Here is a 115,343-nt window from a genome sequence, read left to right as displayed (position 1 = left end):
GCCGGGTCTGATGACGACGGTTCAAGACTTGGGCCGTGCAGGTTTTCAAAAATACGGCGTGCTTGTCAGCGGGGCCATGGATGCCGATTCTTTGCGGATTGCCAATCTGCTCGCGGGGAACAGCCAGAACGAAGCTGCGCTTGAAGTGACGCTGATGGGACCGGGGCCGTCTCTCCGCTTTCAAAAACCGGCTCTTATAGCGGTGACGGGCGCTGACTTTTCACTGATGGTAAATGACGAAGAAGTCCCGCTTTGGCGTCCGGTTTTCATCAAAGAAGGCAGTGTGTTGACATTCGGCATGTGCAAGCGCGGTAGCCGTGCATATATGGCGGTAGCCGGGGGGATTGATGTGCCGCCTGTGATGGAAAGCAAAAGCACATATGTCAGAGCAGGGCTCGGCGGTTTTCAAGGAAGGGCGCTTCAAAAGGGAGACGTGTTATCGCTAGGCAGCCCGACGCCGTTGTCGGAAGCGATGTACAGAAAGCTTGCAGACCATGGCGATGGCTTGGGCTTTGGGGCTCCGAAGTGGGCTGTCGACCGCAAATATTTTCTCCCGTTAAAAAAGAATCCGGTCATTCGTGTCATCAAAGGCGATCAGTTCGCTTGCTTCACCTCATCATCGCAAGAACGCTTTTTCGCGGATACATTCCGGGTGACGGCCAAATCCGACCGGATGGGGTACCGTCTTCAAGGAGAAGCGCTCGAACTCACTCAGCCGCTGGAAATGATCTCTGAAGCGGTATCGTTCGGAACGATTCAGGTGCCGCCTGACGGCAATCCGATCGTTCTTCTCGCAGACAGACAGACAGCGGGCGGATATCCGAGAATCGCCCATATCGTATCCGCCGATTTTTCACAGGTGACGCAGATGATGCCGGGCGAGCAGGTACAGTTTCAGCTTGTCAGCCTTCAGGAAGCAGAGCGCATTTACATCGAACGGGAGACGAAAATCAGCGAACTTTCCGCCCGATTGAAGCTTGAATACATGTTATGATAGGTGTGATGTGTATCAGGAGGGGGAAGGCATGGAACATAAAAACAAAACAGTTGTCAAAGCTATGACCCTGCTCAATCTGTTCCTGACGAGAGAAAGGCTCTCACTGGGCGACATGATTGAGCTGACAGGCATGCCGAAAACATCTGTCTACCGCATGGTTTGTTCTCTCGAAGAAATGGGTTTTCTCGACCGTGACGAGAACGGGATGTATGCTTTAGGACTGCTGTTTTTGCAATACGGCCACCTTGTTTCAGAAAGGCTTGATATCCGAAAAATCGCTCTGCCTATCATGGAAGAACTCCGCGATGACGTGGATGAAGCCGTCCATTTGATCGTGAGGCAGGGAAATGAAGCGATGTATATAGAAAAAATTGAGGGCACGCAGACCGTTCGCCTCTATACAGCGATCGGGAGGCGGTCCCCTTTATATGCCGGAGCCTGCGCAAGAAGCATTCTGACATTTTTGCCTGAAGAGGAGCGGGATGCCTATATCAAGAAAACAGAGCTGGTGCCGATCGCTTCCGGTACGATCCGGGATAAGAACGAGCTGATCCGTATTTTGAATGAGTCGTACCGGAGCGGCTGCACGGTCAGTCATTCGGAGCTCGAAGACTACACCTCTGCGATCGCCGCGCCGATTTTCAATCATAAGCGCGAAGTCGCGGCGGGGATCAGCATCGCCGGGTTTGAAGCCCGCTTTCAGAAAGACCGTCTTCCTTATTTGACCGAAAGAGTGAAAAAGGCGGCGCTTGACATTTCGAGAAAGTTAGGTTTTTAGGAAAAAAGAAAAGTATCCTTTCGAGCCTCTCCCGAGTACATATATGATAGCTGCCGCGAAAAAACGGCATACCGGAGGGGGAAAGGATATGACGCTTCAATATACGGCTCTCGGCGATTCTCTAACCGTCGGGGTCGGTGCAGGTTTGTTTGAGCCGGGGTTTGTCCAGCGCTATAAAAGGAAAATGGAAGAGGATTTGAACGAATGCGTTTCTTTGCTTGTATTTGCGAAATCGGGTCTTGAAACGTCGGACATTCTGGCGATGCTGAACGAGCCGTTCATCATGGAACAGGTCAAAAAAGCGGACGTCATCACGATAACGGGCTGCGGCAATGACCTTCTGCAATCGCTGGAGATATATGAAAAAGAAAAGGATGAACACGTCTTTTTGGAAGCTTCCTCACACTGTCAGAAAAACTACTCAGGCATGCTTGAGAAAATCGGAGACATAAAGGGAGACAAAGATACGCGTTACCTCGTCCGTCTTCTCAATTTATACAACCCTTTTCCGTCGATCGAATTAGCGGACAAATGGATTTCCGGCTTTAACAGGCATTTAAAACAGCTCGAGTCCGCTCCGCAAATCAAGGTGATCGATACTTATGCTGTCTTTAAAGGACACGAACAAGAATATTTGTCAATTGACCGCGTACATCCAAACAGCAGAGGGTATGAAGCGATGGCGGAAAATTTGCGAGCGTCGGGCTACGGGCCGCTGAAAAGCTGAATATGATGAAGAAAGACCATTCCAATCAGGAATGGTCTTTTTTTATGCAATTCTTCAGCGAGCCTTTATTTTCCTCGAGTCGGCCGCGGCAGCCGAAACCAGACTAAAAAATGAAACTATTAAATTTTGTCACACGGCTCCTGCCAAAGTGCCGTTTTCTTTCAATTGAGCAGTCATCTGTAAGCGTTTTAATATAAAGACAAGGAGCCGACATTATTCGACATCATTTTTTTATCACAGGCTTTAAAGGACAACAAAGGAGGGTTATGAAATGGAAGAAAGACAAAATCCAGATTTCAAAGTAAAGATTCAACGTTTCGGAAGCTATTTGAGCGGAATGATCATGCCGAATATCGGTGCATTTATCGCATGGGGGATCATTACCGCCCTGTTTATTCCGACGGGATGGATGCCGAATGAGGCGCTTGCTTCATTGGTTGATCCGATGATCAAATTTCTGCTGCCGCTCTTGATCGGATACACGGGCGGTAAGATGGTGTACGACCACCGCGGAGGCGTCGTCGGTGCGACTGCAGCGATGGGTGTTATTGTCGGTGCGGACATTCCGATGTTCCTCGGCGCGATGATCATGGGGCCGCTGGGCGGCTTCCTGATGAAATTGACGGACAGGCTTTTCAAAGATAAGGTCCGTTCCGGATTTGAAATGCTGATCAACAACTTTACAGCCGGAATTCTCGGTTTCGTTTTGGCAGTGCTCGGCTTTCTTGCGATCGGTCCGGTGGTGCTCGGCTTGAACAAAACATTGGCGGCCGGCGTGGAAGTGATCGTCAATGCGAATCTGCTTCCATTGGCAAGTATTTTTGTAGAGCCTGCGAAAGTTCTTTTCCTTAACAATGCGATTAACCACGGTATTTTGAGCCCGATTGGTATTGAACAGGCCGCCCAGACAGGAAAATCGATTTTATTCCTTTTGGAGGCGAACCCAGGTCCGGGTCTCGGGATTCTTTTAGCTTACATGATTTTTGGAAAAGGCACATCAAAGCAGACCGCCCCGGGCGCTGCAGTGATTCACTTCCTTGGCGGGATTCACGAAATTTATTTCCCTTACATTCTGATGAAACCGCTGTTAATCCTGGCTGCAATAGCGGGCGGAGCGAGCGGTGTGCTGACATTCTCCATCTTTAATGCGGGGCTGGCGGCTGTTCCTTCACCGGGAAGCATTATTGCGGTGCTGGCGATGACGCCGAAAGGCAACCACATCGGTGTGATCCTTGGTGTTCTCGTCGCGGCAGCCGTTTCATTCATTGTAGCTTCTTTGATTTTGAAAACGTCTAAAGCCGGCGAAGAAGATTTAACAGCCGCAGCGGAAAAAATGCAGCAAATGAAAGGTAAGAAGAGCCAAGCCGTTTCTGCATTGACTTCGGCTGATGAAGCGGAAGAATCAGAGGCAACTTACGAAAATGTCGGCAAGATCATTTTCGCGTGTGATGCCGGAATGGGCTCCAGTGCGATGGGGGCATCGATTTTGAAAAACAAAGTCAAAAAAGCAGAACTCGATATCGACGTATCCAATACATCGATCAATAATCTGCCTGGAGATGCCGACATCGTCATTACGCATAAAGACTTAACGGAACGCGCAAAAGCGAAGCTTCCAAACGCTAGACACATATCAGTGGAAAATTTCCTTAACAGTCCAAAATACGATGAACTGATCAATCAGCTTAAAAAGTAAAGTTTGAGAATCCGTGAGCCTGTCAATCAGGCTCACACAACATGTATGAAAGAGAGTGATTTCCCAATGAAACCAGTACTTGCAAAAGAAAACATTCATCTCAATCAATCTGCCGCAACGCAGGAAGAAGCGATCAGGCTGGCCGGAAAGGCGCTGGTTGACGCCGGCTATGTGACCGCGGATTATATCGAGAAAATGTTGGAGAGGGAAGGCCTCACTTCCACTTACATGGGGAACGCAATCGCTATTCCGCATGGTACGGAAGACAGCAAGCGGGATGTTCTTCACTCCGGAATATCCGTGATCCAGCTTCCGGAAGGTGTCGAATACGGCGATGGCAATATCGCTAAAGTGATCTTTGGCATTGCCGGGAAAAATGATGAGCATTTGGACATTTTGTCAAAGATTGCGATCGTCTGCTCAGAAGCGGACAACGTCGAACGGATCATCAATGCGAAAAATGAAGACGAGTTAATGGCGGTTTTTGAAGAAGGTGACCAAATATGATTGCACTACATTTCGGTGCGGGGAACATCGGCCGGGGATTTATCGGAGCCTTGCTCTGCAAATCGGGGTATGATGTCGTGTTCGCCGATGTAAACGATGCCGTGATCAAGGAACTGAACGACAAGGGCCGCTATTTCGTCGAATTGGCCGATGCCGGAAGGAAGCAGGAAACGATTGGCCCGGTTCGGGCGATCAACAGTGCGACCCAGCTTGACGAATTGTATGATTTCATAGCGAAAGCCGACCTTGTCACCACTGCGGTGGGTCCTGCGGTTCTTAAGCTGATCGCAGAGCCGATTGCAGAAGGTTTGAAGCGCCGGATAAAACTAAATACACAGCCTTTAAACATCATAGCTTGCGAGAATATGATCGGAGGCAGCGCTCATCTTCGCGAGGAGATTTTTGCCCGCTTAACTGAAACAGAGCGCGCCGCAATCAGCGATTCAGTCGGTTTTCCGAACTCGGCAGTCGACAGAATTGTGCCGATCCAGCATCATGATGATCTGTTGAAAGTAACGGTGGAGCCTTTTTTCGAATGGGCCGTCGATCAAACGGAATTCGCGGGAAAAGTGCCGGATATTGAAGGTGTGACATATGTACCGGATCTCGCGCCATTCATCGAAAGAAAGCTGTTTACGGTCAATACCGGACATGCCATGGCGGCGTATGCCGGCTATAAGAAAGGTTTGAAGACGATAAAAGCCGCCATTCACCACCCGGAGGTCCGTCAAACGGTAGCAGGCGCGCTTGAAGAAACAGGCCGGTACCTTGTTCAGACATACGATTTTACACAGGAAGAGCACCGGGCATATATGACAAAAATTATCGGGCGCTTTGAAAATGAATGCCTATCAGACGATGTCACCCGTGTGGCCAGGTCGCCGCTTCGCAAGCTTGGCAGGGATGACCGTCTTGTCGGCCCGGCCAGAAAGCTTTGCGACCTCGGCTTTGAACCTGTCCGCCTTGCAGAAGGTATTGCCTTGGCGCTGCAGTTTGATTGTGCCGATGATCCGGAAGCCGTTGAGCTTCAAAGCATGATCGCTGAAAAAGGCTATGAAGGCGTGCTTCGAGATGTATGCGGACTAAAAGAGGATCATTCTTTATTCAAACTGGTGATCAGCCATTTGAAAGCATAGTTTCAGATAGAATCGGGAAAAGTTCGGCAGCCGGGCGGGGGCTGCCGAAACAGAATGTATGAACAGGGCGGCGCAGATGCAACCTAACCTGGAAACATCAGCTGTGGGCTGATGTTTCTTCACTTCTTGAAGATTTTAATAAAAAATTAATTAGTTCGAATTGAAGATTTCTTAACAGCGTTTTATGATAGGGATACCGTTTCAACCGCCGGACCCCCTTTCACTCCCGCAAAAACGACAACACCGGAGGCGGCGTTTTATGTATATGACAGCAAGGGAACAAAAATTGATGAAATACCTTTTGCATCAAAACCGCTATGTCAAAGTCAATGAAATTGCCGACTATATTGAAGTCAGCACAAGAACGGTCCACCGCGAGCTCAAAGCGGTTAAATCCGTTCTGGACAAGTACAGTCTTCAACTTGATAAGCAGCCGGGAAAAGGCTTGAAACTGGTCGGTGTCTACAGAGACAAACAGCGGCTTCTTGAAGATCTGTCCCGGGACAGCCATGTCGAATACAGTGCCGATGAACGAAAGCTTTTGATTTTATGCGCGATGCTTGAAGCGGGAGAACCGATCAAGCTTTATACAATCGCCAATGACTTGCAGGTGACGACGGCAACGATCAGCAACGATCTTGACGAGCTGGAGAAGTGGATCGCTCCGTTCGGCCTGTCGCTGATCAGAAAAAGAGGCTACGGCATAGAGCTGAGGGGGCCGGAGGATGCCAAGCGAAAAATCGTCGGAAACTTGATGGCCGACAAGCTCGATGTTCAGCAGTTTCTGGAAACAATCGAAATGAATATTAAAGGCAAGAACGAAGCGCCGGAGAAAATATTCGGTGTCGTCAGCAGGGGGAAATTGCTGAAAGCGGAAAAAGTGCTGTTTCAGATGAAAGAAAAGTATGGGCTTTCCCTTTCCGACAGTGCATACATCGCTCTCGTCGTCCACTTGACGTTTGCGATCGAGCGGATACAGCTCGGTGAAATGATTAATATGAATGAAGAAGAATTGACGGACCTGAAGCGTACGAAAGAGTTTGAACTGGCGCTTGCGCTTGCAAAGGAGCTTGAAAATGCGTTTCACGTGAAGATCCCCGAAGCTGAGGCGGGTTATATAACGATGCATTTAAGAAGTGCCAACAAAAGCTTCAAAATCGACTACAGAGCGGAAGATATCGAGCTGGATACCGCCCTCAGGACGAAAAAGCTGATCGATTTCATCTCGCAAAAAACGGGCACGAATTTAACAGGCAACCATTCGCTTTATGAAGGATTAATCGCCCACCTTGAACCGGCGATCATCCGGATCAAAGAAAAGATGTCAGTGCATAATCCGTTAACAGAACAGGTCAAAAAAGATTATTTTCTCTTATATATGGCCATAGAGGAAGGCGTCGAAACATTTTTTCCGGAAATCCGGTTTCCAGATGAAGAAATTGCTTTTATCGTCCTTCACTTTGGATCGGCGCTTGAGATGAGCAAACAAAAAGTAGACATCAGCGCGCTCGTGATTTGTTCGAGCGGAATCGGTTCATCAAAGATGCTGGCCTCGCGGCTGAAAAAAGAGCTTCCTGAAATCGCTTCCTTTGAGATATCCTCGCTGATGGAGCTGAAATCGAAAAATACCGGTGCCTATGACATCATCGTTTCAACCGTGCCGATCCCATATGAAAACATTGACTGCGTCACCGTCAGTCCGCTCCTTGACACAGAAGATGTGAAACAGATCAAACACCAGCTCACCCGGAAAATCCCGCTCATCCTTCGGAAAAAGCGGATGGCTCCCAAAAAACCGGAGCCGTTTCCTGATATGCTTCAGATTGCGCGGAAAATCGGCCATTACGCAGCCGGCATTCAACATTTACTGAGCCATTTTACAGTTGAAACGCTGGAAGCTGAATCAAGCCTGGAACATACGGTCAAACGCCTTTGCAGCACCCTTGAAGATCAAGGTCTGGTTACGGATGCAGGGCAGATGGCCGGCGGGCTGATGACAAGAGAAGCACAGGGGGGCCTCGGCATTCCCGGAACCACCTTCGCACTGTTCCATTTAAAAAGCGAAGCGGCCGCGATTCCCCTCTTTAAAGCTTATGATCTATCCAAACCGTTCGAGATCAAAGGGATGGACGGAAGCGTCATGAAGATGACGCGGATGCTTATCATGCTGGCGCCGGCCGATCTGTCTCCGGAAGGTTCCGAGATTTTGAGCTTGATCAGCTCTTCGATGATTGAAAGTGACGAAAGTATAAAAGCGTACCAGACCGGAGACCGCGAGCAGCTGTACGGAAGGCTGAACGTGTTGTTTCACCGGTTTATACAGGATAAAGAGTGGTAAAAGCCCCGGTCACCCGGGGCTTTCTTCATTTTTCGCGCACACGGTCATGTTTAAACAAAAATTTCTCCGGTTAAAAGTCTAGTAATATCAGCTAAAGGGAGGAATCACAAATGGATTTGCGCAATCAGCAGACAAACGGACAGCCGGCACAGACGCAAGACCGTCAGCCCGGCATCGAAAGCGTCATGAACCCGCGTCCGATCTATGAAGATGAAAATTACAAAGGGACGGATAAATTGAAAGGAAAGGTCGCACTGATTACAGGGGGCGACAGCGGAATCGGCAGGGCAGTTGCCGTTGCCTATGCTAAAGAAGGCGCGGACATCTCGATCGTCTACTTAAATGAACATGAGGACGCTCAGGAGACGAAAGCGCGGGTTGAAAAAGAAGGCGTCAAATGCATGCTGCTTCCCGGAGACGTCAGAGACGAAGCATTTTGCAATGACGCGGTTGAACAGACTGTAAAGGAGCTGGGCCGTCTTGATATTCTTGTCAATAATGCGGCCGAACAGCATCCAAAAGACAGCATTAAAGAGATTTCCAGTGAACAGCTTGAGAAAACATTTAAAACAAATTTCTTCTCTTATTTCTACTTTACAAAAAAAGCGATCGATTATTTGGAGCCGGGCAGCGCGATCATCAATACAACATCGATCAACCCTTACCGGGGCAATCCGCAGCTGATTGACTACACGGCAACAAAAGGTGCGATCAATGCATTTACACGGTCGATGTCACAGGCGCTCGTCAAAGACGGCATCCGTGTCAATGCCGTTGCACCGGGACCGATTTGGACGCCGCTGATCCCGTCCACATTTTCAGGTGAGGAAGTGGCGAAGTTCGGTACAAATACACCGATGGGCCGTCCAGGTCAGCCGGTGGATCATGTGGGCTGCTATGTGCTTTTAGCATCTGACGATTCTTCGTATATGACAGGGCAGACCCTCCACGTCAACGGCGGAGACTTTATCACGACATAAAAGGGGGAAGCTCGTGTGAAGGTGACAAAGGAAGACGTAATCGAATACTACGAGAAAGCGGGCATCGCGCTGAGCGACGATGATAAAGAAAACATCCAAATCATGGACTACGGTTTAAATAAGCTGAATAAGCTGGGACTTCAGCTGTTCGTCTATGTCAACACAGACCGCTACTGTGCCAAAGAGCTTGTATTATTCCCTGAACAAACATGCCCCGAACACCGGCATCCTCCCGTAGACGGGCAGGAAGGGAAAGAAGAGACATTCAGGTGCAGATACGGAAAAGTGTATTTGTATGTAGAAGGAGAAAAAACGGAAGTCCCGGCCGTTCTGCCGCCGCACGAGGATATCGAGCATTTCACCGTTTGGCACGAAATTCAGCTCACACCCGGCGAACAGTACACGATTCCGCCGGATACGAAACATTGGTTCAAAGCGGGGAGTGAAGGTGCTGTGGTTACGGAGTTTTCTTCAACAAGCACCGATGATCACGATGTGTTTACAGACCCGAGAATTTAGCGAATGGGAGCCAATCTCATTCGCTTTTTTCCGTCCGATCAAACACATCAAAGCCGATGAAGCGTTGTCCGTCATGATCGGCAAAATAAAATTGAACACCGTTCACACAAAGTGTTTTGACCGCTTCCTGTGACGTCGGTCGAAACCGATGAACGCGGGCGCCGTTTAGGAAAGCCGGTTCAAGTTTGTGTTTTCTGCCGGTCAGCGTTCCAAGCCGCGCTATTTCCGGAGCCGCCTTCCCCGGAAATTCGACACCGATCATCCGCTGATGGCGGTCAAAGTCTGCAGCCAAAGCCGTATTGCCGATATCATCGGTTGCTGCGGCAGACCCGGCACGGTTTTCCGTCAAAGCAATGTAGCCCATATCAGCCTCAGAATCAAACGATATGAAAATATTCACGTCAAAAACCTCCGTTCAATTGTTTAATATACAAGACATTGTGGAAAAGTAACAGTGGAGACGATACAAAGGAGGGAACTTAAAATGGATCAGCAGCAATTGAAGAACAAAGTGCTCGACATTCTCGATCATCATAAAATCGGTTCGCTTGCAACGGTCGAAAGCGGCAAACCTCATTCCCGCTACATGACCTTTTTCCACGACGGGCTGACGCTTTATACACCGACAAGCGATGAGACGCACAAGGCAGAAGAAATTGATAACAATCCGAACGTCCACGTGCTGTTGGGTTATAACGGCGAAGGATTAGGCGATGCATACCTTGAAATCACAGGTACGGCAAAGCTCAACCATTCAAAAGATTTAAAGGACAAAATCTGGGATGAAAAGCTTGAGCGCTGGTTTGACGGAAAAGACGATCCGAACTTGACCGTGCTTGAGATTGAGCCTTCGGAAATCAGACTGATGAATGAAGGTGAAAGCACCCCGGTCACGCTGGATCTGTAGCGCGCTGTGCTTAACAGTTTGTCATCAAGGACGAACTGTAGTATAATAAAAAACAGGAACACGCAAAAGAGCAAATAAATGGAAAGTAGACTTCTTTTTTCTTTCTTAGAAGATACTGATTTCTTCCTCTGACCCGCCCCTAACAGGATAGAGGGAAAAAAGACTTTTTGTTTCACAATTCACACTGGCGCGGCTTCGGAGCCGCAAGGACGAATGAGAGGTAGGGCTTTCGTTGTCTTGTATCAGAAATTCCATGGTGTTTACTTTCAACTCGGAACGATAGATGCTGATCTTTTACGAAATTCAAATGACCGCCTTTGGCAGCGGATAAATTATTTGCTCGAATAAATATGATAATTGAGACCGCTTCGGCTTTTGCCGGGGCGGTTTTTGATTTGCCGAAACGTTTGCGTTTTGAAAACAGTCTTACCTATAGACTGGAGGAAGAGAAATGGACTTTTTAACATCTAAGGTACTATTGATTTTTTGTTTTCTGTTGCTGATCCATTCCATCGAAACGCTCGCATACGCCGCTCGTCTGTCAGGCGCGAGAGTCGGATTTATCGCATCGGCGCTGTCATTATTTAATGTGATGGTCATCGTCTCAAGAATGTCAAACATGGTTCAGCAGCCTGTGACGGGGAAGCTTGTCGATGTTGCGGGTGCGGACGCACTTTCCCTCGTCGGCAGCCAATTTCGGTTTTTAATCTTTGGTTCAACCGTCGGTACAATTTTCGGAATGCTGCTTCTGCCGACGTTTGTCGCCGTATTTTCGAGAGCGATTGTTCATTTGGCAGGGGAAAACGGCTCCGTTTTGCAAGTGTTTCGCAAGGCGTTCTCAAAAAATATCTTCAAGCATGCCAAGCATTATGCGAGAAGACCGAGTCTGGAATATGTGAAAGACTTTCGGTTCTGCTACATACCGAAGCGGCTGTTTGTCTTGAACATGGCCATCACGGCGATTTATACAATCGGCGTTCTTGCCGCTCTTTATGCGGGCGTCCTCGTGCCCGAAAGGCATACGACCGCGGTGATGGCTTCCGGCCTTGTCAACGGGGTGGCGACGATGCTGCTGGCGCTGTTTGTCGATCCGAAGGTTTCGGTACTTGCAGATGACGTAGCAAAAGGGAGGCGGAGCTACACCTATTTGAAATGGGCTTCGATCACGATGGCAACATCGAGGGTGGCCGGGACGATTTTTGCCCAAGTTCTGTTTATCCCGGCTTCTTACTATATCGCATGGATGACGAAGTGGATGTAGTCGATTTTTGACGAAAAGATCAAAATTCGATCATTTTTCTTTCAAAATGAAAGAAATGAAAACAAAAGATTATCTTTTTCGACACGATTAGACGGCTTGATCTTTCTTTTATTAATTGCCCGCTGTTTGATCCTGTGATAGTCTTATGTGTGGCGGTGATAAAAGTGGAGAGGGTTAGAGTAAGAGTAAGAAAACCGAAAAGAAAAAGGCGAAAAATCATAAAGCGCCTGTTTACCTTAATGTTGCTGGTTATCATAGCAGCAGCGGGTTATACCTACTTTGAATACAAAAAAGGCTTATCCGAATCTGACGGGGATTTTAAAGAAGACGGTCAGTTTGAATTTAACGGGGAAGGCTCTGATCTTGATGAAGTGAACATCCTCGTTCTAGGGATCGATTCAAGAGGGGAAGACCATTCAAGGTCTGACTCGATGATGGTGATCCATTATAATAAAAAGCAGAAACAGCCTAAATTGATTTCGATTATGAGGGACAGCTATGTCGACATACCGGGATATGACAAGCAAAAAGTCAATGCGGCTTATGCATACGGAGGCCCGGAACTCGTCAGAAAAACATTAAAAGAATCCTTTGATTTGGACATTAACTATTATGCCATCATCGATTTTAAAGGTTTTGCCAAAATCGTTGATGCGGTGGCGCCTGACGGCATCGAAGTCGACGTTCCGAAAAAAATGTCGTACGGAATCGGCATGACACTGCAGCCGGGAAAACAAATTCTTCACGGTGATAGGCTGCTGGGCTATGTCCGGTTCAGGCATGACAGAGAAAGCGATTTTGGACGGGTCAGAAGACAGCAGGAAATCTTTTCAGAGCTTCAAAAAGAAGCGATGAGCATCGGAAATATCGCCCAGCTTCCGAAGCTGTGGGGGCTCGTCGATCCGTATATTGAAACAAACATTCCGAACGGCGTCATCTTCTCCCTCGGCAAAGACTTTTTGCTCGGAAGCGTAAAAGAAACCAAAAGCTTCAGGCTCCCGGTTGACGGATCATTCACGAACAAAGACGATCCAACATACGGGGCGGTCCTCGATTTAGACCTTGAACAAAACAAGGAAGAGCTGAAACGCTTTTTAAATGAGTGATCAAAAAAACCGCCGGGTTTCCCGGCGGTTTTTACTGATCATATTTTTTTAGTCCCCGGTCATAAAGGAAATTGCCGAACGGAACAAATGCGGCCACAAGACCGGCAGCCGGCCATTTCACAGACCACCTCAGCACAAAAGTCGCATACAACAGAACAAACAAATACAAAATAAACAATCCGCCGTGAAGCGATCCGACAATCGTAACGGCCATCGGATAATCCGCCCAATATTTAAGCGGCATGGCGATAAACAGCAGGATTAAAAGCGAAATGCCTTCAATAAAACCCATCAACCGAAGGCGGCCAATCGGCGTTTGCAGCATAGTATACCTCCTGTGGAGTGATAGTCTACCTTTATACTATAAACCAAAAGGGGACAAATATGACAGGTTTTTTCTCCGTTGGATTTATGCGTCTGCCGGAAGCTTCATTAAAGCGCCGAAATATTGCTGAGCAGTCGTAAAACAAATAAATGCGGTCAATTCCGTTATTTCTTCTTCTGAAAACACTTCTTTTAAAACATCAAACTGCCTGTCTGACACGCGCTCCCTCTGCGCCAAAAAGACCTCTGCAAACCCCATTGCAAAGCTCGTTTTCTGCTGATTCGGGATCTCGGGTTTCCCCTTTGCCTTGCAATATTCGCATCCGTTTCCCTGAGCCAGCACGCGGCGCACCTGCTCCTTCAGTTCCTTTGATAAAAAGCCGTCTCCTGACAGCTCCTCAGCTAAAGCCGTCCAGTTTGACATCAGGCTTTCGGAGTGTCCGAGCAGCCGCTGAAACGGCGTCTCTCCTCTGTCTGAAAAATTGATTCTTGTCATATGATGATCACCTCTTCATAATCATATATAAGCAGAAGTGAAAAATGAATTTCGAACGAAAGAATTTTCATGATAATATTAAAATGATGAAATAGAATGAAGGGAATAAAGTTACATATGAAAATTGATGACCTCGATTTTAAAATCATAGCCGAATTAAAGAAAGACAGCCGTTTATCGATGCGGGAGCTGGGCAGGAAGATCAGCCTTTCCGCGCCGTCTGTGACCGAAAGGGTCAGGCGGCTCGAATCGTTCGGCGTCATTAAAAAATATACGCTTGACATCGATTACCAAAAGGTCGGCCTTCCCGTATCCTGCATCATTGAAGCAACGGTGAAAAACGGGGAATACGAAAGGTTTAAAGCGTATATCGAACGCCTCCCGAATATTGAATTCTGCTACCGGATCGCGGGAGCCGCCTGCTATATGCTGAAAATCAATGCAGAGAGCCTGACGCAGATCGAAGCGTTTATCAATGAAACATCACCATATGCCCAAACCGTGACACACGTCATTTTTTCTGAAATTGAAATAAAGGAATCATGAACATTAGAGCTGCATCTGTATCATCTGTTATAATAAAAGGATGCATGAACAAGAAAGTGATGTGATGGACTTGTCTAAAACAGTCGTTTTAGCAGAAAAACCTTCAGTCGGCCGTGACTTGGCCCGCGTGCTGAAGTGTCATAAAAAAGGAAACGGATATCTTGAAGGCGACCGCTATATCGTGACATGGGCGCTCGGCCATCTGGTCACATTGGCGGACCCTGAAGGATACGGAAAGGAATTCCAGTCTTGGCGGCTTGAAGATCTGCCAATCATCCCCGAGCCTTTAAAGCTTGTCGTCATTAAAAAGACCGGAAAGCAGTTTCAGGCGGTTAAATCGCAGCTGATCAGAAAAGACGTCAAAGACATCGTCATAGCAACCGATGCCGGCCGGGAAGGCGAGCTTGTCGCCCGCTGGATCATCGAAAAAGCAAAGATTACGAAGCCATTGAAGCGCCTGTGGATTTCATCGGTCACAGACAAAGCGATTAAAGACGGATTTAAAAACTTAAAGAACGGCAAAGACTTTGAAAACCTTTACCATTCAGCCGTGGCTCGAGCTGAAGCCGATTGGATCGTCGGCATCAACGCGACGAGGGCGCTGACAACGAAATTCAACGCCCAGCTTTCCTGCGGACGCGTACAGACGCCGACATTGGCGATGATCGCGAAAAGAGAGGAAGATATCAAGAACTTTAAACCCGTCCCTTATTTCGGCTTGCGTGCAGCGGTTGACGGTATGACGCTGACGTGGCAGGACAAGAAAACGAAGCAGACCCGCACTTTCAACGCGTCTGTGACGTCACAGCTTGCAGGAGCGCTGCAAGGAAAACCGGCCGCTATCGTCGACTTGAAAAAAACGGCGAAAAAAAGCTTTGCCCCCGGACTTTATGATCTGACCGAGCTGCAGAGGGATGCCCATAAACGCTACGGATTTTCCGCAAAAGAAACGCTGTCCGTTTTGCAGAAGCTCTATGAGCAGCATAAGCTCGTCACCTATCCGCGGACGGACTCAAGATTTCTTTCTAATGACATCGTCCCTACGCTGAAAGACCGTTTGGAAGGCATGCAGGTGAAGCCTTATGCTCAGCATGTGACCCGGATCTTAAAGCATGGCGTTAAAGCCAATAAAAGCTTTGTTAACGATGCGAAAGTATCCGATCACCACGCGATTATTCCGACGGAAGAGCCGCTTGCGCTCGGTGCGTTAAGCGAAAAGGAAAGAAAGCTTTACGATTTGATCGCGAAGCGCTTTCTCGCCGTTTTAATGCCGCCGTTTGAATATGAAGAAACTAAAGTGTTCGCCGAAATCGGTGGAGAAACCTTTACGGCAAAAGGGAAAACCGTTCAGTCGCAAGGCTGGAAAGCGGTGTACGATTTCGCAGACGAAGATGATGACGAGGAAGAAAAGGATCAAACCCTTCCTAAACTCGCAAAAGGCGACACGCTGTCCGTCCGGTCTTTGACAGAGACGAAGGGTGAAACAAAACCGCCGGCGCGGTTTAATGAAGGAACATTACTGTCTGCGATGGAAAATCCGGCCGCATTTATGCAGGGAGAAGAAAAAAACCTTGTGAAGACTCTCGGAGAGACGGGCGGACTCGGGACGGTGGCAACACGCGCCGACATTATCGAAAAGCTGTTCAACACATTCCTGATCGAGAAAAAAGGAAAAGATATCTATATCACCTCAAAAGGAAAACAGCTCCTTGAGCTTGTTCCGTCAGATTTAAAATCTCCTGCCCTCACCGCTGAATGGGAGCAGAAGCTGTCAGGCATTGCGAAAGGAAAACTGAAATCCTCCGCCTTTATCAAAGAAATGAAGGAGTACGCAAAGCAGACGATCAGAGAAATCAAAAGCAGCAATCAAACGTTTAAGCATGACAATATCACAGGGACCCATTGCCCTGACTGCGGAAAACTGATGCTGAAAGTAAACGGCAAACGCGGCACAATGCTCGTCTGCCAGGACAGGGAGTGCGGCCACCGCAAAACAGTCGCCAAACAGACGAACGCCCGCTGCCCGAACTGCCATAAGCGCATGGAACTGCGAGGACACGGAGAAGGCCAGACATTCGCCTGCGTCTGCGGCCACAGAGAAAAACTCTCCGTTTTCGAAAAGCGCAGGGCAAAAGACAAAAATTCAAAAGCATCAAAACGCGATGTACACTCCTACATGAAAAAGCAAAACAAAGATGAGCCAATCAACAACGCGCTCGCCGAACAGCTGAAGAAGCTGAAGCTTGATCAATAATCATCAAACAGCCTGCCGGAAACGGCAGGCTGTTTTAATGTGACCAAATATCACAAAACTAGCGAACTTGTCAGTGGAAAAGTCGCGAATCTACACGATATTTTCATACTTCTATTTATGCCGGAAAGCTGTTCAAAGGAATCAGTTGTTTATAAAATTCAATTAACCGGGGGATTGGTTTGGCTGTGCTTTCCCTCCTTTGGTGCGATTGGCCCTTCAAAGATACTAGTACAGAGATCTTGGTAATGGGCTATTTCAGATCCAAATACCTCTCGGGATTTACGCATCAGTTCGGTGAATACGGACTGATCCCTCACCGATTCATTCAACGATGCAACTGCTTCAGCCAGTGCAGCACGAGCCGTCATTGCTTGGTGGTTCACGGATTGGACGTCCCAATACACATCCGGTGTTCCAGAACTAATCCGTGCCAGTAGCGCAAGCATAGTTGCATGCGGAGGGGGTGCAAGAGAACCAAGTTTTGCAATGTCAACATCTAATTCTGCGAGCGCCAATCCAAAGGTGAGTATCGCTGCATGAGTGAGTGCTTGCAAAGCCGCGGCCAATTGATCATGCTCCTCAGCTTCTAATAGCACCGGACGACCTTTCCAATCTAAAATCATCTGAATCAAATGACTTCCTTTAGGCCCATCGTTTTGAACGATGACAGCTACCGGTCTACCCACGATACTAAGGCTGGGAGCAAACATAGGGTTAAGACCTATGCTTTCGAAAGGCAAACCCAAAGCGTGTATTTTGTTAAATATGGGTGATTGTACAGAAAGAGTGTGCGCCAAGAGAGAATCAGGCTTCATTAACGTCCCGACAACTTTTACTGCTTGAAGAGCCGCGGTCTCTGGTAAAGCGAGCATCACCATGTCGGCCTTTTGGATCTTATCTTTGGCCTGTGGAGTCGGAACCGTAATGTCACATTTCATGAATTGTCGACGAACGGAAGGAGGATTCATATCGATAATACATACTTCAACACCCGATTCTTCAAGAAGGTCTGCAAACATCCCGCCAACGCCGCCGGCTCCTCCCGCAATCACACACTGCCTTATTTCCTGACTCATCTTGAACCTCCCACTGCAGAGACTTCCGCTGCTGCGATAGCTGAGACCATAGCTCGCGCTTTAACCTGAGTTTCTTTGAATTCCTCTTCTGGATCTGACAATGCTACGATCGCTCCTCCGACACCAAAAGTCGCCTTGTCATCGGTCACAACAACTGTGCGGATAACAATACTAAGATCCGCAGCTCCACTCAGTCCAAACCAGCCGAGGCTGCCCGAGTAGACACCGCGGGGGCCCTTCTCGAGTCGGTCTATGATTTCCATCGTCCGAATTTTCGGAGCACCGGTCATCGAACCGCCTGGAAAAGCAGCGCGGACGCAATCAACCGTTGATTTGTCCGGACGTATAGTGCCGCGAATCGTCGAGATCAACTGGTGAACTGGTGCATATGTTTCTACATCGAAAAGCTTAGGTACATGAACAGATCCTATTTCACAAACAGTGTTAAGGTCATTTCTGACTAAGTCAACGATCATTAAGTTCTCTGCGAGATCTTTTTCATCACTTAGCAACTCATTTCGTAATTGGTGATCTTCAGCAGAAGTCCTGCCTCTCATCCGGGTACCCTTGATCGGTTTGGACTCAACGATACGATCAGCACCGATTGAGAGGAACCGTTCCGGAGAGGCACTTAGTACTGCTGCATCCGCAAAGTTTAAAAATGCCCCATAGGGAACCGGACTGATTCTTCTCAGATGCGTATACGTAATCCAAGGATCTATAGGGGTATAAACAGTTGCTGAATTAGTCAAACATATCTCATAGGATTCACCATTGCGGATTTCTTCTAAGCAATTGTTGATCAGTTGAAGATAAGAAGGCCGGTTATGCCGAAACTCGATTGGGATATTGTGGTCTGGCACGGATGTAAGGACTGAATCCTTGTCCGAATCGTTTGCTGCAGCAGGAATGTCATTCAAGATTCGCTCTGCCGTATTTAGCCAGTTGAGTGCTTGCTTATCCTCATCCCCAGTCGAAAGACACAACAGATAGGCTTCCTGTTCAAGATGATCAAAAACAAGCATGCGGTCAACGAAAAGCAGGGCTGCATCAGGAATCTCAGATTGATACCGGCTGCTCCCGCAAGTTTCAGCTTTTAGCTCATAGCCAATGTAGCCCACATAGCCGAGATTGAAGTCAAAGGGAAGGCCTTCCGGAGTAGATGTTGCCCGACGGCAGATTTGCTCATCAAGATAATCATAAAATGACTGTTGAATGAACTCCGTCTCTTGACCCGAACGTTGTACTTTTACAACACCCTCTGCTACTCTATAGGTCAAATATTCAGCATTCTCTCCCGCACCATCGCCAAGATAGGAAAATCGTGACAAGCCTTCGATGACACTGCTGCTGTCAAGCCAGAATCCATGAGGTGCATCAGCAAATAGTGTCTGGTAACTTAACTGAGCGTCAGGAAATCCCGATAATTTTCGAAAATGGATCCGGTAGAAATCGCTTTTAGAATGGGAAGGCTCCTTTAATTTGGGAGACGGTCTGGATCGTTCAGTGCGCTTCGGAGTCAGGTCTCTAAAGTTGGCAAGCAACTCGTGCCCATAATGACTGCAGATTGACTCGGGGTGGAATTGCACACCCCAAATCGGCAGATTGCGGTGTCGAAGCCCCATAATCAACTCATCTTTTGTCCACGCAATCGCTTCCACATCATCACCCAGATCAGTAACGACAAGGGAGTGATAGCGTACGACAGAGAACTCAGGAGGAAGCCCGTCAAAGATATCAACCCCTGAATGGTGAATGACTGATGTTCGTCCATGCATAGGCTCAGAAGCGTGGTTCACCTTCCCGCCAAACAAATGAGCTATGCCTTGATGTCCAAGACAGACTCCGAGGACTGGCAGCTTAGCTTCTTGAATAATAGTTGCATTAATACCAAAGTCCTCAACCCGTTCCGGTCGACCGGGGCCTGGGGAGATCACGATGTTGTCAATCTCATCAATCGGCACTTGTGACCAGTCCACATCATTACGGACAACTATTGGCGGTCGGCCATTTACTTCGCCGATCAATTGATACAGGTTGTAAGTAAATGAATCATAGTTGTCAATTAGAAGTGTTTGTATCCCTGCCCCCATTAAACAAATCCTCCCTTTTTCTTTTTTGGCCGGCCAGGCTTGAAGAAATGTCCTGTCTCCGATTTTCTGAATGGTCAATTACGATATCCTCAACCCTGCACGTTTCAGAAATAATGAGCTCATAAAGGTTACGCAAAAACTCTTGACTTAAACCATTCTCGTCAGCGTATCGAGCTGCCCGTTCCTGGACAAAGTTAATTCGGTGCGGCTGCATCATCGGAATATTATACTCGCGTTTGTATAATCCAATCTTAATGCAGCATTCTAAACGTTCTTTCAATGTATCCAACAGTTGTTCATCAATACGATCAAGTTTTACACGCAGGCCCTCAAGCCCCTTTTCTATTTCTGATAACATGTAAATGCCTCCAATTCTAAATTCTTTTATTAAAGAGAGGGACTTTACCTTGACGATCCGCGTCTCTCCTTTTCACCCGAAACTTAGACTATGAAGTATACGGTTAATAAGATAAGAAGATTTGAGTGTTTCGACTATAGTTTCAGTGAAATTACCTTCAGATCGCAACAACCGAATCTCGAAGACAGATGGCTTCCACAGCACTTGAAACTGATAATCTGCAGCATTATGAATACCTAACGTGCCGAGGAGACTTAACAAGCGGATTGAAATTGTCGTGGTATCTGCATTAATAGAATAGACCAGCTTGTCCTTCTAAAATGGAGTAACCTTGATACAATGCCGCATGACAGGTGGATTCACATACGTACGAGCACTGCTGACCCATCAGATCAGGATGATTGGATAAACAATCCAGTATCAAATGCTAAAAATTTTATAAAAGCAGATTATAATAGTTGCCGCCACGACCACCCCTGTGTTTGACGAAGGATTTAACAATCTTAACTTTCATCGATGCTATGCAAATTCGGTTTATTTCTGTTAAATTATAACTCCGAACCTAAATTATAACAATTTAAATATTAAAAAAAGTTTCAACACTTGTGTGAATGAACTGCGCCGCAATTGCTCTAAAGGATGAAGACCAAATGAAAAGGCATGAGTGCCATACAATTCCGGACTCATGCCAGTCTAACCGCTTCATGACATTTTATTGTCTAACTTCGCTGGGGCATATCAAAATGAGTGGCAGCCTTTTAGTAGATTTGATCATGTATACATGGAGTGGTGCTTAGGATAGGTGCCGCCGGATTTACCGGGCATGGCTTCAAGTTCAGCAGTGTGGCGGAGAGATCTTTATGCGAGATGAGCACGGCTGGGAACACAAAGCATGAAACAGCCGCTGTCGTGGTTTCCTTCACTTTCGTCAGCATGCCGGATCACGTTTCCCGGCAGCGAAAAAGTGGTATGGAAGAAACAAAGGAGGACGTGATATGGCAAACAAAACCGCAGGAAAAGTAGCTGCAGAACTGCTGAAGGAATGGAATATTGATCATGTTTACGGCATGCCGGGGGACAGCGTCAACGAATTTATCGATGAATTGCGGCATGAAGAAAACAGCCTCCGCTTCATTCAAGTGCGCCATGAAGAAACCGCTGCTCTCGCTGCCGCAGCTGATGCGAAGCTGACAGGCAAAATCGGCGTCTGCCTTTCGATAGCTGGCCCGGGTGCCGTTCATCTGCTGAACGGATTGTATGACGCCAAAGCTGACGGGGCGCCTGTGCTGGCGATTACAGGGCAGGTGTCTTCAAATGAAATCGGAAGAGATTACTTTCAGGAGATCGGTCTTGAACGAATGTTTGAGGATGTGGCTGTCTTTAATCAGCAGGTTCATTCGGCCGAAGCCCTGCCTGACCTTTTAAATCAGGCGATCCGTACCGCCTACAGCCAAAAAGGGGTCGCCGTACTGAGCGTATCCGATGATCTGTTTGCGGAAAAGATTAAGCGGAAGCCGGTTTATACGTCTGCGCTTTATATTGAAGGCGATCTTCAACCGAAGCAAAGCCAGCTGATGCAGTGTGCACAATTGATTAATCATGCGAAAAAGCCGGTGATTTTAGCCGGAAAGGGAATGAAATCGGCAAGAGATGAGCTGCTCGAGTTTGCCGATAAAGCGGCCGCACCGATCATCGTTACGCTCCCCGGGAAAGGAGTCGTACCCGATCGGCACCCGCACATGCTCGGGAATCTCGGACACATCGGTACAAAACCCGCATATGAAGCGATGGAGGAAAGCGATCTGTTGATCATGCTGGGGACTTCTTTTCCGTACCGCGATTATCTTCCGGAAGATGCGCCGGCTATTCAGCTTGATAACAACCCGGCGAAAATCGGCAAACGGTATCCTGTCACCGCCGGCCTTGTCTGCGATGCGAAAAAAGGGCTTATGGAACTGACGAAAACCATTGAACGGAAATCGAACCGCGCATTTTTGGAAAGCTGTATACAACATATGAGGAAGTGGCGTTATGAAATTGAAAAAGACGAACAGGTGGCGACAGAACCGCTCAAGCCTCAGCAGGTGATTGCAAGGCTTGAGGACGCAGTCGCCGATGATGCGGTCCTGTCTGTTGACGTCGGAAATGTGACGGTTTGGACGGCGCGCCATTTTAATATGACCAATCAGGATTTTCTGATTTCAAGCTGGCTTGGCACGATGGGATGCGGTCTTCCAGGCGCGATTTCCGCAAAGCTTTCCAATCCGGAGCGCCAAGCTGTAGCCGTGTGCGGAGACGGCGGCTTCAGCATGTCCATGCACGATTTTCCGACTGCTGTCAAATATGACCTGCCCATTGTTGTCGTGATTTTAAATAATCAGAACTTGGGAATGATTCAATATGAACAGCAGGAAAAAGGGCATGTTAATTATGCAACAGCGCTTGAAAACGTCGATTATGCCAAGTTTGCCGAGGCCTGCGGCGGGAAGGGCTTCAGCGTGACAAAGCACGAAGAGCTCATTCCGGCTTTGAAAAATGCCTTTCAATCACAAAAGCCGTCGATTATCGATGTGGCCATAGCAGATGAACCGCCGCTTCCGGGAAAAATATCTTATACACAAGCTGTCAACTACAGCAAATATATGATCAAAAAACTGGTTGAGAAAAAAGAGCTCGACTTGCCGCCGCTGAAAAAAAGTTTAAAAAGGATTTTTTAGTATGATGCCAAGGGAGATCGTCCCTTGGCTTTATCATGTTCAGATGTTAAAATTTGATGGATAGTATTGGGATATCCGCGTTTTTTCTTTTTGCATCAAAACCCGTCTCAACACAATAAAAAGAGAGGGGATTGAAACGTGGATTATTTTAAGAAAAGTACCTTCAGTACAGCTTTCATACTATCAGCCGGATTGCTGTTGATGTCAATCATTCCTCAGCACGCCTTCGCTCATGGTTTTGTCGAAAAACCAGGGAGCAGAGCGGCTCTGTGCAGTGAGGCTTACGGACTTCTCAATCTGAACTGCGGAAGCGTGATGTATGAGCCGCAAAGCCTGGAAGCGAAAAAAGGGTTTCCGCATGACGGCCCGGCAGACGGACAAATAGCATCCGCGGGCGGACTGTTCGGCGGGATTCTTGATCAGCAGTCGGAAAATCGCTGGTTTAAACATATCATGACCGGCGGAGAACACACCTTTACCTGGACATATACCGCCCCCCACAACACCAGCCAATGGCACTACTATATCACCAAAAAAGGCTGGGATCCTGACAAACCGCTAAAGCGTGCAGATTTCGAACGGATTGGAACCGTTCCGCATGATGGTTCCCCTGCATCCCGCCATTTATCTCACCAAATTTACATTCCAGAAGACCGCTCCGGGTATCATGTGATATTGGCCGTTTGGGATGTGGCTGATACTGAAAACGCTTTCTATCAGGTGATCGACGTTGATCTAGTGAACAAATAAAGCCCAGTAGTCTGAAAACCGATTTGTGAATCAGCGGGTTTTGGTGCAAACAGAGAAAATAAGTAATCAAAAACCCCGGCATGTTTTGGGAAAGCCGGGGTTTTTGGTATTCGTTATTTCTTTTTCTTCATGGCGGCAGCCATGAACGGCAGCAGGGTGCCGAACAGCATTGTGCCGCCGAAGAAATTCCCGAGGTAAGGCTGTCCGATCAGGTAACAGACGGCAAATACAGCCGCAGCAAGACCGATCATGATATAGCCTGGATAAAACCTTTTTTTAAAGCTTGTCCGCTGGGTCACCCGGAAAAATATCAGCCCGATGACGAGCGGGACAATCCATAGGTAAAACAGTATAAATACTTTCATAATCAAAACTCCATATTTTTTTATCTATCATACCAGATTGCAGTATAAAATGCGTGTGACAAATCCCGGACTCATTTGCTGCGGGCGAGGTATTCCTCCTTCAGGAGCCCGTATACGAAATGGTCGGCGAAGTGGTCGTGGAGCCACTCGCATTGCCTGAGGCAGCCTTCTTTCGTGAAGCCGAGCCTTTCCGGAATAGCCTGGCTTTTTACGTTTTGAACAGCGGCTCTAATTTCAATTCTGTTTAAATCGTATTCGCTGAAAAGCGTGTCGATCAGCGCCCGGCAGGCATCAGTCATCAGCCCTTTTCCTTGAAAAGGCTCCCCCAGCCAATAGCCGATCGAAGTCGTACGGTTGATCCAATTGATATAATGGAGTCCGATGATTCCGGCAAAATGGCCTTGATGCCATATTCCCGCTTGAAACCCGTTGTTCGCAGCGGCCTGTTTCATGCATTCTTCGATAAAAGCTTCGGTATCCTCCAGCTGCTTTGTGCCGTCCACCCAAAACAGCCATTTCCGCAACACATCTTTAGACTGCTGGATCTGCATATAAACTGCTTTGGCATCTTTTGGTTCGAGCATTTTTAAATAAAGATCATCACGCACCATTAATTTAAACATCCAGAATCCCCCTTTTCTTCAGTATAATATAAAAAAGCCGACCAAGGTCGGCTTTAACCAGAAAATGTATCGTAAATCAAGAAAATATTAAGGGCGACGATTAAGGCGGCGATCAGCCAGGAGACGGCTGTTATCCACTTCGCATTTTTCAGGCTCCCCATAATGCGTTTATTGCTCGTAAATAAGATAAGCGGGATAAGGGCAAATGCGATCCCGAATGACAGGACGACCTGGCTCAAGACAAGAGCGGTTGTCGGATTTACCCCTGAAGCAATAATAGCGATAGGCGGCAACATCGTAATGAACCGTCTTAAATAAAGCGGAATCCTGAAATTAATGAAGCCCTGCATGATAATATCTCCTGAAAGCGTTCCGACAGACGAACTTGATAAACCGGCGATTAACAGGCCGACGCCGAACAGTACGGCGGAAAGCGGACTGACCATGCTGCTGAAGTGGCTGAAGGCCACATCAAGGTCTTCGACAAAAATGCCGTTCTTATAAAACAGTGCAGCGGCGACGATCAGCATGCTCGCATTGATTGCTCCGGCAATCAGCATGGCGATTAAAATGTCGATGAACTCAAACCGGAATATCTTCTTCTTTTCCGCTTCCGTTTTTCCGATCACTCTCCGCTGGGTGAGAGCGGAATGGAGATAGATGGCGTGCGGCATCACGGTCGCTCCCAAGATTCCCGCCGCCAGCAGGATGCTGTCTGCACCATCGAAGCGGGGAACAAACATGCCCTCCAAAACCGAACCGATATCAGGTTTTGCAAAAAAGGTTTGAAAGGCAAAAGCGATCACGACGATGAACAGCATTCCTGTTATCGCCGCTTCTAGCGGCCTGACGCCGCGCCTTTGCAGTTCCAAAATCGCGAAAGATCCGGCGGCTGCAATAATCGATGCTTCAAGCATCGGTATGCCGAACAGCAAGTAGAGACCGAGAGCAGCTCCGATAAATTCAGCCAAGTCGGTCGCGATCACGACAAGCTCTCCCTGAATCCACAAGCCGATGGAGACCGGTTTAGGGAATTCTTCCCGGGCGACTTCGGGCAGATTTTTACCCGTTGCAATTCCGAGCTTGGCAGACAGCGACTGAATCAGCAAAGCCATAATATTTGAAAAAAGAATCACCCATAAAAGCAAGTAGCCGTATTTCGAACCAGCCGCGATATTTGTGGCGAAATTGCCGGGATCAATATAAGCTATAGCCGCGATAAACGCCGGACCCAAAAAAGGGAGCAGCCTTTTGAAGCCTTTGCTTTTTCCGTCCAGTGCATCTTGAGCTTCTTTTGATATTTGCGAGTGTTTGGACAAATCGTGACTGACCATTTGATTCACCTAGATTCTCAGTTGTTTTTCCTTGTACATAAAAGTTTCCTTAGTGCAAAAATTATATCATCATCATATGCCCGCGATGATCAATTGTCAACCATAAGATGCTATAGTATATGCTCAAACGGTTTCGCCCAAACAAAAAACCAGCACCGCTTTTGGGCGATGCTGGCCGGATATTATGCCTGAGAACCCATTCTCCCGCGGAAGATTAGGTTTAAAATGAAGACGAGAATTGCGGCTCCGATTATCGCCGGAAAGATGGCGAATCCCGCAATATCAGGCCCCCACGTTCCAAGCAGCCCGTGGCCGATCCAGGCTCCGATAAAGCCGACAACCATGGAGCCGATAATACCTCCTGGTGCACCGTGGCCTCCGATTGCGCCTCCTATTAAACCGATGACAATGGCTACGATTAAAGAAACGAGAAATCCTAACATTGTCTTTCCACCTCTTTCAATTGATTTATATTACATGTTTAGCCCGTCTCGGGCGTCTATAAACGCTTGAAAGCATATTGAGAAAGACGGCTGGCTATTCCTCGAGAAGCGAAGCGCCTGCGATGCCCGGATGCGTCATTTCATACGGATCCAGAATGAGATCCAATTCTTCCTCTGTCAAAACATCATGGAGCAAACACAGCTCGCGCACTGACCGTCCTGTGGCGATCGCTTCTTTTGCAATTCGTGCGGCAGCTTCATAGCCGAGGTGCGGATTGACGGCCGTAATCGTTCCTACGCTTTTTTCGACGAATTCTTTCAGCCTGATCTCATTCGCTTCAATCCCGGTGATGCAGTAATCGGTAAATACGCGAAATCCGTTGTTCATGATTTTAATCGACTGCAGCAAATTAAAGACGAGTACGGGCTCCATCACGTTTAACTCAAGCTGCCCCGCCTCTGATGCAAGGCAGATGGTATGATCGTTGCCGATCACCTGAAATGCGATCTGGTTCATCAGTTCAGGCATCACCGGATTCACCTTGCCGGGCATGATGGAGGAGCCGGGCTGGCGGGGCGGCAGCCGGATCTCGGCAAGCCCTGCCCTCGGGCCTGACGCCATTAAACGCAAATCGTTGGCGATTTTGGACATGTTCATCATGCCGACTTTCAAAGCAGCCGATACTTCTGTGTAGGCATCCGTATTTTGTGTGGCATCGACAAGATGGTCTGCGCCTTTCAGCTGATAGCCGCTGATATCTGAAAGGTGTTCGACAACGCTTTGAATATATCTCGGATCAGCGTTTAAACCTGTGCCGACAGCGGTGGCCCCCATATTGACTTCATAGAGATGATGCTGCGACTGCCTGATCCGCTGAATATCGCGTTCGATGACCCGGGAATAGGCTTCGAATTCCTGACCGAGCCTGATCGGAACGGCATCCTGAAGATGAGTGCGGCCCATTTTGATAACGGAATCGAACTCCTCCGCTTTTTGGCGGAAGGCATCCAGCATATGTTCCATCGTCGATATAAGCTGTCTTAAGTGATTCAATGTGGCCAGATGAATGGCTGTCGGAAACACATCATTCGTTGATTGGGCCATATTGACATGTGTGTTCGGGCTTAAATGGAAGTAATCACCTTTTTCTTTTCCTAAAAGCTCCAAACCTCTGTTTGCGATAACTTCATTTGTATTCATATTCATTGAAGTGCCGGCGCCGCCTTGAATGGGGTCGACAATAAAATGATCGTGCCAGAGCCCTTCCGCTATTTCGCCGGCCGCTTTTACAATGACTTCGCCGAGCTCTTTATATAAACGTTTAATATCCATATTGGCGAGAGCCGCCGCTTTTTTGACCATTGCCAAAGCTTTAATCAGCTCTTCATCAATCCGGTAGCCTGTAATCGGAAAGTTCTCCACGGCCCTCATGGTTTGTACGCCGTAATAGGCGTCAGCCGGAACTTCTTTTTCGCCTAGAAAATCCTTTTCGATCCTGGTTGCTTTCGTATCCATGGCAAAACCTCCGTAGGTTGTTTCTTATGATGTATTGTGCCTCGATCGGCCGTGTTTTAATTTGCTTTTAAAAAAAGGAAAATCGTCTTCTGATTGGGGCTGTCAAGTAATAAAGAGCCTGTTTTCTCTAATAATATACGCTCATTTGAATGGCAAAAAAATTTAAAGGAAAGATATGCAGAAACAGACAAATGGTTATATAGTTATGTTTATGTATTATTAACTTAATTAAATTTCTTTACTTCATTTGTCTTTTTGTAGTAAATTTCCTTATATAAATTTTCGTATGAGAAAGGAAGAGCTGTGATGGGACATGTACTGATGATCAATTTCCCGGGGGAGGGGCACATCAATCCCTCTCTTGGCGTCACAAAGGAGCTGCAAAGACGAGGAGAAAGCATCGTCTATTATGCAGTTGAGGAATACGCTGAAAAAATTAAAAAAACAGGGGCGGAAGTCCGTTTATACCCGGATTTCAGAGAGGCTTTATCACCCGGGAAAGAAAGAGAAAAGATGGACTTTGCCGAGTTGGTATACAATATGTCAGGTAAAGTCGATGAGATCGTTCAGCTCATCTGCCAGGAAGTCAGGGACGAGTCTTATGATTATGTGATATATGACCATCACTTTTTGGCGGGGAAAATCATTGCTGAAATGCTTGGGCTGCCGAGCGTTTCGTTATGTACGACATTTGCAATGGACGAGACGTTCGCAAAAACGTTTACCCTGCAAGGCGACCTTGAAAGCTCGCCGTATTTTGAAAAATTGAAGCAATCCCTTGGCGAATTAAGTGAGCGGTACCCCGTCAGTCTCGACAAGCCGTTTGACGTATTCTCCTGTCCGGGGGACATTACGATTGTCTTTACCTCCAGGGAGTTTCAGCCTCATGCCGAGCGATTTGGAAATGACTATTTGTTTGTCGGGCCGTCGATTACGAGCAGACAGGATCCAGGCAGCTTCCCGTTCGCTGAGCTGGAGGGGGAAACCGTCATCGTGATCTCGATGGGCACGATCTTTAATCAGCAAAAAGAGCTGTATCATATGTGTATCGAAGCGTTGAAAGACTTTGACGGCAAGGTGGTTATGGCTGTTGGGAAATCAACGGATCCCGCGGATCTCGGCACCATACCGGATCATTTTATCGTGAGGCCGTATATCCCGCAATTGGAGGTTTTGAAAAAAGCCGATGTATTTGTCACCCACGGCGGCATGAACAGTACAAATGAAGGCCTGTATTTTGATACGCCGCTCATCGTCATTCCGATGGGTGCTGACCAGTTTTTCGTCGCAGCTCAGGTGGAACGGACAGGGGCCGGGATCAAGCTTGATAAAAATGAACTTTCTCCGGCTGTTTTACAAAAAACGATTGAAGATATGCTTGAAAACCGCTCCTATAAAGACGGCGCCGCCAAAATCGGCCGCTCGCTCCGCGATGCCGGCGGCTATCAAAAAGCAGCTGATGCTGTATTGGAGTTGGCGGGGAAAAAATAAGACGCTCCAAAAACGGAGCGCCCCGTTAATTCATCCTGATCTTCCGCTCCACACTGCCGTCTTTTTTATGGACGATGACGGCAGTGCCTTTGTTTTCGGCGATTTCTTTCGCCCGTTCGACGGCTTCTGCTTTTGTATCCTTTACTTCGCTGGCCCGCTTGGCGTCTTCGGCTTTGACTGCCCAGCCTTTTTCGTGTTTAATGACATGCTCGCACTTTTCCGCAAGCTCCGGCCTGCTGCTCGAACCGCTGTCACCGCGTACCGTTTCATCAGCTTCCTCCGCATAGGATTTGAGTTCGCTTTTGCTCCTGTTATCCGCCCATTCCTTCGCCTGACTCGTCGCGATCGGAATCGCCCGGCTTTCGTCGTATCCTTCGTCTACCATTGCATTCGCAATTTCAATGGCTTTCTTTTTTACCGGTTTGTCCAAATGTTTCAATGAAGCGGGATAGTCTTCCATTGACCATGGCATTTGATCATTCCTCCTTTTACATAAAGGTTTACCCTCCGGCTGCCGATCAAAAAACACGGATTCATAAAGTGAATCATTGTATACTATAAAAAAACACGATTGAGAGGGCGAACCTTCTGTGCGCAACGATAAAACAGATTTGGAAAACGAACTGAAAAAAATTGAAAAATGGGAAAAAGAGCAGCAGAAAGCGTGGTTTTGGGAAAGGATCGGGCGGCTGCCGTTCAAGGTTCTGGACAAGCTTACACCGGCATTCATTCAAGATAAAATCGGTCTCTTGCTCGACGAAATCGGCGGCTTTATTCAAAACGGCGGCCAATATTTAACGTCCGAAAAACATCTGATCCGCCAGTTTCAAAAAAAGTTCCCGGATGAAACGATCGAAACGGTCGAAGATATTCAAAGGGCTCCTTTGGAAGTGATGGATCAAATGTGTGAAAACCTCGGAAAAAACAGGGCGAATACCGCGGCTGTCCAAGGAGCGACAACAGGTGTCGGCGGCTTATTCACGCTTGCCGTCGATATTCCCGCCATCCTCGGCCTTTCATTGAAGACATTACAGGACATCGCGGTGTCTTACGGCTACGATCCTAAAGAAAAAACGGAGCGGATGTTCATTATTAAATGCCTGCAGCTCAGCGCCGCTGATATTGTCGGGAAAAGGGTGATCATTCAGGAACTCAGCCGATACCATCTACATTCAGGCTCACGGGAAAATATGATTTCGCAAATTCAAGGCTGGCGGGAGGTTGTTTATACATACCGCGATTCTTTCGGATGGAAAAAGCTGTTTCAAATGGTGCCCGTCGCAGGCATCCTCTTTGGCGCAATCTCAAACCGTTCAATGGTGAACGGCGTTGCCGAAACAGGAATGATGATGTATAAAAAGCGGAGGATCATGGAAAGGCTTGCGGAGCTGGACGCCGCAGAAACAGAGTGATAAAAAGGCTGCCGTTTCGATAACGGCAGCCTTTTTCATAGAGTTACGCTTTTTCCGTAAAGCGAGGCAGTCTGAAGATAATCGCGCATATGCCGCAGACGCCGATCAAAATCGGATAAAAAGAATAAGGAAGAATGCTGACAGGCGATATTTTCGCGATTTGTGCAGCTGACAGCATTTGCGCGCCGTAAGGAATCAATCCTTGTATCACACAGGAAAAGATATCGAGGATGCTCGCCGATTTCCTATTGTCGATTCCGTACCGGTCGGATAAATCTTTTGCCAGCGGCCCCGCTGTAATGATGGCAATCGTATTGTTGGCCGTCGCCAGGTTTGCCGCGCTGACAAGGCCGGCAATGCCCGCTTCCGCTCCTTTTTTTGAACGGATTCTCCGCGATACAAATTGAAGGAGAAATGCGATCCCGCCGTTTCGCTTCATCATTTCCGCCATTCCGCCAATCAGAAGCGATAAAATGATCAGTTCGGACATCCCGCCGATGCCTTCGGTGATCGCGGTTAAATACGTATGAAGCGTCAGGCTGCCGTCGGAAATACCGATTACTCCGGCTAACACGATGCCGCCGAAAATAACGGCCATAACATTAAATCCGAGAAGGGCGAATATCAGAACCCCGAGATACGGCAGCACCTTCACCCAGCTGTAAGTCCCGGCTTGTGCGGCAGGATGCCCTCCGGCTGAAAACACCATCAGCAGGATGACCGTGGCAACCGCGGCAGGCAGGACGATCAGGAAATTCGTTTTAAACTTGTCCGACATTTTCGTCTTTTGTGTGCGGACAGCGGCAATGGTCGTATCGGAAATAAATGATAAGTTATCACCGAACATCGCGCCCCCCACAACCGCAGCAACCGAATAGGCCGCCGGAACGCCGATTTCGGCGCTGATCCCTGCTGCGATCGGAGCGAGCGCAGCAATCGTTCCGGTTGACGTGCCCATCGACACAGAGATAAACGCAGCGATGATAAATAAACCGGCAACCATAAACTGCCCCGGTACAAACGAAAGCGCAAGATTAACGGTTGATTCAACGGCCCCCATCGCCTTTGCGGCTGATGAAAACGCGCCGGCCAAAATAAAGATCATCACCATGATCATAATATCGGGGTGTCCAGCGCCTTTCGCAAACCACTCCGTCTTTTGGCTGAGCTTCTCCTTACGGTTCATCGCCAGTGAGACAACCGATGCCGCAAGCGCCGCGGCCACGATTGGCAGGCTGTAAAAATCGCCTGTGATCAAGCCTGATCCAACGAATAAACAAACAAATAAAAACAGCGGCAAAAGCCCTGAAGCTTTTCCGTTTTGATTTTGCATGATGTACACCTCTTCTATAGGTTCAAACCGTTTTTTCACCAATATCCAACACTTTAAAAGGCGAACGCTCAAAAGTCAAATGGTAAAATAAGTTCGGGAGAAAATCAAATGAAAGAGGAGTGAAGCTGATGGATCGCAAAACGAGTCTTCTTGAATTGACAAAGGAAGTCACAGAAAAGCATGCCAATTTTTCCGTTTCGGAAGTGAACGACCATTGTATGCGAATTGCTGTTTTGGAGGGCGAATACGTATGGCATTTCCATCCCGGCTCAGATGAGCTGTTTATTGTTTTGGAAGGAGAGCTGTTGATCGACTTTCAGGACCGTCCCACAGAAGTCCTGAAAGCGAACGATTCCCTGCTGATTCCGAAAGGCGTCATTCACCGGACGCGCGCTGATGTAAGGTCGGTTAACCTTTGTATAGAAAAAACTAATGCGGAAACCGTCCCGTTCGCGGAAGGGAATGTGCTGAAGCTGATACGGTGCAAACCAGCCGGACAACAGCTTCATGCATTCAGCGAGGCGCAGGCCAAATGGGCTCCGCTGCAAAACGTCAGCGGATTCATCAGACAGTGGGGTGGATGGATGGAAACAGAAAACGGGCCGGAAGCCGTCGTCCTGGTGCTTTGGAAATCAAAGCGCGATTATTTGAACTTTATGGCCGATCATCATGATGCAATATATGAAAGAACGAATCAGAAAGGTACGTTCGAATCCATCAACATTACCCTGTTTGAAGAGCCTGCCGAGATATCTAAGACGCTGCAGAACAATACGCCGGCTCCGGTACCGGAATGGACGGTAAAAGGCAGCGGATGATTGCATGATTCCCGGACTCTTTCGTGAATGTGCTATTTGTGTTTACGCTTTTTGAAATGTGGAATGTAAAAACCATAACACTTCAAAAGGAGGAATCGAAAATGGCAAACAATAATGACAACAACAAAATGAGCAGGGAAGAAGCAGGCAGAAAAGGCGGAGAAAAAACAAGCCAAAACCATGATAAAGAATTCTACCAAGAGATCGGTCAAAAAGGCGGAGAAGCCACAAGCAAAAATCATGACAAAGAATTCTACCAGGAAATCGGCGAAAAAGGCGGGGAAGCCACAAGCCGTAATCATGACAAAGAATTCTACCAGGAAATCGGTGAAAAAGGCGGAGAAGCCACAAGCCGTAATCATGACAAAGAATTCTACCAGGAAATCGGTGAAAAGGGCGGAGAAGCCACAAGCAAAAACCATGACAAAGAATTCTACCAGGAGATCGGTCAAAAAGGCGGAGAAGCCACAAGCCGAAACCATGACAAGGAGTTCTATCAAGAAAACGGTGAAAAAGGCGGACGCCAAAGAAGAAGCGGTTAATGTACGGTGAAGAGAGGGGCTGACAAACAGTCCCTCTCAGCGTGTCGACAAACCCTCGCATTCGTTGTCAGGCCTGCGCGTCGGTGCTCACGAATTGCAACATTCGCTCCGCCCCAATGCTCGGCCTTCCTAGACTGCAAGGGTTGAGGGTCACGCTGAAAGGATTTTGTCAATAATCTGGAGGGGCTGAACATCAGCCCCTCCTTTTTTATGGAAGATGCCTGCCGCTACCGCACGAGCGCTCATATTAAAATATTATTAATTATTGATCTTCTGAAGAGATTTCCGGTCTGTTTTGTTATATAATTTACAGATGATGCATCAAATTGTAATTATAAAAGTTTGAATGCTAAAAGTTAAGGACTAAAGTACTGGTGGGAGTGTACCGAATGGCAGCGTTGATTAAATTTTTTCAGCATCCTGGGGTCAGGCGTTTTTCAGTTTTTGTTGTATTGGCGGGAGTTTTATATCTGTTCCGCAGCATGATGAATCTCATATTGCTCACATTTATCTTTACGTTTTTGATGAACCGTCTGGAAAATGTGATCCGCGGTTTTTTAAACCGCTTTATTAAAGTCAGCCAGAGACTGATTATTTCCTGTTTGTATGCGGCTCTTGCCATCGCGCTTTCGATCGGCGGTGTGGTCTATTACCCCGTGATCGTCACCCAGATTCAGCAGCTGATCAAACAAGGAAAGTATATTGCTTCTCACCCTGACAGCATTCCTTTTCTCGATATGATCACCGGTATGTTCGGCGATATCAATTTGACATCCTATTTGGAAAAAGGTCTTAACTTTATCTATACATATATCACAGATATTAGCGCGTTTGGCCTGCAGGTGGTTATGTCATTGGTTCTCAGCATGTTCTTATTGATCGAAAAAGACAAGGTCTTGAGCTTAATGGATAAATTTAAGACGAGCAAAATAGCCATTTTCTACGAGGAAATTGCTTACTTTGGTAAAAAATTCACGAGAACGTTCGGAAAGGTGCTTGAGGCTCAGTTTATTATCGCCTCCATCAATTGCGCATTGACGACCATTGCCCTCGCGATTATGGGTTTTCCTCAGCTATTCGGCCTTGCTGTCATGGTGTTTTTCCTCGGGCTGGTTCCGGTCGCAGGCGTTGTGCTCTCCCTTATTCCGTTAAGCATTATCGCCTACAGTATCGGCGGAATCGCTTATATCGTATCACTGGTATTGGTCATCATGATCGTCCATGCGATAGAGGCCTATTTCCTCAATCCGAAACTGATGTCCGCCAAGACGGAGCTGCCGATTTTCTTCACGTTTATCGTGCTGATTTTTTCTGAACATTTCATAGGGATTTGGGGTTTAATTATCGGTATTCCGATATTTGTTTTCCTGCTTGATATCCTTGATGTCACAAGTCAAGAGAAAAGCCGAACAGCGGGCACCCGAAAATAGCATATATTTGTAAATCAGAAAATTTGGTTTACATATTTCGAATTTTCAGGTATAACTGTTATATAACGAAATAGCGCCACACGTTTAATCCTTTAGTAGGAGTGGGGGACCCGATCATTTGGGGTGAATTTTTCTGTTCCCGTGCGAACTGAAAGACGGACATCTCTTCGTCCGAACCCGTCAGCTAACCTCATCAACGTGAAGAGAGTCATGTGGAACCAATTTTAATGGTAAAAGCCCATGGGAGATCTCTCATGGGCTTTTTTTGGAAAGGGGAGATATGTTATATGAAGTTAGCAACAAAAATTATTATCGCTCTATTACTCGGTGCAGTCGTCGGTATTATACTGAACGTCACTTCGCCGGATTTATTTAGCAAGCTTAATACATTTTTATTCGGGCCGCTCGGCACGATCTTCCTCAACTTAATTAAAATGCTCGTTGTACCGATTGTTTTCTTTTCTCTCACTTTAGGGGTAGCAGGACTTGGAGATCCAAAGAAACTGGGCAGAATCGGTGCCAAAACGATTTCTTTCTTTTTAGTTACAACGGCAATTGCCATTATTATCGGACTTATTTTAGCGTTGGTCATCAAACCGGGAACCATCGGAACATATGATACAAGCGCTGCGGAATATTCAGCTGAGAAAGCGCCGAGCATTGCCGAAACGCTTTTGAATATCATTCCGACAAACCCGGTTCAGGCAATGGCTGAAGGAAATATGCTGCAAATCATTGCTTTCTCCATTTTGGTCGGTCTCGGAATTACGATGCTCGGCAAAAAAGCGGACGCTCTTCTCAAAGTGGTTGAACAAGGTAACGATCTAATGATGTATCTCGTCAATCTCGTCATGAAGTTCGCACCGTACGGTACGTTCGGCTTGATTGCCGGGGCAATCGGAAGTCAAGGCTGGGACGCCATTAAAGCAATGGGGCTTTATATGATCGTCGTCATTCTGGCGCTGTTCATCCACACCATCGTCACATACGGCTCAGCGATTGCGTTTTTGGCAAAGCGGAACCCGCTCACATTCTTTAAAGATTTTTCAGAGGTTATGCTTGTTGCCTTCAGTACGTCAAGCAGCAACGCGACGCTTCCGGTTTCGATGGATGTCGCTCAAAGAAAGCTGAAAGTGCCAGAGCCGATCTCAAGCTTTGTTCAGCCGCTTGGAGCTACGATCAACATGGATGGCACGGCGATTATGCAAGGGGTAGCGACGGTCTTTATCGCTCAGGTGTACGGCAATGACCTGTCACTGACACAGCTGTTGATGGTTGTTCTCACCGCAGTGCTTGCCAGCATTGGAACAGCGGGTGTTCCGGGTGTCGGACTGATTATGCTCGCCATGGTTCTTCAAACAGTTGGCCTTCCAGTTGAAGGAATTGCGCTAATATTGGGAATTGACCGACTTCTGGACATGATTCGTACGGCTGTCAATACAACAGGTGATGCAGCATGCGCAGTCATCGTCACCGAAACGGAAAAGAAACACGGCAAAATCGAAGCCCCTCATAGTGAAGTGTCCGTGTAACTCAAAAATGATATAATCAAACAGTGCCTTCGGCACTGTTTATTTTTTTGGGAAAGAGGAGGGGGCTATGACAAAGCAGCCTGTTTTACATATAGAAAATGTTGATAAAATCATAGACGGCAAAACAATATTGAAGGATATCCGCTTAACGGCGGATGAAGGGGAGATCATCGGCCTGCTTGGACCGAACGGATCAGGAAAAACGACCCTTATTAAATTGATTACCGGGTTAATTAAAATGAAGAGCGGATCAATTGTCATAAACGGCTTTCCGATTGACCGCCAATTTGAAAAAGCGATCCGGTCGGTCGGAGCCATCGTTGAAAATCCTGAATTTTATCCGTATCTGACAGGCTATGAAAATCTGAAACACTATGCAAATATGCACGCTGGAATCGGTCGGGATAGACTGGCGGAAGTGATCAGCAGGGTCGGGCTAGAAGATGCCGCAGAAGACAAGGTCAAAACATACTCGCTCGGAATGAAACAGCGCCTCGGTATTGCCCAGGCGATTCTTCACCGGCCGAAGCTGCTGATTTTGGATGAGCCGACGAACGGATTGGACCCGGCGGGAATGAAAGATTTCCGCGAACACTTGCGTGAGCTTGCCGAAGAAGAAGGAACGGCGATCCTGTTTGCGACCCACTTGCTGAAGGAAGTGGAAGATTTGTGCGATCGGGTCGTCATCCTTCAACAAGGGAAAATCAAATCAACCGTCGTCCTCAATGATGCGGATGAAAAGCAGGAAAAGGCGATGCTGGAGGTACAGCCCTATGACAAAGCGCTTCAGTGGCTGAAAGACCAGGGATACGAAGCCCACGCCGAAAAAGGTCTCCTCGCCGTAAAGGTGGCGAAAGCGCAAATTCCTGCTTTAAATCAACAGCTTGTCGCCAATGAGATTGACGTCTATTCGATCGCTCCGTTTAAGCAGTCTCTTGAGGATGAATATATGGCGCGGACGAATGGAACGGAAGAGAGGAATACTGATGTTTAAACTGATTCAAAACGAGCATGTTAAATTGCTGAAGCGAAAAGTAACATTTGTATCGCTGGCGCTGATCGCAGTCTTTCAATTTCTCCTCGCGCTCATAACGAAAAGAATCCTGATGAGCGCCGGGACAGAGGATCATTTTATCGGCTATTTTTCATTCACCCCAAACCTGAATATCCTTTTGCAGGGGCTTTCGATTGTGGTGGCGGCTTCAATTATATCTTTTGAATATGATAAAAAGACGATCAAATTTTTGCTGATCCGCCCTGTCAGAAGAGAAAAAATTCTTGTTTCAAAATACGTGACGAGCGTGCTCGCAAGCATTTGGCTCTTTATCATTTACTACGGATTTTCTTTATTGTTCGGTCTGCTCTTTTTCGGCGTGAAGCTCGACGAAAAAGCGGAGCCGCTCTTTATCAATACGGTGACAATGATCGGTACGCAGTGGTTTGAAGTATGGATGATGGTTTCCTTTGCGTTTTTATGCTCTGCATTGTTTAAAAGCAGCGCGCTCAGCATCATGGTGTCGATCGTCGTACTGTACGGCGCCAAAATGCTTGTGACGATCATGTCGTATTTGGAAAAACCGCTCGGTAAATTTTTGTTGTTCGCTAATACTGATTTAACGCAATACGCCGGAGAGGCCAAGCCGCTTTTTAGCGGGATGACGCCTTTGTTTTCACTCGTCATCGTCTTTCTCCATCTCGTGTTTTTTCTCGGAACGGCGTGGTGGGCCTTTTGTAAACGCGATATGAAAGTATAAAATATTTTGTCTAAAGTGTGACAAAAGGAATGACATTTTTGTGAAATATGTCGTAATTACCGTGTGAATTTCCTATCCTAAATTATAATTTTAGGATAAGGGAACGGGGGATGAGACATCCATGAAAAAATTTATTACGGCATTGCCGATTGTATTGCTGTTGTCATTTTCATTTGTTTCTTTTGCCTTTAATTTCGATCATCTTGTCTATTTTAGACTGGCGCTCGGGCTCTTTTCGCTCGCAGGTTTGTTTCTGTTATATAAATTGAAAAACGGCGTCCGCTTCTTTATGGCGTATCTTTATGGAAGCTGGGTCGTGCTGGCCGGAATCGCCGCATATGAAGAACCGCTTTTTTCCGATTTCTTCTTCGGCGGTCTCACGATCACGATGGGCTACTTAACCTACATGCTGATTTATCTCGGTATGAAGGTTGACCGTCGCGGCGGTCAAGCCGTTTAGTCAAAAGCGCACCTCGCTGAAGGTGCGCTTTTTTGTTTTGCCAAGGGTATCATTTGCACAACAAGCCGTGAACGAACTATAATACTTATTAAATCTATCGGAATTTGGTCAGGAGGATGCCGGTGTGTGTTCAATATTTGTGAAAACGGAAAGGCAGCAGGAATGGCTCGGTAAAATCGGGAAACTGGCGGATGAATTTGAGAAAACAGCAGCGTATTATGACGAACATGCCCAATTTCCCGCAGAACATATTCAAAAGCTGCGGGATTCAGGCTACACAGCGCTGACGGTCGGAAAAGAATACGGGGGAGAAGGCATTTCACTCTACGATATGCTTTTGTTTCAGGAACGGCTTGCCAAAGGAGACGGACCGACAGCTCTCAGCATCGGCTGGCACTTGAGCGTGATGGGAGAACTGGCGGAAGGAAACAGCTGGGACCGGCATGTGTTTTCATCGATTTCACATGAAGCATTAAAGGGTGCGCTGATCAACAGAGCTGCAAGTGAAGCGCAGACGGGAAGCCCGACAAGAGGAGGACGCCCCGGAACCCATGCGATCAAAAAGAACGGCGGCTGGATCGTAAACGGACGTAAAACATTTACAACGATGTCTCCGGTTCTCGACTACTTTCTTGTCACCGCTTGGATTGAAGAGAAGCAAACGATCGGCGTTTTCTTGATCCATAAAGATGCGGAAGGCTTGGCAATAGAAGAAACGTGGGATATGGCGGCGATGAGGGGTACGGGAAGCCACGATCTGGTGCTGACCGATGTCCGTCTCGACGAATCCATGCTTGTCGAGCTGTTGGCAGGTAAAAGAATGGATAAAGTCAACGGCTGGCTGCTTCATATACCGGCTGTTTATCTAGGTATCGCACAAGCAGCGAGAGATTATGCCGTCCAATTTGCAAAAGACTATCAGCCGAACAGCTTGAAAGGTCCGATTAAAGAAGTGCCTGCTGTTCAGCGCCATATCGGCGAAATCGATTTGGAACTCATGAAAGCCCGCCACTTTATGTATCATGTCGCAGAGCTTTATGATGACCCGGAGCGCCGCGCCTTTTTAACAGGTGAGCTTGGAGCGGTTAAACATACAGTAACGAATACGGCCATTGCTGTCGTAGACAGGGCGATGAGAGTCGTCGGAGCGAAGAGCCTGGCGAGAACGAACCCGCTCCAAAGATTCTATCGCGATGTCCGGGCGGGCCTCCACAATCCGCCGATGGATGATGCGACAATCGGCAAGCTTGCTGGCATTGCATTCAGTGAATAGTAAAAAAGAAGCCGTTCAAAATGAGCGGCTTCTTTTTTAAGTTTGTTTTGCTTTAGACATTGCCAAAAGGCGGTTCTCGTGTCTGCGGTCGATCTTGTCATAAATGACTTCCATTTCTTTCGGGTTCTTGGCGATTTCTTTCTTATATTCTTCGACAAGCTGATGAAAGGTTTTAATCTTCCGTTTTGACATGATTATCCGCCTTTCTTGTTGGATTGGTATTCGCTTTCAAGTTCGCTTAAAGACAATTCGTAAAGGTGGCGCTCTTCTTTTTTATATATGCCAAGCTGGATAAGCCGCTGAATGAGTTGTTTCTTTCTCATTTCCACCGCTTTCTTTAATTGAGGGGCCATGTGATCACCTCGTCAACCTTTAGTGATATTGATAATCATTATCAATTAAGGGTATTATACTAAATAGTATCACCGAATGTAAAGAGACATCCTTAAAATAATATAGAAAAAATTGAAAAATATGAATTATTATCCAAAAACGTATATAAAAAATATAAAAAACGAATCAAGAACTTTTTGCGAAATTTCGACATTTTCGTTTCCCGGGAAATACTCGTGTCGAATTATTAATGAAAGCTCACTTTTATGAAACAAATATTGCTGCTGTCCCGTCTTGTATAAAAAGGACATGGGCGCTCCCATGTCCTGCGGTTCAGACAAAAAATCAGAACTTTAAACGAATTAGCTAATATGTTCAGCCAGGAACTCGTTCACTTCTTCAGGTGTTTTGGCATTTGCACTGTGAAGGTGACCCGTTTTTTCGCCGTTTTTGAAAATCAACAGGCTTGGAATGCCCATGACCTGATACTTATCGGCAAGTTCAGGAAGATCGTCTTTATTCAGCTCATACCAGTCATTTTCCTGATAAGCCTCAAGAATGTCTCCGATGAACATGTTCATGCGTGTGCAGTCCGGGCACCAGTCAGCATAAAATTTGACGATGATTTCTTTATCGGATTGGATCAGTTCATTAAATTGTGCTTCTGTTGTGATTTTTTTCAATTGCAACCTCTCCTTTTCAATGCCATTTTAATATAAAATGAAAAGGATTTACATACAAATGCTTTTTATATGCTGTTTTTAGACCGTATTAAAATAATTAGATCATTTTCCCGGGAAAGTGATAAGATAGTAAAGATGAATCCAGTGGGGGGAGTACGAATTGAAGACAAGATTAGGATTGGTATACGGCGGAAAATCAGCGGAGCATAACGTTTCTCTGCAAACCGCGCTGGCCGTCACGAAAGCATTAGATACTGAAAAATTTGATATACACCCGATTTATATAACAGAAAAAGGCGAGTGGGTGAGAGGGCCGCAACTGACAGAACCGGTTTCAAATGTGAAAATGCTTCAGTTTGAACAGACGGGCCAGACATTTTCTCCGGCATTGCTGAACCGCGATATGTTTCCGGGCGAAGCTGATGTAAAAGAAGACTCGATTGATGTTGTTTTCCCGCTTTTGCACGGACCGAATGGGGAAGACGGCACCATTCAAGGCATGCTTGAACTATTGAATGTGCCATATGTGGGCAACGGAGTCCTGGCTTCCTCTGCAGGCATGGATAAAGTGGTCATGAAGCATCTGTTTGCACAGGCAGGGCTTGACCAGGCGAAATACGTTTCATTTGTGAAAAAAACCTGGAGTCACTCCAAAGAAGAAAGCTATGATCAAGTGGAAGCGGAGCTTGGTTATCCGTGCTTCGTAAAACCGGCTAACCTTGGATCAAGCGTCGGGATCAGCAAATGCAGAAACCGTGAAGAGCTTGACCAAGCCTTTGAGCTTGCATTTCAATATGACCGGAAAATTGTCGTTGAAGAGGGCGTCATCGGACGCGAAATAGAACTCGGCGTTCTGGGGAATGATGAACCTGTCTGCTCAGTCGCGGGGGAAATCGCTCCGAAGAAAGATTTTTATGACTATAAAGCAAAATATGAAGACGGCGACACTGATTTGATTATTCCGGCTTCCCTGACAGAGGACGAATACGAAACAATGCGCAGCATGGCGGTCAAAGCGTTTCAGGCGATTGACGGCTCAGGCCTTGTGAGAGCGGACTTTTTCCTTACAAACGAAGGCAGGGTCCTGATCAATGAAGTCAATACGATGCCGGGATTCACACCGTTCAGCATGTTCCCGCTTCTCTGGAAGCAATCAGGGGTTGAGTATGCTGAACTGATTGAAAAACTTGTCGCTTTGGCAATCGATCGGCACGAAGAAAAACAGCAGATCAAACATACATTTTAACGGGACGGAGCGGACCGAATCCGGGGGAAAGCGGTTCGCCCTTATATACAGCTGCAGACACTATCCTTATTTGTGGTAGTGTCTCTTTTCCTTGCTGGAGAAAGAGAGGGACATACATGATAACGAGAACGGTAAAAGAAATTGCTGAAATGTCGGAAGGCGTTTTGACGAATGAAGCTTTTGAAGGGCGTCTCGTCAAAGGCGTCTCAACCGATTCGAGAAAACTGGCGAAAGACCAACTGTTTATTCCGCTTGCAGGCGAGCGGTTCAATGGTCACGTTTTTGCAGAGCAGGCTTTTCAGGAAGGCGTCGCAGCCGTGCTGTGGAACCGGAGCGAACCGAATCCTCCGGAAGGGAAGCCGGTCATTTTAGTTGACGATACGCTGGAAGCGCTGCAGAAGCTTGCGAAGGCATACAGGCATCAGCTGGACGTGAAAATCGTCGGCGTGACCGGTTCAAATGGGAAAACGACGACAAAAGACATGATTCATGCTGTGTTGGGCACCGAGTATAAAGTGCATAAGACAGAAGGAAACTATAATAACCACATCGGCCTGCCCCTGACGATTCTGGCGATGCCGGAAGATACGGAAATCGCCATTTTGGAGATGGGGATGAGCGCCAAAGGGGAAATTGATTTTCTGACACGTCTGGCGCGACCTGATATCGCCGTCATCACAAACATCGGCGAATCGCACCTCCTTGAACTTGGATCAAGAGAAGGAATTGCAGAGGCAAAGCTCGAAATTGTCAATGGGCTTTCAAAAGAGGGCACACTCATTTATATCGGAGATGAACCGCTGCTCGCCGAAAGGCTGAACCAGCCGCTTTACGAGACAAAGACGTTTGGAGAGGATCCGGCTTTCGACTATCAGCTTGAGGATATGACGCAGACGGAAGAGGGCACGGCATTCCGCGTCAGAGGGATCGAAAACCGGTTCTTCATCCCGGTGCTCGGAAAGCATAATGTGAAAAACGCTTTAGCTGCGATTGCGGCCGGAGACCTTCTGAATGTCAGCAGGACTCATATTGCAGAAGGGCTGACGAAACTGAAAGTGACCGGTATGCGGCTTGAGCTTGTAAAGACACGGGCCGGCGTTGCGATCATTAATGACGCCTATAATGCAAGTCCGACATCCATGAAAGCGGCGATCGAGCTTGTCGACCAGATGAAGGGATACGGCAAGAAAATGCTCGTTCTCGGCGATATGCTGGAGCTCGGCGAAGGAGAGAAAGCGTTTCATGAAGACATCGGGCAGGCAGTCAATCCGGACTCAATCGACTTTTTATTTACGTACGGGGATCTCGGTGCATATATTGCAAAAGGGGCGCTTAAACATTTTCCCGAACACCGCGTCCTTCATTTCAACCCGGAAAACAAAGACGGTTTGAAAAAGACATTGAAAGAAAAAGCGAATACAGGGGATCTGATCCTTGTCAAAGCGTCCAGAGGCATGCGTCTTGAGGATGTTATAAAAGATTTGTAAGGGAACATTGAATCATAAAGTCGTTTTTTATGTGATCATCAGTAAAAGAAAACGGGTGAATGGTCATGATAGGATGTTTATGCATTCACGGATTTACCGGAGCACCGTATGAATTGGAACCGCTGGCTTCTCATTTAAAACAAACGGCCGATTGGCGAGTCGAAATGATCACGCTGCCCGGGCACGGGGAGATGCCGGTTTTAAAAGGCGTCTGTTTTCAGGAATGGATCGCTTGCGCGGAAGTGGAGCTTGTCCGTTTGTTGAAAACGTGTGATACGGTATTTTTAATCGGATTTTCAATGGGCGGGATGATTGCCGCCTATTTAGCCGGAAAATATCCGGTCAGCCGCCTTGTCCTGTTGAGCGCGGCTGCCCAGTACATCAGCCCGGGACAGCTGATCCAGGATTTGAAGAATGTGATCAAAGATTCTTTGCAAGGCAAGCTTGAGGATAATCTGCTTTACAAAAGGTACAAACAAAAGCTGACAAGCACCCCGGTGTCTTCAGCATTTCAGTTTCGCAAGCTCGTTAAGATGACAAAGCCTGCTTTGAAAAACCTCCAGATCCCTGTGCTCATTGTTCAGGGGGAATGCGATTCAATCGTGCCGCTGTCAAGCGCGTATTATCTTTATGAAACCATACCTTCCGAAGAGAAAGAGCTGTGCCTCTTGCCGGAATCCAAGCACCATGTCTGCCTTGAAGAAAACTCCGCTGTCCTCTTTCAAACCGTTGAGGCGTTTCTCAAAAAAACGCCGATTGAATCCATAAAAAAATAAATAATTGAACGGCAATCTGCAAAAAATAATCGGGGATGCGGGCAGGGAAAAATGAGTGTATGCTGTCGAAAGCCGCACAAGCCTGTGTTACAATGTGTAAAAGACGTCACCAGGCGGGCTTGACGTTTCGCGGACGGGTCTATAGATGGCTGCCGAACCGGCGAGAGAGCACACTGCTCATTTTCATCTTGTTGAAAAACGTATAACGGAATGGTAATATAACATGTAAAGTAATTCGGGCTTTGCATAAGTATGGACCTGTCCTTTGCACAAAGGGCAGTTTTTATTGATAAAACACGATTACTGAAACAGTAAGCAGAAGGAGTTTGAATACATTGACAATAACGTTTCAAGATTTTCAATTAAGTTCTGATCTCACAAAAGCGATCAAGCGTATGGGATTTGAAGAGGCAACACCGATTCAGGCACAAACGATTCCGCTCGGCCTTGCAAATAAAGATGTGATCGGACAAGCGCAAACGGGAACAGGAAAAACGGCTGCATTTGGCATCCCCCTTGTTGAGAAAATCAACCCCGAGTCTCCTAACATTCAAGCCATTGTTATCGCACCTACTCGTGAATTAGCCATTCAAGTTTCTGAAGAGCTATATAAAATTGGACAGGATAAACGCGCTCGCGTGCTGCCGATTTACGGTGGACAGGATATCGGACGCCAGATTCGCGCGCTTAAGAAAAATCCTCATATTATCGTTGGAACACCTGGCCGTTTGCTTGACCATATCAACCGCCGCACAATGCGTCTTCAAACAGTGAACACCGTTGTGCTTGATGAAGCGGATGAAATGCTGAACATGGGATTCATCGAAGATATCGAATCCATCCTTTCCAATGTGCCCGCTGAGCATCAAACATTGCTGTTTTCTGCAACAATGCCTGCTCCGATTAAACGGATTGCAGAACGTTTCATGACCAACCCGGAGCACGTGAAAGTGAAAGCGAAGGAAATGACAGTATCAAACATTCAGCAGTTCTACCTTGAAGTACATGAACGCAAAAAGTTTGATACGCTGACACGTCTTCTTGACATCCAGTCTCCTGAACTGGCGATTGTATTCGGCCGGACAAAGCGCCGCGTCGATGAACTAACAGAAGCGCTTAATCTGCGCGGTTATACAGCTGAAGGAATCCACGGCGATTTGACTCAGGCGAAGCGAATGGTGGCACTCCGGAAATTTAAGCAAGGCGCAATTGAAGTGCTCGTTGCGACAGACGTTGCGGCGCGTGGCCTTGATATTTCAGGGGTAACGCACGTCTACAACTTCGATGTGCCGCAAGATCCTGAAAGCTATGTTCACCGCATCGGAAGAACGGGACGCGCAGGCAAAACAGGAATGGCGATGACCTTCATTACACCGCGCGAAAAAGACATGCTCCGCGCCATCGAGCAGACGACAAAACGCAAAATGGACCGCATGAAAGCACCGACTCTAGATGAGGCGATTGAAGGACAGCAGCAGGTGACGGTTGACCGCCTCCGGACGATCATCGAGGAAAATAACCTGAACTTCTATATGACGGCTGCAGCGGAATTATTGGAAGACCATGATTCTGTGACAGTTGTTGCGGCTGCCATTAAAATGATGACCAAAGAGCCGGACAACACGCCTGTCCGTTTGACGGAAGAGGCTCCGCTCAGAACGAAGCGAAATAAAAGTCACCACCCCCGTTCATCAAAACGCAGAGACGGCGGCGGCTACAGAGGAAAGAACAATCGTTCATCTTATGATAAAAAGCGTTCTTCGAATGACAGACGCCAAAAAAAATCATATAATTCATAATCAAAAGGCGGATCCTTTTTTACGGATTCGCCTTTTTTTAAAAACGAAAGTCTTTATCCGAAACATTTTCAGCCTAAGACCGTAAATAGAACTAGATTGGGGGAATCGAGTTTTGAGAAGCGAGCCGAAAAATCAAATAAGCCGCGATGGCGTAAAAGTCTGGAGAATTACAGCTTGTATCACATCATTCGTTTTAATGCTGGCTGCAGCAGGCCTTGTTGCCGCAGGGTTGATATTTAAATGGCCGGTATGGATCGGCATTTTGTCAGCAGCCGTTTGGCTGGTGATTTCATTTGGCATCATTATTATTATTCCGAATATCCGCCACAGAATATGGCGCTACGAAGTCCATGAGAACGAAATCGATATTCAGCACGGCATCTTTGTGGTGACCCGCGTGATCGTTCCGATGGTCAGAGTCCAGCATGTTGATACATCGCAGGGCCCCATCCTCAGAAAATATAATCTCGCCTCCGTGCAAATTTCAACAGCCGCGACGACCCATTCCATTCCCGCTCTGGATGTTGAAGAGGCGGATCAGCTCAGGGACTCCATTTCCAGGCTGGCAAGGGTGACTGAAGATGATGTCTGAACCGAGACGCATGCACCCCGCCGCCGTCATTCTCAACTTTATTAAAGGCCTTGTTGAGACCGTTAAAAACTTTATCATTCCATTTGGCGTAGTGCTTTTTTTAAATCAGTCGCACACAGTCAAAATGCTGGCGATCGCCGCGGCCGTGCTGTTTTTCATTGCTTTGGTCGTGACGAGCATCATTAAGTGGAGCAAATTTACATACCGTATCGAAGAGGATGAATTGCGAATAGAGGAAGGCCTGATCAATAAGAAAAAAAGGTATATTCCGATCGAACGGATTCAAACGATCAACACGAGCGCAGGCCTCATTCAGCAAATATTCAAGCTGGTGAAGCTTCAAGTCGAAACGGCAAGCGGAGGAACGGAAGCGGAAGTTTCCTTGGTCGCCATTACCCAGGCAGAAGCCGAACGTATTCAGCAAGCGCTTTTCGAAAGGGAAAAAGCGGTGGAAGGCACTGAAGCCGCTGTCACGGATCCCCAGGAAGAGACTGCTGCAGAGGCGGAGGAAACAGCGGAAGAACCACAAATGATGTACAAAATGACCGGGCAGGAGCTATTAACTGCAGCGTCAACATCAAGCGGGATCGGCGTCATTATTTCAGGGGTATTCGCTTTTTTCACTCAAGTCGACGACTTCTTTGATTTGGACTGGCTGTATGACCGTTTTGCTTTTTTGAATAGCGCTGGAGCGACTGTCATCGCCTTAGCTGCTTTTGTTGCCCTTTTCATTGCATGGCTTCTCAGCATTGTCGGGATGCTTTTGAAATACGCGAATTTTACAGTCGTGCGTAAAGAGAAAGAAATCGTCATTTCCAGAGGGCTGATTGAAAAGCATCAAATCACGATTCCGCTGCAGCGGATTCAAGCGATTAAAATTAAGGAGAGTCTGATCAGGCAGCCTTTTGGACTTGCAGCCGTCACGATCGTCAGCGCAGGCGGAAACGTTTTGGAAGAAGATAAATCAGCCGTCCTATTTCCGATTATCAGCAAAAAAATGATCAAACAGCACCTCGGAGAACTCATTCCGGATTATGCGCCGGAAGACGATTTGAACCGCTTGCCGAAACGCGCACTGCGCCGTTATATCCTGCGCGCATCCTGGCCGGTTCTCGCCGTCGTTCCGCTTTCTATTCTGTTTCCGCCGTGGGGCTATTTGTCCGCTGTATTGATTCCTTTTTACTGGATCATCGGCTACTTATCATACCGCGATGCCGGCTGGAAGATCAGCGGCAGCAAAATCATCATGTCATCGCGCTTCATCGGCAGAACAACCGCTGTCATTCAGCGCAGGCGCATGCAGGTGTTCGAAGTCAGCCGCTCGTATTTCCAGCGCAGAAGACAGCTTGTTTCGATCCATACATCAACAAAATCATCTGCTTTAATGGAGAAGTTTTCGGTGGCTGATGTCGAGGAGAAAGATTCGGACGATATTTTTGCATGGTATTCTTATGAAAAAAGAGTGAACGGTTAAAAGCCGTTCACTCTTTTATTTAACAACGGAGGAGCCAGAGCGAGTCCGCCCAGCAGTCCGAAGATGTGCGCCATGATATTGATATTTTGGTTGACAAACGTCATCAAAACCGAAATGGCGAGGATGGTGACGATGATTTGGGAATTGGCGCTTCCCATCAGCTCTTTTCTAAACAGCACGATGTACAGGTACACACCGAACAATCCGAATATCGCTCCTGAAGCACCGACATGCATATACTCCAGCGGTTCGATGAAATACGTGCCGATATTGCCGATCACTCCTGTCCCAATATAAACGATGAGTAACTTGAGTTTCCCGAGCATTCGTTCCAGCCCGGGGGCAAATAAAAAGATCGACATCGAATTAAAGAGCAGATGGCCGAACCCGGCGTGAATAAAGATCGGTGTCACAAACCTCCACCATTCTCCATTCGCTATCCCCCAGTTAAATCCAATCAATAAATCAGACCACATCTGTACGGCCGTCAACGGAAGTAAAAAAAGAATCCAGATGGCAAGCTGCAGGGCCAGTATGGCGGATGTGACCGGGTAGAGCCTGATAAACGTCTGAAAATTTTCTGTTCTGATAAACATGCTTATGATTTAAGCCCCTTTACAATGATCTCGTACATATATAGTAACACGTTTATGAACAGGCAGCGGTGATTAGTACGGAGGAGAAAAATGATTTTGAAAGGTTGTCATGCTAGTCTGCATATTGTCTGAGACACGCTCATATATTGGGTAGTGCAATAAGGGAGACGAGTCGTTGCAGGCTTTTATGGTACGCACGCCGATACAGCCGGCCCTGTTCTTATGGCGTACCGTTAAAGTCGAACAAGCGGTTTCTTCCTTTTTACATCAATGATTAAAAAGGGGTTGAAAAAAGGTGAGAAAAAGCTTTGTTTTGCTTTTAACGGGGCTGCTTGTAATCCTTATGCTTTCTGCCTGCGGCCAAAAATCGCAAGAAGATGTTGTGACGGGGCTCGACAAGAAGGCAAAAGAATACACGTCCTATAAGGCAAAAGCGAAAATGACGATTGAAACGGGAAATGAACCGCAGGAGTACAATGTGGAAATCTGGCATAAAAAACCTTCTCTTTACCGGGTCTATTTGGAAAACCCGAAAAAAGACCAGAGCCAGGTGATCTTGCGCAATGAAAACGGCGTGTTTGTTTTGACTCCGTCGCTGAATAAAAGCTTCCGCTTCCACAGCGACTGGCCTAATAACAGCAGCCAAGTATACTTATTCGAATCGCTCGTAAAAGATGTCAAAAATGATGGGGAAGCTTCTTTTTCCGCAAAGGATTCAAAATACATTTTTGAAACGAAAACGAATTATCAGCATAATCAGATGCTGCCGACCCAGGAAATCGTTTTCCATAAAAAAAACATGGCTCCTTCATCGGTTAAGGTGATGGACACGGACCGCAAACCGATGGTAAAGGTTGAGTTTACAAGCTTTGAATTCGATAAGCCGCTCGATAAAGACGCATTTGATGAAAAGAAAAATATGACGCTGTCTCAAATTGACGTAGCGACAAGCGCGGACGTGTCAGACTCTTTCGCCGTCAAAACGCCGCTCGATGTGCCTCAGGGCGTGAAAAAGCTTGAGGAGAAAGAAATGGCGACTGAAGACGGCAAACGAATCGTCATCACATACGGCGGTGAAAAGTCCTTTACATTGATTCAGGAAAAAGCCCGCGTCGCCAAAACATCTACTTCTGTGTCCATGAACGGAGAGCCGGTTGACCTCGGCTTCACGGTCGGCGCACTGACGGATAAATCGTTGTCATGGACTTATGACGGAGTCGACTATTTCATCTCATCAGAAGACCTTTCTCAAGATGAACTTCTGATGGTCGCCAAAAGCATGCAAGGCCAGTCTTCAAAATAGACTGTGCCTATCCAGCAGCCTGTTTTCCGCCCTGAAGCGGAAAGCAGGCTGTTTTTATATTTCCGGCGCAAGCGTATGTTTTCGACAGTTTTTCCGTAAAATGTATAGCGTGCCAGCAATTTTTCTCTTGTTCTGGGCAGTTGTTCCCGTACAAAATTTCCCTTTCTCCGAACTTTTTAGTATGATGGGAAGGACGATTGAAACAAGGAACAGGAAGTGTCATGATGAGCTTAAAACCATTCTATAGAAAGACATGGGCCGAAATCGATTTAACGGCTTTAAAAGAAAACGTGCGCAATATGAAGCGGCACATCGGCGAGCATGTCCACTTGATGGCCGTCGTTAAAGCGAATGCCTACGGACACGGGGATGCACAGGTAGCGAAGGCGGCTCTTGCAGAAGGGGCGTCCATTCTTGCTGTGGCTTTACTGGATGAAGCGCTTTCGCTGAGAGCGCAGGGGATTGAAGAACCGATTCTTGTCCTAGGCGCAGTGCCGCCCGAATATGCCGGCATTGCCGCGGAAAAGCGCATTACCGTGACGGGCTACTCAGCCGGCTGGCTGAAAGACGTGCTCGGTTTTCTCGGTGAGACCGAAGCTTCTCTTGAATATCATTTGAAGATCGACACGGGCATGGGCCGCCTTGGCTGCAAAACGGAAGAAGAGATCAAAGAAATGATGGAGATGACCGAATCGAGCGATAAACTCAATTGTACGGGCGTGTTCACTCATTTCGCGACGGCGGACGAAAAGGACACCGATTATTTCGACATGCAGCTTGACCGCTTTAAAGAATTGATCAGCCCTCTCCCGCTTGACCGTTTAATGGTGCATTCGTCAAACAGCGCCGCGGGTCTGCGCTTCAGGGAACAGCTCTTTAATGCCGTCCGCTTCGGCATCGGCATGTACGGTTTGGCGCCGTCAACCGAAATAAAAGACGAGCTGCCGTTTCGTCTGCGGGAAGTGTTTTCGCTTCATACCGAACTCACCCATGTGAAAAAAATTAAAAAAGGCGAGAGCGTCAGCTACGGGGCGACATATACGGCCAAACGCGACGAATGGATCGGGACAGTTCCCGTCGGGTATGCTGATGGATGGCTGAGGCGCCTTGCCGGGACGGAAGTGCTGATCGACGGAAAACGCCAAAAAATAGCAGGGAGAATCTGCATGGACCAGTTCATGATTTCCCTCGCCGAAGAATACCCTGTCGGCACAAAGGTTACCTTGATCGGGAAGCAAAAAGACGAATGGATTTCAGTCGACGAAATCGCCCAACATTTGCAGACGATCAATTATGAAATTACCTGTATGATAAGTTCAAGGGTGCCCCGTATGTTTTTGGAAAATGGGAGTATAATGGAAATAAGGAATCCGATCTTGCCTGATCAATCCTGAAAATTGATGAATTAGCGGAAAAACAACTTTGCTTGCGAAAAGAATAATGATATCATTATGGATGGAATGGATAGAGTGTTGTATCCGTAAGTTTGGTGGAGGTGTATGTTTTTGTCTGAATCCAGCGCAACAACTGAAATATTGATTCGCTTGCCAGAAGCTTTAGTATCAGAACTGGATGGTGTCGTCATGCAAGATAACGGGAGCAGAAATGAACTGATTTACCAAGCCACAAAAATGTATTTGCGCGAGCGCAAAAATCGACAAATTCGGGAATCGATGAGACGCGGTTATATGGAGATGGCCAAGATTAATTTGAACATCTCTTCTGAGGCTCAATTTGCAGAGTATGAGGCTGAAAACACAGTAGAGCGCTTAGTAAGCGGAGGATAATCATTTGATTGTTAAACGCGGCGATGTTTATTTTGCTGACCTATCTCCTGTTGTTGGCTCAGAACAAGGCGGGGTGCGCCCGGTTTTAGTGATTCAAAACAACATCGGCAATCGCTTCAGCCCAACTGCTATTGTTGCAGCCATAACAGCCCAAATACAGAAAGCAAAATTACCTACCCACGTCGAAATTGATGCGAAACGCTACGGTTTTGAAAGAGATTCCGTTATATTGCTCGAACAAATTCGGACGATTGACAAGCAAAGATTAACGGACAAAATCACCCATCTCGATGATGAAATGATGGAAAAGGTCAACGAAGCCTTACAAATCAGTTTGGCACTCATTGATTTTTAATATTGATGAAAGTTGCTCGAGGCGAAAGAGCAACTTTTTTTGTGTTCAAAAATAACAAACGATATAATGGAACTGTTAGTCCAAAAAATGTTATCAGATGTAGTTAGGGGGATGAACATGTCGAATCAAGCAGTGTTAAAATTTATCTCGGAGAACCAAAATGTACTCGCCGTGAATTTGGCGGATATTCTGAAAGACCTAAACAGCAACATGACAAACGTGAAGCTGACTGAACACATGTATGAGACGATCAGCAATGAATACATTCATATCCTTATGAATGAGTCCGGGGACGGGAATGAAAAATCGATCGACACCATCTACCAGTTTTCTTCAAAAGCCGTACAGCTCGGCGTTCCGCTGAAGCTTCTGTCGTCGGGATTATCAGCTTTTTGGAAGCACCTGTACTATGAAATGAACAAGGACGTCCCGGAAGATCAGCAATGCTATGATCTGATATGGGAAATCGATAAATTTATCGAACCGATCAACAGCGAAATCTTGAATCAGTATGCGATCTCCTGGGAGAAAACCGTCGCTCTTCAAAAGGTCGCATTACAGGAGCTCTCGGCGCCGCTGATCCCGGTTTTTGAAAATATTACGGTGATGCCTCTCGTCGGCACGATCGACACGGAGCGGGCCAAAAAGATTATGGAAAACCTGTTGAGCGGCGTCGTCAAACACCGGTCCGAAGTCGTCCTCATTGACATTACGGGCGTGCCTGTCGTCGATACGATGGTCGCACACCACATCATGCAGGCTTCCGAAGCTGTCAGACTGGTCGGCGCAAAATGCCTGCTCGTTGGAATCCGCCCGGAAATCGCGCAGACGATTGTGAATTTGGGAATCGATTTAACTCAGGTTATTACAAAAAATACCCTGCAAAAAGGAATTCAAACCGCATTAGAAATGACAGACCGAAAAATTGTTTCATTGGAGGAATAAGTTTTGAGGATACCTAACATTCCAATTTTGAAGCTATATAACTGTTTATTGGTATCCATTCAAGTGGAGCTCGATGACCAAACCGCTCTGAAATTTCAAGAGGACCTGCTGAACAAAATATATGAAACCGGTTCGAACGGAGTGGTGATCGATCTGACTTCGGTGGACATCATCGATTCATTCATCGCCAAAGTACTTGGCGATGTTATTACAATGTCAAAACTGATGGGCGCCAAAGTCGTTCTGACTGGCATCCAGCCGGCTGTTGCGGTGACATTGATTGAACTCGGCATTTCTTTGGACGAGATCGAGACGGCGCTCGATCTCGAAAAGGGGCTCGAGACATTGCAGCGGGAATTGGGGGAATAAATATGGCAGACCAATCCTGTGTGAAGATTTTGACAGAATGGGACATAGTGGCCGCCAGACAGCTCGGGCGAAATGTCGCCAAAGAACTGGGGTTCGGCACAGTGGACCAGGCCAGAATCACAACAGCCATCTCAGAGCTGGCGCGTAATATTTATTTGTATGCCGGAAAAGGCCGAATCTGCATCGAACAGGTTCAGGAAGAAGGTAAAAAGGGGTTGAAAGTCATAGCGGAGGATGAGGGGCCGGGAATCGCTGACATCAAAAAAGTGATGGAAGACGGTTTTTCAACCTCAGGCGGCCTCGGAGCGGGCCTGCCGGGGGTAAAGCGTCTGATGGACCAATTTGAATTGCATTCGGACGCGGAAAATGGAACGGATATACAAGCCATAAAGTGGCTGCGGTAGGAGGGAAGGAATGGATTTCAGGGAAGTGATTGAGCAGCGCTATCGACAGCTGCTTAGCCGTTATATATCTGAATTAACAGAGACATCCCTTTATCAGGGGCAGAAATTCAGCAGAAAAACGATTGAACATCAAGTGCCGCCGGAAGAGATTATCAGCATACACCGAAAAGTTCTGTCTGAATTATATCCGGATCTTCCGGACTATGTGTTCCATTCTCTCGATTTTTTAATTGAAGTGATGATTGGATACGGTTTGGCCTATCAAGAACATCAGACATTAAGAGGAATTCAGCAGGAAATTAAATCGGAAATCGAAATTGCCGCAAATGTCCAGCAAACGCTGCTCGAGACGAAGATCCCGAAAGTTGAAGCGCTTGAAATCGGAGCGGTCAGTGTTCCGGCTAAGCAAATGAGCGGTGATTATTATCATTTTGTACGGGACAAGGAATCGATTAACATCGCCATTGCAGATGTGATCGGAAAAGGAATACCGGCCGCGTTATGCATGTCGATGATCAAATATGCGATGGACTCTCTGCCGGATTCGGGCACGTCTCCTTCACAGGTGCTGAAAAACCTGAACAGGGTCGTCGAACAAAATGTGGACCCTAGCATGTTTATTACAATGTTTTATGGCAATTATCATCTCCAAAAACACCTATTTACGTTTTCATCTGCCGGTCATGAACCTGGCTTTTATTATTCTTGCAGGGAAAATAAATTTTACGATTTAAACGCAAAAGGCCTCGTTCTTGGCATTTCATCACAATACGACTATGAGCAGTACGAGCAAAAACTGGATATTGGCGATATGATCGTTCTTTTTTCAGATGGTGTAACCGAATGCCGGACAGACAGCGGATTTTTGGAGCGGTCTGACTTGCAGAACCTGATCACTGTACATATGGAGAAACCGGCTCAGCAAATGGTTGACTGTATATACGAACATCTGCTCAAGCTTCAGGATTTTCAGCTTCATGACGATTTTACTCTCATTGTTTTCAAAAGAAAGGTTTAAAGTTTCTCTTCGCTGGGTAATAAACCAGTAGCTCATTAAGAGAACCAGAGGTGATATTGTGAATTTGGCAGTTGATACGAAAAAAAATGATCATGTGATAGAAGTAAAAGTGGCGGGCGAAATTGATGTGCATACGGCCCCGGCATTGCGGGATGAGCTGATGCCGCTCGCGGAAGAAGGAAAAGATCTCAAAGTTTCTCTGAAAGACGTTTCATATATGGACAGTACAGGGCTGGGTGTATTTGTCGGCATTTACAAAGCGGTAAACAGAACTGGGGGTTCTTTAGTGCTTGAAAATCTGTCAGAGCGTTTGATCCGTTTGTTTGATATTACAGGCTTAAAGGACATCATTGATATTTCTGGAAAGTCAGAGGGTGGATTATAATGAAGAGAGCAGCTGATTACATTGAAATGAAGTCACCTGCCAAACCTGAATACGTAGGAATCATTCGTTTAACCCTGTCGGGGATTGCAAGCAAGATGGGGTATTCTTATGATGACATCGAAGATTTGAAAATTGCGGTCAGCGAAGCGTGCACAAACGCTGTGCAGCATGCTTATAAAGCAGACAAAACTGGAGAGGTCTCCGTCAGATTCGGCGTGTTTGAAGACCGCCTCGAAATCATCGTCGCAGATCAGGGAGACAGTTTTGACATTCACGATAAACAGAAAGGGCTGGGGCCATATTCCCCTGAACATACGGTAGATCAATTGTCAGAAGGAGGGCTCGGTTTATATTTAATGGAGACGCTCATGGATGAAGTGCGTGTCCAGATTGACTCAGGCGTAACCGTCTCGATGACAAAGTTCTTAAACAGGGAGCGAGTTGATGATGGCACAACCGTCCAAAACTACGAAACTAACTAAAACCGAAGTCGACACGCTGATCAAAAAATATCAGGATAGCCAGGATGAAGACGCTCAGCTGACCCTTGTTCAAACATATAAAAATCTGGTGGAAACACTCGCCAAAAAATACTCAAAAGGAAAAAGCTTTCATGAAGATTTATGCCAGGTTGGGATGCTCGGATTGCTTGGAGCCATCAAACGCTATGATCCCGATGTGGGAAAATCGTTTGAAGCGTTTGCGATTCCGACCATTATCGGAGAAATCAAACGGTTTCTCCGTGATAAAACCTGGAGCGTCCACGTTCCGAGAAGGATCAAGGAGCTCGGGCCGAGAATTAAAATGGCGGTGGATCATTTAACGAATGAAACGCAAAGGTCCCCAAAAGTCGATGAGATTGCCGAGTTTCTTGACGTCACAGAAGAAGAAGTGCTGGAAACAATGGAGATGGGCAAAAGCTATCAGGCGCTTTCCGTCGACCACAGCATTGAAGCGGATGCAGACGGCAGCACGGTGACGATCCTCGACATCGTCGGCTCGCAGGAGGAAGGCTATGAAAAGGTGAACCAAAAGCTGATGCTTGAAAGCGTATTGCACGTACTGTCCGACCGCGAAAAGCAAATCATTGAGCTGACTTACATTCAAAACAAAAGCCAAAAAGAAACCGGTGACATGCTGGGCATATCGCAAATGCACGTCTCACGTCTGCAGCGCAAAGCTGTCAAAAAGCTGCGGGAAGCGTTGGCTGAAGATCCGTTTATGGAGCTTAAACCATGATTTGGACTGAGTCGAATGAACATATGCAAGCGCTTGTTTATCAGCTTCCTAAAGAAGGAAAAGCCGTCTGCGGAGACAGTTTTTATTTCCATGCGACTGACGAAACTATGGTGTGCGCGCTGGCCGACGGGCTTGGCAGCGGTGCGATGGCACAAGAATCCTCCGCGGTTATCAGCGAAGTTGTCGAAGAGCACGGTCATGAAGAAGTCGCAAGCTTGATGGAACGGTGCAATCAAGAGCTGAAACATAAGCGCGGCGCAACTGTGGCGATTTTAAAAGCCGATTTTCGAACAAGAACGATTGCTTACAGCTCTGTAGGCAATATCCGCTTTATCTTGTACGCTCCTTCGGACAAATATATCCACCCTCTCCCTGTGACGGGATACATGTCGGGAAAGCCGCAAACATACAAAACATTCACCTACACGTATGAAAAAGGGTCAAGATTCATCATGTATTCAGACGGATTGGAAGTACCCGCTCTCCGGTCTTATTTAAAACAGCACCACACACCTGGAGATATATCGAATCAGCTAGAATCATACACACTAATGGGAAAAGACGATCTCACCTATATCATCGGACAGCTTTTTTAAAGAAGCTGCCCTTTGATATAGGTGTTTTTCTGTTTGTTTTGGTACACTAAGAAGACAACATTCTTTTGGAGGCTACAATGGATACTTTAGCGTTAATCGTCAAACAAATCGCAAAAGAAACAGAGCTTGCGTCAAAGCATGTCGAGAGTGTCATTCAATTGTTAGAGGACGGAAACACCGTTCCCTTTATCGCGAGATACCGCAAAGAACAAACGGGCTCCATGGATGAAGTCCAAATTCAAACAATCTCCGAACGCTGGGGATACATCCAGCATTTAAATCAGCGGAAAGACGAAGTCATTCGGCTGATCGACGAACAGGGTAAGCTGACCGGACAGCTGAAGCTCGATATCGAAAAAGCGGACAAGCTCCAGGAAGTTGAAGACTTATACAGACCATTTAAACAAAAACGAAAAACGAAGGCGACGATCGCCAAAAGCAAAGGCCTTGAACCTTTGGCTGATTTCATCATCGCGCTCCCGCGCAACGAAGACGTAATAGCCGAAGCACGCAAGTACATAAATGAAGAAAAGGAAGTCATGAGCGCCGAAGAAGCGCTTGAAGGAGCAAAAAACATACTGGCTGAACGGATCTCAGACGAACCGGAATACAGAAAGTGGATCCGGCAGGAGACTTTTAAAAGAGGAACGCTGAAATCCGCGGTGAAAGACGCCGAAGCCGATGAGAAGAAAATCTATGAAATGTATTATGAATATGAAGAGCCGATTCAAAAAATCGTTCCTCATCGCGTGCTTGCGGTTAACCGCGGCGAAAAAGAGGAGATTTTGAGAGTGTCGGTCGAGCCGCCGGCAGACCGCATTCAAGCTTACTTGGAAAAACGAATTTTACAACACAAGCAAACAAGTGCTCAAGATGTGCTGAAAAGCGCAATCGAAGACGGCTATAAGCGCCTCATTCAGCCGTCCATCGAAAGAGAAATCAGAAAAGAATTGACGGAAAAGGCGGAAGATCAAGCGATTCACATTTTTGCCGAGAATCTGCGCAAGCTGCTGCTGCAGCCGCCGATGAAAGGGAAGCTCGTTCTCGGCGTCGATCCGGCATTCCGCACGGGCTGCAAGCTTGCAGTTGTCGATGAGACGGGAAAGATGCTCAAGATCGATGTCATATATCCGCACCCTCCCGTCAATAAAAAAAGCGCGGCCATTGAAAAAGTGAAACGCATCATCGAAGATTTTCAAATTGAGGTCATCGCCATCGGGAACGGAACGGCATCAAGAGAGACGGAACAATTTATCGCCGATCTTTTGAAGGACATCGACAGAAAGGTGTACTATCTGATTGTCAATGAAGCGGGAGCCAGCGTCTACTCGGCATCAGAGCTTGCGAGGGAAGAATTCCCGGATCTGCATGTTGAAGAACGGAGCGCCGTGTCGATCGCACGCAGACTCCAGGACCCGCTCGCCGAACTCGTCAAAATCGATCCCAAGTCGGTCGGTGTCGGCCAGTACCAGCACGATGTCAGCCAGAAAAAACTAAACGACTCGCTCCGCTTCGTGGTGGAAACCGTCGTCAACCAAGTCGGCGTCAACGTGAATACGGCGTCAGCCGCGCTCTTGCAATATGTAGCCGGACTATCGAAAACAGTCGCGGCCAACATCGTCAAAAAGCGGGATGAAATCGGAAAATTCACGAGCCGGAAAGAGCTGAAAGACATTCCGCGCCTGGGCACGAAAACGTATGAGCAATGCATCGGCTTTTTAAGGGTGCCTGACGGCGGTGAACCGCTCGACCGCACAGGCATCCACCCTGAGAGCTATAAAGAGACGAGAGAGCTTCTGAAAAAGCTCGGCCTGTCAACAGCCGAAATCGGGGCAAGAGAGCTTCAGGACAAAATCAACGAACTGAATATTTCCAAAGCAGCTGAACAGCTTGGAATCGGGGAAATCACCCTGAAAGACATTTGCGCCCAGCTGACAAGGCCAGAGCGCGATCCGAGGGATGAAGTCCCTAAGCCGCTCTTAAAAACCGATGTGCTTCAATTGGAGGACTTAAAAGAAGGGATGGAACTGCAGGGGACAGTGCGGAACGTCGTTGACTTCGGGGCATTTGTCGACATCGGCGTGAAACAGGACGGGCTCGTCCACATTTCCAAGCTCAGCCATTCCTTCGTCAAGCATCCGCTTGACGTGGTGTCGGTCGGGGACATCGTTACCGTATGGGTGGAAGATGTCGATGCTGCAAAAGGAAGGGTATCCTTATCAATGGTGAGGGATCGATAGTTCAGCTTGTCGGAGCTTTGTTTCTCCGGCGGGCTGATCTTTTATACTCCGATTTTTAACAGAATGCGGTGGATGACGCCAGCCACATGAGACGGCGTCTGAACCATCCCTTCATTGATCCATTCCTCCAAAACGCCGACCACTCCCGAGACGACAAATGATATTTCCATTTCATCGCATGTAACCTCGTTTTCCGATTGCTCTATCATGCTCAATTCTTCGAAAATTTTCCTCTGGAAAAAGTCTTTAAATTTATTGATTGTCAAAATGTTTCCTTTCGGTTTCGTCAATAAAGTGAAAATCGCAGCGTTTTGATAAATATATTCGGTCGTTTTTTCGATGAAGGTGAGCAAATTGTGCGGATCTTCGCTCGGAAAATAATCATCGTAAAATCTCCCCAGCTGATCAAACAATTCATTTTCTATTTGTTCATACAAGTCAAAAATATCTTTATAATGAAGATAAAAGGTTCCGCGTCCTAAATCCGCGCGCCTCGATAAATCAGAAACGGTGATCTTATTGATTTCTTTCTCATGGAGCAGCTTTAAAAAAGCCTCTTTTATCGCTCTTTTCGTCTTGATTGATCTTCTGTCCTCCATCGTTTTGCCCTCCGTTTATAGACAAATTTTTATGTGTTGTTCATTAATGAACAGCTCAATCACGATTGCCGATTGAACATCGCTTTTGCTTCAAATTATAATGAACATGTGTTTATTAATCAATAGCTGTTCATATTATCGAGGAGGTTTTCAATGATTCAATATCGTCTGGCTTCAGCTGATCATTTGGACGAGGTGGCACAACTGATTCATGAGTCTTTTGACAACTATCCGTTTATGGATTTGCTTGTAAGACCCGAAAAGAAAAACCCCGAATTCTTTTATGAACTGCATAAAGTCATCACTCAGGCATATATAAATAGGCAGGGGTGCTTTATCGGTGTTGTGAATGGTGAAATCGTCACCGCGGCCCTCTTAAAACATCGGGATGATCCAGACGTTGGGGTGATGGATTATATATCAGCCGGAGGAATAAAGTTATTCATAAAAGGGGGCCTTTCCTCGGTATGGAATATGGTGAATGTGGCGGAAGAGGCCAAAAGATCGTACAAGGCCATCAAACAGCAGAAATGGTATTTGGAGGTGTTGGGGGTCTCCCGCTCCCATCAGGGCAAAAGTTTCGGCAGCAAGATGATCAATGACTGCCTGATCCCTTTCATACGAAGAAACGGAGGCGGAATCCTGGCTTTAATCACCAACACGAATTTAAATCGATCGTTTTACAAAAAGAACGGATTCGATGAATTTAGTGCATTTCCCCTTAAGCGATTCGGCCGTGAAATAGGAAATTGGAGTTTTAAAAGAACGATTTACTAATGTATTAGAAAGCCGATATAAAAAGTACGACGGCTTTCTTGTTGATCAGCAAAACACGAATGTTTTGTTGACGGCAGCAATCAGCCGTCTTTTTTTTATGAAAAACCCGCACAGCTCATAGAGGAGGAATAAAACGTCAATGAGAACGATTATAAAGGCGAGATGGATCATTGCGGCGCTCTGGATTGCAATGGCCGCCGTCTTATTCATCACGGCGCCCGATATGGGGCAATTAACAAAGGAGAAGGGCCAGATAGCGGTCCCTGAAGGCTATCCGTCTTCTTACGCGAACAAGCTTCTCGAACAAATGTCAAAAGACGGTGATACGGACAAATCGGTTGTCGTCGTATTTCAGGACAAACAGCTCCTGCCGAATCGGGAGGCGGCTTTAAAAAAAGCGATCACCATTTTAGAAAAGGATTCCTCCCTTCACGTCTCAGATATCACATCTTACTTTGACGCGGATGAGGATATTCAAAAGCAGCTGTTGTCAAAGGATCGAACGACGCTGCTTGTACCTGTCACATTTGATGCGAACAAAATCAGTGCGGCCGATTTTAAAGCAAAAGTAAATGAAAAGCTTAAAACTTTAAAGCTTGACTACGAGATGACCGGGCAGCCGCTCATCGATGATGATGTTATAACAAGCTCACAGGAAGGCTTGAAGAAGACCGAATATATTACGGTCGGTTTTATTTTAATCGTATTGATTCTCGTCTTCCGTTCTGGGGTTGCGCCTTTTGTTCCACTTTTGGCGGTTGCGCTTTCCTACCTTGTGAGCCAGTCCGTCGTCGCCTATCTTGTCGAATACGCTGATTTTCCGCTGTCCACGTTTACGCAAATCTTCATGGTGGCGATCATGTTCGGAATCGGGACGGATTACTGCATTCTTCTTTTGAGCCGTTTTAAGGAAGAGCTTGCCCGCGGGAAAGACAAGATTGAAGCTATCCTGACAACGTATAAAACGGCGGGAAAAACCGTTCTATTCAGCGGATTCGCCGTTTTGATCGGTTTTACTTGCATCGGCTTTGCCGAATTCCAGCTTTACAAGTCTGCGGTCGCAGTAGCGGTTGGTGTCGCGGTCTTGATTTTGGCGCTTTTGACGATCGTGCCGTTTTTCATGGCTGTTTTGGGAAAAGTGCTGTTTTGGCCCGTCAGAGGAAATATCGGGCATCCGCAGTCAAAGCTATGGGAAACCGCCGGCCGTTTCGCTTTCAGTAAGCCGCTGATCAGCCTGTTGATCGTAGCGGCCGTGGCCGTTCCGCCGATCTTGATGTATAAAGGAACACTTTCCTACAACAGCCTTGACGAAATCGGAGATCAATACGAATCCGTCAGCGCTTTTAACACCATCTCCGACAAGTTCGGGCCCGGGGAATCTTTGCCGGTCACGGTCGTGCTCAAAACATCGGATGCGCTCGATACCAATGACGGGCTGATCGCGATTGAAAAAATCAGCCGCGCCATTGAACAGACAAACGGCGTCAGCAAAGTCCGCAGTGCGACCCGTCCGGTCGGAAAAGGGCTGAGCGACCTGTACGTCAAAACACAGGCGAATGAGCTGAATAAAGGGCTTGAGAGCGGTAATAAAGGCCTGAAAAAGATCAAAGACGGGCTCGCCGAGGCGAGCAAGTCGATCGCAGATCAAAAGCCGCAAATCGAAGCGTCCGGAAAAGGAATCAACCAGCTGATCAAAGGAACCGAATCGATTAAAGCCGGCATCAGCGACGTTGAAGCCAATATGAGAAAGCTGAAGGACGGTACAGACCAAAGCAAAGAAGGCGTCGCCCGGGCGAAAAAAGAAATTCAAGCTGCGAAAAAACAGCTGACGGCGCAGGTCGATCAATTAAATGGACAAATCGAAAGCTACAAAGAAATATCGAAAGTCTTGAAAGCGGCATTGTCACAAGCAGAAAGTGCCCAAGGTATAACGGCTGACGTGCAAAAGATGATCGAGCAGACAAATCAACATTTCAAAAATCTTGAAAGCGAAATTCCCGAAGTGAAGGAGAATCCTTCTTATTTAGCGATCAAAGGCTCTTACACGGAGCTTGCATCGGCAATCAAGCAGGGATCACAGAAAGCGGCCGTTTACACGAAGCAGGCGGCAAACGCGAAAAAGCAGCTTGAAGCAGCAGATGCATTTATCGCAAAAGCGCAGGAAGAGCAAAAAGTATACACAAGCAAAATCGATGCTCTGATCAACGGCCTCGGCCAAATCGAAAAAGGACTTGAAGAGACATCAAAGGGGCAGGGACAGCTCGCCGATTCGCTGCCTAAGCTCGAATCAGGCGCAGGTGATGTCGCTGAAGGCCAAAAGCAGATGAAGGAAAAAGTCGGAGAATTCGCCGGCCAGCTCGATCAATTAACAAAAGGTTTGAATTCAAGCGTGGACGGCCTCGAAAAAATTTCAAGCGGTCTGATGGGGGCAGGCGACTACCTGGATCAGCTGAAAAACGCATCAGATCAAGAAATGTCCGGCTGGTTTGTCCCTAAAGAAGTCCTGAAAAACAAGCAATTTCAGCAGGTGTTTAATTCCTATATGTCAGACGACCGCCATATCACGACGATCGATGTGATATTGGAAGACAATCCGTACGGAAACGGAGCGATTGCCAATGTCAAAGACATTGAAGCGTCCGTAAAACGGGCTCTTCCCGACACGCATTTGAAAGATGCATCGTTTGGCGTCGGCGGCGTTTCCAGCATCAACGCCGATCTGAAGCAGCTGTCAGACCAGGATTTCAGCAACACGGTGATCTATATGATGATCGGTATCTTCCTGATCCTCGTCCTGCTGTTCCGTTCTATTGTCATGCCGGTGTATTTGGTCGGATCGTTGATCTTGACGTACTTTGCGTCCATCGGTGTAACCGAGTTTATTTTCACGGCGTTTTTCAGCTATCCCGGCCTCAACTGGGCGGTGCCTTTCTTTGGATTCGTGATTTTAATGGCGCTTGGTGTGGACTATTCGATCTTCCTGATGGAACGCTTTAACGAATATCGCGGAACGGATATTAAAACGGCGATGACGGAATCGATGAAAAATATGGGGTCCGTTATTATATCAGCCGCTGTGATCTTGGCGGGAACCTTCGCGGCGATGCTGCCGTCCGGCGTTTTATCGCTTCTGCAAATCGCCACCCTAATATTGACGGGTCTCTTGCTGTACGCATTCGTAATGCTGCCGCTGTTCGTCCCTGTGATGGTTCGGATCTTCGGCTCAGCCAACTGGTTTCCGTTTAAAAGAAAAGAATAAACGGCTCGTCCATCCGCAGAAGAATCATTCGCCCATGCTCCCCGAAATCGGGCGGTCAGCTCCATTTGGGGAGTAACGGGCGCCATTGTGTGAGATGATAAAAGGACCGGTGAAGATGATGAGGAAACAGAAGAATGACCATTCGGGCTCCGATGAACACTGTCTATCAGCAGTGTTTTTTTCTGTAAAAATACCAGCACTGATTCAGCAATTTAATTTGGTAATGATCTTTTTCATAAAAAGCTCTCTGCATCTGGCTTTTGAGCCAATTCGGCATTGCTCATCCCTCCTCAGGCTCTTATCATAAGAGTATGGGTGTTGTGTATTAGTTTATGCCGCCCGGAATTTGTCCTGTTCAATGTTTTTAAAAATGAGGTGGACCGAAGCAATGGACGAACAACAACTGCAGCAGCTGACAGAACAGCTTTCGCTCACATACTTTAAAAAACCGTTCCGGCACCGCGCTTATTTCAACAGCCGCCTGAAAACGACCGGAGGCAGGTATTTGCTGAATTCCCACAATATCGAACTGAATAAAAAATACCTGACAGAGCACGGGCAAAATGAGCTTGAAGGCATCATCAAGCATGAATTGTGCCATTACCACCTTCATCTTGAAGGAAAAGGCTACAAGCACCGCGACAAAGATTTTAGAACGCTATTAAAGGAAGTCGGTGCGCCGCGATTCTGCACGCCGCTCGCAGGAGAGAAAAAGCCGCAAAGAAAAGTACGCACATACAAGTGCGACGCATGCGGACAAACGTTTCTCCGAAAGCAGAAAATGGATACAAACCGTTACGTCTGCGGCAAATGCGGAGGGAAAATAAAAGAAATCATAAAAAAGGGTTGACTGATCAGGCTTGTCTATGATAAATTATAAAAGCCGTCGCAAGACGAGCCACAAAGACAAATTGTTCTTCTTGACACATTTTGTCGACATATTTATAATAAAATGAGTCTGATCATTCCACAGTAGCTCAGTGGTAGAGCTATCGGCTGTTAACCGATCGGTCGCAGGTTCGAATCCTGCCTGTGGAGCCAATGGAGAAGTACTCAAGTGGCTGAAGAGGCGCCCCTGCTAAGGGTGTAGGTCGCGTAAGCGGCGCGAGGGTTCAAATCCCTCCTTCTCCGCCATTAGGAAAATATGATGCTGACTTCATATGGCCCGTTGGTCAAGTGGTTAAGACACCGCCCTTTCACGGCGGTAACACGGGTTCGAATCCCGTACGGGTCATTTCTCATATGTTGGGCTATAGCCAAGCGGTAAGGCAACGGACTTTGACTCCGTCATGCGTTGGTTCGAATCCAGCTAGCCCAGCCATTATATTTGAGCCATTAGCTCAGTTGGTAGAGCATCTGACTTTTAATCAGAGGGTCGAAGGTTCGAGTCCTTCATGGCTCACCATTGTTTTTTTACGCGGGTGTGGCGGAATTGGCAGACGCGCTAGACTTAGGATCTAGTGTCTTTACGGCGTGGGGGTTCGAGTCCCTTCACCCGCACTTTAAAAACAACATATCATGCGGTCGTGGCGGAATGGCAGACGCGCTAGGTTGAGGGCCTAGTGGGGGCAACCCCGTGGAGGTTCAAGTCCTCTCGGCCGCATCATAGGAATACCAAGGGTTTAAGCGCCCTTGGTATTTTTTGTTTCTTCAATGAAAATGTGTTTTTGTGTCCAAAAGTGTCCACTAACTTAAAGTAAGTCATATAATTTATCAGCCATTTCCTTTTGTTTGTTGGGGAAAAGGTGTCCGTAACTTCACAATCTCTAATGTATATCTCCTTCATACGAAATGGTTTGAATGGGGATTAATTTACTCCATCAGATTTAGAAACAAGAATTGTGATTCTGCGAAAAGAGGATAAGGCTATGGTGTTACAAGAACACTTATAATGTAATTTTTTAGGTCTTTGTAATTAATTTACAGATATTATTAATATTCACTCATGAATTCGTGATATTATATTGAAGGGGACGATCAAAAGCTTTGGCGTTAGTAATAAATAATGTTTTAAATATATACGAGTGCTACCTCATGTCAAAGTCAGAAAAAATATTATGGGAGGTAACATATGTTTAAGTTTAAAAAGAATTTCTTAGTTGGAGTAACGGCAGCTTTAATGAGTATTAGCTTGTTTTCGGCAACCGCCTCTGCAGCTAGCCCAGACTACTGGCAAAATTGGACTGATGGCGGCGGAACAGTAAACGCTGTCAATGGGCCTGGAGGGAATTACAGTGTTAATTGGTCTAATACCGGAAATTTCGTTGTTGGTAAAGGTTGGACTACAGGTTCGCCATCTAGGACAATAAACTATAATGCCGGAGTTTGGGCGCCGAATGGCAATGGATATTTGGCTTTATATGGTTGGACGAGATCACCTCTCATAGAATATTATGTAGTGGATTCATGGGGTACTTATAGACCTACTGGAACGTATAAAGGTACTGTAAAAAGTGATGGCGGCACATATGACATATATACAACTACACGTTATAATGCACCTTCCATTGATGGCGAAAAAACTACTTTCACGCAGTACTGGAGTGTTCGCCAGACGAAGAGACCAACTGGAAGCAACGCTAAAATCACTTTCAGCAATCATGTTAGAGCATGGAAGAGTCATGGAATGAATCTGGGTAGTATTTGGTCTTATCAAGTCTTAGCGACAGAGGGATATCAAAGTAGTGGAAGTTCTAACGTAACAGTGTGGTAACAGATCATCTTTAATCAGGGGTAGCGGCTGTTGATCGTTCCTTGAGACATTTTATAATCATTGTTAATGTGAGTGACTAAGAGGCGACGGTCTTTTAGTTGGGATTCCAATGTATTCCTCGGAGTGGGGAAAACGATTGTTTAGGCCTTGATAGGAAAACACTGGATTAAAGGGAAAGCAAGGTTAAAGAATTTGAACCAGTATAAATTTTAAAGCAGGCATATGCCTGCTTTATTTTAATGCGCTATTAATGATTTTTGCATGTATTCCATCTGATTTGTACCCTGCAAGTATTTCCTCAGTTGCTTCATTCGTAAAGTGAGGAATTCCTTTTATATCGGCTAATTTTTCTCTAAAATCTTCGCAGCCGAAGAGCAAAATAACTCCAAGATAGCGGTCGAAGTTCGAATTAACGAAAAAAAAGACAATAGTGATTATTAGTGAAATCGAATCTTGGAAGAACTATTATAAAAAATCGTTGGATTGAATACTCTTTTTTTGTCATCAATCTCATGGATAGACCATGTTAAAAAAGCAAAAATGACCACTTTGGTAAGCTCTACGGAATTCGTTTGAAAAGCTTACTCCTTAAAAAACAATGAAATTTTATGTAATAGGTGTTAAGAGATCCAATGAAAACAAGCTTTCATAAATCGTGATCAGCTTCCACTTTATATTGAGTGGCTAGTGGGGGCAACCCGCCGAGGTTCAAGTTCTCTCGGCTGCATACCAGAGATACCAAGGGTTTGACGCCCTTGGTGTTTTAGTATGTCTACTCCCCACGAGTCGAACAATTTAGGGCTGTAATTGAAAAGTACGCCCGTGAGGAAGTTGTTTTTGACCAAGTAAATATTATCGACCGATTTCACCACGCTAACCATCTTTTTCGCCATCCAATATCGTGTAATGCACCACTGAATATCATAAGTTGCACCACAGCTTATAAAAAAGCCGCCAATCATCATTCAGCAGGTTGGCGGCTTTTTAACATAGGAATTCAGCACTCTCTGGCTTAAGGGGGGATTATCATCAGTCTGTAAGGAGGTATTGTCTAATCCTCCGCTCATGGCTGAGTTTCACTCCCCTGTTTTTCCTTATGAAAAATCCTTTTTATATTGGACCGATAGGTAAATCCCAGCAGCTAAAAATGCCAGCGCATATTTGTACAAGAAAAAGATGGTCCACATATCATCTTTAGGAAAAATCATGTCACATAGAATAATGACCCACAGCATATAGGAACTACTTTTCAAATAGATTTTATTTGTCCGTTCGTCGTCTTTTCCAAGCTTTTTATAAAATACATAGACCAAAATCCCGCTACCATAAACCAGTAAAAAACCAACAATGATGAGAATATTCCAATTTCCCGGAGATTGTTCAGCCCAGGACCTTAAAGGGGAAAAAATTGCGTTATGGATACCTGAGAAAAACTTACTTATCATTTTGATCATTTCCTTTCACATAAGTAAAAATTTCGTTTACATCAACATTAAAAAATTCAGCAATTCGAAAAGCCAACAGCAGAGTCGGAACATAATTTCCTTTTTCCATTACGAAAATGGTTTGTTTGGAAACCCCGACTTTCTCCGCTAATTCTTGCTGAGACAATCTGGCAAGTACACGATATTCATAAACCTTATTTGATATCGAATCACCAAAATCTTTCTTCACGACCATCACCTCTTGAATCAAATTATAAACTCACTTTTTACAAAAGTAAAGTAAACTTATACAAAAGTATAAAATGATTTTATTTTTGATTAGATTACTTTGATATAACAAGAGCCAAATTGCAGAAAGAACCTGACGAAATTCTTGTTCCGTCAGGTTCACATATCAACCTCGTGCAATTTATGGTTTATGATGGTGCATTTTATGATATTAAGTGGGGCAAAAAACGGTAAGAATGGTGCAGTCCGGTGATAATATTCACTAGAAAATCAACTTTGGTAAGCTTTACTGAAAATCTTACTCCATAATTAATAAAAAACAATCAAATTTTGTGTAATCGATTAAATAGATGCAATGAAAATAAGCTTTCATAAACCATGATAAGCTTTCACTTTATTGAGGGCCAACCCCGTGGGAGGTTCAGGTCTCTCGGTTGAACACCAATTAATACCAAACTTTTAATTACCTTTGGTATTATTTTTTTTCGGAAAATCGGCAAAAAATGTACAGCATTGTCCAAGTCTGCAAGTATATTTGACACTAAAGCTGACCTCTGCACAAAACCTTGTGCGAGTCTGCACTTTTATTCTGCAAGATACACTGCCGGTTATCATCGATTAGTTGTTTAATCCGTTCTTAGGTGTACTGATATTTGGTTTTTAGAAGCTTTTTTTAAGTGGCTAAAACCAACAAATTTTTTGCTTTCTTCATCCCACAGGCGGAACTTTAATGACTTAAGACTTGTTGCCAGTGTAATGGTCGGAACGTTTTGCAATGGTTTAATGTTGTTATGCACTTCTTCAAGCTTATAGTTTGGGACTCTCGGGCTTAAATGATGAACATGATGGAAACCGATATTGCCTGTTAGCCATTGCATGACTTTTGGAAGCTTATAAAAAGAGCTTCCTTCAACTGCTGCTTTTACATATTCCCAATGCTCATCTTCTTCAAAATAAGAATCCTCAAACGTATGCTGAATATAAAACATCCAAATTCCGAGAGATCCCGATATCATAAAAATTGGCGCCTGAACCAGCAGGAAGTTTTCCCAGCCAATAGCCCAGCATAAAAGTGCTGTCAAAGCGACGATTCCCAGGTTCGTTACATACGTATTCATCCGTTCTTTGCGTTTTGCCCCTTTACGATTAAAACGATTGGTAATCCCGAAGACGTAAATCGGCCCAATCATAAACATAACAAACGGATTTCTGTACAAACGGTACATTATTTTTGTCTTAGTTGAGGCTTCCTTATATTCTTCAACGGTCAGTACCCAAATATCGCCTGTACCGCGTTTGTCCAAGTTGCTGCTTGTCGCATGGTGGACAGAATGGTCGCGTCCCCAGTGATCAAAAGGATGCAAAGTCAGAATTCCTGTAATTGTTCCAAGGATTCGATTCGCCATTTTGTTTTTAAAAAAGGAATAGTGGCAGCAATCATGAAAGATGATGAAGGTTCTCACTAAAAAACCTGCCGCAACGATAGAAATCGCTAATGTGAGGAAATAAGAAATCGACAAGCTCTTATATGCCAAACACCATAACAGGAAAAATGGTACCAATGTGTTAATGATTTGAGAAATACTTTTTTGTAAATCGGAGTTTTCATAAGGTGTAACCAGTTTTCTCAAAGTCTTTAGGTTTTGGTCATTCATTTTTTAAAGTTTCCCCTTCCCTGATGAGTTTCTAAGTGTACGTTTTATTGCCTTTGAAGTCCCAGTGTCATACATCATATAAGTATCGTTCTTAGCCCTCTTTATTGGAAACTCGAAACTGATTTGCAGAGTTGGCCGGGATACAAAAGGCGTATGAAAATTATACCCGGCTCTTTATCGGGCAAAACTCTCTCCCTGCTTCCCTATGGGAATTGTTCTTTTTAGACCGTGAACATTGATTGTTTGAGGAACAGACATCATGAACAAGAAACAGCAGAGCTTTTTAAAGAAAATCAATTTTAGCAAAGAAAAAGGTTTGAAGACACTCGCGATTCATTTTCACGGTGTTTTCAAACCTCTTAGACATGTTATATATTTGATGCAGCATAATTGACGCCTACCGCTTCTGCACTACTATCCACACGTTTAAGAAAAAATGCCATGAATAAAACGATAATATGATTTGCAATTATTTCCGTTTCCTGTTATGATAAAGAAGAATTATTTTTGTTCGGTGTAAAGGATAGTATGAATATTGACTTTTCGTCTTGATGATACTTTGGGCAAGGATAGTAATACAATGTGCGGTAACGCACTAGGAGGCAACAAAAATGGAACAAGGTACAGTTAAATGGTTTAATGCAGAAAAAGGTTTTGGATTTATCGAACGTGAAAATGGAGACGATGTATTCGTACACTTTTCTGCAATCCAAAGTGACGGATTCAAATCATTAGACGAAGGTCAAAAAGTAACATTTGACGTTGAGCAAGGTCCTCGCGGAGCTCAAGCTGCTAACGTTCAAAAAACTGCTTAATCTTCAATCGTTTATACAAACAGGCTCTTTATATAGGGCCTGTTTTTTTATGTTCTCTGTATAATGCTTAATAAAAAACCCTACTCAACGTTCGAGTAGGGAGGTGGTAAAAGGTAATAGAAAAAGATTTAACGCTTCAAAGGTTGTTTACAGTATAACATAATCGATTGACAAAATGCGGAATTTATATAAATTTTTTATTTTTCTTTTCAATTACAACTACTACTTTTTCTTTCTTTTGGTTACATCTCCTTCATGCAAAGTTCAACAGTATTTTTCCATTCAAACCCGGCTGTTCATAATGCTTCAACGCATCATAGAAATCTTCAAAATCATATACTTTTTCTGGAGCATTGATGACCATTCTTCCGCTCTCAACGAGCTTAATCACCTGCGAGAAGCGATTGCGGTATTCAGAAACGGAATGTCTCTCGTTCCAGAGTCTTAAGGCGAATAATTGTGGTGACACATGGTATACATTGTGTAACTTTCGCCAATCGTTTGGTATACCTGACAACAGACCATAACTGACAAACGTTCCTTCAGGTTTTAACATCCTCGCCAGCAGTTCGCCGCTTTCTCCTCCAACAGAGTCAATTGCATGGTCAACACCGATGTCGCAAGCATCAGAAATCTGTTCATATATAGAACCGTTGGAAGCGTCGATGACTCTCCATGCCCCAAGTTTTTGAAGTTTTTCTATCTTGCGGCTGTTTCTTGTAATGACAATTAAACGGAATCCCAGTATTGTAGAAATTTGCGCAAACAAACCTGCAATAGATGTACCTCCGCCATTCATTAACACAATTTCATTCGGCTGAACACGCAATGATTCCGTACAAATTAGCCAGGCTGTTAATGGATTAATATACAGTTGACTGGCGTCGTTATCACTTATTGATGGAGGCAGCTCTATTGCATAATCAGCTTTGGTGGTTACATATTGTTGCCAAGTTCCCTCTCCTCTTACAGGGAGGACCCTTTTTCCAATCAATGATGGTGATACATCTTTGCCCTGATCTATGACAATTCCCACACCATCATATCCTGCAACAGCCGGCAGCTTAATTCTATGAGAATAGGCCCCTCTAATTGGAAGCAAATCTGATGGATTAATTGGACTGGCAATCATTTTAACAAGAATTTCATTTGGCTGAAGAGGAAGCTTTTCTCCGGTATATAGCTGTAATTTTTGAAGCGGATCACCAAATTCCTTATATATTAATGAAACATTATTCATGATTTGTTATTGGCTCCTTAGGTTAATACTTCTATAAATAAACTTGCACTCTTTTGAGATTATGTCAATATTGTCTTTGTTTTTAGCTCCTAGTGTAAGTGCAGCTTCTACTACAGCGCAGACACAACAAAGAAATATCACCCAGACTGTTAGCTATCCATCTGTAGGACAACTGTCTCAAAAAGAAATTCATATCATGGCGCTCATGATAATCCTAAACATCAAAGAGTTTCCATGCTCAGCACTGGGCTTCGGCGTTAGCCAAAAAACTAGCTGAACAAGCACTCGGGTACATACTTGGAAAAGCCGTGATTGCTAAAAAATTATGCCAAAAAGGCGAAAAACGGTTTTTATAAAGTAGCAAACTACATTGAAAAAGTTCAACATTCAAGAAAAATGAATTGCTGCATTTATAAAAGCCGGACTTCCACCTGATGTTGTCGATTTAGTACCTATTACTTAAAGTCGCAGTCTAACTTGTCCGTCATTTCTTATAATTGTTTTATAAACAGCACAACCATATAATAGAACGAAAAAAGGATGGCGTATCATGCCGATCAATTCTTTTGAAAACTATCCGATGAGCTGGAAGCCATCGATTGATAAAACTGAAAAGCCCATTTATAAAGCACTTGCAAGGCAATTGGAGCAGGATATAGTAAACGGAGTTTTATTGCCTGGAACAAAACTTCCTCCTCAGCGGGAACTGGCTGATTATTTGGATTTAAATTTGAGTACCATTTCAAAGGCGTTTAAAATGTGTGAGTTAAAGGGCCTGTTAAGTGCAACTGTTGGGAGCGGCACATTTGTATCGTATGATGCGTTATCGAATGCGTATTTACTTGAGGATACAAAGCCAAAGCTCATTGAAATGGGAGCAACACTGCCGGATCATGCTTCTTACGAGCCGCTCATGCTCCATTTGAGCAACATGCTGCAAGAGACAGATTATGAAAAATGGTTTGGTTATGGCCGGGCGGGCGAAAGCCTTTGGCAAAAGGATGCAGCTGTAAAGCTAATTCGAAGAGGCGGTTTTGAAACGACCGTTGAGCACATTTTATTTGCAAATGGGGGACAAAATGCGATCGCTGCCGCATTGGCGGGTCTTTGTAAGCCTGGAGACCGCATTGGTGTTGATCATCATACATATCCGGATTAAAAACTGTTGCATCAATGCTAAGTGTGCAAATTGTACCGATAAAATCCGAGAACGGTGAAATGAAGCCGGAGTCACTTGAATATGCTTATAAAAATGAAAACATTACAGGCATTTATTTGATCCCGGATTACCATAATCCGACAGCTTCCTTTATGTCTGTAGAGAATCGAAAGATCATTGCAGAAATTGCAAAGAAGTATAATTTGTTTGTTATTGAAGATGCATCGTACCATCTTCTTGGCAAAAATCCACTTCCAGCCCTTGCATCATTCGCGCCGGAACAGGTGATCCATATCGCAAGTTTATCTAAATCATTGGCACCGGGGCTGCGACTGGCGTATGTTGCAGTGCCGTATCAATTTAAGGAGCCGGTTTCGAGGGCGCTTTATAATTTAAATATAACGGTTTCCCCGCTATTAGCAGAACTTGCTGCGCGCACGATTGTATCAAATCAATTTGAAGTCTTAATTGAGGGGCATCGTGAACAAACGATTTGCAGAAACCAAATCGCAAATCGATATTTTGCTGACTATACGTGTTTAGGTGGTGAAACAGGCATCTTTCGGTGGTTGTTGTTACCGGGTGGGATCACAGGTGCTGAATTTGAAAAATTAGCTGCTGAACATGGAGTGCAAGTGTATGCGGCTGAACGCTTCGTAGTTGGGAATAGTTGTCCGGAAAGGGCGGTAAGGGTTTCTGTATGTGCACCAGAAACGCTCGAAGAGCTTGAAAAAGGATTAATAATCCTTAGGCGCTTGCTAAACGATCTTGCCTAATTATTGTCCGCCATACAATTTCAATATTGTATGGTTTTTTTGCGCGTGTTATGATGATTCAAATCTAGTTGGAGGTTGATCAAGGAAGGCAGGTTAGATATGCTGCACAAAGAAAGTGTAAAATCGTTAGACGTTCAATCAGCTTCATTACAAAGCTACATTGGTTCCCCAGAAAAACAAAAAACGTTATACAAGCGTACATTATTTGTTGTAAGTGTTTCACAAATTTTTGGCGGTGCAGGGCTGGCGGCAGGAATTACTGTCGGTGCCCTTATTGCTCAGCAAATGCTCGGAACGGATGCTTACGCAGGGGTCCCGACAGCTTTATTTACTTTAGGATCAGCGGGGGCAGCCTTATTTGTAGGCAGACTTTCTCAACGCTATGGTCGTCGTGCAGGTCTTTCAGCCGGTTTTATGATTGGCGGTCTTGGAGCAATAGGAGTCATCATTGCAGCAATCATAAATAGTATTTTCTTGTTATTTGCTTCATTGCTTATTTACGGTGCTGGAACAGCGACAAATTTACAAGCTCGTTATGCAGGTACGGACTTGGCAAATCGTAAGCAGCGGGCGACTGCTGTCAGTGTGACAATGGTTATGACGACATTTGGCGCGGTTGCGGGTCCGAATTTAGTGAATGTGATGGGGGGTTTCGCCCATTCTATCGGTGTTCCGTCACTAGCGGGCCCTTTCATTTTAGCCGCGGCGGCATATATCTTAGCAGGTGTTGTTCTTTTCATCATGCTTCGTCCAGATCCATTAGTTATCGCAAGAACAATCGAATCGATCAAGCAAGAACCAAGTGATAAAGGACATTTGACAACAACTGAACACACAGAAAACAAAAGAGGCATAATTGTTGGTGCGGCAGTTATGGTTCTTACCCAAATTGTAATGGTCGCTATTATGACAATGACACCGGTTCATATGAGACATCATGGGCATGACTTGGGTGCAGTTGGTCTTGTTATTGGTTTTCATATAGGCGCCATGTATCTCCCTTCACTGGTTACAGGAGTTCTTGTTGATAAGTTGGGACGTACTGCAATGGCGATTGCATCTGGAACTACGCTGCTTCTGGCGGGCTTAATAGCAGCATTTGCACCAGGAGATTCTATGGTTCTTATCGTCATTGCTCTTTCTTTACTGGGATTAGGGTGGAATTTTGGTTTGATAAGCGGGACTGCACTGATTGTTGATTCAACTGAAACGGCCACACGCGCGAAAACACAAGGTACGGTGGATGTTCTAATTGCATTGTCAGGAGCTGCCGGCGGCGCATTGTCCGGAATGATTGTGGCAGGTTCAAGTTATCTAACATTATCACTTACTGGAGGAATCTTATCCTTATTACTCATTCCTGTGGTGGCATGGTCTCGTGGAGGTAAAAGATAATCCGGATGCAATCAATTCGGGAGTTCAAGACAAAAACTTAGTATAAATCCCTCATTCGTTTCGATAAGAACACATTCATGTTGCTTGAACAGTAACATTTTATGCCCAAAATACAAATTTCAAATGCTTGAAATAACTTTTGTAACGGACAAAATACTTTCACTTTTATTGAAGTCCTTATGGGGGAACCCCCCATGAAGGTTCAAGTTTTCTCGGCAGTATCACCGGAATACCAAGGGTTATGAGTCCTTGGTATTTTTTTCTTTTTTGTTTTTAACTATGTTAGGCTTTGGTAAAAGGTCGAATAGATAACAAGGAGGCGCAAAATGGGGAAACTCTCAACTTATCTATTGAAAGTTTGGCTCGCAATACCTAGATGGTTCAGAATGTTTACTTTAAGTGCAATCATCATATATGTTTTATGGTCATTGTTCATTAATGGAGTGAAAAATATATTTAGATTATCTCTCTCTTCCTTGATTGTAAGTCTAATAGCATCCGGAATCATATTGATGATTTTCAATAAAAGTTCTGTGAAAAAGTAGGGAGTGGCATTAAAAACATTTCTTATCGTAATATACGAGCGTCTGTAAAGCGGCCTAATACTTTTCCAGCAAACGGCATAAAAAAATGAAGAACAAGCCCTCCTAAACAAACGGTTAATAAAGTTCCGATGCCAATCGGTCCTTTTAAGATGACGGCCGCTGTCAAGAAGACGAGGTAAATGATGGTTCTCGAAACAAATATGTTGGTTCTCGTTAATTCTTTTATGATGAATGTGAATCGGTCAATTGGCATCGGAGCAAAATTTGTGTATAAGTATGTCGCGGTTCCTAAACCTGTAACAACCAAGCCGATTCCAAAACAAATCACTTTGCTCCACCATTGTTCTGGTGTGATAAAAAAAGTGCAGGAAAAAAAGCCACATATCAATGCCGATCCCCGTTATAAACGCCGTTAGCATCCCTGAAACTTCCGGTCTTTGGCTTTTTAAAAAAGAATTGCAGCCTATGAATAGCAAAGCAATGATGACTTCCCAACTTCCCACAGTAAGCCCCACATGTATGGACAGTCCCACCAAAAGTGCGTCAAAAGGCGAAGCGCCAAGATCTGATTGAATCGTAAAAGCAATCCCAAGGGTTAAGATTAAAATTCCTAATACATAAAAAACATATTTCACTTAACTCGCCCTCTTTATTTTTATTGCAAATACAACAAAATTTCGGTATATTTAATGTACGCCATTTATGTTGTATTTGCAACAAAAACATGTTCGAAAGGAGTTTATGATGAAGGATATTCTTCGTGAAATTGGGATGATTGCCCGGGCTTTGGATTCTATAAGCAATATCGAATTTAAAGAACATGACATGACAAAAGGGCAATATTTGTACCTTGTCCGAATATGCGAAAACCCGGGAATCATTCAGGAGAAGTTAGCTGAAATGATTAAAGTGGACCGGACCACCGCAGCCCGCGCTATAAAAAAACTTGAAATGAAAGGCTTTATTGAAAGGAGAGATGATGAATATAACAAAAAAATAAAAAAACTCTTTCCGACGGAAAAGGGGAATGAGGTATTTCCTTTTATAAAAAGAGAAAATGATCATTCGAATCGTGTGGCATTAGAGGGGTTTTCCGAGGGGGAAGCGGAGACCATCTTCAATCTTCTTCAAAGAGTAAGAAAAAATGTAGAAAAAGACTGGGAGTTCGTGAAAAAGGGGAACAAGAGAAATTATTGACGGCATAAAGGAGCGGCAGATTGAAATGACAGTAAATATAAAAAGATGCACCCTTGAAGACTTACAAAAGCTTCAAGAAATTGGTTATGAAACTTTTAATGAGACATTTAAGCATCAGAACTCGCCGGAAAATATGAAGGCCTATTTGGAAAAGGCGTTTCACTTAACACAATTAGAAAAAGAACTATCCAACAAAGCTTCGCAATTCTTTTTTGTCTATTGTAACAATGAAATTGCTGGATATTTAAAGGTCAATACTGATGAGGCCCAAACTGAAAAAATGGGTGATGAATCACTTGAAATTGAGAGAATTTATATCAAGAACGAGTTTCAAAAACATGGGCTTGGCAAATATCTGTTCAATAAAGCTATGGAAATTGCGAAGGAACTGAATAAAAAGAAAATCTGGCTGGGCGTATGGGAAAAAAACGAAAACGCAATTGTTTTTTATAAGAAAATGGGGTTTGTTCAAACCGGTGCTCACTCTTTTTATATGGGATATGAAGAACAAACGGACTTGATCATGACCAAAACACTCCTATAACTTTTTTGAAAGGAGGATGACGATGTATATTCCAAAATATTTTAAAGTCGAAAATGTTGATGAAATTTTGGATTTTGTCCAAAAAAACTCTTTTGGCACGATTGTTACGACAGAACAAGAGAAGCCAATCGCTACGCATTTGCCTTTGGGATTCAATAAAAAAGGTGATGATTACTATATCACCGGCCATGTCTCTTTTGGAAATCCGCAGTGGAGAACTTTTGAAACCTGTCAAGATGTGCTTGTTATGTTTCAGGGGCCGCACGCATACATTTCTTCTTCCTGGTATGGGCATGAGGATGTTCCAACATGGAATTATCAAGCCGTCCATATATACGGTCAAGCAAGCATTCTAGAGAGAGATGAATTAATAGAAGAATTAACAATTATGATGGGAAAATACGAAAAACACCGAGAAAATCCAATTTTATGGGATAACCTTTCTCCTCAACTTTTAAAAAGACAACTGAAAGCGATTGTCGGGTTTAAGATTAAGGTGGAAGACATTCAGGCTGCATATAAATTAAGTCAAAACCGAAATGATACAGACTACATGAACATCATTGATCAATTGCAAAATGAAGGAGATCCCCATGCGGAGCAATTGGCGGCAGTGATGAAAATGAGGCTGGAAAATTAAATATAAATCCACCTTCAACCCCATGCAGGAGTTAAAGGTCGGAATCAGAGCCGTCATTTATGCAGCATCTTAAAGATCGAGCGGGAAATGAAAAGGCAGGCCGAATGGTTAGGCCGAATCATCTTTGTCGAAGACTTAATGGGGTCGTAGCCCGCGAAAGTTCAAGTCTCTCGGCCGCATCATAGGAATACCAAGGGTTATGACCCCTTGGTATTTATTTATGGAGGGTTTCGACTCCATTATTTTGTTGTTGTCCCGTTTTATGAAATTATTGATTTAAAATAGGGATTTCACTAAGCAACTTCTTCAAATGAATAGAGTCCCACGGCAAATGTTCGGTTATACCTAATCCAACTACATCCGTTTCGGAAGAGAGTTCTTTCAGAAGATGAAGCAGGTGCGGCATTTGCATTGTTCCCTCAGGAGAAAAAGTTACAGGTGCTTCAGGATTGGCGAATAATAAAGAACGAAATGCCTTCGGATCAAGCACGTCTAAATCAAGGTGTATGGCCAGATACTTGATGTTGCTTTCTTTTATCCATTCTTTTATAGATTCGGTACTGGTCATTAACTTTTTAGTTCCGGCTGTTCTAATCCCAAGTCTTTTAATCACATCAGTGTCTGGTTCTGTGAAAGCTATACCTTGTCTTTGAAGTTCTTTTGATATCACTTTTGTTTCTTCTTCTGTGGGAGCTGCTAATCCCGCGATAAAGACATTTTCAGGTTTAAGGGGAATGTTCACATGTTTTGCGAACTCTTCATCTCCTTCTCCCAAAAGATTTCCGAGCGGTAATGTATGACCGTTATCATATCCGGCATATCTAACTAAATCGCTGTGAGCATCAATCCAAATTAAACCTAAGTCCCCGCCGTATCGTTCGTTTAAATAAGCAAATGGTGCTTGTTCGACTAAGCAGTCACCGCCAAACATGACAATGCGATCCGGCTTATGGGCATGAATGATATGCTGAGCAGCCTCCAATTGTTCCAGCAGTTGTTTTCTCCCGTTTATTCCGTTTTCGTTTTCAAGCGGAGTTCCATCATAAGTTTGAACCGGAACATGAATAATGGGCTGATCATTTTCAGGAGCCAGCCAAGCAAGCAGTTCCGCTCCAAAAGAGTAGTTGGGATTGTTTCCCCCTTGCCATTGCGGCATCAACAGACGTATCGTTTTTTTAGCCATGTTATCGTCTCCTTTACTTCAAATTACGGTTAGTATAAAATGAACGCAAACAAAAAAACAGTACGCACTTTATTGATAGGTACTATCCGAAAGGGAAGTGTTAATATGAGTATGGCTGAATATAAAGGCAAAGTTAAAAATATTCAAGATACACCTTTTGGCTACACATTGTCCGTGATCGGCGGCAAATGGAAAATGGTTATTATTTATCTCCTCGCGGAAAATCAACCGGTTCGCTTTAATGAGCTGAAAAGACAAATAGGGGCTATTACTTATAAAACATTGAGTTCACAACTTAAAGAATTGGAAGCGGATGGTCTGGTGAAGCGGAAAGAATACCCTCAAGTTCCCCCAAAGGTCGAGTACAGTCTCACTGGTAAAGCGGAATCACTATTGCCGGTTTTAGAGGGGTTATGTGAATGGGGGGTGAAAAACCAATAAAGTTAAGGATTCATTCATCTTGGAGAGAGAAGAATCAAATGCTTCGTTCTATTGCCGACAATCCTTTTGCCTGGCCGGGAATGTCCATAAACATTAGGGCCTTTATTTGTTATTCACCAGTTGCGAAACGGGGTGCTTGCAAAATAGCTCCAACCACTGGCACATGAATGTTCCAAGTCTAAAAGGGTTACCTTAATCCAATGTAATGATCGGTATTTGCAGCAGCCGCTTAAAAAACGTGATTGAACTTTTGAACCTAGAAAAACTGTTATGGTATATTTAAATATAACGTAAAATTTGAAATGAGGAATGGCATGAATAAAATCGAAAAACATAAGAAATTTAAAGCGAAAATGATTTTCAAAGTTATAATGGTCATGATCGGAGGAATCATAGCGGCCTATGGATTGGAAACAGTGCTGATTCCTAACAATGTATCTGATGGCGGAGTGACAGGACTCAGCATTGTTGGTTCACAACTATTTGACTTGCCGCTTGGTATACTTATCGCAGCTTTAAACATCCCGTTTGTCTGGCTGGGATATAAGCAAATCGGGAAAAGCTTTGCGTTATTATCGATTATCGGAATCGCATCACTTGCAGCAGGTACAAGTTTTATGCACCACACTCCGGCTATAATCGAAGGGGACACTTTGTTAGTCACTGTTGTCGGAGGGATCATCCTTGGTTTTGGAATGGGGCTGGCGCTGCGTAATGGCGGAGCATTGGACGGAATTGATATGCTTGCTGTGCTGTTATCGCGCAAATTGCCATTTGGAACGAGCGATCTCATTCTATTCTTTAACCTTTTTGTGTTTATTTTTGTTTCCGCTGTATTTGGCTTGCAAGGGGCATTGCTATCAGTCATCGCCTACTATATTGCGTCCAAAGTCATTCATGTTGTCGAGGAAGGATTAAGCGGTTCTAAAACCTTTCAAATTATTACAACAGAACCTGAGTTGATGGTGGAGACAATTCGCGATCAATTGGGCCGAAGTGCTACATATAAAGAAGCTTACGGTGGTTTTTCCCACGAAAAGTTTAAAGAAATTACATGTGTCATCAATCGCTTAGAAGACACCAAATTAAAGGAAATCATTAATGAAGTTGATAAAAATGCTTTTGTCACTGTATATGACGTAGCTGAAGTCAAAGGCAGTAATTTTAGAAAACCTAATATTCATTAATTAGGGATTTCCTAAGAAAAAACATACCAAAGCTTGTTGGTATGTTTTTTTATATCATGTCGGTTTCCGAACATGACCATCAAGCTAACATCCACAACATTTGGAGTTTAACCTTTTTTACAAGAAAACGGTTTATATGTTCGTTTAAAACCTCGCTACATTTAAAAAACACCACTATCGCCGAAATAAAAGAGCGGTTTTTTCGAAGCTCTAAAAATGCAGATGATGTACAGATGAATCGACCACAAATTGGACAAAACGTGTTAGTTGAAGGAAATGACTTCTGCGGTTATACATCCAGTAAAGTCGTTGCGTTGGGTCAAATTTATAATAACTAGAATCAACTGGTAAGTAAGACTTAAAATGTGCTAACACTTTTGGTTACTGTAGGAGTTGTTGTCGATCCAACAACTAAGGCATCTCTGGCAGCGATCATGCAATGGAATATGAGAAACCGCAAAAATAATCCTCACTTTGATGGAACCAATCTATATGAAAGAGGAGGATACTGGATACCTCCTCTTTCATTACTTTATTTTATTCACCTTTAACTTTTTCTTTTTTATTTGAATAACACAAGATTGCTGTATTTTAGTCTGGACAAATTTCTAGTAGATCAAAAAACAATGCATTCTCTACTGTTACTTGTGATCCAAAAAACGTGACATCTTTTTTAAAATCCAGCCCGCATACAACCTCGTTCATCTCCGAATAGGATAATTCAATGAACTCTTTCTTTGAAAAATATTCTTTTACACAATCTTCAAATTCTTGTTGTTTAGTGTTATAAGGTTGAGTATCAAAACCCTCAAGAGTTGGGACAGTTCTATTCACATCTCTGTTTTCAACTTGAAATTCGTGCTGAAGATAAAATAAAGGTGCAAGCTTAGATAGCATTAAAATGGTACTATAAGTAACTTCAAATTCCCCTTTTGTGTAGTCTTCATACTCAAATATTAATTTTGACGACGGCCATATTTCACCAAAATTTACGTCTGTGATTATCATATTATTATTCTCGGAAAATTTTTTTATTGCTTCTGGTATTACAAACTGCTCGCGGCATTTAGTAAGATAATCTGATTCGTTATTGTTTCTGTAGTATTTATCTATAGTTTCGTTAACTAGATCGTTCATTTTAATTTTCACTTCCTTAGTTCATTTTTAAATCATGACGTCCCGATTTGTCAGCTGGTTTAGTTTCGTTTAAGTTAAAGTCCACTTCTCCTTGATGTTTCCCTCTTTTATTAACAACTTCAAATCTACCATGTTGGGTGTCCACTGCATAGTATTTGCCTGTTTTCGAATCCAAATACACATCTCTTTGATTAATTTTAGTTAATTTTGAATCCTTTTTCCAATTTCTTTGCTTAGCAAAATCAGCAGCAGTGGCTCTAACCAATGGAATTTTTTCATTCAAATTCATTTTAGCTATCTTTTTTTCAAATAATCCAATACTATCCTCCTTTATATAAAATCACCAAGAAATTATACAGGTATATAAACTGATATTAAAGAAAAATAAACCATTTAAACTTTAAATGTATAATAAAGTTCTTTTTCTCTCCTTTGTTTCTACATAAAAAACCCATCTCACAAAGAAATTAATTGATCTAAATTTCATATTTAATTCTTTTTTCAAATAGATTAATCAGCAAGGACTTTTTTAGAGAAATCTAGGATTACTGTGTCTTATTCCAAGGAATCCCCCTACTCATCCTCATTTGACTGATAGCTTTCTCTGCCTAAGACTAATGATAAAAAAGATCAATTAAGAATACTGTTTAAGTAAACTTAATTGATCTTATAATACGATGTAACCTCCCTGGGCCGCTAAACTTTTAAGGAGGTCTATGTATATAAACCTTTGGGGCTAACTTTTGTCGAGCTCGCTTTTGTACATGTTTTTAGGATAACAATTTTCTCAAGCTTGATCAGCATGTGCAAGGACCATGTAAATAAAAGATATACGGTTCCTACTCATTTTTTAAGAGTACTTTTTTACCGGTCTTTGCCGACTTCCGAATGGCGTCTAACAACCGGTGCAGTTTGACAGCGTCATGAAAGTTTGGGATTTGATTTTTATGTTCAAATATATCTTCCGCTAAAATAGTATAAGCAGTTTCAACATAGCCTCTTGCACCATGATCCTTTACTGGGGAAATTTTTACTTCTTCAGAATAAACATCTTCAGCATTTAACAAATTATGAGGATGTGTAATCTTTTTGACTTTGAGATTGCCAAATTGTACGTGTCCTGAGGAATTATGCTGTGTTAAACGCAAAACACCTTTTTCCCCTCTAATCTCTAATTGAAAAGCTGGATAAACTCCGCCCTGAATATGGACAGAGGCTGAAGCGCCATTAACGAGCGTCCCCTGGATTAAAATTTGGTCAGCTGTGTTTTTCGGTATTTTCATCCCTGTTTCTTGTATAACGGCTTCTGTATAATGACTGTTCATTGCAGCTGATAATTCTTTAAAATCACCCAGGATATAACAAAGAACATCAAGCGAGTGACCACCGTTGATTGTAAGAAGGTTCGCCCCATTTTCTCTTTTTAAAAGGTAACTGCTTTTTTCATCTGTTATTCCTCCCTTTCCTTGTGTTGCTACCTGCATCGTGCAGGAGATGACCTTGCCGATCTCCCCCTGTTTGATTGCCCGCTTTAAATAATTGACTTCTGGAGATTGCCTTCCTTGTAATCCAATCGCATGATGAATGTTTGCGTCATCTGCCAATTTTGCCAGTTTTTCAGCCTGCACAGTATCTATGCCTAAAGGCCATTCACAATATATATGTTTATTTTCTTCTATGGCTGCAAGCGAAGCTTCATAATGGAAAGGAACCTTTATACTGACGACTACCAAATCAACATCTTTTGATTGTGCTAATTCCTTATAATCTGTAAAAGCAGAGGCAGCCTTAAGCATCATAGCGCTTTTTTTTGCGGTTTCCATTTTTGATGTTCCAATCGCCGTTATTTCATAAAAAGGATTTTCCTTCAATACCGGAATATGTGTTTGACTAGCCCATTGATTATTCAAAGATCCGCCTATAATCCCTGCTTTTATCACGTTGTTCTTCATTAGCTATCCCTCCAAAACTCTTTAAACCGAGTATAATTAAAATTAGAGATCATTTTAAATGTTAAGTTATGATGGTTATATCACTTTTTTTGATGGGGGTTGAAATATGAATGGATATTGAAAACATGAAAGCTTTTGTTTCAGTGGCGGAATTAAAAAGCATATCTGCTGCTGCAATTAAATTGAATCACCTTCAATCCAATATGACTGCGAAAATAAAAAAAATCGAAACTCATTATCATCAACAACTGTTTATCAGAAATTCAAAAGGAGTCAAACTAACGAAAGAGGGAGAAAAATTATATCATCAATACAAGAAAATCTTGTTCGTTTGGGAAGAAACCGAAAACATCATGAAAAAACACGATGAAAAACTCCGTATTGGCACGATGATATCTGTCGGTGGAACTCAATTCTCAAGTGCTTTAAATAAGCTTTATCATACATATCCTGATTTATCGGTAACATTAAAAACAGGTTCAACAGAATATATTGAAAATCAAGTTCTTCTTGGAAAAATCGATGTTGCTTATACGATTGGATCGCTAAACAATAAAAAGATAAGTTATCAAAAAGTGGGATATGAAGAATTGGTGATCATAGGCCAAGGTATAGATCAATATACGAGATTTGATGATTATATAAACGGAAAAAACGTACTTGTATTATCAGATAAGTGCTTGTATCTAACATTATTATGTAATATTTTTGAAGATTCGAACATCCAACAGGGGGAAATCATTGAAGTGGGCGATCCAGAATCCTTAGTGCAATTTGCATTGATGGGTATGGGAATTTCCTTAGTATCAAAGCGCATAGCAGATCGCTACAATATCCATCATTATTTAGAAGTTCCATCACCTTATAGATACGTCGATTTATATTTCATTACACGACTAAATCATAAATTTACACCTATAGAGAAACAGTTTATTGAATTAAATAACTCCCTGAGCGACATCATTGAAGGAATGTAAGGTTGATAAAAAAGTTATGCTCTCTTAAAACCAATACAAAAAGGTGTACCCTTATGCGTGAAAGATATATCAATGAACGGGATTCATTTCTTTTGGAACTTGGTTAGGTAATATCCCTGATCTAAATTAGAGATGACTCATTTTGAAGCTTTAAGTGCTAAGCCTTCACAAGAAACATAAGCCGCGCTTTCATTCAAGTGCCTTCAACAAAGCTATATTATACACATTTTCAATTGGCATGACGTAACAGACCACTTCAAAACAGGGAACTTTGGCATCGATTTTTTCCACACTTATTAAGAAATTGGAAAAGGGCGGCTTCTAAGCCCTTTGCCGCCCTAAAATCCGAATATCCTTTATTGTTTTTAGCAAGTTTCTTTTGAGAAATAGGAGTTTAAAACATCATAAACAATCGGCAAAGAAGTAAATCCGTCAGTTTCTAAAAAGTGCCCCCCGTGTTGAACTTCGTAAAGCTTAGCGTCAATTTGTTGCGCCAGATCTTTGCTCCATGCAAATGGCACAATTTGATCGTCTCTAGAGGCAATGACAGCACGATGCTTAGCTGACTCAATGATGTTTTGAAAATCAAACGATTCCTCGGTAAATTCATCTAACATCTTTAAATCGGGCAGTGACTTGGCAAAGCCGGAAACGAGCAAGATTCCGCCAAGTGGTTGACGCAATTGCGTTTGTTCCAAAAACCTCAAAACGGCGGCGCACCCCAGGCTGTGTGCAACCAGATAAGTATGTTTATTTAATGTGTGCTTATTTAAAGAGAGCGTATCAAGCCAATCTTTAAGCCTTGGCTGGTGAGGATTAGGCATGTCTAAAATTTCTGCGTGTATTCCGTCTGCAAGCAGACGTTTTTTCAGCCAAGGAAACCAGTGGTTGGTTGAGGAGGCTCTGTAGCCATGAATGATATAAATTTGTTTTGTCATCCTGTTCTCCTTACAAATAATTTTTATTCAGTATAAAATCCCTCCCGTCGGGAAACAAGTACGCACTTTTTAGTAAGTATTTTTTACTCATAAGGCAAATCTTCTCTTTGTCCCCATCTGCACATTTCATCTATGAGAGGGTATAAAGACAGTCCTCTGTCTGATAACGAATACTCCACTCTGAGGGGATTTTGAGAAATCTCCACCCGGTGAATCAGACCGTCAGTTTGCAACTCCTTCAGCTGGGAACTTAACATTTTATGGGTGATTAACGGCATAGCCCGTTTGAGCTCCCCGTATCTCATCGTTTTTTCACACGCCAGCTCATAGAGGATTCTCATTTTCCATTTACCACCTATAAGAGATAAGGTGTATTCAAATGGAGCTTGTTTGCTGCGGCATAAGGTATTCATGGTAATCAAACCTCCTTTTTTAAGATCATAACAAAAATCAATATTGAGCCTGGCTTCAACATGAATAGCAAAAGATTCACTTGTTTTCCTTATTTTGTTAAGGAGATGTGATATGATACAAAAAAAGGGAGCGGATTTCTTCTGAAAAAGGGCGGGAATACTTTTGCGCGAATTTGCACCTCAAGTTTTTCAAACGATAGGGATTATTGGTTTTATTTTAGCTTTTGTCCAGATTCCAATCGGCTGGTTTATCGGATTTTTCTTTTCCGGTTTGTTCTTCATGATGTTGAAATCAAACAATGAAAAATCGGGAACCTTCAATGTGATGGCTGGAGCCGCGTGTTTCTTGTATTCATTTCATTGTTTGTTTACGCAAGTGTTGTGACTGAATGGAGAACCAATATAAAAGCAGGAGGATGTCACTTTTATAAATAACGAGTTTTAAATATGGAGCGTGATGAAATGAAAGAAAACAGCCTTTTCCATTTTGAACCCACAAATCTATTTTTTTGTCTATTTTCTTCTGTGTATTTGGAAATCAAAAATGGGTGATTTATAATTGCGAAAGTTGAAACTATTGCTAGCCGCTAATTTGATTTCCACCATAGGTACCGGTATCACTTCCTATTTAATTGTCTGGCTGCTGATTGATCAATTGAAACAATCCGTTTTATATGGGTTATTGACGATGACAACGATGATTTTAGTGTTTTTTGCTTCACCTTATTTAGGGAGTTTGGTGGATCGATATTCTCGAAAAGCGATATTTCTCTATTTAGAAATAATAGGAATAGTGGTCTTAGGCGTTTTTTCTGTTCTATTCAATATTTCCGCCGTGTTGGACATCACTCTTGTTGTGATACTGATTTTTTATCATACGGCTTACGATTCGATAAAGTATCCTGCTTTAGCCGCTTTAACTCAGGAAATGTTCAAAAAAGAGGACTATAGTAAGGTGAACAGCAGTCTTGAAGTTCAGGGGCAGGCGGCGCTGATGATTAGTTCGGGGCTGGCTGCCATGATGATCGGCAAGATGGATGCGACAGTCATTTTGGTCATAAACATCGCTACATTTATAGCAGCTTCCATCCTCATCTACAAACTTCCCTATCAACGAAATGCTGAAGCAGAAGAGCATTCCAATACAATGAAAAATGAATCTTACTGGCAAAACTTTAGCTCCTCACTCCAATATTTATCTCATCGAAAAGTTTTGTTTGCTCTTTTATTGACTTCTTTTATACCAAGCATCGTGATTATTGTCGCAAACTACTTGGATCCGGTTTTCATTTACGACTATTTAAACGAAGGTCCGTCAGTTATCGGCATTGCCAATATTGTTTACGCCATTGGAGCTATGGGCGCCGGTTTTGTCACATATCAAATATCAAAGAAATGGCCCGATATGCAAGGTGTTATATTGTTTATGACAGTATTTGCTCTAGCAACCATTGTGATCTTCCTCGTTCCGAATGCTGTGACATTTATAGTTGCAAGCCTCTTTTGGGGGCATTCAAATGCTGCGATCAGAGTATTTAGGAAAAGTTATATGTTCCATCATGTCGATAATGCATATATGGGACGTGTCAATTCGTTGTTTAATGCGGTAAAGCTGTTGGGACAAGTTGCTTTAATAGGCATCTTAACGATTACAGTAGTGCCGGCGGGTCAAACTGTTTACGGATACTTCGTTTTATTCATCATTGTAATTGCTGCTCTTTTAACAACAACTTATTTATTTAACAGAACTTATAACAAAGATAAAGAAAAGCGGGTATCTTTATAGAGTAGCTTCCCCCGTAGAGGAGGCATAAAAAAGCATTGCTGTTTAAATACGATGCTTTTTTATGCCATAGGAGCCTCCCGTGATGATCTCAAGGCTTCATTCACCGCTAAGAATCGCAACCGGGCGCGCCCAGCCGGCAGACGCTTTTTCAACTTTTACCGGAAAAGCCATGACGTAAAATCCAGTGGAAGGCAATTGATCAAGGTTGGCGAGCTTTTCAATTTGGCAGTAAGGAATGGTGCTGCCTGAATAATGACCTTCCCAAATAATGGATGGGTCTTTTTCCTGCTCAAAGCGCTTGGCGGTCATGCTGAATGGAGCGTCCCAGCTCCAGGCGTCAGTTCCGACAAGGCGCACGCCGCGTTCCGTTAAAAATAGAGTTGCTTCACGCCCCATCCCGCAGCCGCTGTGCAGGTAATCGTTTTGTCCGTATTTGGCGCCAGCCGACGTATTCACAAGAACAATGTCGCCGGGCGCAAGTTTATGATTGATGCGGTGAAGCTCCTGTTCGATTTCTTCAGGGGTAATGATATGCCCGTCTTTCAAATGTCTGAAATCAAGCTTAACCCCAGGGCCATGAAACCAGTCAAGCGGCACTTCATCAATCGTCATCATCCGCTTGCCGTCGTCTGTAACAGAACGGTAATGATATGGAGCGTCGATATGCGTTCCGGCATGCGTGGACATCTTCACTTTTTCCAGCGACCAGCCTTCTCCCCCGGGAAGATCTTGCGAGGAAAGGCCGGGAAAGCTCTGGACCATCTGTTTAGCTCCTTGCTTATGATCCGCATATTCGATTTCAGGGACAAACCCCGGCGGATCAGACGGTATATCACCTCTTAACGATACCGACAAATCTACAATTTGATTGATTTTCATCTGTTTTCCCCTTTCTGTCTGAGCGGCTGACCATTGAAATTGTAGGCGATCAAGCTGTTATCTTTTTTATTTTACATGATGAGCCATACAAAAAGCCTGCAGAACATTCTGCAGGCGATTCGCATTTTTCTACACTTGCTGTGACTTAGGTTTCCTCAGCTTGTAAATCGCGATTAGCATGATAAACCAAACCGGCGTGACAAATAAGGCAACGCGGGTGTCCTGCGCCAGTGCAAGGACGATGAGGATAAACGTAAGAAAACCGAGAACCACATAATTTGAAAACGGGTAAAGCGGCATCTTGAATTTGTTTGTTTTCGTTAAATCCGGTCTTGTTTTGCGGTATTTCAAATGGCAAATGACGGTGATTCCCCAAATAAAGATGAAGCATATCGTCGAGATGCTTGTAATCAGCGTAAACACTTGTTCAGGCATGATATAGTTCAGCATGATGCCAATCAGAATCACGACCGCTGAGAAAAACAACGCATTGCTCGGCACTTTGCGGGAGGTCAGTTTGGTCATAGCGCCGGGCGCATTATGTTCTTTCGCAAGCGAGTATATCATCCGGCTCGTGCTGAAGACTGCGCTGTTGCTTGCCGAAGCCGCCGATGTCAGCACCACAAAATTGATGATGCTTGCAGCCGCAATGATGCCGACCGCTGCAAAGACTTGGACGAACGGACTCTCATTTGGGTTGATGACATTCCACGGATAGATGCTCATGATCACAAGGAGAGCACCGATATAAAACAGCAAAACACGGACGGGGATATTGTTGATCGCTTTAGGAATGACCTTTTCCGGATCTTTCGTTTCCCCCGCTGTCAGTCCCACAAGTTCGATGCCAACAAACGCAAAGACAACCATCTGGAATGAAAGGAGAAAACCGTGCAGTCCATTTGGAAACATGCCGCCGTGGTTCCAAAGGTTGTGAAAGGCGGCAGCGCCCGAATGGGTGGAAAATCCTTTGAAGATCATGAAAAGGCCGATCACGATCAGCGCCAATATCGCAATGACTTTGATTAATGCGAACCAGAACTCCAATTCTCCAAAAAGCTTGACGGTCGCCAGGTTCATGATCAGCAAAATGAGCAGGGCGATCAATCCGGGCAGCCATTGCGGTACATCAGGCAGCCAGTATTGGGTATAAAGCCCGACCGCGGTTAAATCGGCCATCGCGAGCGAAATCCAGCAAAACCAGTATGTCCAACCCGTTATAAATGCCGCCATGTCGCCTAAGTAGTCCCTGACAAAGTCGACAAACGAATGGTATTCCAAATTGGATAAAAGCAGTTCTCCAAGAGAACGCATAATGAAAAAACAAATGATTCCCGTAATCAGATAAGCAAATAAAATCGACGGTCCTGCAAAATGGATTGATTTCCCCGAACCAAGAAACAGCCCCGTTCCGATCGCTCCGCCGATGGCGATGAGCTGAATATGCCTGTTTTTCAGGCCTCTCGATAATTTTTGTTCGTGTATATCGTTGTCAGTTACATCTTCTGTCACTTTATGTATGCCTCCATTTTTATTTTTTAGGCCCGATCCCCGCATGTTTTAAAATCTATAATAACATTAAAATTTGAAGTAACAGATAAGATTCGCCTGATGCGTTTGTAAAGAGGTGGTTTGCGTGGAAGTAGACTGATCCTTCTTTTTGTAACCAGATCTTTATAGAATGGTCGTTGTTCATTAATCATATTTGGTTCGGAATAAGAAGCGGGAATGAATCCGTCCGTAAGTATTGTCATACCCGCTGCAAAATACATATCCGTCTGTTTGGACAGCGTGCTGAGGCAACTCCTTGAAATTGTTGAAGCCATTGTCATCGACTCGCGATTTCAGCAGAGACATCATTCAAAAGTATGCCGCAAAAGATGACAGAATTATTCCGGCTTTCCAGAAAAACGGGAGGCCCGAGCCAAGCAACAAATCGTACTTGGCCTGTTTTTAATGGGGAAGGTTTTGTCATTGAGGGCTTGATATGCCAAGCTGCTGCGCACGTCCGCTTTCGTGATACAATATAGGTATTTCAGAGAGCATGATGTATTAGGAGGAACGAAAGCTGAACAAAAGGAAATCTCAACGCAGTCAATCGGTTTTTTCGGCAATGCTGATCGTAATCGCGGTGTATGTTCTGTATACCTTGTTTGAAAATTTAATTCTTGATCCGCAATCAACATCTTTTCTCAGCCATAAATCCCACCTGAGGGACTCCTTTCATCTCCCGGTCTGGCTGAAGGTGATGTATGTTCACGTTGTTGCCGCTTGTTTGGCGATGGCTTCGGGCGCTGTCAACTTCTCCAGCGCCTTGTTGACCAAAAGCCGCAAGATTCACCGTTTTAACGGCTGGCTCTACGTCGTTTGCGTGCTGATTGTGACGCTGTCGTCAGGCTATATGGCACCGCATTCTACCGGAGGGAAGGCCGTCAGCATAGCCTTTAACATGGTGAATATGTATTGGCCTGCCGCCACGGTTATTTCCGTCATCAAAGCTCGGCGAAATCAGTTTATCAAGCACCGGAATTGGATGATTCGCAGCTATCTATTCTGTTTTACCAATATGTTCATTCACTTGATCACTTTCGTGTGCCATAAAGGACTCGGCCTGATATATGACATCAGCTACACGATAGGCGTTTTCGGAGCGATTGTGCTTTGCATCGCGTTGGCCGAATGGATCATTCGGTTCGCCTTTAAAAAGCCGGCGCAAATTTTTTATACAAATCACAGGGGCTTTTAAGCCCCTGCTCTTTTTCCTGAGGATTCCATATAGCTCAAGGAGGCGAGTATTCTCATTGAATACGGGAAAGGAGTGTGAAGCAGTTTTGCTTTTGCTTGGGCTGTTTGATTCAGCTCATAGAGTAATAGAAAAAGTGATCTGGCTCACAGTTTTCATCACGCACCTCCTGTAAAGTAAATGATAGTTTTTTGCCGGCGAAAATAAAGAAAAACAGGGGATGTGTCAACCGATGAAAAGAACTGATCTGCCTCTAGTGTATTCGTGCTCCGGATGTTCCTCGGCCGCGCAAACGGCCAATATGATTGCCATTAAAATGGATCGGGAGAAAACGGCCGAAATGTCGTGCATTGCCGGAGTCGGCGGCGATGTGAAACCGCTTGTCAAAACAGCAAAATCCGGGCGGGATATCATTGCGATTGACGGCTGTCCTTTATGCTGTGTCAAGAGTTGTTTAGCTAAGCATGATGTTCAGCCGAAGCATCATTTTGTATTATCGGATTTTAACGTGCCGAAGAAAAAAGGAGCAGATCCCGACCCTGTCCTTTATATGAATGCGTATGAACAAATTTTGCAGCTCTTAAAATGCTAAGCCTTTTGGGAATGTTTATTTAGGGTGCTGTTTAGAGCATCAGTGAACGGATGCATTTGAATTGAAAAATCGAATGTCGATTACAGGCCATACGCTTTCTGCGAACGGCGGATTGATTTAAAATACCGAGGGTTTCATCCCTTGGTATTTTTGTTGTTACATCTTCTAAAAACCATGTCCAGCTTTTCGGCAAAATCCTCTGGGTATAAAACGCATCCCACATGATTGCCTGGAAAATCGACTACTTTCGTTTTCAAATGATCAGCCAATGCTTTTGCATACCTGTACGGGAGACAGCCTTGCGAATCAATGCCGCCGGCAGGAACGACTGTAACCGGTGAAGCTTTAAGCCTGCCGATGTCGAGTGAATATTCTCTTAAACCCGGCACCTCGGACAGGATAAAATAGTCAATGTTGGCCATGAGCTGCTCCGTCCGGGTTTTTGGACGGTCCGGCTGAGCTGTGGACGTAATGCCCATCGCTTTCGCGAATGCTTCTAAAGCCTGTAATCCGCTTCGTTTGTATTGTTTTTCAAGGTTCTCCAAGCTCTCGAACCCTTTGGTGCGGTCACTGCCGGCCAACAATTGCGGAATCGGAGGCTCGTGTGCGACCAACATGCGGATTTGTGCAGGATGGCGGATGGCAAGATCAAGGCCGATGACCGCGCCGGAGCTGCAGCCGAATACATGGGCCGGTTCATCCGTCAGAGCGGCCAGCAGCCGGCTCGCATCATCGCTGTGTGCGGAAACCTGGTAATTTTCATTCGGATCTTCCAGCCTGCTGCGGGAATGCCCGCGGCGGTCGTATGTGATAACCGTGTAACGGTCGGATAGGCGGTCTGTAATCGGGTATGATTCTGCATCGCCGTTGCCCCCGTGAATCATAAGCAAGATAGGCCCAGAGCCGCGCACTTCGTAGTAGAGCTTTGCTCCGGGTACTTCCAATACACCGTGTTTCATGACAATATTCTCCTCTCGTTGCATGATCACTTTTACATTACATGACGGAGAAAGCATAGAAAATGCAGAAATCAGCTAATAAACAAACTCGCCATATTAAAAAGCACCGATCACAAGGATCCGTGCTCCAGTTTATTTTGTGTAAACGATTTTTTTAATCGTTTCGATGGAAAGATGATGTTCCGCTGCTAAGTGCTCAATCGTTTCGCCATTTTTAAAGGCCCTTTTTATCGCGGTGTTGCGATCATCGATCAGCTTTCTTGCTCCTGAACGTGCACCCCATTTTTTGTGGGCGGATTCAGTCTTGGGAATGTAGATCGTTTCCCCTTGAACATACTTTTGAATTTCCGATAGCAGCTTTTCAGGTAGAACAGCGGCAGCCTTTACGTATGCCATGTTTGCCAGCTCCTTATTCCTTTGATTGTAAAATAAGGGGCAAAGCCAATTACCAGAAAAGCTTACTTCAGGCGATTTTATTTGTCCACCCCATGCAAAGTATCGCCTTTTCCGATAACAGGCTTTGCATGAGACGCTGCATGATCCGGCATTCTGATGCTTGCCATGTGATCACCTCCTTCGAATTTGCTATTCATTATAAATGAAATCGAGATTGGCGGCACTTGATGATAAAATATTTTTAAAAAGAATGACCAGTCCGCAAACTATTTTTCACGCTCCCGCGTCTATCCTAATGTAACAGCCGTATATACGTATATTCAAAAAAGGAGTTCTTTATTGCAATGAAGAAACAAGCAGCCAGAGCGTCTCTTGTCGCTTGCATAACAGACCGGAAAGAAGACTTTTACCGGCTGGCGTACAGCTATGTGAAAAATCAAGAAGACGCCTTAGATATTGTCCAGGAATCAATCAAAAAAGCGCTCGATTCCGTCGATTCTGTTCGCAATCCGGATACGATTAAAAGCTGGTTTTACAAAATTTTGGTGCGGACGGCAATCGATTTTTTGCGCAAACGGAAAAAACTAAAGGTTATGGATGATCAAACGATCGAATTTTTAAGCAAGGGCAAGGAAGATATCTACCGGGATACAGACCTTCATGAGGCGCTTGACGAGTTGCCGCATCCCTACCACACCATTATTGTTCTGCGATTTTTTGAGGATCTCAAACTGGAAGAGATTGCGGAAATCACAGGCGAAAATTTGAATACGGTCAAAACGCGCCTTTACAGAGGATTGAAGCTTATGCGCATCCAATTGACGAAGGAGGATCTTTCTTAATGGAAAAGAAATTGGAACAGCTGAGAAAAGCATATCAAAACGTCCCCATTCCGAAGGAACTGGATCAGGTTGTCGAAACTGCGCTTCAGCATAAACCGAAGAAGAAGAGAAGGCTGGTGGTATGGCCTGCATCAACGCTTGTCGCGGCGGCTGTACTATTGGCTGCCGTCGTGAATATCAATCCCGGAGCAGCCCAGGCCATGTCGCGTTTACCCGTCATCGGCAAGGTCGTTAAGGCCATCACATTCACCGAGATCAAACAGAAAGATGGAGAATCGAGTATTGACGTGAAAACACCGGCTCTGTCCGGCTTGAATAACCGGGAGCTTGAAAATGGCATTAACGAGAAATATGTAAAGGAAAGCCGTCAGCTTTACCGGGAATTCATGAAGGAGACGTCCCGGAATAAAAAAGGGCATCTCAGCATCTACAGCGATTATGAGACAGTCACGGATACGAAGGATTTGATTTCGATTCGGCGAAGCGTCGAAAGAACGGAAGCGTCCAGCTATACCGAACGGCGCTATATCACCATTGACAAAAAGAATGAAATTCTGCTTACCTTGAAGAGTTTGTTTAAAGACGACCGGTATATTACGGCCATCAGCGAAAACATTAAAGAACAAATGAAACAGCAAATGAAAGATGATCCTGATAAAATATATTGGATCAATGACGAGGAAGTCGAGCCATTCAAACGAATCAAGGCCGACCAAAATTTTTATATTACAGAGAATCATAAACTGGTGATTTCATTTGACGATTATGAAGTCGCACCCGGATATATGGGCGCGGTAGAGTTTGAAATTCCGACTAAGGCGATTTCGAGCCTGCTGATCGGCGACCGCTACATCCGCTAGTCAAAAAATCCATGATTCGCTGAAATCATGGATTTTTTACTTTTTACAACTTTGTAACACCATATTCAGCTTGAAACTTTTATACTAGAGAGACGGCATCATTCAGGGTAGATAAAAATGACGATTTTTTGAAACAAAAAACGGTCCTGACTTCGTCTATAATATCGGAGCCGTAAAAGGCGCGAAACATAAAGAAGAACCGTACGTACATATCATTGGAGGAATACCATGCGAGATCAGACACAACAACACCGTTACATACCGGGGTTAGACGGGCTTCGGGCTTTTGCCGTTTTGGCGGTTATCGCTTACCACCTCAACATGAGCTGGGCCGACGGAGGCTTTATTGGCGTTGATATCTTTTTTGTTTTATCAGGATATTTGATTACATCGATTATCCTGCCGGCGTATGGAAATGACATTTCCCTCACATTCAGAGATTTTTGGGTGCGCCGGATACGGCGGCTGCTTCCAGCGGCGACGCTCATGATTTTCGCAACCGTCATATGGGTCGCTTTGTTTAACAGAGAGCTGATGCATACCGTACGGGGAGATGCGATCTCCTCTCTTTTATATGTCAGCAATTGGTGGTTTATCTTTCACGACCTCTCATATTTTGATAGTTTCGGATCGCCGTCTCCTTTAAAAAACTTGTGGTCACTGGCGATTGAAGAACAGTTTTATTTCATCTGGCCGATCATTTTGCTGTTGGGCATCTACATATTTAAAAAGCGGGAGAGGCTGGCTGCGGCGGTTGTGCTGTGTGCGCTTTGTTCAGCCGTATGGATGAGCATCCTGTACATCCCTGGCGGCGATCCGAGCCGCGTATATTACGGGACTGATACGCGCGCCTTCGAGCTGTTGATCGGATGCGCATTAGCCCTTGTGTGGCCGATGAAAAGACTATCTGGGAACAGGCTCCCAAGCAGCCTGAAGCACGTGTTGCACGGAACTGAGCTTGCCGCTTTCGCGCTGCTTATGATGAGCATTTATTTTGTCGATGAATTCAGCCCGTTTCTCTATCATGGCGGAATGCTTCTGATCAGCATAATCGCAGCGATTTTGATTGCATGCGTCAGTCATCCGAGCAGCTTCTTGGGCTTTGTCCTTTCCGTGAAGCCGCTGCGCTGGATCGGGAAAAGGTCGTACGGCATTTATCTTTGGCACTATCCCGTCATCGTGCTGAGCACACCTGTTCAAGAGATTGGAAATCCGGTGTTCTGGCATGTTGCGATTAAGGTCGCTGTTACGTTTATTCTGGCGGAACTTTCGTATCGCTTTATCGAGAAGCCAATCCGACAAGACGGTTTTAAACCGTTTGTAAGCCGGGTTTTTCTGGATAAGATCACGGAATGGAAAACCGCTTCCGTTCCCAGCAAAATATCAATCGGACTGATGTTTGCCGCACTCCTCATTTTTGCAGGAGGCCTGTCGGGATTGGCCGACGAAAAGAAACAGCCGCAACAGGCCTATTCCAAATCTTATGAGGAAACAAGCGCCTCAGCGGATCAGCCGGCTGACAAAAGTGAAGAACGGAAGGATGATAAGAAAGCACAAGCTGAAAGCGGGAAAGATGATGAAACTAAAAGCCGGCAGAAAGCCGGCGGGGATGAATCGTCAAATACAAAAGATGAGCAGTCTGCGGAAAAAGAGCCTGATCATATCGAGAAAGAGGTATTGGCTGTCGGGGATTCGGTCATGCTTGACATTGCTTCCAGCCTGCGTAAGAAAATTCCGGGAATCACAATCGACGGTCAGGTTGGAAGGCAAGTGAGGGAAGCGCTTCAATTGACATCAACCTACGCTTCCTTTAATCATTCGGACAAAGCCGTCGTGATTGAACTGGGAACAAACGGCTATTTTACGGACAGTCAGATGGACGCTTTGCTTGATGCGTTCTCAAACGCTGATGTCTATCTCGTGAACACGCGCGTCCCCCGTCAGTGGGAGAGCAAGGTGAATGAATCGCTTCGGAAGCAAGCGGACAGCCGTCAAAACGTGACATTGGTCGATTGGCATACTGAAGCCCTGAAACATCCCGAATATTTCACCGCTGACGGCGTACACCTGATGCCGAAAGGGACCGAAGCTTTGGCATCGCTTATCGTCAAAGCGATGAAATAATGCTTAAACATAAAAAGAGGCTGTTATTTCTTGAATTTCGTGATAAATCTAATCAAATAAGGTGTTTTTAAAGTTTCTTTTACTAGTTTGTTATGATGTTTTGTAAAATTTTTTATTTGTTTTCTTCTATGGGGAACCATTAACAAAGGTAATCTATCTTTGCGAAACCATCCGATTTTTGCTGTTTCCGGCCCTTGTTTAATGGGTTCCCCACCTAGTAATTTTCCTGAATAGATGTACTGTATGTCATGATATTGCGGTTGATCGTACTCTCCTATTTTGCACATAATAGAAACACGGTAGCCTGTTTCTTCTTCCATTTCCCTCATGGCGCATGTTTCCGGCTGCTCGTGCTTTTCCATTCTGCCTCCTGGCAAGTCCCAGACAGGATAATCTTTTCTTTTAACCAGAAGTATTTTTCCTTTGCTATTTTCCACAATTGTAAAGCAACCTACAGTGTTTACTGCATTCAAGTTAAGATAACTCCTTCCTGTGTTTCACTTCAATTATAAATCATCTGACCGATTCGATCTCCGATCTTAACCGGTCATGAGCAATCCTCTTTCACAGCCAAAAAAATATGTTACAATATACAAATGTTTTGCGATCCTCTAGTTTATTTCATGATGAAACAATATATTTTACTAGCTTGAAAGAAAGGTTTGATACTATGCTCCATAATCCAACAGGAAAGGAACGCCTTGCATTGGCTTTTCTGCTCGGCATGCTTGCGATACTGGGCCCGCTGAATATCGATATGTATTTGCCAAGCTTTCCCGAAATTGCCGATGATTTATCAGCTGGAGCCTCGCTCGTACAGCTAAGCTTAACAGCGTGTTTGATCGGGCTTACGTTTGGTCAGCTCGTTATTGGGCCGGTCAGTGATGCACAAGGAAGACGGAAGCCCTTATTAATATCCATCTTTTTATTTGCGTTGTCTTCTTTGTTTTGCGCGCTTTCCCCGAACATTATTATGCTGGTCATTGGTCGTTTTTTACAGGGTTTTACCGCTTCGGCGGGAATTGTGCTGTCGCGCGCCATTGTACGGGACGTGTTTACAGGCAGAGAGCTTTCTAAATTTTTCTCGCTTTTAATGGTGATCACCGCGGTTGCGCCAATGGTCGCACCGATGACGGGGGGAGCCATCCTGCTTTTGCCGTTCGCTACTTGGCATACGATTTTTTATACTCTATCATTGATCGGATTGTTCCTAGTGCTCGTTATCTCAATGAAATTGACTGAAACATTGCCGCCTGACAAACGGATTCCAAGCTCAATCGGTTCGTCTCTCAAAACGATGGGGAGCTTGTTGAAGGACCGGTCTTTCATCGGCTATGCGCTGACTGTCGGTTTCATTCACGGAGGCAGCTTTGCATACGTGTCCGGAACCCCTTTTGTATATCAGGACATCTATGGGGTTTCTCCTCAAGTGTTCAGCGTGCTGTTCGGCATTAACGGCCTCGCCATTATTTCGGGAAGCTTTATCATCGGGCGTTTCGGGGGAATCATTCATGAGAGGAAGCTCTTGCGGATCGCGGTTATTACCGCTGTCATCGCGACATCCGTTCTCCTGACGATGACGATTTTGAAAGGACCGCTTGCAGCGATTGTCATTTCCATCTTTATCTACATGATAACCATCGGAATGACGTTGACAAGCACATTTACGCTGGCGATGGAAAACCAGGGACACCGTGCGGGCAGTGCAAGCGCGATGCTCGGCATGCTTCCGCTTCTGCTCGGTTCGATCGTTTCGCCTCTCGTTGGAATGAATGAAACAACGGCCGTTCCAATGGGTGCGATCATGTTTATCACAGCTGTGATCGGATCTTTCACCTTTTTTGCCTTAACACGGGAAAGACAGGGGGAGCGGTAAAGATAAGGACGGAATCACTTGATTCCGTCCTTTTGTTGTTATAGAGAAGCCCGGAGAATGGCGAGTACGTCATCTTTGTTTAGTTTTTGGAAATTGGCGAAGCCGCCGTGCTCGATTTCTTTAGCGGCGATGTCTGCGATCAGATCGAGCTTTTCTTCCCCGATGCCGTAGTCGGCAAGGCGGGAAGGAGCGCCAAGGCTTGTCCAGAACGCGGACAGCTTATCGATTCCTTCAAGCGCGATGTCTTTATCGGTTTTGCCTTCTGTTTCAATGTCAAACATGTTCAGCATAAGGGCTTTGAAGCGGCTGACATTCGTATCAAGCGTATATCTCATCCAGTTCGGGAACAAGATCGCAAGGCCGCCCGCATGCGGAATGTCGTAAACGGCCGAAACGGCGTGCTCCATTGTATGGGAAGCCCAATCGCCGAAATAGCCCATTTGCAGCGTGCCATTCAAAGCGATTGTGCCTGCGTATAAAATGGTTTCCCGGTGCTCATAGTTTTGCAGGTCTTCCAACAGCTTCGGTGCCGTTTCGATGACCGTTTGCAAAACGGAAAAGCACATTCTGTCCTGAAGCGGCGTGTTTTTGACATTATGAAAATATTGTTCAAACACATGGCTCATCATATCAACAATGCCGTAAACCGTTTGGTTTTCCGGGACGCTGAACGTATTTTCAGGGTCTAAAATGGAGAACTTCGGATGCGTGACATCGCTTCCCCATACATATTTTTCATTCGTTTCCCAGTTTGTAATGACGGAATCGGGGTTCATTTCAGATCCGGTTGCAGCTAAGGTTAAAATCGTACCAAACGGCAGGGCGTCTTTTGCTGTCGTTTTTTTGCTGAAGATATCCCAAGGGTCGCCGTCGTATTTTGCTCCTGCAGCAATCGCTTTTGTGCAGTCGATGACGCTTCCTCCGCCGACAGCGAGGAGAAAATCGATTTCATGCCGGGCACACAATTCGATCCCTTTTTTAACCGTAGCAAGACGCGGATTTGGTTCTACTCCGGAAAGCTCGTGCATGTCAGCGCCTTCTTCTTTCAACACGCGCGTAACTTCGTCATAAAGACCGTTCTTTTTAATACTGCCGCCTCCATAAACAAGCAATACATTTTTTCCGTATTCCTTTAATTCTTTTCTTAACTGTTCAAGCTGGCCTTTTCCGAAGATCAATTTCGTTGGATTGTAATAGCTGAAATTTTCCATTGATGAACAAACCTCCTATGGTATATGTAAAAACAGTTTTCTACTATAACATATTGAATCGTATAGAAAAAGAGGCCGTGTTCTTACAAAGGACAGGGTCAAATTGTACAGAGGGGAGGAAGCACACACCTGATTTACTGCGTAAAAAAGCTTGCCGACTTTGCCGGCAAGCTGAGGAGGCCGTTCTGTCTTCAGGTTAAAACCTATACTGAGACGTCCGCCGATTCGTTGATAGAAATGACCATTGAGACAGCGGTTCCGTCATCCGGCGCACTCTCGATATTCAGTTCGCTCCCGCAGAAGTGCTTCAGTCTTCGGTTGATATTTTTCATACCGACGCTATGAGTGAAATGAGAGGAAAAGATATCGTGTTGTTTTTCCGGCGGCATGCCGATTCCATTGTCCTCTATCTTGATATAATAGCGGTTTTCGCTTTCTTTTTTTGCCGTCAGCTTGATCCAGCCTCCGCCTCTTTTTTTGCTGATCCCGTGGTGGACGGCATTTTCGACAAGAGGCTGAATCATTAATGGCGGAAGGGCAAAGTCAATGTCTTCGTCAATATCGTAAATGACGTCCAGCCGATCGCCGAAGCGCGTTTTTTCAATAGAAAGATACGAATTCACAATCGACAGTTCATGTTTGAAAGAACTCATCCCTGATGTATTTTGAAAATCAAAACTCATTCTTAAGTAGTTTGTAAAATCAGCCGTTACTTCGCGTGCTTTTTCAATATCCAAATGACTGAGCGCGATAATTGTATTTAATACGTTGAAAAGAAAATGCGGTTTGATCTGCGATTGGAGGAATGCCATCTCCATATTGGTCGCTTGGGCTGCCGTATCTTTCATCATGATCAGGTTTTTAACGCGGGCTGCAAATTCAGTGTAGTTGTACGGTTTTTGCAAAATGTCATTTGCCCCGGCGTGAAAAGCCTTGTATTTATCATGATCGATGATGGCTGCCGTAATAATGAGAACCGGAAGTTCCACCATTGTGAATCTTTCACGGATTTTCATAGAGACTTCAAACCCTGTCATATCGGGCATCATCAGATCCAAAATCACCAAGTCAAGCTTTGATCGGGAGGCGACTTCGAGAGCCTCTTTGCCGCTTTTTGCTGCGATGACTTGATAAGGAACGCCTTCAAGCATATCGGCCAAAATTTTTAAGCTTTCAATGTTATCATCGACGATCAGAACAGTTGGAGCATCCATTTTCTTTGAATAATACGGCGTGCTGATTGAAACATCGGGCAAACTCCTGACGGCTTGCTGTTGAGGCACGTTCTCCTTATCGTCAAGAAGCGAGTCATCCTTTGCGACAGGCAGTGTGAAATGAAATGCCGATCCTTTCCCTTCTTCCGATTCTACCCAGATCTCCCCATTTTGAAGCTGAACGAGCTGTCTGACGATGCTTAAACCGAGCCCGGCTCCGTCATCTTTATGGTTTTTTGCTTGTTGAAAAGATTCGAATATCGATTGACGGACGGCCTTTGGTATGCCGACTCCTGTATCTGCTACAGTGATTTTGACCTTCTCTTGGTTGATCCTCTCGGCAGAGAGCGTAATTTGTCCCTCCGGCGTATACTTGATTGCGTTATCTACCAGGTTGGTCATGATTTGCCGGAAGCGGTTTTCGTCAGCCAAGACGAGCGGCAGTCCGGATGGAACCAGGTTTACAATCTGGACCTGTTTATTTTTTGACAACAGCCGATAGAAGCCCATTTCCGTACTGATCGCTGAATGGGTATCGACAGGAACGGCTTGAATCTGCAGCATGCCCTGCTTCATTTTTTCCAAATCGAGAATGTCATTCACCAGGCTGGAGAGCCTGTATCCCATGCGGATGACCAGCTGCAGATTTTCTTTTTCTTCCTCTACCGTCCTTTTGCTTTTCCTTGCCAAAAGGGTCTGGCATATATTAATCATGCTGTTCAGCGGCGTTTTAAATTCATGCGATGTTTTGGCGATAAATTCGTCTTTTAATCGATTCATTCTGAGCAATTTCAAGGATAGGACTTCATTCTCGCGGAATGCGCCTGCGAATTGCTGCGCCATCATCAGAACAGCCGCCAGCAAAGCGATGATTGACGGCACGGCATAGAGCGAATTGAACGAAAAGCCTCTTTTGCCGCTGTAAGCAGAAACGGTCGTTAAAATGACGAATGCGCTCATTGAAATCGCTGCAATCGTAAGATAAAGACTGCCTTTCATTTTCCGAAGGGCAGCAATCGCAAACACATACGTAATATAAATCAAAGTCGTGACGGCAAGAACGGAATGCAATATATATGCGAGACGGTCTGTAAAACCCCATGATATAAAATCAATCAACAAAACCAGTGCAGAAAATGCAGTCGCGGCGATTATCCATTTTTTTGAAACGATTTCTCTGTAAGCGAAATAGAGATAGAGAAAAACCGCTATACTGACAAGCACCATTGTGGTTGCCCTCATTACGCTTAAAGCCGAGAATGAAACAGACGGAAAGAAAAGAAAGATCATTCGTTCTCGTCCGATTAAAAGCACAATGACTGAAAAAAGAAGACACATCGTGGAAAAAAAGAATAAGTGCTTATCCTTTTTTCGATGCAGGAAAAAGCCGAGAAAGTATAAACCGGTAATGAAGAATGCCGTGATCATGCTGGTTTCATTAAAGAAAGAAATTTTGCTTTGGTGTAAAATGTTCTGCTGCGTTCCGAAGGTAATCGGTTTTTCTATTCCCCATGAAGGTGTTTTTTTGAAGTTCGAAAATTGTACAATCAGCTCGTTGTCCCCGCGGTGAATCTCGAAAAAACTCGTATAAGGCCTGTTTTGAGCCCTGAAATTCGCTTTACTTGAAGGAGTTCCGCTCTGCCCGATCAATTTGCCGTTGAAATAAATTCGGTTTGCGCTGTTAATAAAAGAGGTGCTGATTCCGAACATCTCATTGTCCTGCTTTGACCGGATCATCAGTCTGTATGTACCGTAATCCACGTTTTCCCCTGAATCGGTAAGTTTAACATTGTTAGGCACAGCGGAATAAATGGGGGCTTTTCCAATGCCTGAATGGATCGCCTTTGGCGAGAGAAGCTGGTTTCGATAGAGTGTCCATTCCCCGGTGAGCGCGATGTTCCCATCTTTCTGAAAATCCCATGTTTCCAGATTGATGATTCCTTGCTTTGCTTCAGGGTAATTCTGATCGGACAGTTGATTGTTAATGAATAAGAAAATAAAAAAGAAGCCGGCATAGCCGAGAATAATCGAAAGGAAAACAAATAGCTTTTTCAATATCAGCACTCCTCATTCAGCCTGCTGCAGTCTTGTCGAATCCATATGAATATTGTACTCTTCAATGTTAATAAACGACAAGAATAAGAAAATGAATCCAACTAAGTAGGGCCATTGACATGATATAATCATTATAATAATTTCCAGATGACTCGATGAAATTGGGGTGGGTGTCGTGAAAGCGTTAATTGTGGATGATGAGGAATTGGCATTGCTTCATTTTAAAAATATGCTTGAACGAACAAATTGTTTTCGATCCATTGAAATGTTTCAAGATCCGGCTGATGTTATGGAGTATCCGGATATTCAGGATATAGACACGGTGTTTCTTGACATTGAAATGCCGGGGATCAACGGGATTGAGCTCGCTGAAGCGATTCAATCGATGAATGAAAACATTCAGGTTGTTTTTATCACGGCCTATAACGATTTTGCCATAAAAGCATTTGAATTAAATGCGATGGATTATTTGCTTAAACCCGTCGATTACGTCCGGCTCGTGAAGACGGTTGAACGGATCAGAGAAAACAGCTTGCTGAAGGCTTCCGCGGAAAACGGCGGAGGAGACTATTTCATTCAATGTTTTGGGAGTTTGCAATTTTACAAAACGGAGAAGGATGTCAAAACATATATACCCGTAAAGTGGAGAACGTCCAAAGCACGCGAAATTTACGCGTATTTGCTTCATCATCACGGCCATGTGATCAGCAAAGACGTGTTGATCGACCTGTTCTGGCCTGACCATGATGTCTCTAAAGCGAGCACCCAGCTGTATACGGCGATTTATCAAATCAGAAAATTAATCGAAAGGCTTCCTTTCAGCCAATCCATTGAGAAGACTGACACCGGATATGTCCTCCGGATTTCCGGTGTGAAAGTGGATGCTGACGAATGGGAAAAGTCGCTGAAAGAGGCTCCTCCAATTCATATGGCGACGATCAACCGGCACATGGAATTGCTGCTTGCATACGAAAACCATTACTTTATGGAACACGGTTATTTGTGGGCCGAACCCGAAAAGACACGGCTTGCCCGGATATGGCTTGGAAAAGCTTATGAACTGGTCGATTTCCTTATTCGTGAAAAAGACTACCGCCGGGCGCTTGATATATGTCTGCAGGTCGAGAAATTCGAACCGTACGATCATAAAATCATCCAATACAAGATGCAGCTGTTTAATAAAACCGGGAATGTAGAAGAAGCGATCAAGGAGTATGAGCGCTACAAACTCATCAAGGACAAAATGAATGAAATGTAAACACGAGGACCGGATCAGCCGGTCTTTTTTTTATGCCATTTTCAGCTTACATGCCGATGTTCAGAAATTGTATAGTTCCATCTCATACAATGTAGTTTGGTTCGGATGATCTCAGCTGACATAAAGCAAAATTCATAGCCGCGATATCTTGATTACCGCCGCTAAACATACAGCAGCGAATTTAAAAGCCTGTCATTCTTCAAATAGAAAAGTATTTTCAGGGATTCATTTTCCAGGCTCAATCGATCCGTACACAAAAACATGATAAAAGGGGAGGAATCACAATTTGAGATCGAAAAAATATTCGTTCAGCCTCAGCAAAAAAAGAGGGCTGAAACCATTTTTGATCACTTGCCTGGCATTGTATTTGATCTTCAGTCAAGTTGTCGGCTTTACGCTGACGGCAGTGGCTGCCGGCACATCAACAGGGAGCAGCGTGTTTTTTGATTCAGTGACAATCAAAAACAGCGAAGATCAAACGGTTGACGGGTCAAAGGGAGACGACCCGGCATTAAAACCGGGTGACAAAGTGACACTCACATACGAGTGGGCGTTAAAAAACGATGAAGAAGCCGGCACCGAAAAAAGCTTCACTGTAGAGGTGCCTAAAAGCTTCGAATTCGCTCAGGATGCCAAGGGAGATGTGAAATCGGCAGATCAGCAGATCATCGGCAGCTATGAGGTGAAAGCGGACAGCAACATTTTGACCGTAACCTTGAACAGCACTGCAGAGGCAAAAGGGTCCATCACTCTGGAAGCAAAGTTTGCCGCTGCTGTGAAAAGCGGTACAAAAACGGTCACCGCTCTCTTTCAACTCGGAGCAGGCAAGACGCAGCAAGTGATCATACCTGTGAATACAGGCTCCGGTTCTGAAACGGCGAAAAACGATTCTCCGTCATCTGAGGATGATCAGGCAGCAGCTGACGATCAATCAAAATCTTCAGGGGAGCGGGACGAAGAGGAAACGAAGACAAAAGCTGCTGACACTGAGAGCAGCGATTCAAAACCGCCAGCATCTTCAAGACTAGCGGCAGCCGGGAGCCTTGCGTCCGGAGGTAATCAAATCACCCAAAATATTTTAACCGGCGTGACGCTGACAGATGAACACGGAAAGCCTTATGACAAAAGCAACCGGGCCGACACGAATTCTCCGGCAAAAATTTCAATCACTTGGGACATCCCGGATGAGCTAGGAAAGACGATAAATGACGGCGATCGCTACGAATTTGATCTGCCTGAAGCTTTCATTATGTACAACGATATTACGAATCAGCCATTAAGCTCAGGCGGTATCACGTACGGCTATTTTTCAATTGATACAAAAGGCCATGTTGTGATGACGTTTAATGGTGAAGTGAAAACAGATTCGAAGGTCAAAGGGACGTTATTTGTCAATACGCAGTTCAACGCGCAAAAAATAAAAGGATCGACGACTCAAAAGATTCCCTTCCCGGTGAAATCAGACACTCCGGAGGTAACGGTTTATTTTAAACCAAACGTAAGCAAAACCATCGATAAATCAGGAATTTTTGATAAAGGCATCAATCCGGGGCAAGTCACATGGACAGTCGACCTCAACAAAAAATTGGATCAAGTCAAAAATGCCAAGTTGACCGAGAACTTTCCGGAGGGGCTGATCTATCGTTCTGTCAAAGTTTATCAACTCGATGTCAACATAGATGGTTCAGTCAGCCAGGGAGATGAAGTTCTTTCAGGCTACACTGTAGACGCAAATGGGAATGTCACATTTGATGGTGAGATAGATTCGGCTTATCGCCTGATCTATGTGACGGACATCGATGACTCCGCAAAGCCGGACGAAGGCGGAAATGCTGCATTTACGAACGAGGCGACATTCGGCGGAGACAATCTGGAACCGGCTTCTGCAGAGGCCTCTGTCACAGCCAAATACGGGAAAATGATCGAAAAATCGTCGACAGGTTATAAAAGCGATTCACAGACTTTCAGCTGGACGATTTTATATAACTATGGTGAGAAGAAGATTGACGAATCCAAGGCGAGTATAACAGACTCGTTTGGTTCCGCTGATTTGCAGCTTGTTTCAGATTCCTTGAAGGTGATTCCGATTACCTTCAATCAGAACGGAAGTGAACAGGCGGGAACGTCTCTAACGGAAGGCAAAGACTATACGCTCTCCGATAATGGAAGCGGGTTTGAAATCAAATTTAACCAAAATGTTACCGGAGCTTACAAAATCACATATCAAACCGAGGTCAACAGCGGAGTGATCATCGATAAATCGACAACGTATACGAACACCGCAGTGACTGGAACAGGGGAATCAAAGAAAGCTTCAGGTACAGCCATTCAACAGAATTTGATAAAAGGCTATTCAAACATTGATTACAAGAATAAAACGGTCGATTGGACGATCGCAATCAACAAAAACAACTACACGATGAACAATTGGAAGTTGGATGATAATTTCGAAAGCGGCGGGCTCGCGCTCCTCGACGGATCATTCCGTCTTCAGGATGTGACGAATAACAAAACGCTTCAAGAAGGCAAAGACTATACATTGACAATAAAACCGGATCATGAAGGTTTTCTTCTGGAACTCATCGGAGATTATGCAACAACAAACAGCCAATTTAAGATCACTTATACGACGAATATGAATGCCGACTTTTCAAACGAAAATGTCAAAAACACGGCTGAATCAACCTGGACTGATCACAGCAGCACTGAACGCAAAAATAAGGAAACGAGCAGTTTTACACCGAATCGCCAGACATCCCACAACGGTTTCAAAAACGGCTCATATAACGCGGTTTCAAAAGAAATCACGTGGAAAATCGGGATCAACTATAATGGTGAGCCGTCAAAGAATCCTTATATTAAAGATGCTTTAGCAGATGACCAGCAATTTGTTAAAGGTTCAGTGGTCGTCAAGAGCTATGCAGTCAATAAAGACGGTTCCATCACAGAAGGAGACATCCTGCCCGCTTCACAATATGATGTGGAGGAGCCGTCGGCTGACAATAAACAAACGCTGACTGTCCATTTGAAAACGGACGATTCCGTCCCGTATCTTATTGTATTTAAAACTTCGCTTAAAGGGCAGGTCATTAAGCGTGACCCTTACACCAACAAGGCGACGTACTATAATGCCGGATATTCAGAGCGTGAGTTGACGGCATCCGTTTCGGTCGCCGATGGAGGAAGCCTCGTTTTCAAAGGAGGCAAACAAAACGGAGGTTATGTCGATTGGAGTATTAATGTCAATGCGAGCCAGTCGGTATTGGAGGATGTAAAAGTCACCGATACTCCGGATACCAACCAAATTTTAGCTGAAGATTCTTTTAAAGTTTATCAGGCTAAATACGATGAAAAAGGTGCAGTCAAAGACAGCGGAGGAAATCTTGTCCCGGATGATGTTCAGCTTCAAAAAGGCGAAGACTATACACTGGACATCAAGACCGACAATGCAACCGGTGAACAATCATTTGTCCTGAAATTTACAGGTGATTACAAAAAAATCGACCGCGCCTATGTGATTCAATACCAATCATTAATCAATATTGCCGGCACGAGCGGTCATGTTCACAACAAAGTGTCGATTTCGGGAACGAATGTTCAGGAACAAACCCAGGAAAACAACAGCTCGGTCTTTGTTGCCGTTTCAAGCGGCGGCGGTTCAGGCTCAGGTGAAAGAGGCAGCCTGACAATCCTTAAAACGGGGGAAGGCGGCACACCGCTTTCCGGAGCAGATTTTCAATTGCGGACAAAAGATAATGAGCGGCTTCTGCGGACAGGAACGACTGACGACGACGGCAAGCTGACATTCGGTAATATCCGCTACGGGACTTACATTTTAAAAGAAATCAAGCCGCCTGACGGATATACGATCAGCGACGCTTATGCAGACGGGGTCTCCGTTGAGATTAACAGCAGCTCTTCCAGTGCCGGAGCGCTTCACAAAGTCGTGAATGAAAAGAATAAGGTGACGCTTATCAAACAAGACGAACAAAAGAATCCTTTGGAAGGAGCCGTGTTCAAGCTGGAGAAAAAATCCGGCGATGGCACCTTTACAACAATACGTACGAGTATTAAGAGCAATGAAAACGGAAAAGTAGAAATCAACGGTTTACCGCCCGGCAATTATCGTTTGCTGGAAACGAAAGCTCCAGAAGGATATCTCTTAAATACAAAAGAAATCAGCTTCTCCGTCAAAACGAATGATAAGAATCAAGTACCTGACGTTGATTTAGGAACATTGATCAACTATAAAGGCAGAGCACATTTAACGAAAGAAGATGCAGAAGGCCGTCAAGTAGAGGGGGCTGAATTCAAGCTCATTGATCATGAAGGCAACACCGTTCATGAAAAGCTCACCTCAGATCAAGACGGGAAAATCGCGGTATCTGGTCTTGCGCCTGGCCGCTATGCCTTTGTTGAAACCAAAGCGCCCGAGGGCTTTGTGATAAACAGCAAGGCAATCGAGTTTACCATATCTGAATCGGCAAAAGAAAAACCGGAATCCGTGGACGCAGGCAAAGCCGTCAACTATAAAGGTTCGGTTTATTTGACAAAAGAGGATGCGGAAGGCCGTACGCTGAAGGGCGCTGAATTTAAGATCGTTGATCATGAAGGCAACACCGTTCATGAAAAGCTCACTTCCGATGAAGACGGAAAAATCGCAGTTTCAGGCCTGGCGCCTGGGCGCTATGCTTTCGTGGAAACGAAGGCGCCCGAGGGCTTTATGTTAAACAACGATCAAATAGAATTCACCATCCCGGGCTCAGCTGAAGGGAAACCGGAGCCGGTTGATGCAGGCGCCGCTGTTAATTATAAAGGCTCGGTTCATTTAACAAAAGAAGATGCGGGAGGCCACAAGCTTGAAGGAGCCGTTTTTAAGATCGCAGATCAAAACGGGAATACCGTACAGGAGGAACTGGTCTCAGATCGAAATGGAACTGTTACGGCTTCAGGCCTGGCGCCTGGGCGCTATGCTTTCGTAGAAACGAAAGCGCCTGATGGCTTTGTATTGAACAGCGGGAAAATAGAGTTTGTCATCCCGGATGCCGCTGAAGGAAAACCTGCCCATGTAGATGCGGGTAAAGCCATCAACTACAAAGGTTCGGTTTATTTGCAGAAAGAAGATGAAGACGGCAATGGATTAGAAGGAGCCGTGTTTAAAATCATTGACAGCGAAGGCAAAACGGTCAAAGATGATTTGATCTCTAAAGAAGGCGGCAAAATCGAGGCTGGCGATTTGGCGCCGGGAAGCTATCAATTTGTTGAAAAACATGCGCCTGACGGTTACCTGCTGTCAACAGATCCGATCCCATTTTCCATTACCGGGAAACACGAAGGTGAGCCGAAACAGGTTAAACTGACGGCTCTCAACAAGAAAAACAGCGTTGTGCTCACAAAAGTCGGCCAGGATGACAAGAGCGCCGGACTTCAGGGAGCGCAGTTCGATTTGACAGATGAAACCGGCAAGGTGCTGAAAACCGGTTTGGCAACAGACGCAGACGGCCGGATCACAGTGTACGGTCTTAAGCCCGGTAACTACCAATTTGTCGAAACAAAAGCGCCTAAGCATTATCAATTGGATAAGACGCCAATATCGTTCACAGTCAAAAATACTGATACAAAGCCAATTGAAATGACTGCAGAGAATCAATTGACACCGGGCGATGCGAAACTGACGAAAGTGGACCGCAACGATAAAAAAGCTGTGTTGAAAGGAGCAGAATTCAAGCTGCTCGATGCCGATGGAAAGCCTGTTAAAGCCGCAGGCAACGGGAAAAAGCTGCCGGCAGTCTGGACTACAGATCAAAACGGTCAATTTATTGCGGAAGGTTTGGCACCTGGGCGCTATCAATTTGTCGAAACGAAGGCGCCTGACGGTTATAAGTTGGATGAAACGCCGATTCCTTTTGAAATTAAAAAAGGACAGTCAAAACCGGTCGAGATCACAGCATCCAATGAAAAGCTGAAAACGCCGGCTGTTGACAAAGGCACATCGAACCCGAATTCGGGAGACCCTAAAACAGATAACAAAGGCACACCGGACCGAAATTCGAACGGAGATCCTAAAGGTCATTTGAAAGATACGCTTCCGAAAACCGGTGATAGAGACAGCATCATTCCGATCATGATCGGCATCCTGCTGATTCTGTCTGGAGGAGTCTTCGCTTTCTACACAAGAAAGAAACAAAGAAAGGCGTAAACGAATCATTTATGCACCTGATCATGAAACCGGTCAGGTGCTTTTTTGAAAAACGGCATTCGTTCAATTGACATAAAGGTTAGAAAGGACTGTGGGACATGTATAAAAAAATGATCGTTGCCGTACTTGTCATATCAGGTATACTATTCGTCTTGTCTCCTTTTATTAAAGAAAGCATCATCATCAATCTCAGCAAGAATAAAAGTTTTGAATTGACTGCTGAACAGGCGGAACAAAACAATACGCAAAAGGCGTCATTTGATTTTGAAGCGATTCAGCCGCCTTCTTTTATGGAAGCAGTAAAAGCCGGCCTCGATCGTGAATCGAAAGCGGTCATCGGCCGGATCACCATAAGCAGCGTCAATATCAAGCTGCCGATATTGAAAGGCACAACCAATCAAAATCTTCTCTACGGAGCGACAACAATGCGTCCCGATCAGAAAATGGGCGAGGGCAACTACCCGTTGGCCGGACATCATATGAAGCGGGAGAACCTCTTATTCGGCCCTCTTATCCACATTAAAAAAGGGGACACCGTTAAAATCACAGACTTTAAAAAAGACTATATATACACTGTGACATCCAAACAATTCATTTCTGAAACGGACACAGATGTGATTCAAGAGACGAAAGAAAAAGAAATTACGCTGATGACATGTGACAAAGCCGTGAGAACCGAAGGGCGCCTTGCGGTTAAAGGAAAGCTGATTCATGTTGCTGTTCACAGATAATTGAAATGTCCGCTGCAGGCAGGAAAAAATACTGAGGGAAAGCCCCTTGGTATTTTTTTATTGGGACTAAAATTCTACACATCACAAAAAAGTGACAAAAAGATCACTATGAAATGACAATAGTGAAAAAATGCTGATAAATAATAAAAAAAGAAATGGAATTATGTGAGTTGGATGAAATTCCTATCATAACGCCCTTAATTAGGCTTTTTAAAATGAAAAAAAGATAAATTTTCTGAAATTTATGTTGACTGAAAGCGCTTTTAAAATTATGATAATATCAGACATAACAAAGATGTACCAAAAACATAACTATAATCTAACAATGTATTTAAACGGCATATAAATGAAAGCGATTCCAAAATATTCCGTGGTAGGCAATTGGTTGTGCGGAAGCTCCGGCTTCCATCAAAATAAAATTTTCAATTTTCTGTTAAGGGGGTGGTTGGCGAAACTTTCGAAAGTTGGGAATGAGTCTTTTGGGAAAAGAAATGAGCTCCTTTTAAGGATGTTTTCGAAAACCTTTGGAAATAAATCAATTTTTAAAAACAAAGGCGGGGGAAATCAATATGAATGAACAGGGAAATCAGAAATCATTTTTGCGTACTGTTATTTTAGTCTCGACGTTCGGCGGACTTCTATTCGGATATGACACCGGAGTGATCAACGGAGCTTTGCCTTATATGTCTGAAGGAGATCAGCTGAACCTGACTGCCTTTACAGAAGGGCTGGTCGCAAGTTCGCTTCTCCTGGGAGCGGCATTGGGGGCGGTATTCGGCGGAAGGCTCTCCGATTATATCGGGCGCCGCAAAAACATCATTTTTCTAGCTGTGCTTTTCTTTTTCTCGACGCTCGGATGTACGCTTGCGCCTGATGTGACGATTATGGTCATCTCTCGGTTCCTGCTTGGAGTTGCTGTAGGGGGAGCATCTGTTACGGTACCGACTTATTTGGCTGAAATGTCTCCTTCAGAGAAAAGGGGACGAATGGTTACCCAAAATGAATTAATGATTGTCTCCGGACAGCTCTTGGCATTTACTTTCAATGCCATCCTCGGAACCACAATGGGGGATAGTTCCCATGTTTGGCGTTACATGCTGGCCATTGCCGCAGTCCCGGCTGTGTTCTTGTTCTTTGGTATGCTGAGAATGCCCGAAAGTCCGCGCTGGCTTGTCTCTAAAGGGAAAAATGAAGCGGCGCTGGGCGTTCTGAAAAGAATCCGCGAGGAAAAAAGGGCGCATTCGGAAGTTGCTGAAATCGAAGCTGCGGTCATGAAAGAATCTGAAATGAAAAAAGCGAATTATAAGGATCTGGCTGTTCCATGGGTGCGCCGAATCGTATTTCTCGGAATCGGGATCGCTGTCGTTCAGCAGATTACCGGCGTAAACTCTATCATGTATTACGGTACAGAAATACTCAAAAATGCCGGATTTGAAACAAAAGCTGCACTTATCGGAAATATTGCAAACGGTGTCATTTCAGTTTTGGCGACATTCGTGGGGATTTGGCTTTTAGGGAAGGTCGGGCGCAGACCGATGCTGTTGACCGGTTTAATAGGGACGACCTCAGCTTTGCTGCTGATCGGCATCTTCTCAAACGCCCTTCAAGGTTCAGCTGCTCTTCCGTATGTCGTACTTACGCTGACAGTAACCTTTCTTGCATTCCAGCAAGGTGCTATTTCTCCTGTAACATGGCTCATGCTTTCTGAAATATTCCCGCTTCGCGTTCGCGGTCTAGGGATGGGCGTCACCGTGTTTTGTTTGTGGATCGTCAATTTCTTTGTCGGATTTTCATTCCCGATATTGCTTGATGCGATTGGACTGTCATCGACATTCTACATTTTTGTCGGACTTGGACTTCTTTCCATTGCATTCGTGAAAAAATTCCTTCCTGAAACAAAAGGTCTCACACTTGAACAGCTTGAGCATAATTTCCGCAACTACAAATCGGAAAAAGCACCAAGCGACGCGAGCGCTAAAATCAGCGGATGACAATTTTGTTGAGGGACATACAGGTCGAGTCCCATCGGTGGAGAATATAGATGAAGGATTTGAAGTTTGCAGGCGGAAATCTTCCTATAACAAGATTTCTGCCTGTATTTTTGTATACGGTGCGGAAAAGCAGGCTATTGGAGGCGCCTTTAGGATATCTTAAAAGCCGTTCGTAAAATAAAAGCTTCATTAAATGATCGTGCAAGAGTGATGTCGAAGTTAACGATTTACAGCTTCGGTTCCGTATATAACTTGATGAAGCAGGGAACATTCAATAAAACATCACATAAGATGAAAAGGGCAGGTAAAACGTCATCTATTATGAATGGCTGTAAGCATAATTTTTTTAGAAGTATAAAAAAACGAAAAAAGTGTTGACGGATGAATTGAAGGCATGATATATTATTATTCGTCGCTAAGACAACGAAGTTACAACTTCGAAATGCCGATATAATATTCATCATTTAAAGGGTGTACAAAAACCTTAAAATGTGTATAATGGATAAAGTCGAAACAAAAAAGCTTCATCCTTTCGGTAGAAAAACTTCAAAAAAACTTCTTGACTTTAACTGATATTCATAGTATTATAGTTAAGTCGCCTGATGAAGCGCCCGTAGCTCAATTGGATAGAGCGTTTGACTACGGATCAAAAGGTTAGGGGTTCGACTCCTCTCGGGCGCGCCATATATTCGCAATGCGGGTGTAGTTTAGTGGTAAAACCTCAGCCTTCCAAGCTGATGTCGTGAGTTCGATTCTCATCACCCGCTCCAATTTTAGAATGATCTTTGAAAACTAAACAAGACAAAACGTACCTGTTAATTCATTTTTTTATAAATCGCACAGCGATGTGCGTAGTCAGTCAAACTACTTTATCGGAGAGTTTGATCCTGGCT

General features: G+C 44.8%; 103 protein-coding genes, 9 tRNA genes, 6 pseudogenes and 1 riboswitch (1 of these 119 running past the window's edge). Of the genes and pseudogenes, 80 read left to right on the top strand and 38 right to left on the bottom strand.

Annotated elements, in window-relative coordinates; translation table 11 throughout:
• The 9 genes from ACH97_RS07325 to ACH97_RS07285 form a co-directional block, all read left to right on the top strand.
• On the top strand, positions 1–994 hold the 3' portion of the coding sequence (locus tag ACH97_RS07325) for a 5-oxoprolinase subunit C family protein (protein ID WP_025810102.1). Its footprint begins 20 nt before the window's first position; the window shows 994 of its 1,014 coding nt (coding positions 21–1,014); its start codon lies off the left edge, out of view; it ends in the stop codon at positions 992–994.
• 31 nt (positions 995–1,025) lie between these two features.
• A complete protein-coding gene (locus ACH97_RS07320; RefSeq protein WP_023857908.1) occupies positions 1,026–1,775 on the top strand; it encodes an IclR family transcriptional regulator in 750 nt (249 codons plus the stop codon).
• A gap of 88 nt (positions 1,776–1,863) precedes the next feature.
• The gene (locus ACH97_RS07315) at positions 1,864–2,502 is read left to right on the top strand and encodes a GDSL-type esterase/lipase family protein (protein ID WP_035337176.1); all 639 of its coding nucleotides are present in this window, start codon (positions 1,864–1,866) and stop codon (positions 2,500–2,502) included.
• 271 nt (positions 2,503–2,773) lie between these two features.
• Entirely contained in the window at positions 2,774–4,198 is a 1,425-nt protein-coding gene (locus ACH97_RS07310) for a PTS mannitol transporter subunit IIBC (RefSeq protein ID WP_023857906.1), read from the top strand.
• A gap of 66 nt (positions 4,199–4,264) precedes the next feature.
• Positions 4,265–4,705: a PTS mannitol transporter subunit IIA gene (locus ACH97_RS07305; protein WP_023857905.1), complete on the top strand. Its 441-nt coding sequence runs from the start codon at positions 4,265–4,267 to the stop codon at positions 4,703–4,705.
• On the top strand, positions 4,702–5,841 hold the full coding sequence (locus ACH97_RS07300; RefSeq protein WP_023857904.1) for a mannitol-1-phosphate 5-dehydrogenase: 1,140 nt from the start codon (positions 4,702–4,704) through the stop codon (positions 5,839–5,841). The genes ACH97_RS07305 and ACH97_RS07300 overlap by 4 nt, the downstream gene beginning before the upstream one ends.
• Positions 5,842–6,100: 259 nt before the next feature.
• Entirely contained in the window at positions 6,101–8,179 is a 2,079-nt protein-coding gene (locus ACH97_RS07295; RefSeq protein ID WP_023857902.1) for a BglG family transcription antiterminator, read from the top strand.
• 110 nt (positions 8,180–8,289) lie between these two features.
• Positions 8,290–9,159: an SDR family oxidoreductase gene (locus ACH97_RS07290; protein ID WP_023857901.1), complete on the top strand. Its 870-nt coding sequence runs from the start codon at positions 8,290–8,292 to the stop codon at positions 9,157–9,159.
• 15 nt (positions 9,160–9,174) lie between these two features.
• Positions 9,175–9,678 carry a D-lyxose/D-mannose family sugar isomerase gene (locus ACH97_RS07285; RefSeq protein WP_020450216.1) on the top strand — a complete coding sequence of 168 codons (504 nt, stop codon included), beginning with the start codon at positions 9,175–9,177 and terminating at the stop codon, positions 9,676–9,678.
• 16 nt (positions 9,679–9,694) lie between these two features.
• On the opposite strand, the gene ACH97_RS07280 is transcribed toward ACH97_RS07285, so the two are convergent.
• Positions 9,695–10,078, bottom strand: coding sequence for a DUF2283 domain-containing protein (locus ACH97_RS07280; protein WP_023857900.1), 384 nt, complete (start codon positions 10,076–10,078; stop codon positions 9,695–9,697).
• Positions 10,079–10,162: 84 nt separating this feature from the next.
• Here ACH97_RS07280 and ACH97_RS07275 point away from each other — a divergent pair, with 84 nt between their 5' ends.
• From ACH97_RS07275 to ACH97_RS07265, 3 genes are all read left to right on the top strand, one after another.
• The gene (locus ACH97_RS07275) at positions 10,163–10,585 is read left to right on the top strand and encodes a pyridoxamine 5'-phosphate oxidase family protein (protein ID WP_023857899.1); all 423 of its coding nucleotides are present in this window, start codon (positions 10,163–10,165) and stop codon (positions 10,583–10,585) included.
• A gap of 451 nt (positions 10,586–11,036) precedes the next feature.
• The gene (locus ACH97_RS07270) at positions 11,037–11,846 is read left to right on the top strand and encodes a lipid II flippase Amj family protein (RefSeq protein ID WP_023857898.1); all 810 of its coding nucleotides are present in this window, start codon (positions 11,037–11,039) and stop codon (positions 11,844–11,846) included.
• A gap of 164 nt (positions 11,847–12,010) precedes the next feature.
• Positions 12,011–12,952, top strand: coding sequence for an LCP family protein (locus ACH97_RS07265; protein WP_023857897.1), 942 nt, complete (start codon positions 12,011–12,013; stop codon positions 12,950–12,952).
• 31 nt (positions 12,953–12,983) lie between these two features.
• Here ACH97_RS07265 and ACH97_RS07260 read toward each other — a convergent pair whose 3' ends face one another.
• Positions 12,984–13,277 (bottom strand): DUF3817 domain-containing protein, encoded by a 294-nt coding sequence (locus ACH97_RS07260; protein WP_031305229.1) that lies wholly within the window; start codon positions 13,275–13,277, stop codon positions 12,984–12,986.
• Positions 13,278–13,361: 84 nt separating this feature from the next.
• Positions 13,362–13,772 (bottom strand): carboxymuconolactone decarboxylase family protein, encoded by a 411-nt coding sequence (locus ACH97_RS07255; RefSeq protein WP_020450223.1) that lies wholly within the window; start codon positions 13,770–13,772, stop codon positions 13,362–13,364.
• A gap of 117 nt (positions 13,773–13,889) precedes the next feature.
• Between ACH97_RS07255 and lrpC the strand changes: the two genes are divergently transcribed.
• Together lrpC and ACH97_RS07245 are read left to right on the top strand one after the other, a co-directional pair.
• Positions 13,890–14,318: a transcriptional regulator LrpC gene (gene lrpC, locus ACH97_RS07250; RefSeq protein ID WP_043926750.1), complete on the top strand. Its 429-nt coding sequence runs from the start codon at positions 13,890–13,892 to the stop codon at positions 14,316–14,318.
• Between the two features lie 70 nt (positions 14,319–14,388).
• A complete protein-coding gene (locus tag ACH97_RS07245; RefSeq protein ID WP_023857894.1) occupies positions 14,389–16,572 on the top strand; it encodes a DNA topoisomerase III in 2,184 nt (727 codons plus the stop codon).
• A 158-nt stretch (positions 16,573–16,730) separates the two neighbouring features.
• Here ACH97_RS07245 and ACH97_RS07240 read toward each other — a convergent pair whose 3' ends face one another.
• The 3 genes from ACH97_RS07240 to ACH97_RS07230 are packed head-to-tail and all read right to left on the bottom strand — an operon-like array spanning position 16,731 to position 20,099.
• Positions 16,731–17,648 (bottom strand): prephenate dehydrogenase dimerization domain-containing protein, encoded by a 918-nt coding sequence (locus tag ACH97_RS07240; protein ID WP_025810087.1) that lies wholly within the window; start codon positions 17,646–17,648, stop codon positions 16,731–16,733.
• A complete protein-coding gene (gene pabB / locus ACH97_RS07235; protein WP_031305227.1) occupies positions 17,645–19,741 on the bottom strand; it encodes an aminodeoxychorismate synthase component I in 2,097 nt (698 codons plus the stop codon). Before pabB ends, ACH97_RS07240 begins: the two co-directional genes overlap by 4 nt.
• Positions 19,710–20,099, bottom strand: coding sequence for a chorismate mutase family protein (locus ACH97_RS07230; RefSeq protein WP_075213085.1), 390 nt, complete (start codon positions 20,097–20,099; stop codon positions 19,710–19,712). Before ACH97_RS07230 ends, pabB begins: the two co-directional genes overlap by 32 nt.
• A 995-nt stretch (positions 20,100–21,094) precedes the next feature.
• On the opposite strand from ACH97_RS07230, the gene ACH97_RS07225 reads away from it, so the two are divergent.
• Complete coding sequence (locus ACH97_RS07225) at positions 21,095–22,816, top strand: pyruvate oxidase (protein ID WP_020450230.1); 1,722 nt, start codon at positions 21,095–21,097, stop codon at positions 22,814–22,816.
• A 138-nt stretch (positions 22,817–22,954) separates the two neighbouring features.
• Positions 22,955–23,560 (top strand): annotated as a pseudogene (locus ACH97_RS07220) (lytic polysaccharide monooxygenase auxiliary activity family 9 protein); the annotation flags it as partial.
• Between the two features lie 119 nt (positions 23,561–23,679).
• Here ACH97_RS07220 and ACH97_RS07215 read toward each other — a convergent pair.
• The 5 genes from ACH97_RS07215 to aspA form a co-directional block, all read right to left on the bottom strand.
• Positions 23,680–23,931, bottom strand: a complete 252-nt coding sequence (locus tag ACH97_RS07215) for a hypothetical protein (protein ID WP_020450232.1) — start codon at positions 23,929–23,931, stop codon at positions 23,680–23,682.
• A 71-nt stretch (positions 23,932–24,002) separates the two neighbouring features.
• Complete coding sequence (locus tag ACH97_RS07210; RefSeq protein ID WP_020450233.1) at positions 24,003–24,554, bottom strand: GNAT family N-acetyltransferase; 552 nt, start codon at positions 24,552–24,554, stop codon at positions 24,003–24,005.
• Between the two features lie 53 nt (positions 24,555–24,607).
• Complete coding sequence (locus ACH97_RS07205) at positions 24,608–25,888, bottom strand: Nramp family divalent metal transporter (RefSeq protein WP_020450234.1); 1,281 nt, start codon at positions 25,886–25,888, stop codon at positions 24,608–24,610.
• Positions 25,889–26,070: 182 nt separating this feature from the next.
• Positions 26,071–26,331: a GlsB/YeaQ/YmgE family stress response membrane protein gene (locus ACH97_RS07200; RefSeq protein WP_020450235.1), complete on the bottom strand. Its 261-nt coding sequence runs from the start codon at positions 26,329–26,331 to the stop codon at positions 26,071–26,073.
• A gap of 94 nt (positions 26,332–26,425) precedes the next feature.
• On the bottom strand, positions 26,426–27,847 hold the full coding sequence (gene aspA / locus ACH97_RS07195; protein ID WP_020450236.1) for an aspartate ammonia-lyase: 1,422 nt from the start codon (positions 27,845–27,847) through the stop codon (positions 26,426–26,428).
• A gap of 306 nt (positions 27,848–28,153) precedes the next feature.
• Here aspA and ACH97_RS07190 point away from each other — a divergent pair, with 306 nt between their 5' ends.
• A complete protein-coding gene (locus tag ACH97_RS07190) occupies positions 28,154–29,338 on the top strand; it encodes a macrolide family glycosyltransferase (RefSeq protein ID WP_048350627.1) in 1,185 nt (394 codons plus the stop codon).
• A 25-nt stretch (positions 29,339–29,363) separates the two neighbouring features.
• Here the strand turns inward: ACH97_RS07190 and ACH97_RS07185 are convergent, their stop codons facing one another.
• Positions 29,364–29,810 (bottom strand): DUF2188 domain-containing protein, encoded by a 447-nt coding sequence (locus ACH97_RS07185; protein WP_020450238.1) that lies wholly within the window; start codon positions 29,808–29,810, stop codon positions 29,364–29,366.
• A 118-nt stretch (positions 29,811–29,928) separates the two neighbouring features.
• Between ACH97_RS07185 and ACH97_RS07180 the strand changes: the two genes are divergently transcribed.
• Entirely contained in the window at positions 29,929–30,750 is an 822-nt protein-coding gene (locus tag ACH97_RS07180) for an EcsC family protein (protein WP_048350628.1), read from the top strand.
• A gap of 43 nt (positions 30,751–30,793) precedes the next feature.
• Here the strand turns inward: ACH97_RS07180 and ACH97_RS07175 are convergent, their stop codons facing one another.
• Positions 30,794–32,083 (bottom strand): Na+/H+ antiporter NhaC family protein, encoded by a 1,290-nt coding sequence (locus ACH97_RS07175; protein WP_048350629.1) that lies wholly within the window; start codon positions 32,081–32,083, stop codon positions 30,794–30,796.
• A 128-nt stretch (positions 32,084–32,211) separates the two neighbouring features.
• Between ACH97_RS07175 and ACH97_RS24345 the strand changes: the two are divergent.
• From ACH97_RS24345 to ACH97_RS07130, 9 genes and pseudogenes are all read left to right on the top strand, one after another.
• Positions 32,212–32,541, top strand: a pseudogene (locus ACH97_RS24345) (cupin domain-containing protein); the annotation flags it as partial.
• 6 nt (positions 32,542–32,547) lie between these two features.
• Positions 32,548–32,901, top strand: a complete 354-nt coding sequence (locus ACH97_RS24340) for a YdbC family protein (RefSeq protein ID WP_308438569.1) — start codon at positions 32,548–32,550, stop codon at positions 32,899–32,901.
• A gap of 101 nt (positions 32,902–33,002) precedes the next feature.
• Complete coding sequence (gene gsiB, locus ACH97_RS07165; protein ID WP_023857883.1) at positions 33,003–33,443, top strand: glucose starvation-inducible protein GsiB; 441 nt, start codon at positions 33,003–33,005, stop codon at positions 33,441–33,443.
• Positions 33,444–33,832: 389 nt separating this feature from the next.
• Positions 33,833–34,873, top strand: a complete 1,041-nt coding sequence (locus tag ACH97_RS07155; protein ID WP_023857882.1) for an AI-2E family transporter — start codon at positions 33,833–33,835, stop codon at positions 34,871–34,873.
• A gap of 71 nt (positions 34,874–34,944) precedes the next feature.
• Positions 34,945–35,086: riboswitch (cyclic di-AMP (ydaO/yuaA leader) on the top strand.
• Between the two features lie 74 nt (positions 35,087–35,160).
• A complete protein-coding gene (locus tag ACH97_RS07150) occupies positions 35,161–36,405 on the top strand; it encodes a dicarboxylate/amino acid:cation symporter (RefSeq protein ID WP_048349935.1) in 1,245 nt (414 codons plus the stop codon).
• 67 nt (positions 36,406–36,472) lie between these two features.
• Entirely contained in the window at positions 36,473–37,399 is a 927-nt protein-coding gene (locus ACH97_RS07145) for an ABC transporter ATP-binding protein (RefSeq protein WP_026580582.1), read from the top strand.
• A complete protein-coding gene (locus ACH97_RS07140; protein ID WP_023857879.1) occupies positions 37,392–38,159 on the top strand; it encodes an ABC transporter permease in 768 nt (255 codons plus the stop codon). Before ACH97_RS07145 ends, ACH97_RS07140 begins: the two co-directional genes overlap by 8 nt.
• 121 nt (positions 38,160–38,280) lie before the next feature.
• Entirely contained in the window at positions 38,281–38,619 is a 339-nt protein-coding gene (locus ACH97_RS07135; RefSeq protein ID WP_023857878.1) for a hypothetical protein, read from the top strand.
• A gap of 124 nt (positions 38,620–38,743) precedes the next feature.
• The gene (locus tag ACH97_RS07130; protein WP_035337163.1) at positions 38,744–39,892 is read left to right on the top strand and encodes an acyl-CoA dehydrogenase family protein; all 1,149 of its coding nucleotides are present in this window, start codon (positions 38,744–38,746) and stop codon (positions 39,890–39,892) included.
• Positions 39,893–39,928: 36 nt separating this feature from the next.
• Here the strand turns inward: ACH97_RS07130 and fbpB are convergent, their stop codons facing one another.
• From fbpB to ACH97_RS07115, 3 genes are all read right to left on the bottom strand, one after another.
• Positions 39,929–40,084 (bottom strand): Fur-regulated basic protein FbpB, encoded by a 156-nt coding sequence (fbpB, locus tag ACH97_RS07125; RefSeq protein ID WP_023857876.1) that lies wholly within the window; start codon positions 40,082–40,084, stop codon positions 39,929–39,931.
• A gap of 2 nt (positions 40,085–40,086) precedes the next feature.
• Complete coding sequence (gene fbpA, locus ACH97_RS07120; RefSeq protein ID WP_023857875.1) at positions 40,087–40,245, bottom strand: Fur-regulated basic protein FbpA; 159 nt, start codon at positions 40,243–40,245, stop codon at positions 40,087–40,089.
• A 342-nt stretch (positions 40,246–40,587) separates the two neighbouring features.
• The gene (locus ACH97_RS07115; RefSeq protein ID WP_003179104.1) at positions 40,588–40,908 is read right to left on the bottom strand and encodes a thioredoxin family protein; all 321 of its coding nucleotides are present in this window, start codon (positions 40,906–40,908) and stop codon (positions 40,588–40,590) included.
• A 160-nt stretch (positions 40,909–41,068) separates the two neighbouring features.
• Here ACH97_RS07115 and ACH97_RS07110 point away from each other — a divergent pair, with 160 nt between their 5' ends.
• From ACH97_RS07110 to ACH97_RS07085, 6 genes are all read left to right on the top strand, one after another.
• On the top strand, positions 41,069–42,154 hold the full coding sequence (locus ACH97_RS07110) for a D-alanine--D-alanine ligase (protein ID WP_023857873.1): 1,086 nt from the start codon (positions 41,069–41,071) through the stop codon (positions 42,152–42,154).
• Positions 42,155–42,270: 116 nt separating this feature from the next.
• A complete protein-coding gene (locus tag ACH97_RS07105; protein WP_035337161.1) occupies positions 42,271–43,641 on the top strand; it encodes a UDP-N-acetylmuramoyl-tripeptide--D-alanyl-D-alanine ligase in 1,371 nt (456 codons plus the stop codon).
• 65 nt (positions 43,642–43,706) lie between these two features.
• Positions 43,707–44,417, top strand: coding sequence for an alpha/beta hydrolase (locus tag ACH97_RS07100; RefSeq protein ID WP_035339229.1), 711 nt, complete (start codon positions 43,707–43,709; stop codon positions 44,415–44,417).
• Between the two features lie 335 nt (positions 44,418–44,752).
• The gene (gene cshA / locus ACH97_RS07095) at positions 44,753–46,216 is read left to right on the top strand and encodes a degradosome RNA helicase CshA (RefSeq protein WP_023857870.1); all 1,464 of its coding nucleotides are present in this window, start codon (positions 44,753–44,755) and stop codon (positions 46,214–46,216) included.
• A 112-nt stretch (positions 46,217–46,328) separates the two neighbouring features.
• A complete protein-coding gene (locus tag ACH97_RS07090) occupies positions 46,329–46,808 on the top strand; it encodes a PH domain-containing protein (protein WP_023857869.1) in 480 nt (159 codons plus the stop codon).
• Positions 46,798–48,282, top strand: a complete 1,485-nt coding sequence (locus ACH97_RS07085) for a PH domain-containing protein (RefSeq protein WP_048349918.1) — start codon at positions 46,798–46,800, stop codon at positions 48,280–48,282. Before ACH97_RS07090 ends, ACH97_RS07085 begins: the two co-directional genes overlap by 11 nt.
• Here the strand turns inward: ACH97_RS07085 and ACH97_RS07080 are convergent.
• Complete coding sequence (locus ACH97_RS07080; RefSeq protein WP_048349919.1) at positions 48,279–48,878, bottom strand: rhomboid family intramembrane serine protease; 600 nt, start codon at positions 48,876–48,878, stop codon at positions 48,279–48,281. The two genes, ACH97_RS07085 and ACH97_RS07080, sit on opposite strands and share 4 nt — an antisense overlap.
• A 343-nt stretch (positions 48,879–49,221) precedes the next feature.
• Here ACH97_RS07080 and ACH97_RS07075 point away from each other — a divergent pair, with 343 nt between their 5' ends.
• From ACH97_RS07075 to ACH97_RS07015, 13 genes are all read left to right on the top strand, one after another.
• A complete protein-coding gene (locus ACH97_RS07075; RefSeq protein ID WP_164468292.1) occupies positions 49,222–50,181 on the top strand; it encodes a LolA family protein in 960 nt (319 codons plus the stop codon).
• 224 nt (positions 50,182–50,405) lie between these two features.
• Positions 50,406–51,575: an alanine racemase gene (alr, locus tag ACH97_RS07070; protein ID WP_048349920.1), complete on the top strand. Its 1,170-nt coding sequence runs from the start codon at positions 50,406–50,408 to the stop codon at positions 51,573–51,575.
• Positions 51,576–51,686: 111 nt separating this feature from the next.
• Complete coding sequence (locus ACH97_RS07065) at positions 51,687–51,968, top strand: CopG family ribbon-helix-helix protein (RefSeq protein ID WP_006638778.1); 282 nt, start codon at positions 51,687–51,689, stop codon at positions 51,966–51,968.
• A gap of 4 nt (positions 51,969–51,972) precedes the next feature.
• The gene (ndoA, locus tag ACH97_RS07060) at positions 51,973–52,323 is read left to right on the top strand and encodes a type II toxin-antitoxin system endoribonuclease NdoA (protein ID WP_003179128.1); all 351 of its coding nucleotides are present in this window, start codon (positions 51,973–51,975) and stop codon (positions 52,321–52,323) included.
• 117 nt (positions 52,324–52,440) lie between these two features.
• Positions 52,441–53,268, top strand: coding sequence for an RsbT co-antagonist protein RsbRA (locus tag ACH97_RS07055; RefSeq protein ID WP_023857863.1), 828 nt, complete (start codon positions 52,441–52,443; stop codon positions 53,266–53,268).
• Between the two features lie 3 nt (positions 53,269–53,271).
• A complete protein-coding gene (locus ACH97_RS07050; RefSeq protein ID WP_031305225.1) occupies positions 53,272–53,637 on the top strand; it encodes an STAS domain-containing protein in 366 nt (121 codons plus the stop codon).
• Positions 53,638–53,639: 2 nt separating this feature from the next.
• Positions 53,640–54,041 (top strand): anti-sigma regulatory factor, encoded by a 402-nt coding sequence (locus tag ACH97_RS07045; protein WP_023857861.1) that lies wholly within the window; start codon positions 53,640–53,642, stop codon positions 54,039–54,041.
• Positions 54,042–54,051: 10 nt separating this feature from the next.
• Entirely contained in the window at positions 54,052–55,059 is a 1,008-nt protein-coding gene (locus tag ACH97_RS07040) for a PP2C family protein-serine/threonine phosphatase (RefSeq protein ID WP_048349921.1), read from the top strand.
• A 58-nt stretch (positions 55,060–55,117) separates the two neighbouring features.
• Complete coding sequence (locus ACH97_RS07035) at positions 55,118–55,444, top strand: anti-sigma factor antagonist (RefSeq protein ID WP_020450262.1); 327 nt, start codon at positions 55,118–55,120, stop codon at positions 55,442–55,444.
• Positions 55,444–55,926 (top strand): anti-sigma B factor RsbW, encoded by a 483-nt coding sequence (gene rsbW / locus ACH97_RS07030; protein WP_020450263.1) that lies wholly within the window; start codon positions 55,444–55,446, stop codon positions 55,924–55,926. The genes ACH97_RS07035 and rsbW overlap by 1 nt, the downstream gene beginning before the upstream one ends.
• Positions 55,892–56,683, top strand: coding sequence for an RNA polymerase sigma factor SigB (gene sigB / locus ACH97_RS07025; RefSeq protein WP_023857858.1), 792 nt, complete (start codon positions 55,892–55,894; stop codon positions 56,681–56,683). The genes rsbW and sigB overlap by 35 nt, the downstream gene beginning before the upstream one ends.
• Entirely contained in the window at positions 56,680–57,279 is a 600-nt protein-coding gene (locus ACH97_RS07020; RefSeq protein WP_035337155.1) for a PP2C family serine/threonine-protein phosphatase, read from the top strand. Before sigB ends, ACH97_RS07020 begins: the two co-directional genes overlap by 4 nt.
• A 77-nt stretch (positions 57,280–57,356) precedes the next feature.
• Positions 57,357–59,519, top strand: coding sequence for a Tex family protein (locus ACH97_RS07015; protein ID WP_057957826.1), 2,163 nt, complete (start codon positions 57,357–57,359; stop codon positions 59,517–59,519).
• Positions 59,520–59,560: 41 nt separating this feature from the next.
• Here the strand turns inward: ACH97_RS07015 and ACH97_RS07010 are convergent, their stop codons facing one another.
• Complete coding sequence (locus ACH97_RS07010; protein WP_048349922.1) at positions 59,561–60,118, bottom strand: TetR/AcrR family transcriptional regulator; 558 nt, start codon at positions 60,116–60,118, stop codon at positions 59,561–59,563.
• A gap of 153 nt (positions 60,119–60,271) precedes the next feature.
• On the opposite strand from ACH97_RS07010, the gene ACH97_RS07005 reads away from it, so the two are divergent.
• A complete protein-coding gene (locus ACH97_RS07005) occupies positions 60,272–60,895 on the top strand; it encodes a GNAT family N-acetyltransferase (protein WP_048349923.1) in 624 nt (207 codons plus the stop codon).
• A 139-nt stretch (positions 60,896–61,034) separates the two neighbouring features.
• Complete coding sequence (locus ACH97_RS07000; RefSeq protein ID WP_020450269.1) at positions 61,035–64,154, top strand: MMPL family transporter; 3,120 nt, start codon at positions 61,035–61,037, stop codon at positions 64,152–64,154.
• A gap of 166 nt (positions 64,155–64,320) precedes the next feature.
• Here ACH97_RS07000 and cmpA read toward each other — a convergent pair whose 3' ends face one another.
• The gene (cmpA, locus tag ACH97_RS23395) at positions 64,321–64,431 is read right to left on the bottom strand and encodes a cortex morphogenetic protein CmpA (protein WP_023857852.1); all 111 of its coding nucleotides are present in this window, start codon (positions 64,429–64,431) and stop codon (positions 64,321–64,323) included.
• Between the two features lie 111 nt (positions 64,432–64,542).
• On the opposite strand from cmpA, the gene ACH97_RS06995 reads away from it, so the two are divergent.
• The 10 genes and pseudogenes from ACH97_RS06995 to ACH97_RS23995 form a co-directional block, all read left to right on the top strand.
• A complete protein-coding gene (locus ACH97_RS06995) occupies positions 64,543–65,004 on the top strand; it encodes a SprT family protein (RefSeq protein ID WP_020450271.1) in 462 nt (153 codons plus the stop codon).
• A 116-nt stretch (positions 65,005–65,120) separates the two neighbouring features.
• Positions 65,121–65,195 (top strand) — tRNA-Asn (locus tag ACH97_RS06990).
• 2 nt (positions 65,196–65,197) lie between these two features.
• Positions 65,198–65,288 (top strand) — tRNA-Ser (locus ACH97_RS06985).
• A gap of 28 nt (positions 65,289–65,316) precedes the next feature.
• A tRNA-Glu gene (locus ACH97_RS06980) sits at positions 65,317–65,388 on the top strand.
• Positions 65,389–65,400: 12 nt separating this feature from the next.
• Positions 65,401–65,475 (top strand) — tRNA-Gln (locus ACH97_RS06975).
• Between the two features lie 8 nt (positions 65,476–65,483).
• Positions 65,484–65,559 (top strand) — tRNA-Lys (locus ACH97_RS06970).
• Positions 65,560–65,571: 12 nt separating this feature from the next.
• Positions 65,572–65,654: transfer RNA gene (locus ACH97_RS06965), tRNA-Leu, on the top strand.
• 20 nt (positions 65,655–65,674) lie between these two features.
• Positions 65,675–65,757: transfer RNA gene (locus ACH97_RS06960), tRNA-Leu, on the top strand.
• 468 nt (positions 65,758–66,225) lie between these two features.
• Positions 66,226–66,867 carry a glycoside hydrolase family 11 protein gene (locus ACH97_RS06955; RefSeq protein ID WP_020450272.1) on the top strand — a complete coding sequence of 214 codons (642 nt, stop codon included), beginning with the start codon at positions 66,226–66,228 and terminating at the stop codon, positions 66,865–66,867.
• A gap of 776 nt (positions 66,868–67,643) precedes the next feature.
• A pseudogene (locus ACH97_RS23995) lies at positions 67,644–67,724 on the top strand (hypothetical protein); the annotation flags it as partial.
• A 237-nt stretch (positions 67,725–67,961) separates the two neighbouring features.
• On the opposite strand, the gene ACH97_RS06950 reads toward ACH97_RS23995, so the two are convergent.
• From ACH97_RS06950 to desA, 3 genes are all read right to left on the bottom strand, one after another.
• Entirely contained in the window at positions 67,962–68,312 is a 351-nt protein-coding gene (locus ACH97_RS06950) for a hypothetical protein (RefSeq protein ID WP_020450274.1), read from the bottom strand.
• A complete protein-coding gene (locus ACH97_RS06945; RefSeq protein WP_041817157.1) occupies positions 68,302–68,547 on the bottom strand; it encodes a helix-turn-helix transcriptional regulator in 246 nt (81 codons plus the stop codon). The genes ACH97_RS06950 and ACH97_RS06945 overlap by 11 nt, the downstream gene beginning before the upstream one ends.
• 619 nt (positions 68,548–69,166) lie before the next feature.
• Entirely contained in the window at positions 69,167–70,195 is a 1,029-nt protein-coding gene (gene desA, locus ACH97_RS06940) for a Delta(5) desaturase DesA (protein ID WP_048349924.1), read from the bottom strand.
• Positions 70,196–70,806: 611 nt separating this feature from the next.
• On the opposite strand from desA, the gene cspC reads away from it, so the two are divergent.
• Positions 70,807–71,010 (top strand): cold shock protein CspC, encoded by a 204-nt coding sequence (gene cspC, locus ACH97_RS06935; protein ID WP_003179166.1) that lies wholly within the window; start codon positions 70,807–70,809, stop codon positions 71,008–71,010.
• A gap of 253 nt (positions 71,011–71,263) precedes the next feature.
• On the opposite strand, the gene ACH97_RS06930 is transcribed toward cspC, so the two are convergent.
• Complete coding sequence (locus ACH97_RS06930) at positions 71,264–72,250, bottom strand: zinc-dependent alcohol dehydrogenase family protein (protein ID WP_020450277.1); 987 nt, start codon at positions 72,248–72,250, stop codon at positions 71,264–71,266.
• 550 nt (positions 72,251–72,800) lie between these two features.
• On the opposite strand from ACH97_RS06930, the pseudogene ACH97_RS06925 reads away from it, so the two are divergent.
• A pseudogene (locus tag ACH97_RS06925) lies at positions 72,801–74,185 on the top strand (aminotransferase-like domain-containing protein).
• Positions 74,186–74,284: 99 nt separating this feature from the next.
• Complete coding sequence (locus ACH97_RS06920; protein ID WP_048349925.1) at positions 74,285–75,580, top strand: MFS transporter; 1,296 nt, start codon at positions 74,285–74,287, stop codon at positions 75,578–75,580.
• 567 nt (positions 75,581–76,147) lie between these two features.
• Here the strand turns inward: ACH97_RS06920 and ACH97_RS06910 are convergent.
• Positions 76,148–76,760 (bottom strand): annotated as a pseudogene (locus tag ACH97_RS06910) (YczE/YyaS/YitT family protein).
• A 109-nt stretch (positions 76,761–76,869) separates the two neighbouring features.
• On the opposite strand from ACH97_RS06910, the gene ACH97_RS06905 reads away from it, so the two are divergent.
• Genes ACH97_RS06905 through ACH97_RS06895 form a run of 3 tightly spaced genes read left to right on the top strand, consistent with a single transcriptional unit; the run spans position 76,870 to position 78,506 of the window.
• Positions 76,870–77,322, top strand: a complete 453-nt coding sequence (locus ACH97_RS06905) for a MarR family winged helix-turn-helix transcriptional regulator (RefSeq protein WP_020450285.1) — start codon at positions 76,870–76,872, stop codon at positions 77,320–77,322.
• A gap of 25 nt (positions 77,323–77,347) precedes the next feature.
• A complete protein-coding gene (gene paiA / locus ACH97_RS06900) occupies positions 77,348–77,866 on the top strand; it encodes a spermidine/spermine N(1)-acetyltransferase (protein WP_048349927.1) in 519 nt (172 codons plus the stop codon).
• A gap of 22 nt (positions 77,867–77,888) precedes the next feature.
• Entirely contained in the window at positions 77,889–78,506 is a 618-nt protein-coding gene (locus tag ACH97_RS06895) for an FMN-binding negative transcriptional regulator (protein ID WP_020450287.1), read from the top strand.
• A 268-nt stretch (positions 78,507–78,774) separates the two neighbouring features.
• Here the strand turns inward: ACH97_RS06895 and ACH97_RS06890 are convergent, their stop codons facing one another.
• On the bottom strand, positions 78,775–79,689 hold the full coding sequence (locus ACH97_RS06890) for an arginase family protein (RefSeq protein WP_020450288.1): 915 nt from the start codon (positions 79,687–79,689) through the stop codon (positions 78,775–78,777).
• 105 nt (positions 79,690–79,794) lie between these two features.
• On the opposite strand from ACH97_RS06890, the gene ACH97_RS06885 reads away from it, so the two are divergent.
• Both ACH97_RS06885 and ACH97_RS06880 read left to right on the top strand, forming a co-directional pair.
• Positions 79,795–80,130 (top strand): winged helix-turn-helix transcriptional regulator, encoded by a 336-nt coding sequence (locus ACH97_RS06885; protein ID WP_020450289.1) that lies wholly within the window; start codon positions 79,795–79,797, stop codon positions 80,128–80,130.
• 314 nt (positions 80,131–80,444) lie between these two features.
• The gene (locus tag ACH97_RS06880; RefSeq protein ID WP_025810048.1) at positions 80,445–81,317 is read left to right on the top strand and encodes a YitT family protein; all 873 of its coding nucleotides are present in this window, start codon (positions 80,445–80,447) and stop codon (positions 81,315–81,317) included.
• A 591-nt stretch (positions 81,318–81,908) separates the two neighbouring features.
• On the opposite strand, the gene ACH97_RS06875 is transcribed toward ACH97_RS06880, so the two are convergent.
• The 3 genes from ACH97_RS06875 to ACH97_RS06865 all read right to left on the bottom strand — a co-directional run bounded on the left by ACH97_RS06875 (position 81,909) and on the right by ACH97_RS06865 (position 84,406).
• Positions 81,909–82,454 (bottom strand): hypothetical protein, encoded by a 546-nt coding sequence (locus ACH97_RS06875; protein WP_020450293.1) that lies wholly within the window; start codon positions 82,452–82,454, stop codon positions 81,909–81,911.
• Positions 82,455–82,470: 16 nt separating this feature from the next.
• Entirely contained in the window at positions 82,471–82,743 is a 273-nt protein-coding gene (locus ACH97_RS06870; protein ID WP_048349928.1) for a colicin E3/pyocin S6 family cytotoxin, read from the bottom strand.
• Positions 82,744–83,293: 550 nt separating this feature from the next.
• The gene (locus tag ACH97_RS06865) at positions 83,294–84,406 is read right to left on the bottom strand and encodes a Gfo/Idh/MocA family protein (protein ID WP_048349929.1); all 1,113 of its coding nucleotides are present in this window, start codon (positions 84,404–84,406) and stop codon (positions 83,294–83,296) included.
• Between the two features lie 110 nt (positions 84,407–84,516).
• On the opposite strand from ACH97_RS06865, the gene ACH97_RS06860 reads away from it, so the two are divergent.
• Positions 84,517–85,383, top strand: coding sequence for a LysR family transcriptional regulator (locus tag ACH97_RS06860; RefSeq protein WP_020450296.1), 867 nt, complete (start codon positions 84,517–84,519; stop codon positions 85,381–85,383).
• 365 nt (positions 85,384–85,748) lie between these two features.
• Here ACH97_RS06860 and ACH97_RS06855 read toward each other — a convergent pair whose 3' ends face one another.
• Together ACH97_RS06855 and ACH97_RS06850 are read right to left on the bottom strand one after the other, a co-directional pair.
• Positions 85,749–86,321: an RBBP9/YdeN family alpha/beta hydrolase gene (locus ACH97_RS06855; protein WP_020450297.1), complete on the bottom strand. Its 573-nt coding sequence runs from the start codon at positions 86,319–86,321 to the stop codon at positions 85,749–85,751.
• Positions 86,322–86,404: 83 nt separating this feature from the next.
• Positions 86,405–86,734 (bottom strand): winged helix-turn-helix transcriptional regulator, encoded by a 330-nt coding sequence (locus ACH97_RS06850; protein ID WP_020450298.1) that lies wholly within the window; start codon positions 86,732–86,734, stop codon positions 86,405–86,407.
• A gap of 559 nt (positions 86,735–87,293) precedes the next feature.
• On the opposite strand from ACH97_RS06850, the gene ACH97_RS06840 reads away from it, so the two are divergent.
• Complete coding sequence (locus ACH97_RS06840) at positions 87,294–88,520, top strand: MFS transporter (RefSeq protein ID WP_020450300.1); 1,227 nt, start codon at positions 87,294–87,296, stop codon at positions 88,518–88,520.
• Between the two features lie 96 nt (positions 88,521–88,616).
• On the opposite strand, the gene ACH97_RS06835 is transcribed toward ACH97_RS06840, so the two are convergent.
• Together ACH97_RS06835 and ACH97_RS06830 are read right to left on the bottom strand one after the other, a co-directional pair.
• On the bottom strand, positions 88,617–89,399 hold the full coding sequence (locus ACH97_RS06835; protein WP_020450301.1) for a cyclase family protein: 783 nt from the start codon (positions 89,397–89,399) through the stop codon (positions 88,617–88,619).
• A gap of 129 nt (positions 89,400–89,528) precedes the next feature.
• On the bottom strand, positions 89,529–90,911 hold the full coding sequence (locus ACH97_RS06830) for an amino acid permease (protein ID WP_020450302.1): 1,383 nt from the start codon (positions 90,909–90,911) through the stop codon (positions 89,529–89,531).
• A 601-nt stretch (positions 90,912–91,512) separates the two neighbouring features.
• Here ACH97_RS06830 and ACH97_RS06825 point away from each other — a divergent pair.
• Together ACH97_RS06825 and ACH97_RS06820 are read left to right on the top strand one after the other, a co-directional pair.
• Positions 91,513–92,145 (top strand): DUF2306 domain-containing protein, encoded by a 633-nt coding sequence (locus tag ACH97_RS06825; RefSeq protein ID WP_020450305.1) that lies wholly within the window; start codon positions 91,513–91,515, stop codon positions 92,143–92,145.
• A 229-nt stretch (positions 92,146–92,374) separates the two neighbouring features.
• Entirely contained in the window at positions 92,375–92,734 is a 360-nt protein-coding gene (locus tag ACH97_RS06820; RefSeq protein ID WP_020450306.1) for a putative zinc-binding protein, read from the top strand.
• A 134-nt stretch (positions 92,735–92,868) separates the two neighbouring features.
• Here the strand turns inward: ACH97_RS06820 and ACH97_RS06815 are convergent, their stop codons facing one another.
• Positions 92,869–93,693: an alpha/beta fold hydrolase gene (locus ACH97_RS06815; protein ID WP_020450307.1), complete on the bottom strand. Its 825-nt coding sequence runs from the start codon at positions 93,691–93,693 to the stop codon at positions 92,869–92,871.
• 132 nt (positions 93,694–93,825) lie between these two features.
• Positions 93,826–94,089 (bottom strand): CD3324 family protein, encoded by a 264-nt coding sequence (locus tag ACH97_RS06810; protein WP_020450308.1) that lies wholly within the window; start codon positions 94,087–94,089, stop codon positions 93,826–93,828.
• A 344-nt stretch (positions 94,090–94,433) separates the two neighbouring features.
• Between ACH97_RS06810 and ACH97_RS06805 the strand changes: the two genes are divergently transcribed.
• From ACH97_RS06805 to ACH97_RS06795, 3 genes are all read left to right on the top strand, one after another.
• Positions 94,434–94,931: an RNA polymerase sigma factor gene (locus tag ACH97_RS06805; RefSeq protein ID WP_020450310.1), complete on the top strand. Its 498-nt coding sequence runs from the start codon at positions 94,434–94,436 to the stop codon at positions 94,929–94,931.
• Complete coding sequence (gene rsiV, locus ACH97_RS06800) at positions 94,931–95,791, top strand: anti-sigma-V factor RsiV (protein ID WP_020450311.1); 861 nt, start codon at positions 94,931–94,933, stop codon at positions 95,789–95,791. The genes ACH97_RS06805 and rsiV overlap by 1 nt, the downstream gene beginning before the upstream one ends.
• A gap of 228 nt (positions 95,792–96,019) precedes the next feature.
• Positions 96,020–97,915, top strand: coding sequence for an acyltransferase family protein (locus ACH97_RS06795; RefSeq protein WP_048349930.1), 1,896 nt, complete (start codon positions 96,020–96,022; stop codon positions 97,913–97,915).
• 23 nt (positions 97,916–97,938) lie between these two features.
• Here ACH97_RS06795 and ACH97_RS06790 read toward each other — a convergent pair whose 3' ends face one another.
• The gene (locus ACH97_RS06790; protein WP_048349931.1) at positions 97,939–98,388 is read right to left on the bottom strand and encodes an NUDIX hydrolase; all 450 of its coding nucleotides are present in this window, start codon (positions 98,386–98,388) and stop codon (positions 97,939–97,941) included.
• Positions 98,389–98,585: 197 nt separating this feature from the next.
• Between ACH97_RS06790 and ACH97_RS06785 the strand changes: the two genes are divergently transcribed.
• On the top strand, positions 98,586–99,791 hold the full coding sequence (locus tag ACH97_RS06785) for a Bcr/CflA family efflux MFS transporter (protein ID WP_023857816.1): 1,206 nt from the start codon (positions 98,586–98,588) through the stop codon (positions 99,789–99,791).
• A gap of 38 nt (positions 99,792–99,829) precedes the next feature.
• Here ACH97_RS06785 and ACH97_RS06780 read toward each other — a convergent pair whose 3' ends face one another.
• The 3 genes and pseudogenes from ACH97_RS06780 to ACH97_RS23985 form a co-directional block, all read right to left on the bottom strand.
• Complete coding sequence (locus ACH97_RS06780; RefSeq protein ID WP_048349932.1) at positions 99,830–101,002, bottom strand: iron-containing alcohol dehydrogenase; 1,173 nt, start codon at positions 101,000–101,002, stop codon at positions 99,830–99,832.
• A gap of 203 nt (positions 101,003–101,205) precedes the next feature.
• Positions 101,206–102,216, bottom strand: a complete 1,011-nt coding sequence (locus ACH97_RS23990) for a response regulator (protein WP_224067391.1) — start codon at positions 102,214–102,216, stop codon at positions 101,206–101,208.
• A 162-nt stretch (positions 102,217–102,378) separates the two neighbouring features.
• Positions 102,379–103,644: pseudogene (locus ACH97_RS23985) on the bottom strand (sensor histidine kinase); the annotation flags it as partial.
• A gap of 802 nt (positions 103,645–104,446) precedes the next feature.
• Here ACH97_RS23985 and ACH97_RS06770 point away from each other — a divergent pair.
• From ACH97_RS06770 to ACH97_RS06740, 6 genes are all read left to right on the top strand, one after another.
• The gene (locus ACH97_RS06770; RefSeq protein WP_026580611.1) at positions 104,447–105,529 is read left to right on the top strand and encodes a response regulator; all 1,083 of its coding nucleotides are present in this window, start codon (positions 104,447–104,449) and stop codon (positions 105,527–105,529) included.
• A 286-nt stretch (positions 105,530–105,815) separates the two neighbouring features.
• Positions 105,816–111,728: a SpaA isopeptide-forming pilin-related protein gene (locus ACH97_RS06765; RefSeq protein ID WP_050820804.1), complete on the top strand. Its 5,913-nt coding sequence runs from the start codon at positions 105,816–105,818 to the stop codon at positions 111,726–111,728.
• A 98-nt stretch (positions 111,729–111,826) separates the two neighbouring features.
• Positions 111,827–112,459 carry a class A sortase gene (locus ACH97_RS06760; RefSeq protein ID WP_020450319.1) on the top strand — a complete coding sequence of 211 codons (633 nt, stop codon included), beginning with the start codon at positions 111,827–111,829 and terminating at the stop codon, positions 112,457–112,459.
• Positions 112,460–113,028: 569 nt separating this feature from the next.
• Positions 113,029–114,450: a sugar porter family MFS transporter gene (locus ACH97_RS06750; RefSeq protein WP_023857810.1), complete on the top strand. Its 1,422-nt coding sequence runs from the start codon at positions 113,029–113,031 to the stop codon at positions 114,448–114,450.
• 607 nt (positions 114,451–115,057) lie between these two features.
• Positions 115,058–115,134: transfer RNA gene (locus ACH97_RS06745), tRNA-Arg, on the top strand.
• A gap of 12 nt (positions 115,135–115,146) precedes the next feature.
• Positions 115,147–115,220 (top strand) — tRNA-Gly (locus ACH97_RS06740).
• Positions 115,221–115,343 lie beyond the last annotated feature (123 nt).

The sequence above is a fragment of the Bacillus paralicheniformis genome (assembly GCF_001042485.2).
In the GTDB taxonomy this organism is placed as follows: Bacteria; Bacillota; Bacilli; order Bacillales; family Bacillaceae; genus Bacillus; species Bacillus paralicheniformis.
Note: the sequence above shows the minus strand (reverse complement) of the source record. Positions and strands in the feature narration are given on the sequence as shown.

Excerpts from the sequence above, each read along its gene's own strand:
- ACH97_RS07175 (WP_048350629.1), bottom strand. The coding sequence starts at position 32,083 with ATGCAAAATCAAAACGGAAAAGCTTCAGGGCTTTTGCCGCTGTTTTTA.
- ACH97_RS06815 (WP_020450307.1), bottom strand. The coding sequence starts at position 93,693 with ATGAAACACGGTGTATTGGAAGTACCCGGAGCAAAGCTCTACTACGAA.
- ACH97_RS06825 (WP_020450305.1), top strand. The coding sequence starts at position 91,513 with ATGCTGATCGTAATCGCGGTGTATGTTCTGTATACCTTGTTTGAAAAT.
- ACH97_RS07300 (WP_023857904.1), top strand. The coding sequence starts at position 4,702 with ATGATTGCACTACATTTCGGTGCGGGGAACATCGGCCGGGGATTTATC.
- fbpB (WP_023857876.1), bottom strand. The coding sequence starts at position 40,084 with ATGTCAAAACGGAAGATTAAAACCTTTCATCAGCTTGTCGAAGAATAT.
- ACH97_RS06950 (WP_020450274.1), bottom strand. The coding sequence starts at position 68,312 with ATGATAAGTAAGTTTTTCTCAGGTATCCATAACGCAATTTTTTCCCCT.
- ACH97_RS06905 (WP_020450285.1), top strand. The coding sequence starts at position 76,870 with ATGAAGGATATTCTTCGTGAAATTGGGATGATTGCCCGGGCTTTGGAT.
- ACH97_RS06995 (WP_020450271.1), top strand. The coding sequence starts at position 64,543 with ATGGACGAACAACAACTGCAGCAGCTGACAGAACAGCTTTCGCTCACA.
- ACH97_RS07155 (WP_023857882.1), top strand. The coding sequence starts at position 33,833 with ATGGCAGCGTTGATTAAATTTTTTCAGCATCCTGGGGTCAGGCGTTTT.
- ACH97_RS06865 (WP_048349929.1), bottom strand. The coding sequence starts at position 84,406 with ATGAAGAACAACGTGATAAAAGCAGGGATTATAGGCGGATCTTTGAAT.
- ACH97_RS07005 (WP_048349923.1), top strand. The coding sequence starts at position 60,272 with ATGATTCAATATCGTCTGGCTTCAGCTGATCATTTGGACGAGGTGGCA.
- gsiB (WP_023857883.1), top strand. The coding sequence starts at position 33,003 with ATGGCAAACAATAATGACAACAACAAAATGAGCAGGGAAGAAGCAGGC.
- lrpC (WP_043926750.1), top strand. The coding sequence starts at position 13,890 with ATGAAAATTGATGACCTCGATTTTAAAATCATAGCCGAATTAAAGAAA.
- ACH97_RS07295 (WP_023857902.1), top strand. The coding sequence starts at position 6,101 with ATGTATATGACAGCAAGGGAACAAAAATTGATGAAATACCTTTTGCAT.
- desA (WP_048349924.1), bottom strand. The coding sequence starts at position 70,195 with ATGAATGACCAAAACCTAAAGACTTTGAGAAAACTGGTTACACCTTAT.
- ACH97_RS07190 (WP_048350627.1), top strand. The coding sequence starts at position 28,154 with ATGGGACATGTACTGATGATCAATTTCCCGGGGGAGGGGCACATCAAT.
- ACH97_RS06955 (WP_020450272.1), top strand. The coding sequence starts at position 66,226 with ATGTTTAAGTTTAAAAAGAATTTCTTAGTTGGAGTAACGGCAGCTTTA.
- ACH97_RS07240 (WP_025810087.1), bottom strand. The coding sequence starts at position 17,648 with ATGAGTCAGGAAATAAGGCAGTGTGTGATTGCGGGAGGAGCCGGCGGC.
- ACH97_RS06895 (WP_020450287.1), top strand. The coding sequence starts at position 77,889 with ATGTATATTCCAAAATATTTTAAAGTCGAAAATGTTGATGAAATTTTG.
- ACH97_RS06930 (WP_020450277.1), bottom strand. The coding sequence starts at position 72,250 with ATGAATAATGTTTCATTAATATATAAGGAATTTGGTGATCCGCTTCAA.
- paiA (WP_048349927.1), top strand. The coding sequence starts at position 77,348 with ATGACAGTAAATATAAAAAGATGCACCCTTGAAGACTTACAAAAGCTT.
- ACH97_RS06945 (WP_041817157.1), bottom strand. The coding sequence starts at position 68,547 with ATGGTCGTGAAGAAAGATTTTGGTGATTCGATATCAAATAAGGTTTAT.
- ACH97_RS07290 (WP_023857901.1), top strand. The coding sequence starts at position 8,290 with ATGGATTTGCGCAATCAGCAGACAAACGGACAGCCGGCACAGACGCAA.
- ACH97_RS07255 (WP_020450223.1), bottom strand. The coding sequence starts at position 13,772 with ATGACAAGAATCAATTTTTCAGACAGAGGAGAGACGCCGTTTCAGCGG.
- ACH97_RS07230 (WP_075213085.1), bottom strand. The coding sequence starts at position 20,099 with ATGTTATCAGAAATAGAAAAGGGGCTTGAGGGCCTGCGTGTAAAACTT.
- ACH97_RS07055 (WP_023857863.1), top strand. The coding sequence starts at position 52,441 with ATGTCGAATCAAGCAGTGTTAAAATTTATCTCGGAGAACCAAAATGTA.
- ACH97_RS07315 (WP_035337176.1), top strand. The coding sequence starts at position 1,864 with ATGACGCTTCAATATACGGCTCTCGGCGATTCTCTAACCGTCGGGGTC.
- ACH97_RS07205 (WP_020450234.1), bottom strand. The coding sequence starts at position 25,888 with ATGGTCAGTCACGATTTGTCCAAACACTCGCAAATATCAAAAGAAGCT.
- ACH97_RS06890 (WP_020450288.1), bottom strand. The coding sequence starts at position 79,689 with ATGGCTAAAAAAACGATACGTCTGTTGATGCCGCAATGGCAAGGGGGA.
- ACH97_RS07010 (WP_048349922.1), bottom strand. The coding sequence starts at position 60,118 with ATGGAGGACAGAAGATCAATCAAGACGAAAAGAGCGATAAAAGAGGCT.
- ACH97_RS07145 (WP_026580582.1), top strand. The coding sequence starts at position 36,473 with ATGACAAAGCAGCCTGTTTTACATATAGAAAATGTTGATAAAATCATA.
- ACH97_RS06920 (WP_048349925.1), top strand. The coding sequence starts at position 74,285 with ATGCTGCACAAAGAAAGTGTAAAATCGTTAGACGTTCAATCAGCTTCA.
- ACH97_RS06875 (WP_020450293.1), bottom strand. The coding sequence starts at position 82,454 with ATGAACGATCTAGTTAACGAAACTATAGATAAATACTACAGAAACAAT.
- ACH97_RS06880 (WP_025810048.1), top strand. The coding sequence starts at position 80,445 with ATGAATAAAATCGAAAAACATAAGAAATTTAAAGCGAAAATGATTTTC.
- ACH97_RS07000 (WP_020450269.1), top strand. The coding sequence starts at position 61,035 with ATGAGAACGATTATAAAGGCGAGATGGATCATTGCGGCGCTCTGGATT.
- ACH97_RS23990 (WP_224067391.1), bottom strand. The coding sequence starts at position 102,216 with ATGGATGCTCCAACTGTTCTGATCGTCGATGATAACATTGAAAGCTTA.
- pabB (WP_031305227.1), bottom strand. The coding sequence starts at position 19,741 with ATGGGGGCAGGGATACAAACACTTCTAATTGACAACTATGATTCATTT.
- ACH97_RS07260 (WP_031305229.1), bottom strand. The coding sequence starts at position 13,277 with ATGCTGCAAACGCCGATTGGCCGCCTTCGGTTGATGGGTTTTATTGAA.
- ACH97_RS07135 (WP_023857878.1), top strand. The coding sequence starts at position 38,281 with ATGAAAAAATTTATTACGGCATTGCCGATTGTATTGCTGTTGTCATTT.
- ACH97_RS07215 (WP_020450232.1), bottom strand. The coding sequence starts at position 23,931 with ATGAAAGTATTTATACTGTTTTACCTATGGATTGTCCCGCTCGTCATC.
- ACH97_RS07015 (WP_057957826.1), top strand. The coding sequence starts at position 57,357 with ATGGATACTTTAGCGTTAATCGTCAAACAAATCGCAAAAGAAACAGAG.
- ACH97_RS06870 (WP_048349928.1), bottom strand. The coding sequence starts at position 82,743 with ATGAATTTGAATGAAAAAATTCCATTGGTTAGAGCCACTGCTGCTGAT.
- ACH97_RS07045 (WP_023857861.1), top strand. The coding sequence starts at position 53,640 with ATGGCAGACCAATCCTGTGTGAAGATTTTGACAGAATGGGACATAGTG.
- ACH97_RS07100 (WP_035339229.1), top strand. The coding sequence starts at position 43,707 with ATGATAGGATGTTTATGCATTCACGGATTTACCGGAGCACCGTATGAA.
- cmpA (WP_023857852.1), bottom strand. The coding sequence starts at position 64,431 with ATGCCGAATTGGCTCAAAAGCCAGATGCAGAGAGCTTTTTATGAAAAA.
- ACH97_RS06820 (WP_020450306.1), top strand. The coding sequence starts at position 92,375 with ATGAAAAGAACTGATCTGCCTCTAGTGTATTCGTGCTCCGGATGTTCC.
- ACH97_RS06760 (WP_020450319.1), top strand. The coding sequence starts at position 111,827 with ATGTATAAAAAAATGATCGTTGCCGTACTTGTCATATCAGGTATACTA.
- ACH97_RS06885 (WP_020450289.1), top strand. The coding sequence starts at position 79,795 with ATGAGTATGGCTGAATATAAAGGCAAAGTTAAAAATATTCAAGATACA.
- ACH97_RS07310 (WP_023857906.1), top strand. The coding sequence starts at position 2,774 with ATGGAAGAAAGACAAAATCCAGATTTCAAAGTAAAGATTCAACGTTTC.
- ACH97_RS07200 (WP_020450235.1), bottom strand. The coding sequence starts at position 26,331 with ATGTTAGGATTTCTCGTTTCTTTAATCGTAGCCATTGTCATCGGTTTA.
- ACH97_RS07080 (WP_048349919.1), bottom strand. The coding sequence starts at position 48,878 with ATGTTTATCAGAACAGAAAATTTTCAGACGTTTATCAGGCTCTACCCG.
- ACH97_RS07075 (WP_164468292.1), top strand. The coding sequence starts at position 49,222 with ATGCTTTCTGCCTGCGGCCAAAAATCGCAAGAAGATGTTGTGACGGGG.
- ACH97_RS06835 (WP_020450301.1), bottom strand. The coding sequence starts at position 89,399 with ATGAAAATCAATCAAATTGTAGATTTGTCGGTATCGTTAAGAGGTGAT.
- ACH97_RS06850 (WP_020450298.1), bottom strand. The coding sequence starts at position 86,734 with ATGAATACCTTATGCCGCAGCAAACAAGCTCCATTTGAATACACCTTA.
- sigB (WP_023857858.1), top strand. The coding sequence starts at position 55,892 with ATGGCACAACCGTCCAAAACTACGAAACTAACTAAAACCGAAGTCGAC.
- ACH97_RS07270 (WP_023857898.1), top strand. The coding sequence starts at position 11,037 with ATGGACTTTTTAACATCTAAGGTACTATTGATTTTTTGTTTTCTGTTG.
- ACH97_RS06810 (WP_020450308.1), bottom strand. The coding sequence starts at position 94,089 with ATGGCATACGTAAAGGCTGCCGCTGTTCTACCTGAAAAGCTGCTATCG.
- ACH97_RS07275 (WP_023857899.1), top strand. The coding sequence starts at position 10,163 with ATGGATCAGCAGCAATTGAAGAACAAAGTGCTCGACATTCTCGATCAT.
- ACH97_RS06805 (WP_020450310.1), top strand. The coding sequence starts at position 94,434 with ATGAAGAAACAAGCAGCCAGAGCGTCTCTTGTCGCTTGCATAACAGAC.
- ACH97_RS06855 (WP_020450297.1), bottom strand. The coding sequence starts at position 86,321 with ATGACAAAACAAATTTATATCATTCATGGCTACAGAGCCTCCTCAACC.
- ACH97_RS07225 (WP_020450230.1), top strand. The coding sequence starts at position 21,095 with ATGGCAAACAAAACCGCAGGAAAAGTAGCTGCAGAACTGCTGAAGGAA.
- ACH97_RS07085 (WP_048349918.1), top strand. The coding sequence starts at position 46,798 with ATGATGTCTGAACCGAGACGCATGCACCCCGCCGCCGTCATTCTCAAC.
- fbpA (WP_023857875.1), bottom strand. The coding sequence starts at position 40,245 with ATGGCCCCTCAATTAAAGAAAGCGGTGGAAATGAGAAAGAAACAACTC.
- ACH97_RS07210 (WP_020450233.1), bottom strand. The coding sequence starts at position 24,554 with ATGTTTAAATTAATGGTGCGTGATGATCTTTATTTAAAAATGCTCGAA.
- ACH97_RS07150 (WP_048349935.1), top strand. The coding sequence starts at position 35,161 with ATGAAGTTAGCAACAAAAATTATTATCGCTCTATTACTCGGTGCAGTC.
- rsbW (WP_020450263.1), top strand. The coding sequence starts at position 55,444 with ATGAAGAGAGCAGCTGATTACATTGAAATGAAGTCACCTGCCAAACCT.
- ACH97_RS06750 (WP_023857810.1), top strand. The coding sequence starts at position 113,029 with ATGAATGAACAGGGAAATCAGAAATCATTTTTGCGTACTGTTATTTTA.
- ACH97_RS07185 (WP_020450238.1), bottom strand. The coding sequence starts at position 29,810 with ATGCCATGGTCAATGGAAGACTATCCCGCTTCATTGAAACATTTGGAC.
- ACH97_RS07140 (WP_023857879.1), top strand. The coding sequence starts at position 37,392 with ATGTTTAAACTGATTCAAAACGAGCATGTTAAATTGCTGAAGCGAAAA.
- ACH97_RS07105 (WP_035337161.1), top strand. The coding sequence starts at position 42,271 with ATGATAACGAGAACGGTAAAAGAAATTGCTGAAATGTCGGAAGGCGTT.
- ACH97_RS06780 (WP_048349932.1), bottom strand. The coding sequence starts at position 101,002 with ATGGAAAATTTCAGCTATTACAATCCAACGAAATTGATCTTCGGAAAA.
- cspC (WP_003179166.1), top strand. The coding sequence starts at position 70,807 with ATGGAACAAGGTACAGTTAAATGGTTTAATGCAGAAAAAGGTTTTGGA.
- alr (WP_048349920.1), top strand. The coding sequence starts at position 50,406 with ATGAGCTTAAAACCATTCTATAGAAAGACATGGGCCGAAATCGATTTA.
- ACH97_RS06860 (WP_020450296.1), top strand. The coding sequence starts at position 84,517 with ATGGATATTGAAAACATGAAAGCTTTTGTTTCAGTGGCGGAATTAAAA.
- ACH97_RS07020 (WP_035337155.1), top strand. The coding sequence starts at position 56,680 with ATGATTTGGACTGAGTCGAATGAACATATGCAAGCGCTTGTTTATCAG.
- ACH97_RS06785 (WP_023857816.1), top strand. The coding sequence starts at position 98,586 with ATGCTCCATAATCCAACAGGAAAGGAACGCCTTGCATTGGCTTTTCTG.
- ACH97_RS07040 (WP_048349921.1), top strand. The coding sequence starts at position 54,052 with ATGGATTTCAGGGAAGTGATTGAGCAGCGCTATCGACAGCTGCTTAGC.
- ACH97_RS06795 (WP_048349930.1), top strand. The coding sequence starts at position 96,020 with ATGCGAGATCAGACACAACAACACCGTTACATACCGGGGTTAGACGGG.
- aspA (WP_020450236.1), bottom strand. The coding sequence starts at position 27,847 with ATGGATACGAAAGCAACCAGGATCGAAAAGGATTTTCTAGGCGAAAAA.
- rsiV (WP_020450311.1), top strand. The coding sequence starts at position 94,931 with ATGGAAAAGAAATTGGAACAGCTGAGAAAAGCATATCAAAACGTCCCC.
- ACH97_RS07320 (WP_023857908.1), top strand. The coding sequence starts at position 1,026 with ATGGAACATAAAAACAAAACAGTTGTCAAAGCTATGACCCTGCTCAAT.
- ACH97_RS07305 (WP_023857905.1), top strand. The coding sequence starts at position 4,265 with ATGAAACCAGTACTTGCAAAAGAAAACATTCATCTCAATCAATCTGCC.